The organism is Diplocloster hominis (genome assembly GCF_032380655.1).
GTDB classification, from domain to species: domain Bacteria; phylum Bacillota; class Clostridia; order Lachnospirales; family Lachnospiraceae; genus Diplocloster; species Diplocloster hominis.
The window spans coordinates 1-115343 of sequence record NZ_JAWDIY010000010.1 but is presented as its reverse complement, the minus strand read 5'-3'; the positions used below and the strand labels follow the sequence as shown (position 1 = coordinate 115343).

Sequence of the window (115343 nt, the reverse complement as noted above, 5' to 3'; positions counted from 1 at the left end):
TCAACAATAAGGCAAATCTGAACCACGTACATGACAACCGTTACTACACCGAAGCTGAAGTGAATAGCCGATTGGGCGGGTATCTTCCATTAACAGGCGGAACAATCACCGGCGATCTGACTTTACAGGGGAGCCACGGAGTACGCATGGGTTATGGTGGTCGGATTGAACAGGGCGGAAACCAAAACTTTAAGATTTTTTCTTCAAATGAGCAGCAATACAGCTTCTTTTTTGGGGTCGATTCAGGACGTTGGTGCTTTTTTCAATCGAAGGATAATGTTGCAGACCTGGGATCCGCCAGCCATAGATTCGGAAGTGTATATGCCGCTACCAGTGCCATCATAACTTCCGATCAAAACTCCAAACATAGTATCGACAAACTTGATGCAGATAAAGCGGAGCAATTTCTCCTTAAATTACGCCCTGTATCCTATATTTTGAACGATGCGGAAACCGGACGAAAACATTATGGTCTGATTGCTCAAGAAGTTGAACAGGCGATGTATGAATGTGGAATTTCTGACATGGATTTTGCCGGTTTAATCAAGACTCCCTCTTCCGATGCTCCCGAAGGCTTTATCTATGGATTACGGTATGAAGAGTTTGTGCCTTTAATTATAAGGGTTCTGCAAAAATTATTGGGGTGAATCGTTAGTGACAGCCATGAAACCGCATATGGAATTCGTATGTTAGGAACTTATGAACCAGTATTGTTATAAATAAGTATCTTCGACACTTCAACTCCCCTTCCCCTCAATCTGAGGGGATTCGGGGGGGTTCTTTTTTACTACTTTCCTTCATAATACTCTTATAAACATTTTTTATAAAATTTATCAGGACCATTTTGAAACCAGGCTACAGATACGTCCCTCAAAGTTATTGATGTCAAACAGTTTTTATATCTTCTAATCCTAACCATCTGTTTATTATGCCCGCCTGTATTACTGACATTTTTCATCAAAGGTTCTCCGCCATTAGAATTATTCTATAAAGAGAATGGAAACCCTCAGAAGATTTCCATTCTCTCTTAAGCTCTTTATCTTTCTAAAAATCAGCTTTCAGATGCCTTCTACATCCCGCTCCTATCTTTCGTGGATCTTGTCTCTCTTTCTGTAATACACGATCCCTGCCGCTGCGCTTCCGGCCAACAGCAGTATTAACATTATCGGCACCACCGGCGCTGAGTCCCCTGTCTGCGCGCCGTCAGCCCTGGTCACCGCAGCATCACCGGAACCAGCCTGCCCGTTATGATCCTGAGAATCCTGTTGATGATCGTTATCGTCCCGGATTACTTCATCCCGGAAGATGATCGCGTACAGGGAATAGGAACCTGACTCTATCGTAATTGTAGTTTCTTCCTGATCCAGATCCTTCAGTTCAGCGATCTGTCCGTCATGGAGCCTTAAGAAGGTGAAAGTCCTATTTACTCCCGTTCCGGGTTTTAATTCTTCCGGTACCGGCACAATCAGACGCAGGCTCTTATCCAATGACCGTACGAGCTCCAGATTCCCGTCTCCCACCTGTTTCTGGATCGTAATATCTAGTACCATTCCCAGTTTTCTGCCGTCCAGGGCTTCCTGGAACTGAATCATATCCGGATGATCCGTCTCCATCTGTACTCTTCTGACCGTAAGCAGAATCCTGCTATAGACACCGTCTGCGATCTGGTGTTTTTCCTCTTCGGTAAATACGGAATTCACCAGCTCCTGGCTGTTGGCGATCTGTACTTGTGGTGCTTCCGGATCCTGAGTGATCTCCACTACAGTCTTTCCCTCTTCACTCTGTGTTCTTTCCAGCTGCTCCAGCGCTGCTGCCAGCTTCTCTATCATTTCGTTTACGGATTGCTGGTCATCTTCGGACAGATCCGAATTCCGGGCCATAGTTTCCGCTTCGGACAGAACCTGCACAAAAACTTCCCAGCTCTCGTCTGTGTAATCCGTACGTTTGCACGCTTCGGCCATCCGGATCTTTTCCGTCAGCAGCGTCATATCGGCCCTCTTCGTCAGTCCGTTCAAAACTGCCTGCAGAGCATCTGCCTTTTCATCTACGGCCGCCTGATCACGGATCGTCAGACCCGGGGTAAGTAACAGTTCTCTGGCCGCATCCAATGTCTTTTTTAACTCTGCGCTTGATTTTTCGGTGTAGTCCTCTGTCTTAACCGCTTCTGCCTGCCGGATCATGTCACGCAGGGAAACTGTATTCGCAGGCTTCAGGCTCATATGGTCGCTAGCCCACTGGAGATTCTTAAGAGCCAGGTCTACGATTCCCTGTTCCAGCACGGTCAGATCCGTTCGGTCTAAGACTTCCAGCGCCACCCGAAGAGTATCTTCCACATTTATCACGGATGTTTCTTCATAGTCTGCCCAGTTATTTTCCTGGACTTTCTGATTCTGTACCGCTGTGCATAATTCGGCCAAAGCGCTCATGTCGGCTGCTTTATACTCCAGGTTTCTGAGGATTTCTGCCAATGTATCCACCGAATTTTGGATATCCTCCGGACTGACCGTACCGGGTTCCTGGCCCAGCAGTTTTTCGGCCGTTTCCATGGCACCCTGCAGCTTCTGGATACTTTCTTCGGTGATCTGGTTTTCCAGCAGAATCTGTTTCGCTTCTGCAATTTTTTCCGTCAGGACGTCGGTATTTACTTCTTTGTAAAGTAAACCAAGTGCTGCGGCTTCCAATCCTGATATCGTTTCTGATACCTCTTCCACAGTGGCTCTTCCTTTATCCAGAATAGCTTTAGCTGCATCCACCTCAGCCTGGAATACCTGAAAAGTCTCTTCCGTGTAGAGCTCTTCTTTCTCTGTCTTTGGCAGATACTTATCATAAACTTCTTGCAGCTTATTCAGATCTCCCTCCAAGCCGGTCATGAATTCGATGATGTAATCAGACCTCATCGGATTTCCAGCGGTATCATGGATGGCCGCCCCGCTGATAACCAGCGTATAGTCTGTGCCTCCCGCCAGATATTCCGGCGTGACAGTGAGGATATTTCCCTGCAATGCCGCTTTCACCGGCTGCGGCTCGCTGTCTTTGTGAAGTTCAATGGCGCCTTCATCCAATGTCAGATTGTCTTCACTCAGATGAAACGTAAATGCCGTTTCAAAGTCTACATTTATTTCATTATTCTGAATACTGGCTGCCGTGATCGCAGGCGGAATTACATCATTGGACACATTTGTCAGTACAAGTCTGGCCATACGTCCCTTGAAAAAGCCCGTCCCGGCTGCGTCTTTGTCTGCCCCTTCCAGCTCATGTCCCAGGCACAGCGGCGCTTTCAGGCTGTTTATGGTGCTCCTCGTGATCTGATTTGCAGCGGCTTCTGTCGTATCCTGGTCCACCATAAGAATCATTTTTCCCTGTTCATAATCATATACGGCTTTCAAATGATGCCATTTTGCATTTTCTCCGGTAGTGACAGCTCCGGCTTCGGAAGAAACTGAATTATCCTCTTCGGCTCCGCGGATCACAAAGAGTACGGTACCGTCGTTTAACACCTCCAGTTTAAATCCATTGCCGTCTTTTTCTTTCTTGCTCACCAGTACCTGCCTTAGGCCTGCTGCTTCGGGCATCTGTACCCAGAGATCAATCGTCATACTGCGGAAGGTTCTTAAAGATCCCTGGTCCGCGATCCGTACGGCAGCATCTCCGGTTCCGTCGAATTCCAGCGCTTTTGTAAATCCAGAATCCTCCGTCACCTGATTACCGGTGCCCATCGCTCCGTCGTTGTGGAATTCACTCTGGTCAGCCAACGGCATATCTGCATCCAGGAAATTATATTCCGCGACAATTCCGTATTTGACCTGATCTGTTTCCAAATTAGCGATTGCGCTTTGCAGTTCTTCTGCGGCCGTGTCGATCAGCTTCTGATCTGAGGTCTCAGGTTTGGCTGTTTCCGCAGGTTTCGCCGCTGCTTCGGCTTTGTCCAGTGCTTCGTCCAGAGCTATCCAGCTTTCCAGGCCATAAGCAGCCTCATCCAGTTCTTTTGCCTTGCTGATCTGCTCTTCTAGTCTGTTCTTATCCAGATATTTAAAGTTGATACAGTGGTAAGGAAACTTGGATGCATCCAGGTCCGGTTTCACAAGATCACTGGTTCCTGCCGCATATCCCGGATTCAGATATTCGATCTGCGGCGCTGTGGCAAATGGTCTCTTATCTTTCGAGTGGAACCAGTTATCGGTCGAACCCTTCGGATAGTATCCGGCGATCTCGTATTCCCCCGGCTCCAGGGTTATGGGTGTATCCAGTTTCGCATAGCAGTATCCATTTCCATCTCTTGCCGTTCCTTTTTGCAGGGTGACGGCAGCCAGCGGTTCGGTTCCGTCTTTTGTCCAGATTCCTGCTTTTGAACCTGTGTTATCAAATTTTCCGTTATTGTTCTGATCATAAAATCCTAATTCCGTGATAACGATGGGATTCTTCACCTGGAATCCATAAGCCATCGTATAGGACTGACTCTTTGTGCTGCCAGTGTCGACACTGGCCTCATTGGGATAATACTTCAGTGCGGAGTATCCGCTCGATTCCACATTTACCTTGATATCCACGGTATTAGTGATATTCTCATCAGCTGCCGCAGATGCTGTGATCTGTGCGGTACCGGATAATCCTCCCTTGATGTTGCCGTTCTCATCAATACCCACGATTTCAGGATTGCTGCTGCTCCATTCTATGGTTTTATTCGTTGTATTTTCAGGGAGTATTTCAGCTTTCAGTTTCTTTTTGTCATTTACATTTATGGTTCCGCCTCCATCATCCGTGATGGTTATGCGATCCGGCATCCGTTCTTTCACTTCGATGGTCAGCGTTCCTTTGATATCCGGCGATATCAGGGATTCCGCCGTGATTTCTGCTATACCTGGAGTTATGCCGGTGATTACACCTTTTTGGTCCACCTTTGCTGTCTCAGGATCACTGCTGCTCCACTTCACTATTTTCACCAGAGCTTCCTGCGGCAGAACCTGTGCAGCTGCCTGCAGCGTATCTCCGGTATACAGTACAGTCTCATCAGCGGTAACCTGGACGCTTTGTACCGGTTCGTATGGTTCCGGGTTCTCTGTAATATGATAAGCCGATCCGGGTTGGGTCTCAAAGGTGTATAACAGTTCTCCGGTATTCTTGGTAGCCGAGATCTGTGCGCTTACGTTCTGTCCATTTCCATCCTGTATGATACATCCGTTTTTCCATGGAGACACCAGATTCACGGTATTTCCTTTTTCACTGGTCAGATCCACATATGGGATCACCTGTCCATCGGCCTTGTACTCGGAGGATATCAGGAACGCTCCTTTTGCTCTCAAATCTACGAATTTAATATCTGTGCTCTTCGCCCACGAGGGGAATATACGAAGTTCCTCCTCATGATTCTGTAACAGCATGGAGTTAACCGCCTCGATGGTCCCAAAAGACTCTATTCCGTGAGCATCGCCGTTCCTACAGGTCAGGTTCTCTCTCCAGAGCGCCTGAATGGTATGATCCAGACTGCTCAGAATCCGGTCACCGTCAATGCCAAGCCGTGCTGCGATCGTAAAGGATTTGGGGAAACCGTTGTATCCGGCCCCTCTGTAGTAAGGATACATGGGGTTAAAGTATTCAAAAGTATCCCTGGCAATTGTCAGCTCATCCGGATCAGAGGCAAGACTAACATTTTCCGCCGGATGCACAACGCCTTCCAGAGCCACCGGCTGGTTCCCTTCATAAATATAGGTTCCCCACGGACAGTTCGAAGCTTTTACCTGATCGTAATTATCCGAAAAATAGCCCGAAACATATACTTCTTTGTCCGCATCAAATCCCAGGCTGGTAAGATCCGCCTTTGCCCGCTCTGCGTTTTCGCTGGTGGGAAGAGGCGACAGATTGTCCAGGATCTCCTGCATTTGGGGTATCATTTCCAGATTCTCACCCAGGTACTCGGACATTTCTATAAAGGCTTTAAAATGTGATTTTATGTATCCGATATCCAAAATCGGATTGATATCATAATCTGAGCTCGCGTTCAGCTCATTATTGGCACTTTTATATACCCAATATTTTCCGTCATCCCCTTTCTCCACAAAATCCATATAGAACTCTACGGTTTGTTTGATCGCCGGATAGGTATACTGTTTCAGCCGTTCCTCATCCTGATTATACTGCCAGTCCCAGATGAAGGCCTGCGTATAAAGCATAACATTGGATTTCTGATCTGTCGGAAGCTTGTTGGGATTCTTTGTGGAAGCAACCGTTATCGGGGATTTTTTATTATAAAAGTTATAGACCGGCACGATGGACCGTTCAAACTGCGCTCCGCGATATCCCAGTTTTGCCACTGTATTCTGAGCATGGGATAACCTGACATCCGCCTCGATAAAATACGGTTCCATAATCTCGCTGCGGTTACTGGAGAATAATCCGTAATAAGGTGCTTCATAATTGTAGTTTGTGTAACCTCTTCCATAAGATGCAGCCTTGTCATTCGTCTGCCATACGCCAAGCATACTGCCCGGTACATTCGGCTGCTCAGCGCCTTCCGCGGTAGGGCGTACGGTGCAGCCCAAACCGTATAAGGCTCCAAAGTAATACCGTTGGATTGTGGTATCGGCTACGTTAATATAGGATTTCATCCAGTAATCCTTCCACCACTGGAGATGTTTCTCGTGAGCCCGCTCCGTATCGGCTACCGTCAACTGCTTTAATCTGGTTGTCGCTTCTGTTTTTACCGTCTCCAGAGCTTTTACCGCCAAACCGCTGCCGTTGGTAAGACCGCTGCTGGAATGTGCGAAGCTGGCTAATTTCACTGTTTTTCCAGGCTCAAGCGTTACGATCATATCGTTTCCGCTGATTTCGCTGGTCCCATCAAGGACACGGACCGCCGTGGAAGTCCTGGAACTGTAGGGAGAACCTGAGGATCTCGCAAGCCAGATCATGTCATCCGTGGTACCTTTCGACTGGCTGATGCCGCTGGGCGCCTTTAAAGTCAGTTTCAATTTATATGGTTTATCGGTCTTTTCATCCAGCGTAATATCCGTGATCAGAATATTACGGTCGTCCAGAGTCCATGACCGGAATGTTACGCTGTTTCCGTCAAATTCCTGTTTGCTGCGCACCTCCGCATTCAGAATGTCCTGTTCATGATAGTAGCTGCCATCCGGCTCTTCGGACCGGTCCAGCACATTTGTCCCGTTCTTGTACAGATTAATATCTACGATTCTCGCTAACGCCATATCATTTTCATAATGTTTGCTGGCGTATTCCGGAGCGGTCGGTTCCGCAGAATAAAGACGCAGATGGTTTGCCGTGACCTCCGTGTCAAATTCAAATGTGTTGATATTTTCTGTATTTCCCGATACGGATTTAATCGTTGACCAGTCTGTTCCGTTATCCGAGATCTGCAGTTCATAATTGTGCGTGTTATAACAGGAATCCTGCGGGTAAAGGACACCATTATGTTTCACTTCGATCTTGTTGAATGTAAAAGGTTTGTCCGATGATACCTTCACCCACTTATCATGGGGAACGGTCGCCCCATCTACTCTGGCAGCCTGTGTGTTGGACCGCCACATAGTATTCTCGTCGGAATCGAATGCATTTTCCGCAGATATGGTAAATCCGGATGTATCCGATGCAGAGTAAGTAAAGGACTGTTCTTCTTTGTTTTCCGCATGGATAAGTGACTTACCGTTGTACAAGAAATCGACCTCCGAAATCCGGGCCGTAGCACGGTCTCCAGTCACTTTATGCGTCTCCTGTCCCGGCTGGACCGGCTTTGTGATGTTCACCCGGAAGTACCTGGAAGTCACAGGCTGTACCAGATTCCGTTCTACTATGTAATCCGTGTTATCTGTTATGATATCCACGTCTTTCCACTCAACGCCATCCTCACTGGTCTGTAAGCTAAAATCCCTGGTGTTATAACGCGTATTATGACCGTCCACATACCCTCTGTGAATGGATGACCAGGAATCTATCGTTACTTTTCGCTGAAAATCAAATTTCAGCCATTTATCACCTTTTGAAGCACTTTGCGCCTTGGTAATCCAATAGGTAGCAGGGTCTCCATCGATCACAGCCGCCGCCCCCTTGGATCCGTCGGCGGTGTTGCTTTCATTCGTGGATACCTGAAGACTCCCTGCTTCCAGACCGGTAATCTGAAGCTGCGCATTCATGACTTTCTGGGAATTATTCCAGACATCCTGCCCTGAAAAATAAAAGCTCTGTTCATCCGGGCGCGCATCGGCCACCACTCCAAAACTGCCGTTTCCCAGCAGCATGCCTGCTGAAAAAGTATTGCCCTCCACCTGGCTTTTGTCCGGTGGTTCCGTATATCGTCCGGTGACACCAGAGAGTATCGTCTGCAGTTCCTGCCATTTTGTATCCTCATCCGGCTGAGCGGCTTTCGCCGACAGGGACACGGATGGCAGAATCGAGCTGAAAACTGCAAGGGTGAGCACCATCGTGATAATACATTTTAGATTTCTCTTCATCTTTTTTCCTCCTCATAACAAGGGTTCCCCTTCCCCCGCTGATTTTAATAACAGTCTTACACTGGTACTGTAACTGATTGTGTATAGAATAACATACAAAGGTAATCTGTAGAAATGCACAATCCTGTACTATGATGTGGACAATTCTGAAATTTTTGTGGATTATCTTGCATCTATCAATTTTAGACCGGCAGGCCGGGTATTGTAAGAATCTTCAGACTATGCTAGTATTGATTTTAAAATCAGACGGAAATCGGTATGAGTAACATGTCGCACTATAGCAGTTAAACTCACACAGCCTATTTTTTTAAGCCTGTGATCAAAGAATTCAGCTGGAGGTATTTATATGGAAATGATTGGCTTTCAAAAAGTACAACTTCCTGTCATATCCGCGTTTATCCTCGATACTTTACATGAGGACCCACGTCTCAACCAGTCTGCGGAACTGGTTCAGCGGTATACGGATATGTTTTCGCCGGAAGGCCTGGCCGACCTGGAATCGGCCCGGAAATGCCGTTTTTTTCTCTGCCGCGATCAGGGAGAGCTCTGCGGTGTCTCTATACTGGACACGTCCGGGAACATCATCTGCCTGTGTGTCCGGTCGATACACAGGAATCTCGGAATAGAAGAGCTATTGTTCGAAGAGATTGTAAAAATCTGTGCAAGGGACCTGGTGGTAACCCGGGTTACCGTACATACTACAGACAGCATGCTGCCGGTGTATACCCGGCTGGGCTTCCAGGTATACAGTTCGGAACGAGAACTGCAGGGATATCCCTGTGTTTCTATGGATTACATGATCGCGCCAGGTAATATGGAAAGTAAAAATACCCGCAAAAGAACAGCGGCCGCCGTCAGTGCTTCCCTCGTCAGCGCGCTGCTTATCCTCATCACCGTAGCGTTTCTGGTCTTCACGGCCGGTTCCTGGCTTCACAGCGAATGGGACCGTCTGCAGAGCAGGCACTCAGAGTCCTCCGCGGGATCTTCCGGTACCAAACTTCCGTATTCCGGCATTCCTGGGGATGGTTCTCACGGAGATGGTGGACAGGACAACAGTGATCTTCCCCAGACTGACGATCAAAGCGAGGATTTGGATACACTAGAAGCTTTTCCTGTCTACCAGTCGGAGAATCTCCCCTATACGCTGACGGAAGAGTCCTATGTCGAATATTCGGAAACGGATCAGGAAACGGTGGATTTCTCAATTACATATCCTCAGATCGAAGGGATCGATAATGCGGATGAACTGAACGAAAAAATAAAAGCCGTAGCTATGGTAACAGCTAACCGGACCTATTTAGAGCGGGATGATCAATTTATGGAATCCCTGGATGGTTTGGATCATTATTATTTTGCCAGTGATGTACAATACCGGGTTACTTACCAGGGCGGGGAATTATTGAGTATTGTCTTTGAGGACCATTATTTTTCCGGAGCTTATGTGCTGGAATTTCTGGATATGCGCACCATTAATCTGAACCTGAGAAATGGAACGATGTACCAGAATTTTTCCGATATCGTGAATGTGGATGATACATTCCAGACGTTTTGGTACGACAGAATGCTGGCGGAGGTCCCCCATTCACTGGTTCTCAACGGCCTTACCCAGGAACAGTTCCGCAGGATGCTGGATGGGGAAGTGGTGGATGGAAGATATTTCGTGAATTATTTTCTTACAGCCGACGGCTTTGAGCTGGGATTTACCTACCATTATAACAGCGGGGAAGAACATACTGTCATTCAGCGGGGCTGGATGAGCGCACCATGCCTGGACATAGATATGTATGGCTTTTCGAAAGAAAGTGAATTCTGGGAGTTATTAGAATAGACAGATATAGTCGGGCGCCACTGTTTAAAAATTTTAGGAATGCTTCTATATTGAAGGCCGTTGGGTTGTCGGAAAATAAATTAGTCGTACCAGATCAGGTATACTTACCTGGGTATTTAAAAGCAGGTTCCCGCCAATATTTTGTATCTGCGGGAACCTGCTTTATTTTAAATCTGATCTGCTACTTTAAATTCATGCTTTTTTTCTTTTCCAGTATACCCCGATACCGGCTGCCGCTGCCAGCACCAGGACTACCACAAGCGGAATCACCGGTGAGCTGTCACCTGTATGAGCGCCTCCGGCAGTCTGGTCAGAAGAGTTTCCGCCGCCATTTCCGGAGTTATGATTATCGTCCTTATCCTGATTATTGGGTCCAGGTGTTTCGGTCGGCTGCGGCGACGCGGTCGGAGCCGGACTTACCGTGGGGTCCGGGGTCGGTTTGGGGTCCGGGGACGCCGTGGGATCCGGCGTCGGAGTCACAGATTCCATAATGCCGGTAAGCTCCTGATAGCTATTATTAATCATGTCCTGAGTCACGGTTTCATCGCCGGCCTTAACTTTCGCCAGAAGATCTTCCGCCTTTGCAAGAGCCGCGCCTAGTTTCTCCTTAACAGAAGCGTCTATACCGTCTTTTGCGAGCATTTCTTTTGCGAGATTCACCGCGCTCTGCAGAGAATCCACAGAGATTTCCGCTCTCGAAACCAAATCATCGATTGCATCTTCCAGGTTCGCCAGGGCGAGGGCTACCTCATATGCAGTGGCGTCCTGATCTGCATATACGGTACGGGCTGCTGTCAGTTTATCCTGAAGAGATTTCCACGATGTTCCGGTATAGCTGTCTTTTTGAAGCGCAGCCGCTTTGTCTATGGCGGCTTCTAATCCCTTCTTATTGACATCTGTAGTTGCGGGATTCGGATGTGTCACGCGCAGTTCTGCTGCCGCCGCATTTTTATTCTGTGAGCTTGCTGTCAGTCCAGCGGTTTCCCTGGCAATAATCTTAACATCGGTTACTCCTTCTGTTTCAGCAAAGCTGGCATTCTGCCAACTGTTATCCGTATCAAAAGTCACATTCTCTAAGATAGTCTCATAGGTTGCGCCATTATCCTTACTAATCTGGATATCCGCTTTCATTATTTTTCCGTCTGTCTTGGGCGTTCCTGATCTTGGCAGATATCGGATACCATCCACAGTCTGCGCCTCATTGAGATGAATATTAAACCATGCAAGCCCTGACTGTACTGCATTATCAGCCTTATCCGTAATCCAATAGGTAGCTTCGTCCTTGTCGAGTGCGAATTCTATCGGGCCTCCTTTACCGCTTTTCTTCAGTGCGCTTCCCGCAGTTGCGGTGTAAAGTTCTGTGGAAATATCGAATCTGTCAGCCGGCCCTGCCGAGTTATCCAGGCTTAACATCGCAACCTTCAGCGCATAGTACGCATCTTCCATTGCACTCTGATTCGTCTTGTCTCTATTCACTTCCACTTTCGCTTCGATCAGAGCGTCCTGGAGCGCTGCCCACTCTTCCAGTGTATAATTATTCTCTGAATAATCTTTCTCTGCCTTTTTAATCATCTCGTTCAGACTATCCTTGCTGATGTCTTCTTTTACCAGCTCAATCTTCAGATTATCCAGGACAAAGTCTTTGTATCCGCCAAAATCCGCGGCAGAGTCTTTGGTTCCCTGGGTATCGGCGGCTGTTCCTGTAGAATAGATACCGAACCATGACTCCCCGGATGCCGTTCCCACGAGTTCTGTCTCATAATGTCCATTCTCGCCCATGGCTTTCGGAAGATTCACATAAGGAGTTTTTCCTAAAAATTCCCCGTCTCCCATAGTCACTGCATATGTATTATCACTGCCTGACTGATAGTCGAAGCTTATTTTATAAGTTCTTCCCGGTTCGAACCTGAAGTTCTGCGGTATCGTCTGATAGAGCATGGAGGTACCCAGCATAGAGGTAATTCTGCTGCCTGCCAGGCCGTTTGTCTTCAATGACCAGTTTCCGCCCAGAACATCGTCCACCTTCTTGACATCCCATCCGGCCTGCGTATAAGGTTCATGTAATTCTGATAAATGGGTACGATTGTCTGCCACACCTTCGATCGGCCCGATTACGAAAGGATAGATACCCTGCACATTGTTTTCAAAATCCTGTGTCAGTCCGATTATATCGCCGTTTTCGTCTTTCTCTAATACATCCATATCAGACTTTAAAACACGGATATCATCAAAGTATGCGCTTCCCTCTCCTGCTTCTTTTGAGATCGTCAGCGTCACTTTGCTACCGTCTTGCGGAGCTTTAAAGAATACGTACATATTCTGGAAATAACTGCTGTCATCTACCGTAGCGCTGGAATTACTGTGCGTATATGCTTTTACATAGTTTTTTGCGATCGAACGGACTGTATAGTTGGAGTCTAATACTTTGTCCCGTGCTTTCACTTCTATCTTCGCTTTGGAATCACTTCTGTTATCCACACCCAAGTATAATACATAGTTCTCCCCCTGCTCCAGATCTGTGATATCCTGGGTCAGAGCCACCTCCCCGTCCAGCTTCAGCATAGGGTTGCTGTACTGGCTCTTAGCGATAGATGCTGCCCCCTCACCGGATTTCGACCAATAAGTATTCAGACCTTCTTCACCGGAATTGAATCCCACATCTACCAGATGCATTCCTTCACTCCATGTGATCTGAAGGTTCCCTTCTTCCCCCTTGCATACGACATAAGGAGTCTGGGCCTGCGCATCCAAAGTAATTTCCCCGTTTTCAACGGGAACCGTCTTTTCTTCCGTCTTTCCGAGATCAGTCAGTTTATATACTTTTACCGACTCCAGTGATTTCCAGGAATCCTGGAGTTCCCATGTGGTCGTACCGCCCAGTGTATTCCAGTGGTACAGCTTTTCATTTTCCGGTGACACTTCATCTCCTGTCTTCGGATCCCAGTTCCAGGGAATCAGATAGGATTCCGTTCCGTCTTTCCCGGTGTCGCCTTTGGATACTGCGCCCTGGGCGATAATTTTTCCGTTCAGGGTAATCGTTCTGTTGCGGTATGCCGTGTCTGCAGGGTCTGTAGATTCTCTTGTGGCCACGACTTTGTTTCCATTTTCATCCCTGAGGGTGATTTCCTTCTCAGGTGTCAGTTTATATCCTTTATAATCGATTTCTTCCCCGTCTACCCATTTTATTACTTCAAAGTGCTGCAGGAATTTTGTGGTTAAATCATGGGTATACAAGTTTGTGATATATGCATCATAATCATTTCTTCCTTCCCAGCCCTCAAAATCCTTCATGCTGTAGCCGCCAAGAAGAGGAGCCATCGCGGCGCCGCCGTACCCCGGATAATCACCGATCCAGGAGTCTTTCTGATGGTTTCTCAGAAAACGCATCACATGGCTGTTCTCGCCTTTTTTGTCATATCCTCCGTAGGTAAGGTCGGCAGCCCAGTGCTGGAAGGTGGAATCATACTCATTTCCGGAGCCCCATTCTGTTGCCATGCGCCATCCGTTTTCTGTAATTTCGTCTGTGAGATGTCTGGTTTCCCATGAATCTTCCGTTCTGGTTGCCGTCAGGTTACCCCACACATCCACATATACGAAATCCAGGTTGTCACCGACTTTTTCTTTCAGTGAATCGAATCTGCCTCTTCTTGCTCCGGATCCGAGATCGTAGTATCCGTCGATGCCGACTCCCTGATCCAGCCAGTTCCAGCCATATCTAAGCGTATCGATCAGGGATGGATCTTTCTTTGCTCCGTCGTCCTCTGCCGTGTATCGCCTTACGGAGTCATCCCCAAAAGCCTTTGCCTCCGGATACATCTCACTGGCATTGACATGGATGCCAAACCGCGCGCCGTATTCCGCACCTTTTTCCATCAGTGTATTCATATCTGCGGCTCCGCCGATTCTCTCACCGATGTTATCGTAATCCGGATGCCCGGAGTCATGTCCTTCGCTTCCATATCCTTTCAGGAGTACCGCCTGACCAAGGCCGTCCGTGTGCTGTGCCACCCGCTTCACATTGTCTAAAGCAGTTAAGAACGGATTTTGGGCCTGTCCACCGAAATTCATCGCGATACGGTATGCGACCAGCTCCGGTACTTCTTCACATTTATAGGGATCGTTCATAATATCACGGAACGCGATGGCGCCGTCCTGCCAGTCGATCTGTTGATCGCCGTTTTCATCACCGGTAATAACAATCCTGGTCTGGGGCATTTCAGATTCTTTGACCGTATAGGTCACGCCATGGCTGTCTTCGATGTTGCGGTGGTAATACCAATGCGCGCTGGCAAGCCCTAACTCCTTATAATCCCCTTTATCCTGCGAAGTTGCCAGGATACGCGTATTGTGTCCGCCTCCATTCACTACCGTGTATGCACTTCGTCCTTCATGTTCGGAGTTGCTCCAAAGTCCCGCGCTCATTTGATCATTTGACAAAAAGGCATACATATAGTCCAGATCTGTGAATATTTCCATTTCATTATCTACCTGAATGGATTCATCCCCATTGATCCTTGTATTAGAAGACATGATGGCCCCCTTCAGGTTCGCATCCTTCTGGGTGCTTCTGACAGATAACAGACTGTGGTTCGGTATGGCGATCGTTTCTACCGGATAGGTTTCCACTTCTTGTCCATACTTGTTTGTGGTAGTCTCTGTCAAATTGTTGGTAATATCCGTGATACGAAATGACAGTGTGTTTTTCTCCACTGCCAGCTCTGACGTGATAACCGCATCGATATGGCTGCCCTCATCTTTTACGGTCATCGTATAGATGGCCTTCCCGGACTGTGAGAAATCTGCTGCTACGTCTTCTGGGGCTAAGGTTACGTCAGTGCCATTAATTTTTATAGTATTGAGTTCATCTGATTGACCATAAAAAATCTTGCCAGCCAGATCTTGCTTCATCTCGTATCTCACGACACTGGGGAAATTTTCAGCTATGTAGACATCCATCTGATCTGATGAAATCATCTGAGTGGCAATTCCCTGCATTTTTTGGAGTACGATATCTCCCACATTTACCACATCTTGGTTCACCGTAACGGTTCCGGTTCCTTTCAGATAACCTTCTTTTTCCACAGTTATACTGTATTCTCCGCCTGGAAGCGAAACCTGGTACCCGCCGTCGGTATCTGTTTGAGCGGTCCCGGCAGCATCTGTCTGAGCGGTCCCGTCGGCATCTGTCTGAGCGTTCCCGTCGGCATCTGTCTGAACAGTCCCGGCGGCGACCGTCACCTCGGCACCTTCGACGACATTTCCTTCTCCGTCTATCACCTTACCGGATACAACGCAAGATTCCAGATCGACCGCGTTTACTTCCTGACTCCCATAGTGGATGTCTTTCATATATACATCGGATGCTATTCCGGAACACGTTGCGACCTTAATGGCTATGTTATCTGTAAAATTTGTTAAGCTGCTGAATTCCTCTTCAAACACGCTCTGTCCGTCTACCGTTAAGGTCACTTTTTTGTCAGCTGTCCAATCTATCCGGAAGGCAGTTTCCACTCCCTGTTCCGGAGCTGCCGCTCTTTGGCCCGAATAGCGCTCTCCCTCTGCATTCTGGTATTTTTGCCAGAACCATCCGTCTGCGTCATAGCCTATGAACATACCATTTCCTGCATCTGTATAGCCAAGATAGATGCCAAATTCCGTTTCCGACAAGGGCGTGCCGCTCTTGATCGCAGCCTCAAAGTATCCATCTTTAGAAAAATCAAAGTTATTGGGATTTACAAATACTGCCGGCAACGCATTCTCCGCACTATCTGCCGTCCCGTTTCCATTTGCCGCGGATGCTTTCAAATGCAGCCATCCGTCTTCTACCACGCATATGGAGTCTTCTCCTTTTCGGGTAGCCTCATCCTGTGCCCAGGCTGCATTTACCGCGTCTGTCACCTCCCCGCTAATAGGTTCTGCATTCTCCTCCGCCTGTACGCTCATAGGCGTGAAGGCTAAGGTTCCCACTGCTTGTGCTAATACCATGCTGGTTGCCAGAAGCATGCTGAGTACTCTTGCATTTCTCTTTTTCATAGCACTGCTCTCTCCTTGTTTTTTGTAAAATATAAATAATATTTTCGTACACATAGTAGTATTATTCTCCATTCTTTACAATATCTCCCTTTAATAAACGTATAATAATGCAAATTTTCAAGGTAATTCTGCAAATTAGCATGTTAAAGTGCGTTGATGTGTGATCAAATCCGCTTATCCATCACGCACCCGTCTTTTGTAACCGGAGCAGTTTCACTAATGTGTCTTTTAGTATCAAAATAGTATACCTTATGGAGCAGTTGCGCTGCGACCCTGCCCGAAGGGCATGGATTCGGGGATACTGTATAGTATTAATAATAATCGATATAAAGAGAATTTATAATTACTCAAGTTCCTTACATCATCGTTTTTATGCGTTCATTCGTATGAACATATTTACCTTAGATGCAATCACCTCCTGCTGTTCCTCAAAACTATGGGCATAAATGTTCATGGTGGTTGAGCAGGTCGAATGCCCTAAAGTTTTGGAGATCTCAACGATATTTATTCCCAGATAATTAAGGAGAGTAGCGCAGGAATGCCTCAATCCGTGGAGAGGTATCACCGGCAATTCTACTAATCTTTCAGCTTTTGCTTTAACCGGGTTATTTTGAACCCATTCGTTATAACGGCGTAAGTGTCTTATGAAATACTGATAAGGAGTTGTAGGGCTCATTAGTTTGCCGTCTGACTGGATAAAGAGATTACCGCCATTGTACATTTCCCCCTTCCATGCAGTACCCTGTTGGTATCGTTTTCGCATATACTCCTTATGATATTGCTCCAAAAGGGAGATCACATCATCTGGTACAGATACGTTTCGAACGGAATTTTTTGTTTTAGGCTCTTTGTATGCAAATCCATTTTCTGTCAATCCTACCGATTTCGATATGGAGATTTTCTTTGCCTTTAAATCAATGTCATTCCAATGCAAAGCCAGAGTCTCACCTTTTCGGAAACCGCAAAACAGGCATAGAGAAAAGAAAACTTTATATTGTGTGGGAACCGTGCAGGATGCCGTATAAGCATTTACGTAGTAAGGCTTATCCGTATCATCGATACGCTGGTGTTCACTATAGTGAACCTTATACGTCAGATCCAGAGATTCTATAAAAATTAATGGCACCGGATATAGACCTGCTCTCTACGCCCATGAACTCTGAAAATTTCCGGTCTATATGATTTTCTTTGTAACGCAGTGTGAGTGGAACCTTTCACCATTCCAGTTTTTGTCCTGCCGATGATTTGTCAGCTGCTCTTCATCTACATAAAAGAAAAACCCCACCGGATTTTCATCACAGCAAGGTTTTTCCTATACAAGTACAATTTTTCTACGATAACGATATAGTTAGAAATCAAATCTATTCAAACTCCACAATCTCTCCCCCATGCTCCCTGGAATACTCCGCAGCAAACGCCATAATATGCCCCTGCAGAGACAATTCCGCGGAAAGCTTCTGGTTCTCCGGATCCGGATATGCCAGCGCGTGTACAAAATTCTGCATAATGCATTCATCCCCACCGGAATGCAAAGTCTTCGGCGTATGTACCTTCACTTCCGTCTCATTTCCGGAAGCAAAATCTTTGATCACAAATCTATCATCATCAATGCATCCCTCAATCTCGCCTTTTGTTCCCATGATCTTAGTCTGGCGAATGATATCCATGGTGAATGCGCCGGCCTGGAACGATACTGTGGTGCCATCCTCATATTCAATATTTACCACTTGAATTCCAGGATATATTGGAATAACCCAATAAAAAGCAAGCAGGTTTCCGGTGATTGATATGCATCCTGGGAAACCTGCTTTTTTAGTTATCTAATCTAAACTTAATCTTATCTTTCTATTATGCCTTTTTTCTTTTGTAAAGAATTCCTGTACCAATCAGTACCGACATAATCAGTATAATAACAAGCGGGATCACTGGTGAGGCATCACCTGTTTGTGCTCCGCCGGCAGCCTGGTCCGAAGAATTTCCACTGCCATTTCCGGAATCTTGATTATTGTCCGATCCCTGGTTGTTGGGTCCCGGGGTTGCAGTAGGTCCCGGGGATGTGGTCGGTTCCGGGCTTACCGTGGGGGCCGGGGTTGTGGTTGGTTCCGGGCTTACCGTGGGGGCCGGGGTTGTGGTCGGTTCCGGGCTCACTGTGGGTTCCGGCGTCTCGGTCGGTTCCGGCGTCGGACTGGGGTCCGGCTGTTTTTCCAGTGCCTCTTTTTTCTCTTTCAGGTCATTGTGCGCCTGGTTGATCTCCTCCTGGCTTGCGTTTAAGTTATTATAAACCTTTTCTGCCTCCGTCAGTGCTTCTGCAAATGGCAGCCAGGTGTTTTCCGTAAACTCTGACTGTTTCAATTCGGATGCTTCCTGAAGAAGTGCGCCCAGTTCTTTTCTGTCCACACCGGATTTTACGATATGATAAGATTTTCCGGCCTTGGTGTCAAACACCAGTGTGGCTTCTTTGGAGTTAACAGTGGTGCCTTCTTCAAATGCAACCACCTTGTTCTGCCCGTCCATCACGATCGCATTTGCACCATTCTCATCAGCCCAGGGATTCACGATTTTTACCTGTGTCCCCTTCTCGCTCTTGATATCGATGTACTGCACTGTCTGATCCTTCATCTCAGAGGATACAAGGAATGCGCCCTTGTTCCGGATATCAGAGAAGGTTACATCCTGATCGTTCCAGGTCGGGAATACTTTCATGATTCCATTGTCGCTAAAGGTCATCATGCTGTTTAATGCTTCCACAACTCCCGCTTTTTCCCAGCCATGGTTGTTATCCTTGACATAATAATTCGCTTTCATTTTGTTCAGGATATTACTCTTCATCGCACTGATGAGTTTGTCCGCGTCGTAATTCACCCGCGCGGCATGGGTAAAGATTTTCGGTGTATTATTGACCATACTCCAGCCCGGTGACACGCCTTCTCCCATAACTCCTACCGTGTTTCTGGCAACCTCAAGGAGATAGGGATCAGAGTCAAATCCCAGCTGATCTCCTGGGTGGATGAATTCCAGGTTTACCGTTGCCGATATGGGTCGTATTTTTCTGTCCTCGGATAATCCGAATATCTCTTTTCCTTTATATTTGTTCGTTGCACCCGGAGCACCGCTGTATCCCTCATATGTATAGATACTGACTTCCGGCCCCACCAGATGGTCCGCGATATCAACCCAGGTCTGATATTTCGCCTGTGTAGGCGCCACGCTGCTGCCAATGTCTACCAGCGTATCCATCAAATTCTGTACATTACCAACGGTGACCGTCGCGTTAAATTCAAAGGAGGATTCATGACATCCGTCAAACAGTACGTATACATAGTCTCCGCTGCCGGTATACTCCGGATATTTCGCATAGTTCGCTGTATACTTCGTAGGAAGCGCCTGCCCGCCGGTATCGGAGCATGGGCTGTCTTTTACAAATACATCATCGATCCTGGCGCCCTTTTTCTCAACCCACTGCTCATAGAAGTTGGCCGTTTTCACCAGGAAATCATAAGGGGAATATTCACTGCCGGTGGAAGTCCTGATCTTCGTAGTCAGCCATTCATCGTCCAATGTATAATTATAATATGCGCAGATCTGGGACGCGCAGAATAAGGCGTCAATGGTCTGATTCAGATAGCTGGCTCCGCCGGAGCTTACGTTATACGGCGCTAAGCCAACCGGAAGCAGCAGCGCGTCCTCAAAACCATCCTTGAAATCTTCCTCCCGTGTTCCATAATACCACGGGCAAATCGATTTCAGATGATCTGCCTGTGCCGCCCGCTCCATGCCGGACTCCAGATATTCAATACACACGTCAAAGAGAGGCTGTGAAAATTCTTTCATACGGTTGCTGGAGTACGATCCGTAATAAGGTGCCTGGAAATTATAATTCAGGTGATAGTTCCCCTGCCAGGAAGGATCATCTTTGGTTACCCATACTCCATACAGGCCTGGCGCCTGTTTTCCTTCTCTCGTGCAGCATCCGAAGATATACTGGGAACCATAGTATAAGCGGTTCAGATTCACGTCGTTAAAATTGATATAAGACAGTTTGTAGTAGTCTTTCCACCAATTCAAATGTTCCTCATGCAGTTTTTCCACATCGTCTGCCGTTTTTACTTTCTTCTGCAGCTCCAGGACGTTTTTGACCGCTTGTCCGTTGGCACCGTCAGGTGCGTCCACCGCCTGGTTTCCGACACAGTCGATGGTGGTCACCACTGTAATCGTTTCTCCGGCGGGTATTTTCACCCGGATAATTCCCTGGTTTCCGGAACTGCCATATTTTATCGAATTCTGGTCACCACCGATTACTTTGGATGCCATAGCGATCTCGCTCATCCAGGATGCTGTATAACGGTTCTGCGTACCGTCGCTCTTCTTCACTACATCATCTTCAATATTGGATTTTCTGGTTGCCCAGACGATCCCGCCTTCTACTCCTGACTGGGTAATCATCTTGGGTTTACTGATTACATTGGCATCCGTGGTTGTTTTGGTAATGGTATCCTTCCCCCATGGCATGATATCCACGGTCTGATCCGTATCGCCGTTGGATGTAATCGTTGTCACCATGATATTATTTTCCGCGGAGAGCCAGTTGACCATCTTCACAGGTATATCTCCCATATTCATGGTCGTGCGGATCTCAGCTCGGGCGATGTCCATTTCTTCGCGGAAGGCGGTAGCAGCCGTCGCCTGGACACCGCTGTCCTGAGCGGCTGCTTCTGTCTCTGGAATATCATTTTTTTCTATTTGCAGATCCGGGTTCACTTTGCCGGTATCTGACTGAATTATTTTTTCTTCCGCTGCTGACGCGGCATCCGGTGTCTGTCTTCCGGCCGGTTCCTGCGAAGGATCAGGTGCTACGGCTTCCGGTTTTTCCGTAGCCGCAGGGCCGTTGGATGCATCTGGCGCCGGTTTGCTTTCCGGTGTTGGATTTCCTTCCGGCGACGGGCTGCTTTCCGCTATTGGATTTTCTTCCGGCGACGGGCTGCTTTCCGCTATGACATCATCCGCATGCGGTTCTGGTGTGGCTGCTGCCGGTTCCGGTAGATTCAGCGGCATCCAGCACACCGGTGTGGCTTCGGTATTGAATATGTAAGCTTTGGGTAGTCTGGCCCTGGAATTTTTATCATTTGCGGCCTGCTGTGCCTGCGTAATATTAATCTTAATATAACGGGCCGTCACGGGGCTCGAAAGCTTTTTGTCATATACGCTGGAGGAATTCCCCGTCACTGTGTCTAAGGTAACCCAGTCGCTGCCGTTCGCCGTTTTATACTGGATATGAAAAGCTGCAGGAGTAAAGTTTTTGAAATTAGCCGCATTCGTATTTCCGGTCGCCATCAAGTCAGCACACTGAGCCGGATTACCGGGAAGCAGCAGTGCCACTTCATCAAACTGCTGGTCGCTGCCCAGATCAATCTCAGCGGAATGCGTGGCAGCTTTATTCGCAGATATCCAGCCGTTATAGTCATTGCCCAGATTATTCATGTTGGTCCAGTTATCATTAATAATATTCTCCGGGCCTCTTCCATCATTCATCTTGCTGGTTGCAGACGCCACCGCGCCTTTAGCGTCCGTAGCTATACTTGTGCCATAATTATCATCACAGTAAACCTCAAACTGGCTGATTCTGGCCCGTGCCACATCATCGCTTTCCCCGGACGCTTTCGTAATATTCAGCTTGACGAACCGGGCCTGACAAGTATAGATTAGCCTTCTGTCCGTATAATCGTCCGTGTTACCGGATACGGAATCAACCGTAATCCAATCGGAACCATCCGTGCTGATCTGGAGTTCAAAATCCCTGGTGTTCCGATCGGTTCCGTTTTTCGAGGTCAGGTTATCATGTTTTACATGCCAGCGGTTTAATTTCTTTACTTCACCCAGGTCAACGGTCAGTTCCTGCCGCTGTCCTGTTTCCGATACCCAGCCTTCAGCCTGGCTGACACCGTTCACAGCATTTGCTGCTTCATGACCCGTAGTCTCTGTGGACGCTTTTGCTGTCTTCTGATACACCAGATTAAAAGCGGTACCGTCCGGTGCGTCCGGGATCGACTGTCCCGGAGTGGGTTCCGGTTCCGGATCAGGCAGTTCGATCTCAATCGGCATCTGATAAAGCGGGCTTTCTTTTGTGTTAAATACAAATCCTTTAACTATCCTCGCCCTGGAATTTCCGGACTGTTCAGCCTGGGTGATATTTAACTTAATGTAGCGGGCTGTAACCGGTTCACTGAGCCTGTTGTCATACACAGAAGCCGAATTACTGTTGTTGGTGTCCAGTGTGATCCATTCTCCGTCAGATGCTTTATATTGTATATTGAATTTCTTCGGATTAAAATCCGCATAGTGATAGGAATTCGGATTTCCGGTCGCAGTCAGATCAGCAGTCAATCCGGGACATCCAGTAAAGATAAATGCCAGCTCGTCAAATTCCTTATCCGTGCCCAAATCGATCTGTACCCAGTGCGGGGTTGGCTTTGTGTTGGAAACCCATCCGCAATAATCATTATAAGTACCGGATTTTGTGATCCAATTATTATTGATCACATTTGCTGCTCCTCTTCCATCATTCATAATGCTGGAAGTTTCCGCCTTCGCTCCTTTGGCGTCCGTGGCGAGACTGGTGTCATAGTTATTGTCATAATATAATTCAAACTGGCTGATTCTGGCCCGGGCCGCATCATCGGATTCCCCGGAAGCTTTCGTGATATTCAAGCGGACATATTTCACTTTATAATCATACAGCAGCCTTCTGTCCGTAATATCCTGTGTATTATTACTGACGGAATCGATTGTCTGCCATGTCTTGCCATCTTGGCTGACCTGGAGTGAAAAGTCCCTGGTATTTCTGATGTCACCCTGTCTGGAGGTCAGATTGTCGTGCTTTATGTGCCAGCGGTTTATCAGGGTTGGTACATTCAGATCTACCGTCAGTGTTTGCTGCTGCCCAATCTCAGACACCCAGCCCTCTGTCTGCTTTACTCCGCCGACCGCTTTAGCTGCCTCGTGTCCTTCGGTCTCACTGCTGGCAGTTACTGGCATTTCAAACGCACGGTTATATGCGTGCGCAGATACTTTATTATTTTCAACCGGCATGTTATAATCATCGTTCTGATAATATGCTTCGAACTGCGATATCCTGCCGATTCCATCCCCTCCGTCAGCGGTAGCTTTCTCAATGAGGATTCTTACAAATTGTAATTCCATCGGCTGGTCAAATTTAATATTCGTCACATCGGAGGTGTTATCTCTGATCTCTTTGATGGTAATCCAATCCTCTTCCCCTGCATCATCCGGACTGATATTCAGCGGAAGTGTCTGTACCTTGAAGTCACAAGTGTTTCTGTCTTCCCCTTTCTTCGAGGTATAATTATCATGCCGGATCACCAGACGGTCCACTTTCTGCTGGAAACTGAATCTGTACAGGAGCCATTGGGGCATGTCCGTGCCGTCGGACTGCCAGCCTGTAAATGTGTCTCCGTCTCCGTTTACATTGTTTGTATACATTCCTTGAACGGTCAGTTCCCCTTCATGATACCGGATTTCGGAACTGGCGGCAACCTCGCATCCATACGCCAGGTTGTACTCATGGCTGTCTTGTGCGGGCGCTATTGTCAGTCCTCCTCCCGTGATTAATTGCGGGCTTCTGCCCACATGACCAAAATATCTGGAATTATCTGTCCAGAAATCGGTGGTACTGATCAAATAAGTCTTTTCCGTCGCATTTCCATAGGAGGTGATTCCCGCATCTCCATTACCTAACAGGGCGGTGCTGGGCATTTGCTTGGTGATAGCGTCGGTATATTTCGTATCCGTCCATACCGCTTTCCCCGCAAATGAATCCATGATTCCTGCCAGCTCTTCCCAGACTGCGTCCTGGGTCTGTTCATCTGCCTGTACCTCACCTGGGCCTCCTGTTCCGGATAGTACCGTGGTCGTAAGCATAACGATTGCTAATATTCCGGCAAGGATATTGCCACGTCTTTTCTTCATCTTCTTCTCTCCTTCCTCATCTTTTCACCCGGATCTTTTACCTTGCGCTTATGCCTTCATGTAAAAAACCTGAGATTTGTTATCACTTTATTACATTAAGTGTCATTTGCATATGCACAAATCTGAACTCTTATGTGGACAAATCTGACTTTTTGTACTTTACGCCTATATTTTGAATATCGTGCCGTCCTCTTACGTCCATCCGATGTACTTTCAAGCAAAAGAACTGCCGTGCAGGATCTTCCTCTAGCTTCCGGCACAGTTCCAGGACTTTCAAAAACAGTTAATACAGAGTCATTACCATAAGGACCACCAGTGGTAACGCAGCTGTTTATTATGATACAAATTAATTAAAAACGAAAAACCTCACCGGATTCTCATCTCAGCAAGGTTTTTCTATACAAGTACAACCTATGTACGATAAACACAAAACAGCAATCTATTCAAACTCCACAATCTCTCCCCCATGCTCCCTGGAATACTCCGCAGCAAACGCCATAATATGCCCTTGCAGAGACAATTCCGCGGAAAGCTTCTGGTTCTCCGGATCCGGATATGCCAGCGCGTGTACAAAATTCTGCATAATGCATTCATCCCCACCGGAATGCAAAGTCTTCGGCGTATGTACCTTCACTTCCGTCTCATTTCCGGAAGCAAAATCTTTGATCACAAATTTATCATCATCAATGCATCCCTCAATCTCGCCTTTTGTTCCCATGATCTTAGTCTGGCGAATGATATCCATGGTGAATGCGCTGGCCTGGAACGATACTGTGGTGCCATCCTCATATTCAATATTTACCACCTGACGTTCCACGGCATCATTATCACACTGATACACACAGCGGCTGTACGGGCTCTCCTTCAGATGTTCCAGGAATGCCTGCTTATCATCCGTACGCATCACGATATCCCTGAAATTCTGTCGGCTCTTTCTGTCTTCCAGATATTTGTATGCAGAATACATACAATCTTTGTTATGCGGACAGCCATCCATACAATTTTCAGCAGCCCCTTCCGGCATATTTTCTTTAGTAAAATAGGACAGGGAACCGAAGGAGGATATCTTCTTACATTTCTTACCGTTCAGCAGGAAATTAAAGATATCGGTGTCATGGCTGCATTTTGCCACGATCATCGGTGTTGTCTCCTTCGTATTATGCCAGTTCCCTCTGACATAGCTGTGGGCAAAGTGCCAGTATCCTATATTTTCGATATGATGAATCGACTTCACTTCACCGATCGTCCCCTTGTCGATCACATCCTTCATGGCCTTAAAGAAAGGTGTGTGCCTAAGAACATGGCATACCATCAGCAGGATTCCTTTTTCTTTCGCAGCCTCCACAATTTCCCGCGTCTTTTCCGCAGTCTCCGCCATAGGTTTTTCCAGCAGGATAGAATACCCTTTGCCGATACAGGCCATGGCCGGCTCATAATGTTCCTGATCCTGCGTGGCGATAATCACGCCGTCCAGCTCGGGGTTGGCATTCAGCAAATCATGCCAGTCGCCAAACCGCATCTGCGGCGGAATCTGATGGGCATCCGCAAAGGTATCTCTGCGGTCGGCCTGCGGTTCAGCCACACACACGAACTTTACTTCCGAGGGATATTTCAGTGCGTACGGCGCATAACAGTTTGCTCCCCGCTCCCCGGCTCCTATTAATCCCAGTCTCATCTGTCTCATAACCATTCACCTCAATTTTCAATTTGGGACATGTCCATTTCGATTTGGGACATGTCCATTTCAGTTTGGGACATGTCCATTTCGGTTTGGGACATGTCCATTCGGTTTGGACATGTCCCGGATCGAATTGGACATGTCCCCTTTCGTCAACCTTTGACTGCGCCGGATGTCATACCGGCAATAATGTACTTCTGGCCGAAGGCATAGACAATCATAATGGGTACGATAATCATTACCATGATGACACAAACCAGATTCCAGCTTCGCTGGAACTGTCCGAAGAAGCTGTACACCATGGTAGTCATCGGCATCTTTGAGGATGTATTCATGACATAGAACGGTGTGATAAAGTCGTTCCAGGCATTCATGAAGTTCAGGATAATCACCGTCACCGTAACTGGTTTTAACAGCGGAAATACAACTTTCCAGAATAAGCTGGTACAGTTACAGCCGTCTATGATGGCCGCCTCATCGATTTCTTTCGGTACCGTCCCGATAAAGCCGTAATACAGGAAAATACTGAACGGTGTCACCAGTGCGGAGTACAGAAGGATCAGACCCACTCTGGTATCCATCAGGCTGAAGCGCTGGAGTACCAGGATGGCCGGAACCATATTCAGAGGTGCTACCAGGCCTACCAGGAAAAAGTTATAGACAAACTTGTGGAGCTTCGTCCTTCTTCTGGACAATACGTAAGAACACAAGGCCGCGCCTACGGTGGCAATGATTACCGTGAACACGGATACGACCGCACTGTTCATGAACGCCCCGAAGATATTCACCTGTTCCATGACCTCACTATAATTGGTAAACACCCATTCCACCGGCAGAGCCAGCCGCATGGAGACCGAGTCCCCCTGGGTCTTAAAGGAATTTAGTACGATAATAATCAGAGGAATAAACACCAGGATGGAAATACACCATAGAATGACCGCCTTGACCACTCTCATAATCTTATGACGTCTTGACATCTCAATCTTCCTCCTTTGCCATCGCCCGCAGTACGCCGAACGCTACGATGCAGGTAAAGATAAACATGACTAGTCCCATCGCCGTCGAAAAGCCGTATCTTCCAGAACTGTATTCCTTGTAGATCACCGTATTGAGCACCTCTGTTTTCCGGGCCGGACCGCCGTTGGTGAGCACAAACACCAGGTCGAACACCTTAAGTCCGGCGATCAGGTTCAATACCAGGTTAATGGTAATGGAAGGTAACAACTGGGGCAGAATCACGTAGCGCAATTTCTGCCAGCTGCTGGCCCCGTCGATATCGGCCGCCTCCAGGTAGTCCTCGGAGATCGCCTGCAGGCCCGCTATGTAGATCACCATGTTCTGGCCCACCAGCCGCCAGATCTCGACGATGATGACGGCCACCAGCGCTGTGTTAATGTTGCCCAGCCAGTCGTTGGCGAGCCCCCCCAGGCCGATTGCCCTTAAAAACTCATTTACCACACCATAATCCGGGTTGTATATTGATTTGAAAACCAGTCCGATAATCAATGGGGATAACATTACCGGGAAGAAGAAAATGGTTCTCAATAGATTTCTTGTTTTAAACTCCTTATTCAGTGCCAATGCCATTCCAAGGCCGATTACATTTTTAAATATGGTTGTCGCGATTGCAAATATCAGTGTGTTGACAATAACGAGAAGGTAACGCTTATTTGTGAAAATGTCTATGAAATGTTGGAGGCCTACAAAATGAATCTGATCGTTAACTGCATTCCAGTCCGTGGTGGACAGTGCCAGCCCCATGAAGCTGGGTATCATGAAGAAAACGACGTACAGCACGAGCGGGAGGAGAATAAAATAAGATGGATAAATTTTTTTCTGGTTCATGTCTTACTCTCCTTTCTTTATTATTGCCTTGTATTTTAAGGCATACAGGTATACCCGTAGGGTGTTTCATTATCACTGCCTTGTATTTTAAGGCATACAGGTACAAACATCCCTATTTTTAAGGGGTGCCTCGTACGAGACACCCCGCTATATCAACAGACGATCTGAGCCGTCAATTAGAATCCCTCTACGCCTGCGTCTTTTGCAAGTGCCCTTCTGGAACTGTCAAACTCTTCCAAAACCTGCTTCGCAGTTAAGGAACCGGTAAACATTTCCTGGCAAAGCTCACTGATCTTGCCGCCATCATAGAAGAGTACGCTGGCTTCTGCGCCGGCAGCCTTCTTATCGCCGCAGATGGCCATAAGGTCTGTGAATGCTTTCGTCGGAGCTGCCGTGATATCTTTTACAGCAGACTGCATATACAGAGGTTTTTCTTCATACAGTTTCTTCACATTTTCCGGACGGGCCAGGAAATCAAAGAACTGTTTTGCTTCTTCAATGTGTCCGCTGTTTGCATTGATGCATTTGGTGGTTCCGCCTGCAGTCAGAGTTACATACTGATTGTCAACCAGAGGACTGGGGAACATGCTGTAGATATCAGGATCCAGGTCTTCCTTGAACTGGGTCTGGATTTCGTTCGGGTAAGAACCATGGATAATGATCATACCGTATTTTCCATCGGTCATTGCTTCATAGGAGTTATCGTAAATATTAGACATATGGTTTTCACCGAAGTAGCCGGCTTTTTCCATTTCCTGAAGCTGCTCTAAGGCGGTTACAAATTCAGGCACATCGGCAAATCCGATCTGGTTGGAATTCAGCTTATTGTAAAGTTCCGGATCATTGGCCAGAGCCAGCGCGCTGGCGCCTTCCATCCAGTAGTGGGTGTGCCACAGGTCTTTAACAAATTCGTATACCGGAGTGATGCCGGCAGCTGCCAGTTTGTCACAGGCTTCTTTGAATTCCGCATAGTTGGTGGGAACTTTGATTCCCAGTTCTTCGAACATCGCCGGCTGATACAGCACACCGTTCGTGTCATCCACACCCGCAATGTTCTGGGCATACAGTTTGCCGTTGTAGGAAGAGGTCTGGATCGCCCAATCTTCCTGGTTAGCTACCCATGCTTCGTTGGACAGATCTACCATGTTCTTTTCCGGGTTGAAATCGTTTAATTTGGTTCCGGAATAGGACATAAAGATGTCCGGGCCTTCGCCGGTGTTTAATTTGGACTTGATGATGGTCTGGTACTGGTCATCGGGGCTTAACTGGAAGTTGATGATGATTCCGGTCTCTTCTTCGAAAGCCTTTGCCAGATCACGGTCCACATCCTGGATCCAGTTCTGGGATGCCGCGAAGTTTAAGGTTACGCCTGCGGAAGCTTTGCTTCCTGTATCGTCTGCTTTCGCGTCGTCTGTTGCCGCTGCATCCGCTGCGGGAGCCGCTGATTCCGCCGGGGCTGCCGCGTCCTTGTTTTCTTCTGTTTTACTGCCGCAGCCGGCCAGCATTCCCATTACCATGGTTGTGCAAACAGCACAGGATAATAATCTCTTAACTAATTGTTTTTTCATATGAATCCTCCTTCATTGATTTACACAATTACTTGCCCTTTCCCTCTTGCTTGGCTTTCTTTGTTTTGTTGTACTCATTATAGCTTCGGGCGGAGGATATTAAAATGCACGATTCTGAACTGTTATGTGGACGATTTTGAACTCTTTTCTGAAATTCAGGTGGAACATGACACCGACGTATGGGAAATAAATATCTTGCGCCATAGTATAGACTCATTTATTCATAAAATGAGTATTATAAAACCAGAGGGGCAGCAGCATCTCACAATGCTTGTCCTCTCTGGTCATTTGATATAGATATAGCACGATACCTTCAGAAACCGATCTAGCTATCTGTTATTTATCGGTTTTTGATTGGATCTCCCTTTTTTTAACTAACTGTCCGATCCTACGGATCGCTCCCCGGATATCTTCTTTCTTTCCCCCCTCTATTTCGAGATGTAATTCTTCCAGCTTATTCGTAATAATCTGATCAATCTCCTGGGTTGAAGAACAACTAACCGGATCGGTATACTTTAAAATCTCACTGACTCTGCCAATCTCTTCTCTTAATTCCAGATCCTCCAAACTCAGTTCCATGACTTTTAAAGCAGCCTCCCACATTTTCACCGTCTGAATCTGCTTTGTTGATTTCTCATCGATGATCTTAATCCAGGAGACTCCGAATCCCGTCATCAGCATCAAGACTCCGGTTGTGCAAAACAAGATCACACATACCAGCGCCACCAGCCATACCGGAATCACGTAAAACACCATGCCAACAAGCCCCCAGACGATCTGCAGAAACAAACCGATTAATCCAATAAAAGCAACGTCCAGATCCAGAAAGCGGCTTTTTACTTTCCGGTTGGAACCACATTCTATCAAAGTAACACCAGCAACTGTCAGCGAAAACACCATACTAAATCCATAAGCGATAAAGAATGACTTAGTGCGTTCTACCGGTATTAAAAATACAACCATATTATAGATAATCAAAAATAAAATCCAGATTGATAGTAATACTTTTATCTTCTTCATCACTGCCTCCAGTGGCTCGATTACCGCGCCATATATTATACAAAAAAGGTAAACTGTTGCCTTTTCCGTATGCTACACAAAGGTATGGTTGAATTTATATTTGTTCAGCATTATCCATCCCTTCTGGTGCCGCACTTAGGACAGAACTTACCTTCCCGCTCGAATATAAAACCGCAGTTTAGACAGGACGGCATTTTCTTATTTTGGGGAGTCCCACACTGTTCACAAAATACTGCTCCAGACGCCAGTGCTGCTCCACAATTATCACAAAACTGAGGTTGAGACTGTGGCTGTGTTTGTGGTTGAGACTGCGTTTGGGGTTGAGGCTGACCTTGGGGCTGCACCGCCTCAACTGGAGATATGGCTCCAACAGCATTTTGAAACACTCCGCCTACCGCTGTTCCTACGGCTCCTCCCACTCCCGCTATCATTCCCAATCCGATACCCGCACTGCTGAAGTTCCCGGCGCCTTCATTCTCTGCGGCCTTCTCCGCCACGTCAAAACCTCTTTCCTGGCCGTAGGTATAACCTTCCTGTACACGCTTTTGGGCGATGGCCTGAGATTCAATGACAATCTTCTGCGCCTGTGTCTGCTGATCGATAATCTCAACCTGCTGCCTTAATTTTGCTTCCGCCACATCCGCGTATTGACGGAAATACAAGTCTTTGAACCGCTCATACTGAGAATCACCGTCGGGCTTTACCACCGTTGTCACAAAGTAACGCTCCAGGCAGATACCGTAGTCCATAAAGTCCGGTTTTAAACGTTCTTTCAATTCATCAGAAAATTGATCCAGATGTTCATCGATTTCAAATATATTAATTGCATTTGCCTTCAGTATCTGTGCAATGTAGGCTTTCACTTTTGTCATGAGAAATGCCCGGAAGAATTGTACTACCTTTGCCTGGTCCAGTACCTCCTCCGTTCCAACGATTTTTAATAAAAGTCTTCTGGAATCTTCAACCCGCAGGCTCATTTCTCCGGAAGCTCCGATGGAAATCGGGAAGTTATAGGTGGGCTCTATGTACTGAATCTTGGAATCCGTTCCCCATTTGATCGCCATCTGCTCTACTTTGTTTATAAAGTAGACTTCACAGTGAAATGGAGTTTTTCCATCCGTGGGGAGGTTGATCAACCTTCTCAAGATCGGGATATTCTGCGTCTCCAGTGTGTAGCGTCCCGGACCAAAAAGGTCAAGGGCCTGGCCGTTTTTGAAGAAGATGGCCTCCTGGGATTCGTGTACGATCAGTTGGGACATAGTGTTGAAATCTTCGCGGGGATGTTTCCATATGAATGTACTGTTGTCTCCCTCGTATTCGATGATTTGAATGAAATCGGGCATGATGTTCCTCCTTTGATTGTAGATTAATATATACTAATTAAATCTTAAGCATTTCTACTATAACAAATGTCATTATCCAGTTTCGGCAAAGTCATAACAGAACTGCAATACTGGCAGGTTCCCACCGACATCGTTTCATTGACATCCAGATCTCCACCGCACATTTTACATTTGAATATCGCCATGGAATCATTCTCCTTACATTTCTAAATATTTTTATATGGAAATAACAAACAGTATCATTAGGATACCTCATTATTGACGTAAGCCTCTATATGTGATCACTGTCTTCATTAAACTTCCAATATTCATCTGTCATCTTGTGCAGACCACCTCGGCCTATTTGATAAAAACGGATAACCAACCGCGAATCTTCCTCGTACCGTATTGTAAAAGTGCAATCCTGATTGTTTTCTGTAAGACATGTCCCTGTCATTACCTTCTCTTTATAGTCATATTCACCCAGTTTCAGAGAATTATATCGATAGATATATTCATATGCTTGTTTCCATTTATCATCCTGATAAATATAGATATTCTCGTCACTCTCATTAATCGATTTCCATTCCCCCTTAAAATCTTCTTCGGTCAGATTTCTGGTAGGGTCGTCTTTCGTCTCTTCATTTCCGATTATATCTATAGCCGGCTGGTATAAATTCTCCAAATCAATTCTGTTTTTTACGAACAGATATGATATAAAATTCATTTTGGCAATTTCTTCGTTCAGTTCCACGATTGTTTCTGCATTCTCCAGATTCAATTCCTGTAAATTAAGTTCCGCTATTTTATCGTTTATTTCATCCGCCGCAGGTTTACATAAATATGTCAAGACCGCAATAACGATTGCACATCCTATCATCACGAGAAGTGTGAATACTCTCTTTGCTTTTTTTCCCTCGGCGGCTTTCCGTTCATTCTCGATTCTTCTCTGTTCTGCCTCTTTTTTCTTTATTTCCTTATTCTGCTCCCACTTTTCTTGCTCTTCTCTTTCCGCCTCTTCCGCCCATTCCGAACACTGCACCGCTAATTCAGTCGAATCCAGGTAACCCTTAATACTCTCGAATTTCACCTGCGCGTTGCGCAAATTAAACTGTCCCCCCTTCTCCATTGTTTCTTTTGCCTTTTTATAGATTCCATCCAGCCGCTCATTCTCAATCCTATCCACGATCGCCTGATTATAAGCTGACACAATATCACGATAGGTACCATCAGCAAATCGCAACGCCTTCTGATAGTTCCCATTCTCGCTGATCGGATTCTCGTACTTACCGATCTTATCTTCCGTCCCGATCTGAAGCTCTATCATCATTTTCCCGATGTACGCCCTCGCGCACCTGGGATCCTGGTCCAGAACCCGCTCCAGCACTTCGTCCGCTTTATTCCAATCCAGATCTTCCAAACAAATAAACGCTCTGTCCAGCAATGATTCTATATTTACCAGATCACCGGCAGCCGGTTCTGTTTTCAATCTTTCAGCAGCCGGTTCCTCTAACATTTTCTGAATTCCCCGGATTAAATCCTGCATAAATCCAAGTCTCGACATATCCTGCGCCTGAAGATGAGAAAATTCCTCCGGCAAGTCATAGGGATCCATACCACGGTAGGCGGGTATCAGGATTTTTCTATCCCCCTGCTTGATCAGCGTCAGATAACGGCTCCACTCATTTTTCACCCAAGGCGAATTCACATATTCCGCTTTCGTCCCGATCACCACCATAACCTTCGCACTGTTCAGCGCAGCAAATATGTACGGCTCATAGGAGGTACCCAATTTATCTTCTAACGTTATTCTGGAAAAGAAGACCTTATACCCCATCTCTTCCAACTCAAAATACAATTCCTGTGCCAGCACACTGTCCTGTGTTCTCTTGCCGGAACTGTCCGTTTCTTTATAACAAATAAATACATCATAGGGCTCTTCCTGAGACGAGATCCTGATAATCTCTTTTTGGATGCCGTCTATCGCCTCTGCTTCCGCTTCGTAGACTACCCGCGCATTTGGATCCGCATTCTTTATGGCCGCTTTATAATCCTCATCTGCAAATACAGACTCCAGCCGGGTTCGGTTACAGGTCGGTATCCTCTTATGGGTATCTGGATCCTCCACATATTCGATACCATATTTACACAACACCAGAGACCAATAAGCCTCTGCGTCTGTGGGATCTTCATTCAAAATCGTCTCATAGATATTCATAGCCTTGTCAAATTCATCATTTCGCCGGAAGTGATTCGCACGGTCATACATATTTGCCTTCCTGTCATTATCAAGCTTAGGCAAAGTCATCACAGACCCACAATACTGGCAGGTTCCCACCGACATCGTTTCATTGACTTCCAGATCTCCCCCACACATCTTACATTTAAAAATAGCCATAACGCTTATCCTCCCACTGTCAATATCCCTGAAAGCTTCATAAACTCTAATACGATTAATCACTATGTATCGTATTTTTCCTTTATATACTGTTTATTGTAATCGCTTTTTATTTGCTCGTCAATATTTACAATTTTTTGTTCTTATCTGCCTGAGTTTTTGTATTTATTAACTACGTGAAAAGCATAATTCTACTTTTTTATTCCTATGAGTATTTGCAGCTGTTTTTAGCTGCTTTTGTGCAATACATAAATTAGTCAACGAGGAATTTTCGAGCGATCATATTTTTTATCTTTCTTTCCCTACATTTTTATGCTATATTAACACTTAGATAATACGTGAATACAAGTAATCCCTTTCCCCTCAAAGCAAAAGCTTCCTGCATATTAATATGAAAGGAGCTTCCATGAAACCCAGACAGTTCACGTCCATAAAGACTAAAATATTCGTATCCTATGGTTTCATCATATTGATACTGATTATTTTGGCCAGTAATCTTTACTATTTCACTGCATATCATGCTTTCCTTGAAAATTACACCACCAGCTCCAAGCAGCTCTCTAAGATCGTATCGCAGCAGATCGACAATCACATCCAGCTCGTCAACGATCTTCAGAAAAAGATCCTGGAATCCAATGATATCAGGGATTACATATTCGAAGGTGCAAACCAGGGAGATCCCGCTGAAGACCGCGCTTTCCAACGGATGATCTACATGATTACCGGTTACGATATGTCTTTTTATCATATGAATATCCTGGATCTTGAAGATAATATCCTGATTCCATTCGGCGCCCGTTATGATTCATTTTCCTACAATCTGACGCCGGAAATACAAAGCTCTGTGGTCGATCCCGCCATTGCTCTGCGCGGAAGCCGGATGATCATCGCACCAGGTAAGGGCAGTCTGTACAAGGTAGATCCCGACGTGGCTACCTTGTCTTTTGTGCGCTCTTTTCCCAGATACAGCGATTCCCTCTCCGATCCCAAAGGGATCATTGAATTTCAGATCGACATCCACACCATCGACCAGATCATTCACAACGTACTTCTCTCTTATGATAATAAGGCCGAATCCGTATACATTTACGATGAAAATCAGGATCTGATCTACCCGGAACAGACGTCTGAGACGTTAAAGGATTTCTATATTAACCTGGATACCTCGATTGAGACAGATTTCAGAAATCCAGAGACCAGGGAGTCTGAGCTGGTCACTTCCTTTCACTCCACAAATACCGGTTTCACAGTTTTCATCGTAACTCCGGAGACGTCTCTGTTAAACGATAAGATGTTCTTCCGCAATATCGGCCTGCTCATCGCCTTCGTATCCCTGCTGCTGCTGATCACCATCACTTACCGGCTCGCCGACAGTATTTCACTCCCCATCATAAAGTTAAAAGACAGCATTTCAAAATTGCAGCTGGACACTATTTCCCAGGAGTCCCAGTATCAGCCCAAAAGCAATCTGAATGAGCTGGAGCTGCTAAGCAGTGCCTACAATCACATGCAGCTGCGTCTGAAGGAATCCCTGGATGATATCGTTCAGGCACGTACGCTCTCGATTCATTCTCAGATTATGGCCCTGCAGGCCCAGATGGATTCCCACTTTTTGTATAACACCCTGACGATAATCTCCATTATCGCTGAGGAAAATGACGACCTGCAGGCTTCCGAAATGTGTCTGAAGCTCACCCGAATGCTGCGGTACATCACCGAAGATTACTCCATGACTACCACCTTCTGCGGGGAACTGGAGCACGCCCATAATTATACGGATCTGATGTCCATACGATTCGGAGACAAGATCCATTTTGAATACCATTCGGACCCGGCCCTTGACAAACTGCCGATCCCCAGGCTGATCATACAGCCCCTGATCGAGAATTGTGTAAAATATTCCAGAAGCGACGATCATGTGCTGTACGTATCTATTGATTCCTTCATCGAAGATGATTTCTGGTTCACCAGGATATCCGATAACGGCCCAGGCTTTACCGAGGAATCCGAAAATTCGATCTATCAAAAAATACAAAAACTGGACAATGAATCGGAATATCCCCAAATCACAATCAATGGAATGGGTGTGGCCAATATCTATCTCCGTCTGAAGCTCTTCTATGAAAATTACTTTATATTCCGGATCGAGCATCCCAAACAGGGAGCGTCCATACTGATTGGGGGACAGTTGAACAATCTGAACACCGACACCTGAATTTATGGCGCGGAAACGCGCCGCTGGAGGTAAATATGAATTATGAAGAAAACTGAAATTACCGTGATAATTGCGGAAGACGAACCGATTATTCTAAATAACATAGCTAAAAAAGTAAAAAATACCGATACACGGATCCAGGTTATCGGAAAAGCACAGAATGGACGAGAGACCCTGGCCATCCTAAACAGTCAAGTTCCCGATCTTCTGATCACCGATATAGAGATGCCGGGCATGAACGGCCTGGAACTGATCCGGGAAGTGCGCAGGCTCTATCCCCAGGTACACATACTGATCCTAAGCGGATACAGTAATTTTGAATATGCCAGAACCGCCATAAAGTTCGGTGTGGATGATTATCTGCTAAAACCAATTTCCCAGAGTGATCTAAACGTTGTCCTGACCAAGATGACGGAGACCATTCTGTCAGAAAGACGGCAGTTTGAACGGAACATCCTATCCCGGACCCTCCACGGGGACTCGCCTGAAATCCTCAGCCCCAGCAGTTTTCCGGATAAAAATTTCCTGATGATTCTGGTGCTCCTGGGCAATCTTCCTTCCCGCTATGCCGCGCTCATTCACCCCGCCAACGTACGTGACCTGTGGGAACGAATTGACTTCAACACATTTTTTTCCGTCCATGCAGAAATCGATCATACCTGGATCATCGATGAGGCCAATCCCTATCAGAAGTTTATCATCCTCCACATTACGGATCAGGAAGTCCGCCCGGCGCTGATGGCCATGCAGCTGAACAACTTTGTTCTGGAATCCGGTATCACCATGCCTTATCACATCCTGTTTCATACCGTCACCATAGGTTATCCCCAGATATGGGAAACAGCGCGGGATATGCGCACCGCGCTGCCTCAATATGTATCCATGTACTCACAGAACTATTCGCTGTATCCGGAAGGGGCCAAGTGTCCGGTCCCCGACCAGCAGCAAAAAAGAGATCAGATCAATTTCCTATACCAGCTGCAGAATGACACTTCCTATCTGCAGTATGTAACATCCACCCTGGACGCCTATGCGGAAGCCGGATTCGTCCAAAGTATCACCGACGACTTTATCCGTGAAGTATACCATGCCCTGCCCGTACTGTTCAAGGTCGATGACAAGGCCGCCCTGGCCGCTATGTCGGACACGTTATCCCACTTGAACACTTGCGAAAACGGCGGACTGTTGAACCAGCAAATCCGCATTTCCATCGAAAATATGCTGCAGACCCAATCCTCCGCCGCCGGAAGTGAGCATCTCTATCACCAGCTTAAGCACTATATTGAAGTAAATTACAACCAGAAAATATCCCTGGACGACCTGTCCGACCGCTACGGCTACACCCCGTCCTACATTAACCGCCTGTTCAAAAAAGAGTGCGGCATATCCCCCCTCCAATACCAGACCAGCCTGCGTATCACAAAAGCCAAAGAACTCCTAAGCACCCAGGCGGACATCGATATCAAGACCATCGCCTCCACCATCGGTTACGAGGATGCCAGATATTTCAGCCGGGTCTTCAAAAATGAGGTTGGAACTGCGCCCAGTGAGTGGGGGAGGAGTAAAGGCTGATATCGGTCCGGCGTGAAAACGGACGGGGGGACGGGGCGGGGGACAACGCTTCGGCAGTGAAAAACTTCGGGACGGACTAAGAGCTATGAGCGGGGGCGGGAAAGAACCCCTTATTACATTTTTCTACGCAAACTCGCTGCGCTCAGACATGCTCCGAAAAACGGGGGTTCTTTCCCGCCCCCGCCCATAGCTCTAAGTCCATCCCTCAATGTTTTTCACTGCCGAAGCGTTGTCCCCCGCCCCGTCCCCCCGTCCGTTTTCACGCCTGCTTTGGTGCAGGCTTAATGTTCATGTCCACTATCTCTCTTATTTATCATTCCTCACTGCTGTACAAGAAACTGGATTATCCTTAAAGCGGGGGCGGGAGTGGGCAAGAGTCCGCTCCGGACTTTTAGAAAACCTTATTCATACCCATTCGGGTTCCCAGCCTGCCAGCGCCAGGCGTCTTCGCACATCTCGTCCAGTTGGCGCAGGGCTTTCCAGCCCAGTTCCCTGTAGGCTTTGGAGGCGTCCGCGTAGCAGGTGGCGATGTCACCGGGACGCCGGGGTTTTATTTCGTAGGGGATCGGGCTTTGGGTTACTTTTTCGAAAGCGTGGACCATTTCCAGCACGCTGTAGCCGTTGCCGGTGCCCAGGTTGTAGATGCTGACGCCTTCTTTTTTTCTGAGGTGCTCGACGGCTTTGACATGACCCTGGGCCAGGTCGGTTACGTGGATGTAGTCACGGACTCCGGAACCGTCGGGGGTGTTGTAGTCGTTGCCGAAGACTCCCAGGGATTTTAGTTTGCCGGAGGCTACCTGGGTGATGTAGGGTACCAGGTTGTTGGGGATTCCTTTGGGATCTTCTCCAATCAGACCGCTTTTGTGGGCGCCGATGGGATTAAAGTAACGCAGAAGGACAATATTCCACTCGGGATCGGCTGTATGCAGATCCTGCAGGATTTCTTCCAGCATCAGTTTGGTGCGGCCGTAAGGGTTTGTTACGTGCAGCGGGAAGTCTTCGGTGATGGGAACGGTAGCGGGATCTCCGTAGACGGTGGCGGAAGAACTGAATACAATGTCTTTTACTCCGTATTTCCGCATGACATCACAGAGAATCAGGGTGCCGGTGATGTTGTTCCAGTAGTATTCCAGTGGTTTGGCCACCGACTCGCCTACCGCTTTAAGACCTGCGAAATGGATGACGGAATCGATGGATTCCTGCTCAAAGACGGTCTCCAGACCGTCCCGGTCTAAGAGATCGACTTCGTAGAATTTCACGGTTTTGTTAGTGATCTTTTGCACACGCTCCAGGGATACGACACTGGAATTACACAGGTTATCTACCACGACGACTTCATAGCCCTCGTTTAACAGTTCCACACAGGTATGGCTTCCGATATAGCCAGCACCTCCGGTTACAAGTATTGACATAGCAATCTGCTCCTTTTCTCTACATATATCTGCGGTGGTTTTTTCCGCCGCAGTGGGGTCCCGCGAGCGTTTTTTATTTCATAGGAGCATTTTCCGATGAAACAATAAATAACCTCGCGATTTTATACTCTGATCTGATAAATTATGTTGTTAGGCACTTATAAATGATTTTCTGCGCAAAATGGCAAAATTTTTGTTCCGGTGAATCCGGGTTAGGCAGTTATAAATGATTTTCTGTACAAAATGGTAATATTTTTGTTCCTTATAAACCGGGTCAGGATTAGACTGGAACCAGAAGGCTGATTTCTGGTTTTCAAAGCCTGGACCGGACCCGGAGGCAATAATTGGGTCAGCTGTACTTGCGCACGATTCCGGCCATCTGGTCCATTTTGGCTTCCATGTCGGCCACCAGTTTGAACTGGGTTCTGGCACGGTCCAGATTGTGCTGCTCACGGTGAATCTTGAAGTATACGTCTCCCTGGAGATAGTCGGTGAGGAAACGCATACCGCATTCGTAGGTCATCATTTTGGCTCCCATCGGCAGCATTTCCAGTTCCTTTGGCGTCAGGCTGCCCTGGCAGCCTTCGATGAAGCCTTTGGTGTATAATTCAAACAGGTTCAGATCGCAGGAGATCCTGGAGAGGTCAGTCTCATCCTCTGCTCCCGTGCTGGCCCCGAAACGGATGGAGTCTCCGAAGTCGTTGACGGCCAGCCCGGGCATAACCGTGTCCAGATCGATGACACAGATCCCTTTTCCGGTTTCCTTATCGATCATGATATTGTTCAGTTTTGTGTCGTTATGGGTAACCCGCAGAGGAAGGGCGCCGCTTTGCAAGAGGTCTCCCAGAATACGGGTGTCGGCCTCACGCTCCATAACGAACTCGATTTCCCTGCGGACGCTTTCTGCGCGGTTGAACACATCATCCGCCACGGCTTTTTTGAATATCCCGAATCTGGCGGCCGTGTCGTGGAAGCCCTCGATGGTTTCGTGCAGGGTCTGTGCCGGATATTTTGCCAGCAGGCGCTGGAAATTTCCAAAGGCAAGGGCGCTCTGATAGAAATCATCGGGTTTTTCTACCAGATCGTAGCTGACGCTGTTCTCGATGAACTGATAGACTCTCCAGTAACAGCCGATGGAATCTTTATAATACATTTTTCCGTCTTTGACGGGCACCAGGTTCAGGGTTTCCCGATCCGGGTCCCCGCCGTTTTCTATGATGATCTTGCGCAGATAGGTGGTCACTCCCACGATATTTTCCATCAGTTCTTCAGGACGGGTGAAGATCTCATGGTTCATCCGCTGAAGAATGTAGCGCTTTTCTTTTTCGTCCGCGGTCCGGCATACCAGCAGAAATGTGTCATTGATATGTCCGCTTCCGTACTGATCGGAACGGATCACGGTTCCTTCAAGCTGAAACTGTTGAATCGCTTCCTGTTTTCTGGAGCAGGCGGTTGTTCTGTCCATTCTCTATTCCTCCCAAAGTTTCTGCGGATATAAGCCCGCTTCTTTCATTTCTTTTATGGCTTTGACTACGGTTTCCTTATCTTCCCGGTAGGTAACACCGTACCAGCGGTCCGGGGACTGAAGGACCTGTACTGTGGCTTTGCCTTCACGGATCAGCCGGTCCACTACGAAGGGCAGGAAATATTCGCATTTTAAAGGATTTTCCCGCAGACCCTTTTCTAAAAATTCCGCCAGGCCATTCTTTACCTCTGTGAGAAAGCTTTTTCCGAATCCCCAGAGGTTCATGGATACAGTACTGTGCTCGGGTATCACGATCCAGGCAGCGCCGTCATCTTCGGTGTAGGCGGCCTGCTCCCCCCTTCTCTCGATCCGGGTCCGCTCCTGGATATCGGTCAGGTATCCCTGGGCGTCGGTCTTACAGATCCCGCGGGCCACATGCCCATTTTCCGTCAGTGTGTTTTCCAGCACATATCCCACCATGGCGTAGCGGTATTTGTCATTGTCCTCATGGGTGGACAGATAATCGTAGATCTGTGAAAAAGCATGGGCCCCATAGTAATCGTCCGCGTTGATAACAGCGAACGGACCATCGATCAGGTCCCGGCAGCTTAATACCGCATGTGCAGTTCCCCATGGTTTCGTTCTGCCCTCAGGCACCTGGAATCCATCCGGAATGTCGGTGACCTCCTGGAACGCGTAAGCTACTTCCATGTGTTGCTCCAGGCGGTTGCCGATCACTTCCCGGAATGCCTCTTCGATCTCTTTTTTTATGATAAATATTACTTTCTCAAATCCGGCTTTTCGCGCGTCGTACAGGGAAAAGTCCATAATGATATGTCCCTGGTCGTCCATTGGCTCCATCTGTTTGAGCCCGCCGAAGCGGCTCCCCATACCTGCCGCCATCACTACTAATACTGGTTTATCCATAATGATACCCTCCAATCTTTTACGTATATTGTAATACAGAATCAAAAGTCATGCTTTAGCTGATTTTAATAAATATTTGCACAATCTTCATTTTCCCCTTGAAAGAAACGTCCTTATATCGTAATATTAAGGTAATTCCTTCCATTTAACTTTGCACAATTTGCAGATATCACCAGTTTGGGCAGGTCAGGAGGTATTATGGCATACGAAAGTATAAGATTAAAAAAAGAATTTGTCATTGATCACATCGTTACCATTCATTATTTTGAATATATGAGTGATTTTTCTTATCCGGGAGAATCCCATGATTTCTGGGAATTGCTCTGTGTAGACAAGGGTGTCGTCAACGTGCAGGCGGATACACGTACTCATACCCTGAAAGCCGGCGATCTGATCTTTCATAAACCCCGGGAATTCCACAATGTAAAGGCCAACGGAGTGATTGCTCCGAATCTGGTCGTAATCTCTTTTATCTGTAAGTCACCCGCTATGGTATTTTTTGAAAATAGAATTCTTCAGACGGATAATTTGGAACGGGAACTTCTGGCCCGCATTATTGCGGAGGCCAGATCTGTCTATCAAAGCCGGTTAGACGATCCCTACAGTGAAAAGCTGGTCCGAAAAGCCGACGTACCCTTTGGCGCTGAACACTTGATTCAGATGTATTTGCAGCAGCTGCTGATCCGGCTGGTGCGGCGCTGCCAAACCACCTGGGATAACCCGTCCCACCCAAAATTTGTTACCAAAACCAAAGAGGACGAACTGTTCTATCGCCTGCTGGAGTATATGAATGCCCATTTAAAAGATCATCTCACCATAGATCAGATCTGCCGGGACAATCTGGTCAGCCGTTCGGTTCTTCAGAAACTGTTCCAGGAACGGGCCGACTGCGGAATTATCGACTATTTTTCCAAACTTAAGATCAGCGCCGCAAAGCAGCTGATCCGTGACCGGAACCATAATTTCTCACAGGTTGCGGATGAGCTGGGTTATTCCTCCATCCACTATTTTTCCAGACAATTTAAGAAAATAACGGGGATGACGCCCTCCGAGTATGCGGTATCGATAAAGGCTTTGACAGAGAGATAAGGGGCTGTCGGGAAATATATAAGTATACCAGATATGGGACATGATTGCAGATCATATCCATATCTGGTATGCAAATTTTATTTCCCGACAGCCCCGTAAGACTATCTCTTTACTGCAATATATTTTCCTCTGCCTTTTGCTCTGCTTCCAGCAGAGGAAGGATCCGGTCCGTACTGATCAGGTAGACATTGGAATTGTCGGCTGGTTTCACATAGTAGTTTCCGGCTTCATCCTGGCTGCCGATCATGAGAACGAACTGCTGGGGTGTGGTGACCGTCTCAGTATCTCCTCCGTTTCCTTCTTCATTGGTCTCGTTGGTATAATCTACGGTCAGCGTAAGTGCAGGCTCTAAGAGACCGTAAGCTGAGAGGTCTTTGCTGTTGTATTCTTTCAGACCGTTGTAGGAGGCCTCGGTGATATTTTGCAGGAGTTCTTCTGCATATTCGGTTCGGATTCCATCCTCGGAGCCGTCTGCTCTGACCAGTTTCCAATTATAAGCTTCCGTGTCTCCGGCTTTCTGGATGCTAACCGATCCCTCACTGCCTGTTAAAGTCAGATTGGAGATGGTGTCCATCGATATGGCCGGATAGGTATCGGCTTCTATAAGGGACATCAGGTCAGATTCGAATCCGCTTACCGCTGTGGATGCTACCGTGTAGACTCCATTCTCTCCCTGCACCGCTGCATAATATTCACCGGTGATGCTGTTGGTGTCTCCGATCAGAACCGTGATTTTAGTTCCATCCGTGTCCTGAAGGGTGATCTGGTTGGACGGCTGGTCCAGTCCGTATTCCCCGTAATTCTGGTCGTCTTCCGCTACGGTAGATGTTCCCTCCAGAGAGGTCATGCCTGATACCATACTGTCCAGGGTATTCTTATTGATGGGCATGCTTTCATCTTCATCATAATACCAGTTTTCAGTGTCGTCCTCGGTTTTCTTATGGAAGGACAACGTCTGGCCGTCATGGAGGTAGGATATATGGTCAACTTTATCTGAATCCATGCTGACAATCTGTACGGTATCGGCCTGGGACGCCGCCTGTTCTTTTTCTTCTTCCTTTTTGGCAAAGTTTACCACGGCCAGGTAGACACCGATCAACACAGCCAAAACGATTACCGCAAGGATCAGATTTCTGGTTCTGTGTTTTTTCTTTCCTGTCATCGTTTCTTCCTCCCCAGCCAGATTACCAGACCGGTTACTAATACCGCCAGGGGAATCACTACGATACAGCCCAGGAAGCCTAACAGGGTCCCCATTGCCGTCATGGAAAGTGATGTGTTATCTATGCTCTTGCTGGGTATCGAAACCGTTACTTCTTCCCCGTCGGTCAGCCAGGAGACCGCTTTGCCTACCAGTTCCATATTACCGCCGATCACCTGGGAATCTATACCCTGGTCAAACATCAGCTCAGAGGTCAGGCATACGATCTTTGTTTCCTTTGGAGCCGACTGGTCTTCTGCATTGCCTGTATCCGTACTGTCTGTATCTGTGTCTGCTGTATCAGCGCCTTCTGTCCCGGTATCTTCCATACCGGTATTCTCTTCATCAGCGGAAACTGTTTCCGTGATTGCGGCGCCTACCATAAATGGACCGTCGATATCCCCGTCTTCTTTTTCCATGGTAGTGACATTGGCCGGATCCGGTTTTGAGTAGGCTGAGTCGCTGGTCTTTAAGAGGGCGCTGACCTGAACGGTGTCACGATGGTCCTGGCTTTCCTGCAGTCCCTGTGCCATGGGCATCAATACATATTTCTCCAGCCCGCTGGTGATCTCGTGAGATTCCTTATCCGGTACGATATAAGCCTGACCGGAACCGGTATAATGGTTCGGATCTCCTTCCACCACAACTCCTTCTACCCGCTCCAGGCCATAGTCAGCCAGCAGCGCATCCAGATTCGGCTGAGGTGTTCCGCCTGTATAACCAGCAATGATAAAAGCATGGCCTCCGGTGGTCAGGTAATTCTGTATCTTGACCGATTCCTCAGCAGAGATATCAGACATGGGAGAAAAGATAAACAGGAAATCCGCGTCCTCCGGTATCTGATCGGCCGTTATAAGGTTCAGATCCTCGGTCTCAAGATTCTGTTTTTGTATCAGGCTCTTCAGGCTGTCGGTCATGGCTGCCTCATCATGGCCAGTCAGAATATAGGCTTTTCCCAGATTTTCACTGGTGACATAGGAAATCGCGCTGGTAATCTGGCCTTCCCCGTCGAAGCCGGTTACAGTACTGCTGTAGTTCGTATAATCCATCTGATATTCATAGATCTGATCCGGACTCAATGCTTTTTTCCGGTCACCGCATTCCACGATCACACTATTATTATATAAATCCATATCCTGATAGCTGTTTAAGAAAGCAGGATTCTTGACGGGATCCCTCACTTCGAATTTAATATGGTCGCTGGCCTGGGCATAGTTTTCCAGCAGCTTTTTCGTGGTCTCGTCCTCCTGGCCGCTCTGAGCCACCAGATAGATCTGAACATCTTTTGTCAGCGCATCCAGCACCTCGGTGGTCTGGCTGCCGATCAGGGTCAGATTCTGGCCGGTCAGATCGAACTCCCGGAACTTGGAGGGCAGTGCGTTCACCGCCATATTAACCACTACGATAATAGCCAGAACGATCATCGCCAGGCCCAGGCTGTAGGATCCATGCCGTAATCTTTTATTTTTTACTCCCTTTCGGAAGCTCTCTTTTATATTAAATTTCTTCATTCTCGTCCTCCCTCCTAGCTCCAGCGTCTTTTTTCAATGGACTGATATGTCAGGAAGCAGAACAATCCGATCACGGACAGATAATAAAGCACCGCGCCCAGATCCAGTGTTCCATTGACAAAGGTATTAAAACGGGACATGATATCCAGCGAATTCAGCACTTTGTTGATTGCCCCTGCCAGCCAGGCGGATTTCAACACGTATACAGCGATCAGCACTGCTTCGCCTGCCAGCCCCACCACCACTGGTACCACTACATTTTTCGTCATTCCATAGATAATGAGTACCAGAACAATGATCAGGACCGTAAAGGCGATCAGTGAAGTTTTCGCGGTGTCAGATACCATACCGCTGATCCCCCCCATCAAAAAACTCAGGAAGAGGACGCCAAAGCTAACAACAGCCGCGATAATCTGGCTTTCTGTAATGGATGAGAGGAACATTCCAACTGCAATGGCCGCCGCATAGAGAAGAAGGAAGCCAAAGATTACCGAGTAAGAACTCAGAAACGGCACTTTCCCAAACAAGGCCAGTGCCAGCGGATAAAAGCAGATGATTACAACCGGGAACAGGATAACCGATACCATGGCCAAAAATTTGCCCATTACGATCTTCCCAATCGTTACAGGTGCAGTCAGCAAAAGCTGATCTGTCTTGCTGCGCTGTTCTTCTGCCAGGGAGCGCATTGTGAGAATCGGAACCACAATCAGAAGCGTAATACTGGCTCCCGACAGCGCATAACCGATAAATGGTGAAAGCGAAAGCAGATTATATGCATAAAAGTAGATTCCTACCGCCACCAGCGTTAACGCCGCGACTATATAGCCGATCATGGAGGTATAATAGGATTTTAGTTCTTTCTTATAAATTGCCAACATCTTATTTCTCTACCTCCTGTTTCTGTCCGGATTCAGCACCGCCTGACTCGGTTTTATTGTCGTCCGGGGTTTCTTTTTCTTCCAGGATTTCTTTTTCTTCCGGAGTTCTATTGTCCTGCGTCTCATCGGATTCGTTCTCTATAGTTCCGGACTGGGATTCTGATCCTGTATTCTCATTCCCGCTAATTTCCCGTTCCACTTCCTCCGCGACCGTCAGCTCTACTTTTTTCTTCCGCCGTCTGAAAAAGGAACGCTTTTCTTTATCAGATTCCGCCTTAGGCCGTTCCGCGGTTAATTCAAGGAAAACATCCTCCAGCGACATATTCGACTGCTTCATTTCAAGAATCGGACATCTCTCTCCGGCGAACTCATAAGACAGATCTTCCCGCAGATCAACCTTCTCGTTCGTCTTGATGGTTACTGCGACGCAGTCCGGTGTATTGGAGGAATGGATTTCGAATTCCCGGATCTGCTCCATTCTCTTTAAGATCTGCTCTACTTTCTGCTTCGTCCCCTTGACCGTCAGCTCCAGCACATTGGACCCCAGAACCAGCTTGCTCAGATTATCCGGGGTGTCGCTGGCCACCAGCTCCCCGCGGGAAATAATCATGACATAATCACAGACCGCGCTGACCTCGGAGAGAATATGGGAACTTAAAATTACCGTGTGGTGTTTTCCCAGATCTTTGATCAGATCCCGGATCTCGATAATCTGTTTGGGATCAAGCCCTACGGTCGGTTCATCCAGTATAATAACCGGCGGATAGCCGATCAGTGCCTGCGCCAAGCCCACACGCTGACGATAGCCTTTGGAAAGATTGCGGATCAACCGGTCTTTTACATCCAGTATTTTGGTCCTTCCCATAATTTCACGGATCATATCCTGACGTTTTTCCTTTTCCACCCCTTTTAACTCCACACAGAAATTCAGGTACTCAAACGGTGTCATATCCATATACAGGGGAGGCTGCTCGGGCAGGTAACCGATACATTTTTTTGCTTCCTCCGGCTCCTCAAAAATGTCGTGGCCGTTGATCAGGACCTGGCCTTCGCTGGGAGCCAGGTAACCGGTAATAATATTCATCGTTGTGGATTTCCCCGCACCGTTTGGGCCCAGGAAGCCGTAGATCTGGCCCTCCTCCACCTCGAAGCTCAGATCGTTTACCGCCGTGTGGCCGCCGTATCTCTTCACTAGGTTTTTAACTTCTATCAAGCTGTTCCCTCCTTAGACTTACGTGTCATAAATCTGCTTCATTATAAACTACCTTTGTGTTCATTTTGTGAAAATAGTAAGAAAATTCTGGTAAGTTTGTGGGGGATCTGACTGTTCCGTATGCATACCCACATCCGTGATACTTGTCTGCGCTCCTGCCGGTGTCCTACGAAATAAAAGCTGCCGCACCGGCTCTTAAAACCGAAATGCGGCAGTTTTCTGCTTAAAGCCCATACAAGCTTGCGAGAGACGCTACCAATAATTCCTGATTGCCTCTTTGGCTTCTTCCGGAGTGAATAAGAATTCCCTCTTGATTTCCAGAATCGTCTCTTCCTGCGATTTGTCCAATTTCCTGCACAGTGCAATAAATGCCCTTATTCCTTTCTGCATTCCTTCCTGGATACCTTCCTGGATTCCCTTCTGAATTCCTTCCTGCATACCTTCTTTTCTGGCCTGACTCAGCTCAGAAAAACGGATATCGGCTTCGTACTTCTCGGTCAGCATCGACATCAGCTCCTTCTTATTCTTCGCCATATTGCGAAGTTCTTCCCGGATTTCCTGATACATTATTCCATTGGGTGCATCATCCCTTATAAGGATCTGCTCCCCATTCACATCCGCCAGGAATGCCAGAAAACAGCCCAACTCCTCAAGCTCCGGCGGACAGCTTTGTTCCAGCATCTGTTTCAGACATTTATCCAGTTCGATATATACCACTCTGGACAGATCAGACAGCTGCACTCCCGTATCTGTCTCGTTTTTCCGGTAATGGATAAAGCTGGGATTACTCTGAAACTGTCCCGGGCTCTCCTTCATAAATACTACCGCATACGTCGTTGGGATATCTGGAAAACTCATCCCCGATTTCTTATGCCCTTTTTCCACAGAATATTGAAGCATAATAAGGTCCGATACATACACGTCCATTCTCTCTGTGATAAATTCCTGGGCTTTCCGCTGCATTTCCATTTCGAAAATCCCTTCATCTGACATTCGGGCCAATTGATCCAGAATCGTGTTTTTCGAATAAATAGATACCTTCGGCGGAGCGGTATTCAAAGACCCCAATACAACCAGTTCCTGATGAAAAATCAATTGAAAGATTTTCGTAACCCGGTCCGGGTGAAGATCCGGGTGAAAAGCCTTTTTAAATGGCAAGTCATAGTATAGCTCCGGCAGCCTCTCTCCAGCTTCTATCTGGTCAAATTCCTCCCGGATTCTCTGCGGCATCACTGCTTTCAATGCCTCATAACTCTCTGAAATTGTCCGTGTTTTTTTCATTCATTTTCCTCCTTTAAGTATAGTGTAATTACTGGAAATTGGCAATAGCGAACGCTATGCGGTTAGAGATTGGGAAATGTCAAGAGTAAATGCGAAAAAAATCAAAAAAATTTTATAGAGCCCCCAGAAGGGCCTCCACCTGCTCTTGAAATAGGGCCCCGGCGCTCATAAAACCGAGGATCTGGCGCGGGTAGTTGTTCAGCCAGTCCTCGATCTGGGCCACCCGCTCGTCGGTGAGATCCTCGAAGTTCGTCCCCTTCGGCACGAAGCGCCGGATCAGCTTGTTGGTGTTCTCATTGGTTCCGCGCTCGTATGCGCTGTACGGGTGGCAGTAGTAGAGCTTCGTCCTCTGCCCCTCTCCGGTGGCGCTGCGTTCGATCCCCTCGTGGTCTGAGAACTCCGTCCCGTTGTCGCAGGTGATCGTCTGGAAGATGTGAGGGAAGGCCCGGCCGTATTCCTGCTCCAGACTGTCGAGGGCCTGCACCACGCTGGCGGCGGTCTTGTCCGGGAGCTGCCGCACGATCTCGTCGCGGGTGAGTCTCTCAGAGAGGACGAGCAGCACCTTCTTGGAAGGTCTGGCGCTCACTACTGTGTCCATTTCCCAGTGCCCGAAGGTTTCGCGCTTTGCGATTTCCTCCGGGCGCTTTTCTATGCTGTCGCCCTTCGGCGGTCTGGCCGCCTCTTTCACTTTTCGGTAGCCGCGTTTCCGGTTGGCTTTCACTGGGAGGTCTTTGTTCGTGAGCCGGAAAAAGATCCCTTTTTCGATATAGCTGTAAAGGGTATTCACGGAGATCGAGGTGCTAAACTGGAGCCCCTGCGCCTTAATTTCGCCGAGGACGGCCGCCGGGCTGTACTTCTCGTCGGCGATCTTTGTCTCTATGTGCTCAGCCAGCCGGTGATCCTTGCCGATTTTGAGATCCGGCCCCTTGGCTTTCAGGTTCTCCCGGTACCGTTCCTCTGCTATGTCCGGGCTGTACCGCATTTCGGTGGTGTAGTCGCTGTTCAGGTGCTCGTACTGGCCGCGCTTTAGCTCCCGGTATATGGTGGAAACATGGACGCCGATTATCTCGGCGATCTCCTTCGGTTCTTTTTTATCTTTGATGTGGGCCTCAATGCGAAGCCGGTCTGTTTTGCTCAGGTGCTTGAAGCGTCTCATGCCTTCGATCCCTCCATAAATGAAAATAAGGGAGCAGCCCGTCGCCGCTCCCCGTTTCTTTGCTTCTTATGCGTTCTCCTTTAGTGTGCGCTTGGTTATGAGGTACATCTCCTTCGCGATCTGTTTCTCGTCGTCGTATGGAGTCAGGGCTCTGATCAGCTTGATCGCGTTCAAAAATGTGATATTTTCCAGCTTGATCTCCCCGGCCTCTAATTTCTGCACCCAGCGGATATTTACACCGATCTGCTCGGCGAGCTGCTTCTGCGTCAGCCCTTGGCGTTTCCTCAGTTCTTTGACTTCCATGTCGTACCTCCTTTTTTACGCCTTTTTTGGCGTACTTTTACTATACGCCTTTATTGGCGCATTGTCAAGCGCCGTTTCGCGTTTTTTCACAAAAAAATAAAAGCGGTTTCCCGCTTCTATTCTTCGTCCAGTAGGGAGCAGACAGGCACGCCCAGCGCTTCGGAGAAGTAGAGCAGCTCGAAGTCCGGCACGACGCGCTCGCCCGTCTCGATCCTGCTGATCGCCTTCTGGTTCAGGTTCAGCCCGGCGAGCTGGATCTTCGCGGCGAGTTGTTCCTGAGACAGCCCGGCCGCTTCCCGCAGTTCCCTGATCCTGCTGCCGGAGGCGTTACATTTTCCGTCCTTGTATCTGTATAACTTCACACTCCGGCCTCCCTTTTTTATCCCAAACATGGGTAACTCATATTGACATTACCATGTTTCCCGCTTTATAATTATGCCAAACATGACTAAAGGCGAAAAAGCGCTAAATCTGTTAGCATGTTCAGGAGGTTGCCGCATGGGTAAAAAACAAACGGGGCAGCAGGCAGCGGCCCCAAAAAAGAAGGGCAAAAAGAAATGGATCGTGATCGCTGTGGTCGTGGTCATTATTTTGGCCGCTGCGATTGGCGGGGGCGATAAAGATCCGGCAGACAGCGGGAGCGCGTCGGATCCGTCCGCCACGGTTACGAGCGATCCGGTGGAGAAGTCCACGGAGAGCGCCGGAGAGAGCGCGGGCGGCGAGAGTGAGGCCGCTGCATACACGCTGGAGCATGGCGAGCTGGTGAGCGCGATCACGAACGAGATCGACGGCCAGAGCGTTCTCGTCATAAAAGCGAAGATTTCCAGCAGCTACAATAACGAGGCCACGGTGGATCAGAATTATTACAACGTCGCCGATCTGATCCAGTCGCAGGGCTGTGACGTGTTTGACGAGCTGCAATACTGGGCGGTCGCTGACATGTCCGACGGTTCGGAGCAGAAGGTGGTGTCGTTTACTGTTGACGCTGATCTGATCCAGAAAATAGCGGCCGGTGAGGTTGTGGAAAATCAGCTCGGCGACTATGTGACAGATCTCTATATTCTGCCGAGCTTGGCCGAGTAGAGCCCGCAGAACGACAAAAAGGGCCCGGAGGGTATAAACTACCCGCCGGGCTCTTTTCTTCGGTCTGGGGCTTCTCTGTGCCCCTGCTTTGCTTATTCTGTGGCCGCTTCGGTGTCGTCCTCCGTGATCTCCACTTCGGTGCTCACCTCGACGCCCTGAGCCGGTACTTCGGCCGCGATCTGCTGCACGGCCGTGGTGGCGATCGTCGTCGCCACGCTGGCCGCTGTGGCCGCTGCCGTTGTCGCCGCTGTGCTGGCCGCCTGCTTCTCGGCCGATTTCTTATCCTCCCGGCACGCCTGCTCGATCTTTGTCTCGATCCATGCGTCGAAGTCTCCGTACACTTCGTTGAGCACGTTCACCACGGTGTCGCCGAGGATCTCCAGCGCTTTGTCCTTCGCCTTCTGGAAGGCTTCGAGCTGCTTCTCCTTTGTGAATTTCCCCTCGGCTTTGAGGGCGTCAACGAAGGTCTGGGCGGTATATGCCACGGCCTGCGCCACGGCGTCCACGGCCATGTCCATGTACTTGCTCACGGTTTCGTTGCCGATCTCTTTTTCGATCTGAGCCGTCTCGCGGCGCATGAGTGCCACGAGGTAGGCCCCGCCCGCTGTGATCAGCAGGCAGAGGATCGGCACGCACGCGGTTAAAATCTGTTGAAGGGTATCGTTCATTTGTCTGTTCTCCTTTCGTCCTCTATGCACTCGTGCGTTTTAGGGAAGGGGCAGGCGTCGCAGTCGCGGTCACACTGTTGATCCCCGTCCCAGTTCACGAGCGCACGGATCCATATTACCATGATTACCACCCACACAATGAGCGGCACCAGATTAAGGGCCGCCCCGATCATTTTGTGATCTTGTCGGCGTCTACCCAGCCGTAGACGCTGGAGGCGCTGGTGGTGTGTATGATGTGGTAGGGGTGCTTGGCCCCTTTGCTGATCGCCGTCACCTTGGCCGGGCCAGCCTTCGGCGTTGTGGAGTAGCTGCTGGCGTTCGCGCTGGTATAGTGCGGGCCGCCAGCGAATTGCACCACGTCGCCGATCTTGATCTCGGAGGATCCGGCAGAGGTGCCGCCCTCGGTTGTCACGAAGGCGTCGAAGCCCGCCGCTTTCAGCTTCGCGGCCTGCGCGTCCGCGTTTGCCTTCTTGGAATAGGCCCCGGTCTGCACTTTGTAGAGGTTGCCGATCTTCTTGATCAGCACCTCGAAGCCCTTCACTTTCAGCTTCGCGGCCTGCGCGTCCGCGTTCTCCTTCTTGGAATATGCACCGCTCTGGACGTAGTAGAGGTCGGAGCTGGAGGACGTGCTGCCGGATCCGCTCCCGCTCGTACCTCCAGAGCTGCCGCTGGATCCCAGCAGGGCGTTGATCCGGTTCGCCAGCTCTCCGTACCGGGAGTACAGCCAGTCGCCGGGGCACGACTTATTCGCAAACCAGCGGTGCGCTGTCAGCACCATTTCGTTGCTTTTCGGTGTGTAGGCGAGCGTTTTCTCTTTGCTGCCGAGCCACAAAACCTTGGTCTTTCCGTAGCGCTTGCAGATGTCCGCGCAGAGCTTGATCAGCTTCTCGTAGACGGCCGACTTCATGGCGTAGGGATCCGTCATGTCGCTGGCGCAATCGATCGTGATCGCTCTCTGGTCGTTGGAGTTGCTGGAGCTGCACCAGCTCCGATTTGCTTCGTCAACGATCAGGCAGACGCGGCCGTCGTAGCCTATGCCATAGTTGCAGCTTGCCTCCCGGCCTTTAGGGAAGCACCCGCCGATCGACTCGGCAGACAGCTGGCCCACCACACAATGAGGGGTGAGCGTGTCAATGCTGTGCGTCCTTTTGCCGCTGTGGTTAGGGCTCAGGATCGTGCAGTCTATCAATGAACTGTTACCCATGTTGTTGCCTCCTTTCACGGGTTCCTGCTGGGAGCTGGTGTCCCCGGCGTATTTTGTGAGGTAGTTCTCGCCATAGCTGGCCCGCTTGGCCTGCACGCTGGCGCTCTGATCGGCCGGGCGCTCAAACTTGGTCAGCACGGCGTCGGAGGCCGTGCGCACGCTCGTGGCCGTTTTCAGCGTTGCCAGCAGTCCGGTGTAGCCTTCGCTCAGCTCCTTGAAAAGATAGCCGAGCTGGGCCTCCAGATCGCCGACGGACGCGCCGAGGCTGCGCACATAGGCCAGCAGGCCCTCCTTGCGGCTCCAGTACGTCCACTGGGCGAGGCCGTAGCCTGCCGAGTCCCTCACGAAGTTGGTGTAGCTGCCGGAGTCCACGGCGGCCGTGTAGGCGTCGTCCGTGAGCCCCAGCTTTTTCTCGTATGTGTTCTGGAGGTTGTGGGGATTGAGTGCGCTCTCGGCGTACAAGTTCCCCATGAGCCCGGCGGCTCCGTGGTCGCTCAGGCCCTTGCTTTTGAGGAAGTTCCAGATCCTTTCCTCGTTGGTGTTTCCTTTCAGTGCCATGCTTTACCTCCTTACAGTTGGTCGAAGTCCTGCGGGCCCTCCGGCTTTACTCCGTTTGCGGCCATGAGCTTGATCTTGTTCTCTGCCTTGGCCTTGGAATAATAAAAGCCGGTGCCCGTTGCCATTTCCGTGAATACCGCCGGTATAAGGTAGGCCAGCGCCGAGGTGTCCATGGTGAGCCAGATCATGCGGCAGGAAAAGACGGTGATCGCGAGCGTGAGAACACTCACGCCCACGAAAATGAGCTTTGAAAACTCCACCTTTTTGCGCTCTGCTGCAGCAGCTTTCAGCTGCCGGATCTGTTTTTTGAGCTGCCGGTTCTCCTTCACGAGCTGCCGGATCTGCTCGTCCGTGTATGCGGCGGGCTCGTCCCCGGTGCCGGGCGGCGTGGTGTAGTCGTCCATGGTGCGGCCTCCTTCCTCACTCGTGCATGGCCTCGACGCCCTGCTGGGCGAGGAAGTCCTTCTGCCGGTGTTTGATTTCGGCGGCATATTCCAGCGCGGCGTGCATGTCGCCATTACAATGCGCGTCCGGGATCCGCTGCACGGCCTTGGCCGTGGCCTCTCCGAGTGCGATCGCCGCGCCCACTCCCTGAATGAGAAGGAGCTCGTGCTGCTCGCGTGCCTGTTCGCGCTTTTCCTGAGCTTTGCGCAGCTCCTTTTCTTCGTCCTCCCGTTTCTTGCTCTGCTTCTGGATCTTCTGCTCGATACACCAAAAACAGAAGCCGGTGATCGCCGAGGGTATGCTCGCGGCGATCAGTGCTGTGAGAATGTAGTCCATGTTGTCACCTCCTGAGACGGTTCGCCGTCTTTGCGTTTGAAAATTATGTTTTTCTCGATCCACTTCTGGAGCCCGTGGGTGGCACAATGGCCGAGCAGTCCGAAGTAGCTCTGCATGGTCGCGTCCACCACGTCGAAGTCGATCAGCCCTTCCTCGTATTCCTTGGCTATGTACCGCATACGGGCCTTCATCTTTTTGACGGCTGCCTTCGTCGGCTTTCGGTAGCCGGGATAGATCCGGCATCCCACGAAGGTGATCCCGCGCTTGACGAGGCCGATCGTGGTCTTGCCGTTCAGTTCGAGGTGCAGCACTTCGTTGAGATAGCTCTCGATCAGGACGCGCCATTCGTTCAGCACTTTGGCGTCGGGGTGCAGCAGCACCATGTCGTCCATGTACCGGACGTAGAAGTGCGCCCGGAGCTCGTGCTTGATATACTGATCCAGCTCGTTGAGGCAGACGTTCGCGAGCAGCTGGCTGGTGAGGTTGCCGATCGGCATACCCACCTCAAAAAGCCGCTCGGAGGGCGGCACCTCGTCGGCGCTCACTCCCGGCGGCAGTCCGAAGGGCGTATGGTCGCAGCAGACGATCCGGCGCATGAGCCAGAGAAAACCGTCCTCGCCCGGATATTTCCGCGCCAGAATACCGAGAAGCACCTCATGGTCTACCCGGTAAAAATACTTTGAAACGTCCAGCTTTAAGTAGTGCCAGCGCTCCGGCTTGCGATCCACGAGGGTGCTCCAGTATTGCAGCCGCTCGGCTGCTCTGGTGGTGCCCTTGCCGACTCTGCACCCGTATGAGTGGTAGATCATGCCATTGTCGAGCTCTTGGTTGACTTGCAGGTATATGGCCCACTGTACGACGCGATCCCGGAAGCCCAGTGCCATGATCAGCCTCTTTTTCGGCTCGTGAACGTAAAACTCACGGTACCGGCCCACCTCGTAGGTGCGCCACATGAGGTCGTTCTGTATGCTGATCAGGTTCGCCTCCAGATTAGCCGAGAAGGCGGCCACGTCGTCGCGGTACCACTTTTCTTTCGCTGCCTCGTGGTATGCGTCCAGAAGGTTCTCCCACGAGTAAATGCGCTCCAGAAGGGAAGGGCGGTGCTGTTCTTTCATGTAGTCGCTCCTTCCTGTTTTCAAAAAAGATATGGCCCCGCGTGTGACAATCCTCGGTGCCTCCGGTCGTCCATGGCCGCCACGCCATAGATCCCCGGCGGCCCTTCACCTGTTTGCACAAGATCGGCCAGCCTGCGCGGTTTGCCCGTTGCCTCTGGTGGCCTCCACCAGCAGGCTGCCGTCCCAGTGTCTCCACCGGCAGCGGCGCGGGCGTTCATCTTTGGCCTTGTCGGCCGGGAAATATGCCCCTTTAGCCTCAGTGTTTCTGCCGGGCCGTGGCTCGCAGACTATAACGAACGAGGCCAGAGCGGGCCGGAAGCCGATGTTCGTGTTGGAGTTCGAGCGGGCATTGTTGCCGTTGAGGTAGAACACGCCCGCGTTCGCGCCGTTGTTCCAGTTGCCCCCGCGATACACGCAGCGCTCCCTTTATTCACGGCATATTCCCCACGGGCGTGTCTACTCGTTCGACTTTTTCCAGCCGCCGAGCATACGCCCGATTTCGTTCAGCTCTTTGCTCCAGACTTCGTGGAGCCCCGGAGAGATCAGGCGATCCTCCGGCGAGACTGCCGTGTCTACCAGAGAGCGCAGCACGTCCAGCTTGGTGTCCATTTTGTCTTGGAGCTCTTGCCGGGCTTTCCCGCGTGAGCGGTTGGCCTCAATGCAGAACTCCAGCATGTCCATGAACGCGGCCGTCATGTGCTGGCGGTACGCGAACTTCTCCGGCTTTCGCATATTGGCGGTGCGCTCGTTTACCCGGATCATGCTTCGGACTATGCGCTGCCGCAGTTGTAGATTGTCCATGTTGTCGCTCCTTGGAATGGGACAGGGCGGCCTTTGGTGGGGCCGCCCTGAGCCAGATTATCAGATTGCCAGATTACCCGATTACCTCCGGGATATAAGCGGGCCGGAAGCCGACGCCCGGGCTGGAGCCCGAGCGGGCATTGTAGCCGGCGAGGGAGAACACGCCCGCGCCCGCGCCGTTGTACCAGTTGCCCCCGCGATAGACGCAGCGCTCTGCCTGCTTGTTGTTCCACCACATGTAGTCGCCCTCGTAGTCCGCTTCCTCAGCGCCCTGATCGGGGAGCAGGGCCAGAGAACGCAGCAGCACCTTGGCGGCGTCGCCGATCGCCTCGGCTGCGGTGACTTTACCGAAGGCGCAGCTCCGGCTCGCGTCCTCGGAGCTCGTCACGCTGGTGTTGTACTGCCACGCGTTGCTCACATAGTCGAGCTTCACGGTGCTGCCGGACAGCTTCGGCGCTGAGTCGGTGGTCTTGCTCTCAGGCTCTACCAGAGAGCCGTCGGTCGCGCTGATCGCCTTCCAGCAGGTGCTTGTCGCGTTCTGCGGGTTGTCAGGATCGGCGGCGTCATTGTTGGCAAGGATCTGGAGCTCGCCCCATACAAGCCGGATGCCGCCCTGCCACTCCCAGACGTTGCCGTTCAGATCCCAGATCCCGGCGAGAGTCTTGTCGTGGCTCCACGTCAGAGGGCCGGTGCCGGTTGCGACGTGCGCGGGCTCTCCCTTGTGGCTCTCGCCTCCTTCGTAGGTCATGGGGATCGCTTTGAAATTGCTCTCGCTGGAGTCTTTGCCCCAGTTGTTGTTGCCGTAGGGCATGAAGCCGTTCTTTTTGCACCAGAGCGCGATCGCGGCCCACTCGGCGTTGGTGCTGAGGTGCCAGCCGTGGCCCTTGGCCTCGCAGGCGTTCACGGCCGTGTCGAAGTTGATCGAGGCGGTCGGATCCTCAGCGGGCAGGCTGTACGCCACGCCCTTGTAGTTGTGGGCCTGATACTTGCCGTACCAGAAGCCCTTGATCTGCTGGCCGTTTACGATAAAGGCCGGGTGGATCGAGTCGTTGCCTCCGGTCAGCACCTCGCTGTTTTTGAAGGCCGGGATATACACCATGACGGACGGCAGATCCGTGTCGTCCACCATGACGGAGTTGATCGGGCAGATCGTTTTTACTGCCAGATTGGTGAGATCAAAGTTTGCCATTTTTCTGTGCTCCTTTCTGCTTATTCAATGCTCCAGAGGATCAGCGTCACCTCTGCCATGTCGAGGTCTTTCTTGGTGCGGGTGGTGACTTGCTCGTCGCCCTCGCCCTCGGTGTGCTCGTCATACTCTGCGGCCGGGATCTCGATCTGGGCCACATAGCGGCCGCCGGGCTGCACGCCCAGCATGAGGTCGCCCGTCCTGCTTGCGCAAATATCGAGCACGCGGCGCTCGTCCTCCTGATACTTTGTCACCTTGACGCTCAGGGCGTCGTCGTCGAAGCTGAGGCGGTACCCGTCCTGCTCCCACTGGATCTTCTCGCCGGTGTTCTTCTCGATCACCTGCACGTCGTTAATTTTTGCCATTTTTACATGCCTCCTTGTACTCTGAGAATAAGGGTCGCGCTCTTGGCGCTGCCGTCGTAGGCCACTTTGAAGCCGTTGGTCTGTTTGCCGTAGATCCTCACGTCCCCGACGTTGCCGTCATGGGCCTGAATATCCACGTCCACGGTGTAGTCGGTGGAGTCCCTCGTCACCGTGAGGTTGATCGTCTGCTCTGAGTCATTGAAGGGGTACCCCTGCTTATTGCTCAGGGTGACGACTTTCCGCTCGATCGAGGTCTGCTGAGAGAGATCCCCGGTGGCGATCAGCAGAAGGGCGGCGGCCACGCTGGCGTCGGTGATCCCTTCCTCCATGTTGTTGAAGTGGGCCGCGCTCTGGTCGGTGCCTTCCTGAATGATTTCCTCCGAGTGCTCGTCCTTTACCTCGTCGAGCCATTTCGTGCGCTGGTACATGTTCGGTTCCTCCTTTCTTTATGGTGTGACTTCGTAGATCGGGATCGTCAGCTTGATCATGACTCCCTGCCCGCTGACTTTCTCGATCACGCGCTGCTGGTAGGCCGCCTGCTCCCCGCGCACGTCAATGAGCCGTGAGGCGGTGATCGTGCAGGCGAGGTCGTTCAGTGTGGGGAAGGTCGCCATGATTATGAGGGTGTCGCCTTCGATCTTTTTCTGGTCGATACTTCCCTTGTGCCACGCGCCGCTCACCTGTGCCTCGACGTGGTGGAGCGAGCGGAGCCACTGTTTCCGGCGGTGGCCCATGAACGTGTCGCTAAAATACGCCATGCTGTGCCTCCTTTCGTTTTATTGCCCGCAGCGCCGGGTACCGCACTTCGTAAAGGCATAAGCCAGAAGCACGGCCTCCGGGGCCGCTGCTGCCATGTTTTTGCAGGTCACGCCGAGCGTGGCCTTGGCCGGATAGGTGCCGCAGGTGCCGGGCCCCGCCTTAGTGAAGGCATAGGGCAGGAAAAGCGCAGCGACTCCGGCCTCGATCTTGCTCTGGAGTACCTGCCCCAGAGCTCCCGGCCGGGGGTATGTCCCACACGGGAGCTGCCCGGCCTTGGTGAAGCCGTACCGGGTGGGCTCCGTTTCCGGGCCTGCCGCGACGGCCTGCTTTATTGCCTGCCCCAGCGTGCCGGGGCGTGGATAGGTACCGGCCTTGCGTTTGAACTTGTACCGGATCCCCTCGTCCTCTGCATTTACCGCGACGCCTTCCTTCACGGCCGCGCCGAGTGTACCGGGGCGCGGGTAGGTGCCGCAGGCGAACTGGCCGGGCTTGGTGAAGCCGTAGAGGTAGAGCTTCGCCTCCGGCTCCGTCTCAATGCTCGGCTTGATCAAAAAGCCCACGGTCGCCCTCCGTGGGTAGGTGCCGCACTTCCTGAAATTGTAGCGGTACATTTTCGAGCCCAGCGCGTACTCCACGCCGGGATCCGGGCCCTGCTGCCAGAAATAGAAAACGCCCGCTATATGCGAGCGCACGTTCTTGGCTGCCCTCACGGCCTCCATGAACTTCTCGAAGCTCGCGGCGTCCGTGTGTTCGTTTGTGGTGAGAGCTGCGAAGGTGTAGGGGGTGCCGTACATTTCGTACCACTCCATGACGTAGCCCTCGCCGAAGTAGGCGCTGATCAGCTGCTCGACGGCCCATTTCGTGCCGCGCTTGCGCTTGATCTGCTGCGCGAGCTTTAGGGTGTTGCGCTTTTCCTCCAGACTCATGCCGCCGGAGTCGTACCAGTCCACGTCCAGCTCCCACGCCAGCTCGTCACATTCCGGCTCGGTCAGCTCGTCGATCTTGTCCCATGTGCGGATCGTGTCGATCCGTTTGAAGGGCTCCCGGAGCAGCTTGTTCATGGCCTTGCTGAGCGCGATCGCCGCCTCGTCGTCCCGCATGAAGGCGGGCAGAAGCCTGATAAAGTCCAGCTCTGAGATCCTCATGCCGCCCATGTTCCCACCTCCTTTAGTCTTTGACGATATGGCGCACCGTCTGTTTGCCGGAGAACTTCGCCACCGTGGTGCTCGGCAGCTCCTTGTATTCCGGCTTGGTTATGATTACGCGGGTGGCTCCGAGCTGGTTCTCCGTCCAGTGGGGGCAGAGGATCAGCTTCCTGAGCTCGTCCGGGTTTATGTCCTGATTGAGCGTGGAGCTCTGCCAGTAGTTGTACCGGGCGATCGCTCCGTCCACGCCCTCCACGTTCTTGACGACTTCGGACTCGTTGGCCTTGGTAGTGTAGTAGGTCAGCTCTATGTCGTAGGTTTCCACCTCCGGGGCCTCCACCTGCACCAGATCCGTGAGCGGCCGCACGTCGTCGGCAGAGCATGACGCCAGCACGGCGGCCAGCACGTCCTCGTCCGGGATCTCGCCCCCGGCGCAGATCGGCACGATTTTGACGCGCCCGTACATTTTCCGGGTGATCTCGATCTTGACGGTCTGGGCGCTTTCGAGTGCCCCTGAGAGCTCCAGTGTGAGCAGCTCGTCCTCATAGCTCGCCGTGTAGTCCGTCCCGCTCTCGGCCTCGGATCCGTCCGGCCGGTACACGGTCAGCGTGTCCGGCAGAAGGTTGGCACCGCCTTGGAAGGCGTGCCCGGCGTAGGTTTTCAGCTCCCGCTTTACCCGCTCTGTTTCCGACTCCACCACGGCGTCGGTGACGGTCGGATCCGCAGACAGCGCCCAGTATTTGTAGGCTTTGGCCGGGCCCGCTGTGCTGAGCCGGTTCTCGGCCTCCCGGATCCGCTCCCGGTATGCGTCGTCGCTTTCCCGGTCGCCGCCTCCCTCCGAGGCGCTGGTGTTGGTCACATAGTCGATCAGCGGGATCTCCGATATGTCCACGATATTTGAGAGGACTCCGGGGGCCATGTCGTTGTAGTCCGCGCCGCCAGCCTCAGCCGTGGCCGTCACTTCGACGTGCTCGGAGCCTGCATATAAAACGACGGTTTCGTCCGTCACGAAGTAGTGAACGAAGTCGCCGGTGACTCGGATCCCGGCCGGGATCACAATGTTGCCCGGCTGCGTTTCCTCTACTCCGAAGCGCAGCGTCACGGTGGCGAAGGTAGGATCCAGCCGCTTTGTGTCCCGGTTCTCGCCGAGCGCGTCCAGCACGGCCCCGCGAGCATACCGGAGCATTTTCTGGCGGCAGGCGTCGTTCACGCTGTTGTAGACTGAGACGATCACCAGAGACAGAGCCTCGCCGAAGATCCGGCGCTCGTCGCCGGGGTAGAGCGGTTCGCTGACGCCGTTCTCCAGATCCTCCAGCACGTCCTCGCTCACGCGCCCGGCGTCTGTGTTGATAAAATACAGCTCGCTCATTCTTCCTCGTCCTCCTTCCTGTCAATGTCCACCAGCAGCGCGAACTCGCCGTTCTTGACGGCCTCGCCGCTGCCGATTATGTTTTCCGCGTCCACGCGGGGCTCGTAGGTTTCGAGCACCCACTCGGCGTCGGCCACGGCCTCGTCGGTGGCGTTCGGTTGATCCACCAGAGCGCCGTCGCGGCCTCTCACGCGGTCGTAGGCCACTTCGCCGCGCACAATGCGCAGCAGATTGGAGGCGCATGTCTCCGGTTTTCCATTTCCGTGTGCTTTCATGCCGTCCTCCTTCCTATGCGAGCGTGACTTCGCTCAGATATACCCAGCTGTTGATCCCGTCCGGGTGGCCCAGCAGCACGCGGTCGCCCTTGATCTGGCTCACCTTATGCTTGCGATCCTTTACCCACTGGGGGATCGTCTGGCCGGTCGCGTACTTCTTGCCGGTCGGCTTCACATAGTCGCCCACCTTGACGCTCTTTTTCTCGGCCTTCTTGACTGCGGTGTTCGTCTTTTTCTTCTGCTTTTTCTCGCTCTTTGTGGCTTTCACTTTGAGCGCCGAGGTGCTCGTCGCCTTCACGCTGGTGGTGTCCGGGTCGTACTCTTTGAACTCGAAGGAGAGAGTCGCCAGCCGTATGCGGCCGAGGTCGTCCAGCTTCGTGTTGCTCACGGCCACCTTGCGCAGCTGGAGCTTCGGGCCCAGCTTCTTGCCGTTGAGGTAGAAATAATTCACTTTTGTGACGAGGGCCTTCCAGCTTTCGATCTCGGCCCTCACGTCCACGCCTGCGCCTGAGTGCAGCGTGGTGGTGAAGCTGAGAGGGAAAAGCTCGGTGCCCCGTTCGTTCGTCGTTTTCTTTTCCTCGGTGGAGGTGTTATTGTCTGCCACCTGAGAATAGGAGAAGCTCAGCCCCTCCAGCGCGACGACTTTCTTCGAGCTGACGGCCCATGTTTTCGAGCCCCATTTTGCCATTGTCGCCATGCTATCCCTCCTTTACTGCGGTTTCCCGGTGCTGCCGCCTCCAGTCTCGACGCCCCCGTGCGTGTGGCCGCTGAGGCTCACGCCTCTGGCGGTCACGTCGCCCTCCGGGGCAGATACGGATCCGGCGGTGAGGTGGGGGAGGTATGCGCCCCACTCACCGTCTGCACGGCCCAGCAGCAGCCCGCTGGCGTCGTCGAACTCGACGTACACCACGGCCGTGCCTTTTTTGAGGTTCCCCGTGGCTCCACGAAGGTGCCACGGGATCGTGATCTTTGCGGTCGGCTTCGCTCCGGCGTCGGAGGGCACCACGCGGGCCGTGTTGCCTTCCACGCTGGCGATCGTGCCCTTGTTGATCTGTCCCATTTAGTAGCCCTCCAGCATGTCCCTGAAATATAGGGTTGATTTGTTCCCCACGAAGTCGTGCCGCACCTTGTAGACGAACACGGGGCCGTCCCACGCGCTCGCCTTCGGTGTCTTTAGCTGCAGCAGGCTTGCGGCAGCGTAGCCGGTCAGCAGGGCCTTGGAGAACTGGCCCGTGTGGCCGTACTTGTTCGCGTTCCTCAGCAGCCCCTTGGCGAAGCGTGCCGCCTCGGCGTTGCTGTTGACTTGGATCCGCTGTGCTGGCCTGAGCACGGTCGAGCTCGTGGCGTTCGGTGCGGTGAAGCTCCCGGAGAAGCTGCCGCTCTCGATCACACACGAGCCATAGCAGGCGGCCCGGTTGTCGTGGTAGATAAAGTTCCCGTTTTCGTCCACCTCCAGATCGCCCGCCGGGGTCTGGCCCTCAATGTACTGCTCGTTGTACGCCAGCAGCTTGCCGTCGTATATGAGCATTTGACAGCCCTCCAGCGTGCAGAGGCGGGAGAACAGAGCGAAGTCCGTCTCGTTGTCTTGTTTCAGGTACGGGTACACCTGATCCGTGCAGCCGTAGTTCTCGAAGGTCAGGCCATGCGCTCCCGCGATCTCGTTCGCGATCTGGAGGAAGCGCACGCCCTCCCAGCTTTTCGACTTCTTTGTCCGGCCGGTTTTCGGCATTGACATGGCCCGCACGGTAAAAAGCCCGTTTTCGGGCCGCATGGAGTGTATGAACATTTTCCCGGTGTCGCTGGCCCCTTCCTTGAAGCGGATCGCGTCACCTTCTGCCGGGTTCCATTTACTCCACACGCCCTTGGTGTCGTTGAAGCGGATCACCAGCGTGTCGGCCTGCTTTTCTGCGTGCATTTCATGGACGCAGTAGTTCACGCTCACGTCGTTGTAGATGTCCACTCCTTCGTAGTAGAGGTTCAAGCGCTGTCCTCGTCCTCAGTGTCCCGACGCCACGGCGGCAGCGTGTCCGGCGTCTCCACGTCCTCGACGATCGGCAGCCGGAGGGCCACGTTCGCGTCGAAGATCAGCATGTCCGCGTAGTCGGGGTTAAATTCTATGATGTAGTGGGCGAGGGTTTCCTCGCCGTACATTTCCAGAGCGAGAGCGTCGAAGGTGTCGCCCTCGCGTGTGGTGTATTCCTTGTAGCCTGTCACCTTACGCATACTGCGCCACCTCCCGCATTTGAATAAATTCCTCCAGCCAGTCGAAGAACTCAGCCTCGTGCGCCCGGAGCCGGGCCATGAGGTCGTCCTCGTCACCGGTGCCGCCCCCTTGGATCTGTGGGCTCCATGTGAAGCCGGAAAAGTCGTAATAGATCACCGTCCCGCCGTTCCCCGCGAGGGTTCCCAGTGAGAAGTCGTCCATGGCGAGCAGTTCCCCGGCCTTGGCCGTGAGCCCGGCGTCAGGGGATCCTCCGGTGGTGCTTGCGCTGTCGAATACGGCCCGGATCATGGCGTCCAGCTTCTCCCAGAGGGTAGCCAGCGGCACGACGGCCTCAGCTCCAGCCTCTCCACCGGCCAGAAGGTTGTTACCAGACGCGCCGAAGATCGTCGGCTGCGTCAGAATACCGCCCTCTGCGTACCATTCGATCCCGAAGTGTGGCACGCTCGGCGGTGTGAGTGAAAAGCTGCCGCTTATGGAGATATGCGGGAGCTTTAGCTTCGGCAGGCTCCACGAGAAATTGAAAAAGCCCTTGATCGCGTTTATGGCGTTGCTGACGACGTTCTTCGCAGCGTTGATCTTGTCGCTGATCGCGCTGTGTATGCTGCCGAATATCGACTGCACGGTGCTGAGTGCCCCGCTCAGGGCGCTGCTCACGCTCGACTTGATCCCGTTCACGGCAGAGGTAACGGTCGTCCATGCTGCGTTTATCTTGGAGCCGATCGTGCTCTGTACGGTTCCCCAGAGTGAGGACGCCGTGGAGCTGATCGAACTCCACGCAGACGAGGCGACGCTCTTTATGGTGCCGGTCACGGTGCTGACGGTCTGCTGTGCTGCGGACAGCTTGGTGCTGATCGCGTTCTTGGTGCTTTCCCAGAGGCTCGAAGCGGTAGAGCTGACGGCGCTCCATGCGCTGCTCGCGACACTCTTTATGGTGCCGGTCACGGTGCTGACTACCTGCTGCGCCGCGTTGATCTTGTCGCTGATCGCCCCCTTGACAGTCTCCCAGACGGAGGACGCCGTGGAGCTGATCGCGTTCCATGCGTTCGAGGCCACGGTCTTGATCCCCTCGGTCACGGTGCTGACGACGTTCTTCGCAGCCTCCAGCTTCGAGCTGATCCAGCCCTTTATAGCGTCGAGGGCCCCGGAGATCGCCGACTTTATCCCCTCCCAGATTGAGATCACCGTGTCCTTGCAGTTCTCCCAGATTAGCCGGAAGGGCAGCGTGATGATCTGGAAGGCTGCGCTCAGGATTTCCTTCACGGCCATGATCCCGACTTGTACCACGCTCTTGATTTTTTCCCATGCTCCAGACAGAAACGAGGTGATCCCGTTCCAGATCCCGGAGAAAAACGACGAGATCGCAGTCCAGCCGGTCGTGAAAATATTACTGATCCAGCTCAGGGCGTTGCTCACGGTCGAGGTGATCCCGCTCCAGATACCGGAGAAAAACGAGACGATCCCGTTCCAGATCCCCTCGAAAAAGCTCTTGACGGAGCTCCACGCCTCGTCCCATGTAGTACCAAACCAGCCGAGCACGGTGTCGGCCAGCGACTTGAAGGTGTCGGCCCAGTTGGTGAAGGTGTTCACCAAAAAGTCCCAGACGCCGCCGAAAATTTCCTTGACGCCCTCCCAGACTCGCTCCCAGTCGCCGGTGAAGATCCCGGCGAAAACGTCGAACAGGCCGACGAGCACGTCGAGGACGAGCCCCAGAATATTGCTGATCTGCTGGAATACTCCCTCGAATACCGGGGCCAGCAGCTCGCAGAAGCCGTTCCAGACTGCGCTCAGCACCTCGGTGAAGTTCTCGAAGTCGAAGCCCAGCTCGTTGAGCTTGTCGGTGATAGTCTGGCCGAATTTCTGAAATTTGCCTTTGATACCGTCCCAGATCGCCGTGATCTTGGCCCTGAACTCGTCGTTCGTTTTCCATAAATGCGTAAAAGCCGCAGCGAGAGCGGCCACGATCGCGATCACGGCCAGCACCGGGGCAGAGATCCCGCCGAGTGCTGCCATTACGCCTTGCAGCGCTCCCTTCACCATGGTGAGCTTCTGAACGATTGTGCCCCAGTTCATAGCGGCCACGACGGCCCCGACTGTCCCCAGCGCTATGCCGAGTTCAGGCAGGTGCCCCAGCAGCCACTCGATCGCCGGGATCACGGAGTTGGTGACAAACTGGACAGCGGAGCGGAGGGTGCCCTCGAATTTCTCGTAGATTTTCAGGCCCAGTTCCTCCCACGCGCTGTTCATCTGCGCGAGGTCGCCGCCGAGGTTGTCGTTCATTATGGCGGCCATTTCCTCAGCCGTGCCGCCTGCTGCTCTCAGGTTGTCCTCATACCCGGCTATGCTGTCCATGCCTTCGTTGAGGATCAGGTTCAGCCCCTTGGTGGAGTCTGCGGTGAACGTCGAGGACAGGGCCACGGCCCGCTCGGCGTCGCCCATTCCATTTGTGGCGGCCTCCACCTCGGTGAGAATGTCCGTCAGGTCGCGGAAGTTGCCCTGCGCGTCCATGACGGCCACGGACGTGTCGCCGATCTTGATCTGGCCGTCGTCCATGGCGTTTGTTATGTCTCGCATGATAGCAGCCAGAGCGGTGCCTGCTTCGCTGCCCTTGTAGCCTTGGTTTGCCATGCCTTCCAGCAGGGAGGTGACGGTTTCCACGTCCTGCCCGGCTGCGTTCAGGTTGGCGGCGCAGTTCTTGTAGGCTTCGCCCAGCGCTTCGGCGGTGGTGTTGCTGCTCGACTGAGCCGAGGCCAGCAGGTCGGCGAAGTATGCCGCCTGATCTGCCTCCATTCCGAAGGCGCTCAGGTAGTCTGTTACCATGTCGGAGGCAGCGCCCAGCTCCATGCCGGACGCCGCCGCCAGATTTAGAACGCCTCCGAGGGCGCTCGTGGATTGATCCACGTCCCAGCCCGCGAGGGCCATATATTTGAGAGCTTCGGCAGCCTCAGACGCCGAGAAGGTCGTCGTCGCGCCGAACTCACGGGCGCAGCTCTCCAGCGTTTCCAGCTCGTCGCCGGTCGCCCCGGATATGGCCTGCACTTCTGACATGGTGCCAGTGAAGTTCTGGCCCAGCTCCAGTATGTTGCCCGCGAGGTTCTTTATGCCGCCAATGGCTGCGCGGATCGCGTCGGCTGCGAGGTTCGCCAGCGTGGCCTTAAAAACGGTGAAGCCTTGATCGGCCAGCTCGGCCGAGCTCGCCGCGTCCTCCAGAGAGTTGTCGAGGTCGTCGGCTGCCCGCTCGGCGTCGGATAGCCGCGAGCGGTTGTCTGCCAGCTCTGTGCTCAGGTCTTGGATCTGCTGGGCGAGCTCCCTCGACTCGTCGGAGGTGTCGTCCTCGGATAATGCGAGGGCGACGTACCTCTCTTTGAGCTGTTGGATGGTGCTCTCTTGCCTGCTGATCGTGTCCCGGAGCTGATCGGCTTCGTTGCCGGTGTCGTCCATGCCGGAGGCCAGCTTTGCGGCCGCTTCCTGCGCGGCCTCCAGCGTTCCCCGGTTCTCGTCCAGCTCGCTGCTCAATTCTTGGATATGCTGCGCGAGCTGCTGCGCTTCCTCGCTGCCTTCCTCGCCGCTCACCACATAGTCGGCGTAGCCCCGTTCGAGGCTTTTCAGGACGGACTCTTGCGTGGATATTTCGGCGGCGAGCTTCTCGGCCGCTCCGGCCGCTTCGAGCGTCTCCTTGCTCATTTCCTCCAGCTTGTTGACTGCGTTCTTTATCGCAGCTTGTAGCGACGGACTCAGGACGCCGGAGATCTCGACCGAGGTTTCAAGCGTTTTAGCCATGGGCTCACCTCCTTCTGTGTTTCGCTTTTCCTTTCGGTGTTGGTGGCCTCATAACGTGGGACGCCTTGCGCTTTTGCTCAGCAGCCAGATCCTCGGCTGCCTCGGCGTACTCCACTATGAAGCGGGTTATGCTTTTTCTTTCGAGGTCGGACGTGCTGGTGTGGTAGACTCTGGCGTAGTCTCGGTAGGCTCGCCGGAGTCGCTTTCCTGTGAAGTCTCGTCCGACTTGAGCATAAAATTTCGGCCGATCGCCATTACCTCCACCACGTCGCGGCCCTTGATCCTCTCCAGATCCGCGAAGTCATAGCTCGGATTTACTGCGATAATGGCAGCGAAGCCGAGGTAGAGGTGGAGAGAAAAGTCGAACTCAGCGGCGGCCGTGATCGTCATGTTTTTCATGCCTGCGGCTGCCTTCTTTTTGTTCTCAGCGGTAGCGAACAGAACGCCGTCGATCTCGTTAATGTCGTAGGTCATTTCGCTGACTTCCTGCCCGTTGATCATGATCGGGTTTTTCAGCGTGAGGGTGTTCCTCTTGTCTTTTTCCATGTTGGGCTCCTTTCAGATTTTCAGATAAAAAAGGGCCGCCGATCAGCAGTTGACCAGCGGCCCTCTTTGCACTTTTTACAGCAGGTTGTTGATCTGGCTCATGTAGTCCTTGCCGTTGATACGGAGGATCTGGCTCAGTCTATCCACGCAGACGATCTCGACGCCGTTCGCGTAAATCTGCATACGGGTGACGTTGTAGGTGTTTTCCTGCTCCGGCGCGTTGCCTACCTCTACACCGGTTTCGGGGAAGGCGCCCGGCATGGTACGCACAAACGCCTTGCAGCCCTCGGTTGCGGTGGAGCCGTCGGACTTGACGACGTTCTGCACCCACCTGAACTCAAAATTCTGCTTTTCGAGGCGGTTCATGCGGCTGAGGCCGTTGTCGATCCCGATCTTGGTGATCGAGAGCTCCATGTTCTCCAGCAGGCCGATCAGCGGCACGGTCATGTTGCCCATGGCCTGCACGTCGGCCGTGAGAAATTCAATGCCGGGCAGGGTGAAGCTGGTGTCACGCGCCACGAGGGTGTTGTCCGCGTAGACGGTATCAGCTACCACCGGGCCCTTAATGTCTAACCATTTTCCCATGTTGTTGTACCTCCTTACTCAGTCTCGAAAAAGGCGGCGAAGCCTTCGTCGGTGTAGGTCACGCGAGCCGTGCCACTCTTGAAGGGCGGCGTGTTGGTGACAGCGAAGTGCCACACGAAGTCGCCGTTCATCATGTCCGAGGTGCTGTTCTCGGTTTCGAGAAACTCCACGGACGGGGTGCCGATCAGAGCGCCGATCCCGGTCAGGGTGTCGAGCTTCTGCTTCTCGAAGTTCAGGATCGTGTCCTTGTCCTGCGGCGTCATGGGGCTGTCGATCTCGGTGCCGTGATCCAGCTGGAAGCTGTTCGTGATATACATAAGCATACGCAGGTTCACGTCGAAGATCGCCCTCGCGTCCATGCTGCCGTTGTAGGTGAAGGCCGCCGTGTGCGGGCCCCAGAGCACCCACTGGCCAGCCCAGAACACGGCCGTGGTGATCCCCTTCTCGTTCAGGCCGTTGCCGGTCTGCTGATCAAAGCCCTTGCTCTTGGATTTCTCCCCGAAGAACTGGGCTGTCGCCATGATCTCCTTGTTGGACGGAGACTCGAAGGGCACGCCGTCGTGACTCAGATCCGTGCGCAGCATGGTGGCCTGTCCGGCGGTCGAGAGGTGGAACACACGGCCGCTGCCGTCCTTCACCTTCGGCCAGTACACCTTCGAGAACTCGCTCGTGTACCCGTGGTCGGTTTTCCACTTGATTGCCTTCGCGATCGTGTCGATCGGCTGCGACTCGTCGTCCTCCAGCGGGAGGTCTGCGTTCACGAAGCCGTCCCAGTGGCCGTTGAGCTGCTGCACGATCGCCACCATGGCCTTGTAGATCGCAGGCTTGTGGCTCCAGCCGGGAGCTGCGAGCATGTTCAGCACCGCGTTGTGGTACTGATAGAGCAGCTTCATGGCGTGCAGGCCGGTGTACTCGCCGTCCTCGGTCGTCTGGCCGATAATGTCGGCCTCCTCCACCTTGGAAGCGTCCACGGTCTTGTAGCTGCACTGGAGAGAGGTGTCCTCGCCGGTGAGCAGCCGCACCACGACGGTGCCCTTCGCGAAGTTGTAGGAGAGCTCGTAGTCCACGCCCTCGGCCTTTTCCTCGATCGCGAAGGTGTCGAGGATAATGTCGGAGCTTTCAAACTCTGCCCTCTGATTGGTGAATGTGAGCTCTGTATCGGTCTTTTCGGCCGCTGCGTGCGTGTCAGGGTCGAGCACGTTCACGACGTAGATCGGGCCGACGTTTCCGACGGTGTTGTCAAAATGCTGGGCGAAGGCTTCGCAGAGCGTGAAGCTGTCCCAGTCGGCAGAGTAGCCGAGGTTGCTCTGCACGTCGCTCATGTTCGTGAGCTTGATCGGCATATTGACGAGGCCCTTGTCTTTGTAGCCCCGGATCAGGTTAATGGGTGCCGTGCCGATATAGGCGGCCACCACGTCGGCCTGCCGGGCGCTTTTCACTCTGGACTCGGTGATCTCGCCGTATGCGCCATGTTTGTATGCCATTTGGTTGTCCTCCTTACAATAAATTTTCGTATGCTGCCGGGACTGCTGCCACCACGCCGCACTCCAGCGTGAAGCTGATCCAGTTGTGCCAGTAGGGGTAGTAGTCCCATATGTTGCCTTCCTCTGTGAAGGGCCCGTACTTGATCCCGGACTCCTTCACCACCCGGAGCCCCTCGACGTACTCTGTCACCTCCAGCGATCTGAGCACCAGATCCGCGAAGTTGTACGAGTCGCGCCAGCCCTCCATATTTCGAGCGTAGGTCTTGGCGGCTTCGCCGGTCGGGTGGAAGTATGAGATCCCGGCGACGGCTGCCGGGTTTTGGCGTGGTATCAGTTTTTCGAGCCCATGCTCGCCGGGGTTCCAGCAGGCGAGGCAGAGCCGGATCTGGAGCTGCCGTCTCTTTGCCAGCAGGTCGTCGCTCCCTTCCATGAGCTGCACGCACACGGACGGGATCGGAGCCGGTACGGAGGGCGGCAGCCTGTCCTTGCCCGGTACATAGAGAGGGAAGGCCGCCGGGTGAACGAACTCCACGCCGTAGGTGGCGTCGTTTTTGAAGTCGTCCGGCAGTTTGAGGGTGATCTGGCTGCACACTTCGCGCTCCAGCCAGCCCACCACATTGTCGATAATTTGTACCAGCGTCATGTCCCCGCCTCCTTACATTGTCCGGTTTTGTCGCAGCGCTGCCTCGATCAGCCCCATGTCCCTGCTCGACTTGCTCACGATCAGCTCGCGGCCGTCCACGTTCAGCAGCCTGCCGGGCTCCATGTCTGCGGGGAAGTCGCTCACCTTACCCATGAGCAGCATGTCGGCCTCCACGAGTCCGAGGATCTGCCCTTTTTTGAGTGTGGTCAGCCGGTCGTCGTCCATGACGACGGGGATCTCTTTCCCCTCTACCATGTGAAGCTCGGCGAACTCGTCCACGTTCAGGAACACGGCGTCGAGGTCACGCGCCACCATGTCCTTGAAGGCGCTCACGGTTAGCCCTCCGCAGCCTCCAGCATGGCGATCACTTCGCGCTTGCTCTTGGCTGCGCTTGCGTCCACGCCCAGCGCCTCCGCAGCCTCTCTCAGTTCGGCCATTTTCATGCCGTCATACTTTGACTTCGGGGCCTCAGTGTCGGGCACCAGCTCGGCCACGCCAGCAGCCACCAGCTCGGCCTCCCGCTCCTTGGAGATAGAGAAGGGGCCGGAGTGTGGCGTCATGGCCTCCACGCTGCCGTCCACCATGAGCCCGTAGGTGCCTTTGATCATTCTGATCATGTCTGTGCCTCCTTTACTCAGGATCCGCAGCGCCCAGCTCCGGCAGCTCGTCCTCGTCGTCAGGATCCACCTCGTCGCCCGGCTCCACTTCGGCGGCCGCGATCGCTTCGATCAGGTCGGCCTTTTTCTTGCCTTTGGGAGTCACGCCCATGTCGGCCGCGAGCTTTTTCAGCTCGTTGTACTCCATGGCCTCCAGCTGCTCCGGGTCGAGGTGGCCCGTGGTCTTTTCAGGCTCGCCGCCAGCTGCCGGATCCGCTTTCGGCTCCGGCGCTGCCTGCTGCTCGTTTACATATACGGCCACGCCCAGAGAGACGAGCCGGGCGGCCTGCGCGTCGTCACATACGAACGGGCCGTGCTCCGGTGTCCTCAGAGCGTGGCGGGCGGTGCCGTTTTTGTCCTTGTAGGAGATACCGCAGCCGCCGCGAATAACTCTGATTTTTGCCATTGTCTGCTCCTTCCTGCGATTTTTAGTCGCCTGCGCTGGTGACAGTGATCGGGACGGTGCTCTCGTCTGTCAGAGTAGCCTCGCCGCCGGTGACTTTCCCGGACTCGTCCGTTGTGAGCTTGATCGCCTTAACGGAGGCACCGGCTTTTCCGGCTGCGCCGTCCTTACCTGCTGCGCCGTCCTTGCCAGCGGGCCCTGCCGGGCCGATCTGCTCGTTCTGGACGGCCTGCTCCAGCTTGTTCATTTTCTCGGCGGTGATCACGTCACCGTCCTGCCATGTTGTCGGTGTATAAGCCATGTCCTCACTCCTTCCCGATTTTGGCTGCTCCGATTTTGCCTCTGCCGATCGCAGCGGTATCAACAGAGGGTACTATTCCCCCAGTACGTCAGCCACGATAAACGGGTTCTCGTTGTTCGGCATACAGAGCGGCGCAGAGCTGAGGATCAGCTCGCGGACGTTGTGTGTCGCGTCGCTGAGGTACTTCGGCACGTCCACGCCGGTGTAGGTGTGGAACTCGCCGTCGGACTGCTCCACCTGAGTGATCGCGCCGTAAACGGTGCGGCCAGCAGCGGGAGCGCACGCGGCGATCTTGCCCGCCGGGATAAACGGCTTCACGGTGCCGTCCACCTCGGTGTAGGTGTCCTCATAGGTCAGGAAGTCGATCATGCGGCCCTTGATGTTCAGGCGGGCGATCTTGGTCGCTCCGGTCGGCAGAGTCGCCGGATCCACGCCGCCGATCTGGTAGTTGCGGTTGTCGAGCAGCTTCAGGATCCACTCGTTTGCGAGGATAATGTCGGCCACGTCCGGGGCCACCAGCACCTCGGTGAACGGCAGGCCGCGAGAGGTCAGCATGGAGCCCATGGCCGCCACGTCGTTGATCATCTGCTTGCCGGACGCCTCGGTGGTGTCCCAGTTCGCGGACGGGGTATAGATCGCCGGGCTCGTGTCGCCGTCGTAGTAGCGCACCTCCCTTTCCTCGAAGTTGTGGAAGTCGTCCACATACTCGTCCATGACGCAGCCGTTCGTGAAAATCACCTCGGCAGCCATGGCCTCCTTGCGGCGCATATTCATGGCGCGAAGCTCGTCGAGATCGCCGAGCATGATCACGCCCTGACGCTGCTCAGGGGTCAGCTGGGTGTAGAGGGCCTCACCGAAGCCGCGCTTGCGCAGGTCGTCAATGGTGAGGGGACGCTTCGGCGCGATATAGGAAGGTGTGAAGCGCTTCATGGTGTAGCCGTCGCGCAGGATCGTGATCCCGCCCTTGCGGGGAGCGACGAACGGGGCCGCCTTCTTGGATCCCTTCTTGTACTCCACCAGCACGTCGTCGGTGGCGAAGATGTCGCTCGCCGCGTTGGTCGGAAAATAGCGGTCGAGCAGGAAGGTGTGAAGCGGCGGGAGCTGCTGCACGGAGGCGAGCAGCGTGTGGGTGTCGTAAAAATTAAAAGCCATTTCTGTGTCCTCCTTGTCTTAGATTTCCACGGCGTCGGAGAGCAGGATCCCCACGGAGCGCAGGGCTTCCTTGTCTGCTGCCGTGATTTCGTACTCGTCCTTCACGATCAGGGTGTTGGCGTTGAAGTGTCCCGTGCGGTAGGCGGTCGCCACCACCGCTTCCTCTGTGCCGGTGTCCACGTCCTCAGCGAGCACCGCGTTGGCCTTGCCGGTCGTGGTGTCGCTGATCAGTTCCAGCTCTCCCTCAGTCTCGCCAGTAGCCAGCAGGCTGCCGCGTTTGAGGATCCCCTGATTGGCCTTCACCTTGACGGAGAAGGGCTCGGCGGGCGGGTTTGCGCCGTTGATCAGATTGTCGAAGCCGACGGCTCCGAGGTTCTCGTCCAGTCTCTTGCTCATTAGTTGGTACCTCCTTTTGTCTTGTTGTAGGCGTTGACTACCGCCTGAATGTCTGCGGCGTCCTGTTCCTGCTGAGTGGAAGGCGTGCCGCCGTTGGGCGCTGCGCCCACGTTTGCCGCACCAGAGGCCGCGCCGTCCTTCATATAGGCGGCGAGGAAGTTCTGGCCGGACGCTGCGCTCTGCTGCATTACGCGGAAACAGAGCTCCTGAGCGGTGCAGGGCTTGTCTCCGTACTTTGCGTCGTGGACGAGCTGCTGGTCGGGGATAGAGGCCGCGATCGAGTCAATGTCCGCGAGGCGCTGGCGCTCAGCTGCCACCGCGTCCGCGTTGGCCTGAGTCTGTGCTCCGGCCCTTGCTTCGTTTTCGATCTGGGCCACGAGCTCCGGTTCCTGAGCTCTCAGTTCTTCGAGTGTCATGTGGTTTTTACCTCCTTCTTTTTTTGCCGCCGGTTTTACGGTCGGCTTTTTATTTGCTGCCGGTCTTGCGGCCGGTTTAGCACTTGCTTGGATCGGGATCGTGCCGGGGATATTCCGCAGCCCCTCGACGTTATGGCTCACGCCGTTGACATAGAGCACCTTCTTGTCGGCGCTCATGCTCATGTCGGGATCTTCCTCGTCCTCTTTGAGCTCGTCGGCGAAGCCCTTCTCCAGAGCCTCGCGGCCGGTGAGCCACGTCTCTTTGGTCATCATGCTGCGAAGCGTCTCGACGGCGATCCCTGTCTTGCCGTTGTAGATCTCGGCCACGGCCCGCTCGCTGGCGTCCATGCCCTTGATCAGCTGCTTCATGTCCTGAATGTTCAGCGCGTCCCAGAGCAGCACGCTGACGCCGTGGATCATTACCAGAGAGCCGGGGTACACGGTCACGGTGTCACCGGCGCACATGATCACGCTCGCGGCGCTTGCTGCGATACCTTCGACGACGACGTTCACCTCGCCGCTGAGTGCTTTCAGGGCGTTGTGGATCGCGATCCCGGTGTAAAGGTCGCCGCCGCAGCTGTTCAACTTCACGGTGATGTGGGCTTTATCCTTGACGGCCGCCAGATCCTCCATGAAGCCCTCCGGGGTGATGTAGAGTCCGGGCTCAGGTTCACCCGTCCACCAGTCGATCGGCTGCTGGCTCATAACGTCGCCGTAGAGGGTGATCTCGCCCTCGTCCTCGCTGACGCTTGCCACGTTCCAGAACTTCGGAGCCGTGGCTGCCTTCGGGGCCGCAGCCGGGCCCATGCGAATGTTAGCTCTCATTCGTCTGTCCTCCTTTGATTGCCTGTTTTATTTGCTCAGCGATCACGAGGTCGCGGAGCGCCACCAGCCCGCGCCGCTTCGCCGTTTCCGGGTTGTGCGGGTTGTTCTCGCCGCTGCCGTCGCCTTCTCCTTCGCTGCCTTCGTCCGGGGCTGCCGGTTCCTGCCCGGATCCTCCAGTCTGGTGCGGATCCGGTGACTGCCCGCCGAGCTTCTCGTTCTCGCGGATCAGCTGCTCCACGTTGGCGTCCCACTGGCCGCCGTTGAGCCGGATCGTGCTCTGCTCGTGCGTGGAGAAGCCCTCGCTGCACGCGAGGATCTCGGCCGTGATCTCCTTGGTCGGGTCGAGCTGTCCCTGAGACGGGCCCAGCCACTCGCTGCCGAGATATGCGGCGCGGATCGCGGGGTTGGTGAAAAAGCCGGGCGCGTAGATACGGCCACGGGCCACCGCTTCGCTCATCCATACTTCATAGAGAGGGCGGCAGAAGTCGTCGGCCAGCCACTCGCGGCGCATTTTGAACGCCTTCCACGCCTCCAGCAGAGCCGCACGGCTCGCCGAGTAGCTCGCGTTGAAGGATTTCAGCAGAAGATCGGCCGGTATTTCCAGAGCCGCGCCCACCTGCTCGCTGACTGCCTTCGCGAAGGTGTCGAAGCTGCCGTTCGGGTGCTTAGGGTCTGCGAAGGTCACGTCCTCGCCGGGTTCCATGACGTTGATCTGGCCCGGCCCCATGCTGTACTCGTTCGGGCCCTTCGGTTCTGCCGGAGGATCCGGCTCCACCTGATTGAAGGGCATGTCGTCCGTGGGGGCGTTGGTCTTAATAAACGCCGTGAAAAAACTCTCGATCACGGCCGCCATGAGCTCGCTCTCGGTGTAGCGCCGGAGCTGGAGCAGCGGCTCGATCACCTGCGCCAGATAGCTGACGCCCCGGTATTGATCCGGGCGCTCGGTGTCTATGACGTGGATCACGTTCGGGAGCCCTGTGTGTGGCTGGTATGCTTCCACGCGGGCCCATGTGGTCGTAGGTGCTCCCACCTCGAAGGGGTAGTTGCTGCGGATATGGTAGGCCACGACGGCCCCGCCCTTGTCTACCTCCACGCCGTCGTATATCGTGTTCCCGGTGTCCGGGTTCTTTCCGGTCGTGTAGTAAACCGAGGTACCCACTCCGTAGCGGCCCGGCGTCGCGATCCTGTCCGCTTCGATCAGGTGTACCCGGAGAGAGTAGGGGTGCAGCGCGTCGATCTTGTACTGCTTGATCACGCCTATGCAGTCGCCGGAGAGCAGCCACGAGATCAGCGCGAGCTGCTGGAGCCCGTAGAAGTTGTTCATGCCCGTGGCGTCGCAGGCCCTCTTATTGTTGGCCCAGAGCGAGAACTCCCGCTCCGTTTCCTTCTGCCATGCCTCTGCCTGATCCGGGGAGAGGCCCAGCACTTCGCGGTCGATCCGGCTTTTCAATTTCAGCCCGACGCCCACCACGTTTGTGCGGTTCGTCTTGATCGCAGAGGTCGCGATCGGCGCGGCCATGTATAACATGCGGGCCCGCTGCCGGAGCGTGTAGTTGTTAAAGTCTATGTCCTCGTGAGGTGAGCCGCTGGGAGCGTTGAAGCCTTTCACAGCCTTCTTGCGCCAGCTGGCCCCGGCTTCGCCGTAGCCTTTGTTCTGTGGTCTTACGTTGTCGGGGAGCCACATTCCCGCCTTTTTTTCGTACCTGATTTTTCTCACCTCCTTGCCTTGTGCATAAAAAACGGCAGGCCGGGCGGGGAAGGAGCGTACCCCGTCCATGTCTGCCGTAGTAAAGCCGGGAGCGCCCGGCGTTTACCCGTTTACCAGTCGCGGGGGACGACGCCCACCGCACGCCGGGGCCTTTGCCCGGCCAGCTCTGCCTCCAGTTCGTCCACGCGCTTGCGCAGCTTGTCGATCTCGGCCTGAATTGCCGCCAGCGACGTGTTGTAGCGCTGGAGGTTCCGGGATCCTATGGTGTAGAGCTGCACGCCGTCCTTGCTGAGCATTTCCTTTTCACGGGCCAGATAAAGCTCCAGCCGTTCCTTGGTCATTTCCAGCTCGCGGCGTATTCTCTGCCGACGGTATTCTGTGATCTGTGCCATGTCCTTGCCTCCTTACCATTCGTCGAAGTATGAGGCCGGGGCTCTTGCCCGGCTCTGCTGCGGTGCTGCAGCTTTCTTCGGCTTGCTTTTGTCTGGCAGGTTTTTGAGCCGTCTCTCCACCGCCAGCGTGTCGGGGTCTATGATCTTGAAGCCCGCCAGCGCGTAGTTGCGGCAGTCGAGGGCCTCGTTCCTGTTATGTCCCGGCAGCTTCACCCACGCCCAGCGGTTGCCCCGCTTGGTCTGAGTGAGCTCCAGCTTCTCGGACAGCAGCCCGTTGAAGTAGTACGAGTCGTAGCCGTAGGACTCGCCACGGGGGAAGTGACAGAACTTCGGGCCGGGTTCCTGCACTTTTACGTTTGACATGATCGCGGTTTTGCCCGCGTCCACGCCGAGGGTGTAGAGCCAGCAGGTGATCCGCTTATTATCCCGGATCGCCACCTTGGAGGGAGGCGTCACGAAGGGGATCCCGTCGCCGCCTTTGCCCTTGATCGCAAAAACGCGCTTATTTTTTCGGATCCGGCACTCGGTATAAACTTCTTGCGTATAGTGGCCGCCAGAGTCCACGCAGGTGATCGAGATCCGCAGCCCGCGCCCGGAGTCTTTGAAGTGGTAAACGTGGTCGATCACGTCGTCGAGCTGCTGCCACACTTCGGGGTTGTCGGGTTTCCCCATGATGTAGCCCTTTTTGATCCCCCACGTCTCGCCGTAGTGCCCGTGGCCCACGACTTCGTACTCCAGCCGGTTGTCCTGCGTGTCCACGCCGCAGGTGAGCACCAGCACGCCCTCCGGCAGCTCCACCGGGGAGCCGTCGGCGTTGGTGCCGTAGTCCTCGCGGCGGGCCAGCATGGTGTCCTCGTCCATAATGTCGCCGCGATCCTCCCAGAGCTCGCCCAGCAGCGTGTTGTAGACGACTTTCAGCCGTTGCGGGTCGTCCTTAGCTTGCAGAAATTTGAGCACGATCTTGGCCCATGGCGTCCACGGTGACGAGAAGGCGTTCAGCCAGAAGGAGCGCACGCCCTCGGCGTAGGCGTCAGGGTTCTGCGCGATCCACTTCGCAGGCTGCTTGCGCATGACTTCCTCCGGTATGAGGACGCCACAATGCGGGCAGGCCCACTCCACGGGGCCGGTGATCTTGTAAACCTTTTTCCCGCGCACCTTGGTGACGGTGTGCTGGAAGTGGATCCGGTCGAATATGATCTCGCCGTACTCGCCGCACTCCGGGCAGCGGTGGCACCACCGTTCCTGTGTGCCTTGGTAGTAGCTGTTCTCAATGTTGGACGCGCCCTTGATCGTCGGCGTTGATACCTCGACGGCCTTCGCGTTGTAGAATGTGGCCTGCCGGGCCTCAGCCAGCGCCCACGGGTCGCCCTCGGTGCCTGCACTCACGGCCCAGCGGTCGCGCTCGTCGCCGAGGATATAGCGGGCAGGGGTGGAGGCCAGCGCCGAGGCGCTGTTCGAGCCGGTGATCGTGAGCATACCGCCGGGGAAGGACTTCTGGAGGATCGTGTTCCCGGAGTCCCTCGTCTTTATGTCTGAGACTTTGGCCCTCAGCGTTTTGCTGTCCCGGATCATGGGAGCGATACGCAGCCGCGAGAACTTGCGGGCGTCGTCGAGGGTAGGCTGGACAAAAAGGATCGAGCCGGGGTCTTGGTCGATAATGTAGGCGATAATGTTCAGCTCCAGCTCCGACTTTCCCACCTGAGAAGCTGCCACCATAACGATCTTGCGGATCTTCGGATCCGTGAACGCCTCCATAGGTTCCCGGAGGTAGGGCGTGCGCGAAGTGCGCCACGGGCCTGCCTCTGCGGAGTTTTCCGGCGATAGGCGGCGGTGTCTATCGGCCCATTCTGCCACCGTCAGTTCTTCGGGTGGCTTGAAGTTACGGACAGCCGGGCCTATGGCTGCGTTGAGCTTTTTCGCGGCTTTTTTACTCGTCGCTTTCATCTGCGAGAGCGTCGCTCCAGCCTTCCCGATCCCGCACCCGCCGCTGGTAGACTTCGGGGTCGTATTTATAGCCCGCGAGCTCGTTCAGGATCTTGTAACACTCGGAGCGGATCAGCGCCGAGGCTTCGTTCGCGTTGGACGTTTGCACAATGTCCATAGCGAGGCGGCCCGGCAGCGCCATGATCATGCTGCGGACAGTATAAACGAGGTCGTTCATTACGGCCTCCACGTCCTCGCTCCGGTGCATTTTGCCCTCCAGCTCTTTGAGCTGCATTTCTGCGATCTTGGCCTTGCTCTGTTTGAGGTCGGCCTCGGCCCGCAGCTTGTCGGCCTCAGCCTGCACGGTGTCGGCGCTCTTGCTTTCCTTGCCGTTGGCCTTGTCGCTGAGATACCGGATATACGCCTGCACCGTCGGGAGCAGGTCGAACTTGTACGGCCGGACAGAAGCGGCCGGGATCACGCCGTCCTTGGCGAGCTGCTGCACCCGGCGATCCGTGACGCCGAATAGCTTCGCGATTATTGCCGAGCCTTGCAGGTTTTGTTTGCCTTCTGCCATGGCGTCACCTCCTTTTCCGGGGCTCTGGGCGAAACGAAACGGCCTGAAAAAATTTTTTCGAGTCTGCTCACGTTTTGGGCTCGCGAGCACCGCAGGGCTCTGGCAGCGGTGACAGTACCTTGCCGGGCTTTGGCGTCGTGGTTCGAGCTTCGTCGGCTTCGCTTGCTCGATTTTTCTTCGGCTTTTCTTTTCGCCTTTTCTTTTGGTTTCTTTTGGTTCGTTTGCTTCGCTTTGGTTTGCGTTGCGTTGGCTTGGCTGCTGCTCGTGGCCTGCTGGTGTGGTCGCTGGCTTGGCTTACTTCATGGCCTGTTGTATGTAGTGCTCGAATCTCTTTTCGAGGTTGGTCGCGATCAGCTCTTCGATCGTGTCCTTGGCTCGGCCGCTTATCATCTGCGGCACGGACAGGGTGCGCACGGCCTCAATGGGTGTGCGGCCCTCGGCAGTCCTCTGGAATGGGAGAACACTCCCCCCGTTTCCTGCGGCCACGAAGGTGCCGGGGCTCATGCTGGCGCGGCCCCCTTTCAGTATGGTGGCCTTGACTGTGTACTTCTTGGGCGGCCTTACCATAGCGACGGGCGAGCCTTTGGCCGTGGCAATAGCTTGGCCGGGCACTCTGATCTGTTTCGCCTGCTGAGTAGTCGGCCGAGACTTCGGGCTCATTTTGAAGTGCGTCGGCGTCAGCGTTCTGCCCTTGTATTCGAGAGAAGCCCCGGCGACTGATACCCCGGCCACACTTATGTGGGAGGCCCCCTTTTTCTTTTTGGGCCCCGCCTCATTTATGGCGGCCGTGTCCACGCCATAGTGCTCCCGGATCCCTTTCGATACCCACGCGGGCGCTCTGCTGGTGAAGTCGTTCACGGTTTTCTGGAGAGCTGTCTCGCCGCCTTTTTCCAGCTTGGCGAGCTGCTTCGCCAGTTTGTCGCCGTTCTTCATGGTGACAGTGAACGCGCCAGAGGTGCGCCGAGCTGAGCCAGTAAAAAAGAGGTCACTCATGGCGGCCCCTCCTTTCTCTCTCAAAATTTGCCCTCCCCCCCGGTGTTTTTCTGGGGGTTTTGGCATAAGAAAAACCGCCTCGGTTTTCCCTTGGCGGTCTATGCTTTTATTCCTGTTTTCCGTCTTTCCTGAATTTGTGGACGTTTCCGTCCGGCATTGTTGCCACTATGGTGTCGCCTGCGAGCTCTATCTTAAAAGAGAGCGCTCCGTGTGCTGTTGTCCGGTACTTTATTTTCTTTTTCCAGCCTTTCAGCGTTTCCAGATCTAACACCTTAATGATCGCCGCCTCCAGATCGTCGTCGCTGTCTGTGTCGTAAATTACGGCGCAGAGCTCTGGGGCGATCAGGCAGGCGTTTGGGCCGTAGTCCTCGCACATTTTCCTCTGGCTCGCTTTTTCGGCTGTCAAAATGTGCAGAACTCCGTCCTCTGTTAGAGCATACCCGGTTCCGGCGTCTGTGATCAGCGCCGAAGCGACGAGTTCCTCAATTTTTCGGATCCTGAGCCCTTCGTCTTTTCTCGTGAGTGCGATCACGTCGTTTGCGTTGGCGTCCATGCCCTCGTGCAGCATGTACTCACCAGACGGAGAGATCCACGTCTTGTCAGCGTCCAGCCACTCCTTGCCGTTCTTGCAAATAATTCCCGGTGTGCCGTCCGCGTTTCTTGCTGTGACTTCCCATTCTGGTGTCTGCGGCTTTTCCTGCGCCGCTTTTTTCCCTTGCTTCGGATTGAGAATGTCGTCCCATAGACTGAGTTTTTTGTTTCCCATGATAATAACCTCCTGCGGTTTTGCTTTAGTCATCTTTGGGATATTATAGCACGCCGGGCTCTTATTTATCAATCCTATGTGGGGCGGTATTGACGGAAAAGCCGCCCGGAGGGGCTGGTTTCCCTCCTTGGCGGTTTGCCATTGTATAGTGTAGCATTTGCTTTTATTCCCTTTTGTCCCCTTTTATCCCTTTTTATCCCCTGTGAGCGTCCTGCTGCCTCTCTGGGCCTCCTTTTCCGGTGTGGATAATTTGCCCGCCGGGGACGCAAAAAGCCCGCCGTCGGCCGCTGTGTGGCTTCTGGTGGGCTTCTTTTTATTGCCTGCTCTTGTATATCCGGGTGAGAGATTGCAGCGCGGATCCGTGAATTTTGAATGTCCTTTTTAGGTACCGCTTTTCGTAGCTGTCGTAGTCCGGTTCTTCTCCGAAAAGCGTCGTGCTGATTGTCCACCACTTCACGCCGTCAAGATACCGCATTTGGATCACGATCTGCTCGTCTGGCTTTTCCATGAGGTCGATCAGTTCCTCCAGCTCGTGCCGGAGCTCCCGCTCGTCCTGCTCCATGCGTCTGATCTTTTCCTCCAGCTCCAGCTTGCGGATCACTTGGCGCTCTGTTTTGCTGGAGCCGTCCCCGCCGCCGCTCGGCAGTCCGGTGAGGTTTGGAGCTGAGGGTGAGTCCATGGTCAGCGTGAGACTCTCCAGACGCTTGATCGCGTTATCTATTTTCCGCTGGAGGGCCGCGAAGCTCTCCAGCTTGTGCTTTATGGCGTCCGTTTCCTTCGGCTGTCTTTCCTTGTCCATGGCCTCCACCTCCTTTTTCGTGTTATTCGTTGAATATGCCCTCGTATTGCTCACGGCTCAGGGCCTTGCCTTTCCTTATGAGCTGGATCCCGGTCGTCTTGCCTGTGGTCTTAATGTAGCGCCGCACGATCACGTCCACGAAGCCGGGCTCCATTTCCATGATAAACGACGGCTGCCCGGCGCTCTCGGCCGCGATCAGAGTCGTGCCGGATCCTCCGAAGGTGTCGAGGACTCCCTCGGCCCACTCGGTATTGTCCAGCAGCTTCTCCAGTATTTCGACGGGCTTCTGCGTCGGGTGTAGCTCATTCCCGGAGCGTGTGGCCTCCAGCACGTTGCCGTAGCCCTTGTGGTTGTCCCACTTCGGCTTGGTGCGGTGTGCGAACATGACGAGCTCGTGCTGCGTCCTCCAGCCCATTCCCATGCCCGGCGTTTTCTTATTCCACACGATCATGTTTTTGACTCCGAAGCCGCTTTCCTCCATTACGTCGTAGAGGTATAGCCACATGCGCCAGTCCGTGAAGCAATACACGACGAGCCCCTCGAAGGATTTCAGCACGTTGCGCATGAGCTGTTGATATCCTCGCGTGCTGAGTGTGTCGTTCGCGATCGTTACCTCGATCTCTTTCCCTTTGCTGTCGTACCGCTTTGTCCCGATACTCCCGGCGCTTCGGCCCGTTTCTTGGAAGCCGCCGGAGCAGTACGGTGGATCGGTGAGCAGGATCTCCGGTTGAGCTCCGTCCAGCAGCAGCTCCCGGTCTTTTTCGTTTGTGGCGTCCCCGCAGACGACGCGGTGGCGGCCGAGGATCCAGAGATCGCCGCGCTGCGTGATCACCTGATCCGGCTCCGGTATGTCCGGTATGTCGTCCGGCTCGGTCAGATCGTTGTGCAGCGCTTCTGACAGCGCCGTGACGAGGCTCTCCACCTCGTCCTCGGTGTAGCCGGTCAGCTCCATGGGGATCTCGCCGGTGTCTATGTCTGCGAAAATGTCGGCCAGCAGCTTTTGGTCGATCTCTGCCAGCTCTGCGATCCGGTTGTCGGCCACCAGATCCGCGTATTCCTCGGCGGTGTTCGCATAGTTCTGGTAGTCCACCGGCACCTCTTTGAGCCCTTCCAGCAGGGCAGCAGAGAGGCGGCCGTGGCCCTTCACTATGAAGCCGGAGAGCTTCGAGACGGTGATCGGCTGCCGCCAGCCGGTTTGCCTTATGATCCGTCCGAGGGCTTGGATCTGGGCGTCCGGGTGTGTGTTCGGGTTCTTTGGGTTCGGCACCAGCTTGGCAGCGTCCACGATCGCGTCATGGGCGCAGAATACTGGCACGCCGTCCGCGTAGCCCTTCGGCTCTGCCTCTGTCTTATACTCCATGATCCCCGCCTCCTTTCAGTTTTTCGAGCGCTGCCTGCCGGATCCTCTCTTGCAGGTGCTTGTCCGTCTCTCCCTTGAAGCGCCGGAGCGAGTATTTCCGGGCTATGTTGTCGAGGCTCTGGCCGGTGGCCGGTTTAAGTGCTGCCTGCATATTTACCGTGTCCAGAGTCCGGGCCGCTTTCAGGATCCTGCGCTTGTAGCTCTGGTTTTTCTCGCCCTGCTGCCGCCTCACGCCATAGATCGGGCCGATACTGTTCAGCGTGAGCCCCTCCATGGAGTCCCAGAGGGAGCGGGCTATCCTGCGGCGGCGTTCCCGCTCCCGGTGCTGCTTCATGGCCCGGCAGAAGATATGAGCGCCCACCGCCAGCAGTATGAAGGCCGCCATGGTGGCGAAGGAGATCCAGAAGTAACTCAGCAGCACGGCGGGCCAGCCCCATGACACGCGGCCTGCTGCCTTCTGGTAGATCAGGATCGCCTCGCCCCCTGCCGAGATCAGGAAGTAAAGGAGCCACACGACGGCTCCCGCTCCGTTTCCTGCGTTTTTCCTCTCATTTTCTGTGTTTGCGTTCACGTTCGGCCCTCCTTCTTTGCGCCCGGTTCCCGCCGGGCTTCTGCGCTGGCCTGCTTTGCTGGAAGGGGAGCACAAGCCCCGCTTTCAGTGCGCACTCAGTACAGAGCAGCTGCACGGCCTGTTCCTTCTGGAGCCTGTCGGCCTCCGGGTGCTTCCAGCACTTCTGGCCGCAGGCCGGGCACTCTATGAGCTGCCAGTCCGGGTGGTTGGCCTTGGTGTCCCCGTTCAGGTTCTTGTCGAGCGGCAGGCAGAGGATCCCGCCCTTGTCGCTGTCCTTTCTCGGTCTGAGGTCGATCCCGTGGGCGAGCAGGTTCTCGCGGGCGTCGTTTTTCTGTTCTTCCTGCTTTACCTCGACGATCTCCACCTTGTCCGGCTCCAGCACGAACGAGCCCTGCGGCTCCCAGTCCTTTGCCTTCCATGCTGCGGTGAAGTCCTCCAGCGTCTCGTAGGCGCTCAGGCCCGCGTCGTTCTCTGTCTGCCATACGGTCAGCATGACGGCCTCGTCGTCCTCGTCCTCCCAGCCGTAGAGGTGCCAGTTTTCGGGATCGTAGTCCCACTGGGAGAAGTAGAGCGTGTGGCCGTCAATGGGCCAGCCTGTCCCGCTCACGCGGCCGGTGATTATTTTCGGTTTATATTCCATGGTCATGTCCTCCCTCTGAAATTGTCCGGGGCGTCGCAGGTGCTCCAGTGTGGCGTATAGCCCCAGCTCTTGGCCTCTGCCGGATCCTTCACGGCCTCGCAGCTTATCACGTCCCCGGCGGGCGTTACCAGCTTTAGGCTGCCGCCCGGCTTGATCCGGTAGTTGATCGGCTTCGGGTCGCACGGCATACTTTTTCCGGCCCGCGTCTTTATCCAGAGGATCGGCCTCCCGCAGCTTTTACACGTTCCTTGGTTCATGGTTTCCTCCTTCCACGCCAGCGGGAGGGCCCACGGGAGCCCTCCCCGGTCGGTTCTTTATGCAATAATGGTGAGCCGCTCCCGGTCTGGAATGTCGGCCAGCTGCTCCACGAGGTAGCGCTTCACGTTCTCGACGGCCTGAGACTTCCAGAGGCCGCCGTCTGCTGCCACCAGCTTGAATACCGGAGCGCCGCCGCGTCCCTCTCCGATACGGAACACGAACTCGCTCGCGGGCTGCTCCACTTCCAAAAAGGTGCGGTAGGGGATCAGCTTCACCGGGTTGGGGACGAGCGCCGACTCCTTGGTGGTTACTCCGGTTTTGATCACCGCCTGCTGCGTGATCCCGTCGTCGGAGTAGGTGGCCTGCTGCGTGTTCACGATATTGCTCGCCATGACGGTGACGGCCTCGCGGTCGTCGCTCGGTGCAAAGCATGACTGCATGGAGACGAGAAAAGCCTCTTGCTCATACTCCCGGCCGTAGTCGAACTGCGGCAGCAGGGCGTTCACCTCGAAAAGCGTCTCACGGTCACGCTCCGGCAGCAGGCCGGAGTAGAGCAGCACGTTGGTGGCGCTCACCACCTGAATGATCATGCGATCGCGCAGTTCTTCGCGGCTCTCTTTGATGTAGTCCACCAGAGACGTGAGGGTGGTCGCCCTGATCGGCTCGGCCTTGTCCGCTGCGTCGTAGCGTTTGAGGGTTTTCGTGCAGTATGTCCTCCCGTTGATCTCGACTGTCTCCGGGTGCTCGGCCTTTACGGCCAGATCCGCGATAAAAGCGATCGCTTCTTTGATACCTTCCATGGTCTTGTCCTCCTTCTTTTATGCCTGCGCGGTTTTCCCGCTCATATTTACCACGCGGCCGCCGGTCGTTTGCCGGTCGTCCGCAGTCTGTCCGGCGGTTTCGTACACTTCGCCGGTGTCCGGGTCGTAGTCCCGGCCGGGGATCAGCTTCCCGGCCTGCCGGTTCCTCCGGTTTCTCAGATCCAGAGGCTTGCCGGTCGGCTGCTGCTCGATCTCGGCTTCGTCCTCCGGCTCCGGTTCCCCTTCCTCCTTCGGCATGAGGTCGGGGAGTGACATCTGCCCTCTGATCTGCCCGTCGTACTCGGCGATCTCAATCTCACCGGTGCGAAGGTTGAGGCCCATCACCATTTGCGTGTCGATCGCCTCGGTGGCCGCGAGCTTGGTCGTCACGGCGATCGTGGTGTTTACCACCTGCCGCGACTTGTTGGGCGCGAATTTTATGTTGACGGTGATCCCTCGCTTTGATACGGCGTCGGTGTTCGGGTTTTGGATATTCTCGGCCACCTGCATGAGTGCCTCGTTCAGCTTCTCGGCGAAGGCTCCACCGGCCAGCGTTTCGAGGTTGATATAACTCTGAATTTTTGCTCTGCTCATTTCCTTTTCTCCTTTCTGGGCCGGTTCGTTCCCCGGCGGCCCTCCGAGCTTATGCCTCCACCCGCTGCCACACAGCCTCGGTGGCGTTCGAGTGCGTGGCCTTCCTGCGGCCTACCGTCTTTACCACGCCCATGTCTTTGAGCTCCGAGAGCCTCGGTGCCACATAGTTGCGGTTAAAGAATGGGATCCGGCCTGCTGCCACCAGCTCGTCGGTGATCTCGCTCACTGTCATGGAGCGGGAGCCGAGCACTTCGAGGATCTGGCGGCTGCGCTCCTTGCACTTCGGCAGCACTTCCTCGTAGCTTTCCCGGCGGGTTTGTTTTGTGATCGCGTCCATGGCTTACCTCCTTTCCGGCTTGTCGCCGAGTCTCAGGCAGCGGCCGCGCTGGTATGCCATGCACCTGCTCCCGACGCAGTAGCCGAGCCGCTCCTTTACTGTGTGTTTCAGGTTCCTGTCTCTGTCCCTGCCATAGTTCTGCGCGATCTCCTTCTTGAAGGGACAGAGCTTCCTCCCGTCCTTCACTGTGGTGTCCTCCTTCCTTATGCCGTCCAGACGATCGCCGAGCGCCCGGTGACGCTGCACGCCCGCTTTCCGGCGTTTCTTGCCTTGCCTGCTGCCTGCGCTTTCGTGAGGATCGGCCCCACGTCGCTGCGGCTTACTTTCTGGCCCCTGTCGGCCAGCTCTGCGGCGATCTCGTTCGCCGTCATGGCCTTGCCCTTGATCAGCTCCAGCACCATGTCCCGGACGCTCAGAGCGGTGTCAGGGCTGCGCCACACGATAACGGCAGAAGGGAAGGGCGCTGAGTCCTTGGCGTTGCCGTCCTCGTCCGTGAACTTGATCCGGCCCCGGAGGAAACGCACCTCGGCAGCTTTCCCGCCGAATATGTAGTCATGGAAGTACGAGGTGTCCGTCCGTGCCGGTATGAGCATAACGACGAGCGTGTCTGGTTTCTGGCTTTCCTCGTAGCCCTTGCGCACCCAGTCCTGAATGTGGCGGCCGTATGGAGGATTGCAGAACACGCGATACCCCCCCCCAGTCCTTCGAGAGCCCGTCGTCTGCGGGCGTGTAGTATTTCGCGCACTTGGCGCTTTTATCGGTGGCCGCCGGGTCGAGGTCAAAATGAAATTCACGATCCAGCTCGGCGAAAAGCTCCGGCGGCGTACACCAGCTCAGGTTGTTGCTGCTTAATAATGCGGCGTTCATGTGTTTGCTCCTTCCTGTTCGTTGTATTCCAGCTCTATGCCCTCCAGCAGCTTGATCACTCCCGCGATATACTGCACGCGGTAGGGTTCGAGCTCGTCCTGTTTCATGTGTTTGTGCCCGTATATGTCCTTCATGTCCCGCCAGACTTCCCACGGCACCCGGTAGAAGTCTTGGAGCCCGAAGCTCACCACGACGAAGGCAGCAGCGCCGAGCTGGTGGTGTTTGCTCAGGCTCTCGATCTGCTCTTGCGTGAGGCGACTCTGCTCGATCCGGTCGCTGTCGGTGTGCTTGGCCTCGAATACCACGGCCCGGCCCCCGGTGAGCGTGCCCTTAAAATCAGGCTGCCCGGCCTTGGTGTAGCAGGCGAGGAACTGCCCCTGCCGGTTCGGTGGTCGGAGCGGGCGCATGGGCTCCGGGGTCTTTTCCACGAAGGCCACGCCCTTGTCCTTATACCAGAGCAGGCTCGCGGCGATCATGTTCTCGAAGTGTTCCCCGGCCCGCTTGCTCTGGAGTCCCTTCTGGCTCCGGCAGACGTTGGAGAGGGCGGTCGCAGCTGTCGGATCCGGGTAGCCCTCGCGGTTCTTTCCCGGCACCGTGTCCCAGCTCACGGCGTCGCCTCCACGGTCATGTCCTTGCCGGGGTTTCGCCTGAGCTGCTTCGCCAGCTCCATGATCACCTCGCCGCTGATCCGCACGGTGGTGGACTCAATGGCCGCCACGCCGTTGAAGTTGCCGACGTGGGAGGGGAGCGTGATCAGGGCGTCGCCCAGCTCGTCCTCGTCCTCTGCTGCAGCAGCCTTCTGGCTCCGGTACACCTCGGCAGCGTCCCGGATCGAGATCCCGTGCGCCTCTGCGTATTCGATCTCGCGCCTCATGCCCTCGCTGGGGTTCTCGATCCCGTACACCCAGAGCTCGTCGCATATATCCAGCAGCGCGAGGCCCAGCTCCATGCCGAGCTCCCTCTCGGCCGGGATCGTGTCGTCCGTGAACTGCGTACAATAGACGTGGGGCGCGATCGGCACCACGTCCGGCCAGAGCTCTGCGGCCTCCCGGCAGTAGCCCTGAGCCTTGGTGATGTTCTTCTCCATGTCTCCCCTGCATGGGGAGCAGATATAAATAAACCGTTTTCTCATGGTCTTGCTCCTTCCTGCTGCATAGCGGCCCGGATCCGCTGCTCGCTCAGTTTTGTGTATTCCGGGTTGATCTCTATCCCGATAAAGTCCCGGCCTTCCTGCACGGCCACGGCTCCAGCTGTCCCGCTCCCCATGAAGGGATCCAGAACGGTGCCGCCGGGCCTGCTGCCTGCTAAAATACACGGCCGGGCCAGATCCTCCGGGAATGTGGCGAAGTGTGCGCCCTTGTAGGGCCTCGTGGCGATCGTCCATACGCTGCGCCGGTTCCTTTTGCCTGTCTCGTTCGGGACGAGGCCGTGGCCCTGCCTCTCAATGCTCGCGCCGTTCTCCTTGGCTTGGTCGTGCGTGTAGGCCGTGCCGCCTCTGAATGTCCCGGAGTTCCCGCGCCGCCTTGCGTTCGGGTTCTGGCTGCCGGGGAAGCCGACGGCCGGTTCCTTTATGGCTTCGGCGTCGTAGTAGTACCGCTCGGACTTGCTGAGCAGAAAGACGTACTCGTGGGCCCGTGTCGGCCGGTCTTTGCAGCTCTCCGGCATGGCGTTGGGCTTCTGCCAGATAATGTCGGCCCGGAGGTGCCAGCCGTCTGCCCTTAATGCGAAGGCCAGCAGCCACGGGATCCCGATCAGGTCTTTGCGCTTGTAGCCGGTCGGCTGCGTGCTGGAGCGGGCGGCGTAGCTGTCGCCCATATTGAGCCAGAGCGTGCCGTCGTCTTTCAGGACTCTGCGCACCTCCCGGAACACTTCGGCGAGCCTCTCGACGTACTCGTCCGGCGTTCCTTCGAGGCCGATCTGTCCGGGCGTGTTGTAGTTCCTCAGCCCGAAGTAGGGCGGCGAGGTCACGCAGGTGCTGCAGCAGCAGGCCGGGAGCTTTTTCAGTTCCTCCAGCGCGTCGCCGGTTATTAGCTTCACTCGTCCACCTCCCCGGCTTCCAGCTGCGGCCGTCCTGCTGCCTCCAGTGCCCGCTCATACCAGCCGTAGGAGAGCCGGTTCATGCGTTCGTCGTGCTCCCGGCGATCCTGCTCGCGGGTTTCGAGTAGCCTCTGGCCTCTGTCCGGGAGGGCGGCCGCCGCCTTGTCGATCTGTGCGGTGATTGCCTCCGGCGTCATGGCCCGCTGCCGCTCCCGCTCGTACATTGGCCCGTATTGCTGCACGAAGGCCACGCGATCCATGCCGGGCTTGCCGCCCACGCAGTAGCTCCGGTGCATTTCCCAGAGGTTGCCCCAGCCGATCGTCTCGACTGCGCGGGCCACGAGGGGCGGGAGCTGACTCTGGAGGTCGCCGTGGTTATGTTCTCCGACGGTGTGCAGCAGGTCGCTGACTGCCGCCCACGCCTTGTCCGGCGGTATGAGATCGGGCCGCTGGATCTCCAGCATGATCTCCCGGAGCTCAGCCACACTCGGCGGCCATTTGCTCGTTGCTATGTGCTTATTGAGCGCCAGCGCCACGATCCGGCCGTCGTCTGCTGCGAACATTGTCGCCCAGAGGTTCACTGTGGCCGTGACTGCCTGCTCGTCTCTGAATTTGTCATAGTTGGGGTAGGCGGTGACGACGATCGCCACCAGCCGTGCCGCGTCTGCCTTGGTCAAAACAGGCCGCCCCCTTCCTCGTCTGCGATTATCCCCGCCAGCACGCCCATGGTGTCGGGCTTGCCCGTCCTCTGGTATGCTGTAGGCCCGCTCTGCGGCAGCTCGTCGTCCCAGCGGCCCTGATTGAGCCATGTCGCCGGGTGCGGGATAAAGCGGCCAGCTTCCCGCTGCCATTGGTCTGACTCCTTGGCGGCCGTCACAGCTGCCATGATCCTGTCGAACAGTTCGGCATCCGGCTTGATCCGCTTCCACGATTTGAGCGCCGCCTGCTTTCCGACTTTCCTCGGATAGAGTTTCCAGAACTCGGCAAACCGTCGTTCCTGCGTGTCGGGTTTCTTCTCCGTCGCGGGGGCAGGGGGGAGATCCCCCTCTGTAGGTGTACTCTGGTTTTCTCTTGTCTGGTCTACTCTACTTTGGTTTACTCTGCCTGCGGTCTTTTGGCGGTCGTCCCGCTGCCCGTCCTCGGTCTGTCCGGTGGTCTGTCCGGCGGTCGTCCGGCGGTCGCTTGCTGCGTCAGCAGCAGCGGCAGCGCGGCGGCGTCTGGAGCGGTTCTTTTCGGCTTCCCTCTGGTCGATCAGCTTCCCGGTGTACTCGTACCAGTCGTGGAGCTGCATGTTTCCGTCGCTTTCCACGTCCAGAAGGCCCGCGTGCGCCATGGCCTCCACGAACTTGCCCGGCTCGCCGTTCCACTGGGCGGCCCTTGCGATCATGCGGTCGCTGATACCTGCGAGGGATCCGCTCGGTGTATTGTCCAGCGCCCAGAGCCAGAATGAGATCAGCAGGCCGAGCATGTGCGCGGGCTCAATTTCGAGCTCGTCGGCAGCAGCCAGCAGCTTGCGGTGATCTTTGAGTTGTTGGTGTACTTGGATCCACGCCACTGTGCGCACCTCCTTTCACGGTTGTTTTGCGGTCTGTCCGGTGGTCGTCCGGCGGTCGTTCTCCGGTCGTCCTCCGGTTATGCGAAGTCCTGCCCGCCATAGTCTCCACCGCCTGCTTCCCGGTTGTTCGAGTCTGCGAAGTAGAGGCGGGAGGCGATCACCTCGACGACTTTGTGTGTCTTACCGTCTGCGCCCTGATATTTCCGGGTGGAGAGACGGCCCTCGACGACGATCTGGCGGCCCTTGGCGAGCCATTTCGCTGCGAACTCGGCCTGATCCCTCCAGCACACGATCGGTATGTAGTCTGGCGGCGTGTCCCGCTCCTTGCTCGGCACCTGCACCGCGAGGTCGAAGCTCGCCACCGGTGTGCCTCCCTGCGTGTATCTGAGTTCAATGTCCTGAGCCAGTCGGCCCAGAAGTCCCACATGGTTATACATTGGCGGTTCCTCCTTGTTCTTGTCTTTGTCTCCTTGCTTCGTCCAGCCGGTTGCAGATTTCATCATACTGGGCCCGCGTCATCATGTGCGGGTCTTGCTTCCCATACTGCTGCGCGATCTGCGCGTCGATCTGCTGCTGGGTGATCCCGGCGTCCTCGCCTTTGCGGTACATGCGCGAGAGCTGGGCGTCGGTGAGGGGCTTCTGGGCCCCGCTTTGCCCGTTCTGCGGCCTCTGGGCCTGCTGCTGGGTATTTCTACCCGCCTGGGCGTTCTGAGGCGCTGTGGGGCGCTGGGCGGCTTGTGGCGCTGCTTCTGAGCTGTGGTCTGCCATGTCCGGGTCGTCGTCGCCCTGATCTATGCCGAATTTCTCGAAAAGGTAATATTTGAGGCAGTACGTCCACGCCGAGCCCTTGGCCTTGTCCGGGCCGCTGTCATTGGTGCCGATCGCGTGGAGCGTCACCTCCAGCGTGTCCTTGGGGTTGTCTGCGTTCGTCCAGCGGATCGTGAGGTCTGCCTCGTACACCCAGACGACGCGCTCGCCGTTTCTGGTGCGCTGCATATAGCTGGAGAAGTACGCGGGATCCCCGTTCTCTGCGTGCCGTGTGGCTGCCTCGCCCACTATGTCGAAGTTCACGCCGTAGGTGTTCATGGCCGGGGTGAGCAGCTGGTAAACGTCGTAGATCTTCGCGAACTTGTAGCTCACGCCCTCCGAGTGCTGCCGCTGCACAATGGCCGGTACCGCTTCCCGGAGCCGGACAAACTTCTCTTGCAAGCTCATGGCCGTGCCCGTTTTCTTGGCGGTTGTCTGGGCTGCTGCCTTGGTCTGCTTTGCTGCGGGTGTCGGCCCTCTTGCGTCTTGTTCCTGTTCTTTGTTCATCAGTCTGCTGCCTCCTTGAAAAACTTGTGGCCGTTGATCGTCAGGACGTAAACCTGCGTCTCGTGCCAGCTCCCGGACGCGATCGCCGGGGCGTAGAAGTATTTGATCGGTTCGCTGGTTGCCACCTCTCCGAAGTCGAACACGGCCTGCACGGCCTCCAGCGCCTCCCATGTGGGATCCGGCCGCCTCTTGGCGTAGCTGTACTTGGCGAACACTTCGGAGGGTCGGATCCCTTCGTCCTCACATGTCTGGAGCACACACTGGGCCACGGCCACCTTGCCAGCGAGAGGCTCGCCCTCTGCCTCGGCCGTGATCACGCTCGCGATCTCCCAGCGCTCTGCGTCGGTCAGCTCGTAGCGCTTCTCAAATCCGGCCTCGCGGGCCCATGCGTCTGTTAATTCCTGCCATGATACCGGCGTTCCGTCGCCGTTGTTGAAGTAGTAGGTCGGCGGCTCCGTCCCCGGTGCGGTGGTTTCCTGTGGTGGCAGCGTGCTGTCCGCTGCCTCCGTGGTGTCCGGGGCCTTGCCCGGCGATATGCTGCGGAAAAGCGCGAACACGGCCACGATCACCACCGCCGCGAGAAGGATCGCCCGCCGGTAGCGCTTGAAAAAGCGGCGGGCCCGGTATATAATGGGCTTAGGCTGTCTGCGCCTTCTGCTTTGATAGCCTCTGGAGGGGCCGCCCGATTGCGCCGGGCGGCTGCTCCTTTTTTCTTGCGCGTTCATGTCTTTACCTCCATTTATTCCTCACGCGGGCCGGGAGCGTGTAGCTGGGGGCCTGCATGTATTTGTTGAAGTTCTGCGGCCAGTAGATCACGCCGGGGAGGCGTCGGCCGCTGACTCCGTACTTCGGGTTGTAGCCGAATATGTTCACATAGCTGAGAAGGTCGGCCCGCTCTGCGTCCATGGCCTTGCATACCTCGAAAAGCGCCGCCACGTCGTCGATCGCCCGGTGCGAGTTCTGCACCTTGCCCTCCAGATTGTAGGCCGCGATCGCGTTCGCCAGCTTGTGCGGGTACTCCCGCCGGTCTTTGTAAACCGTGAGGCTGTCCAGATAGTCGCATGGGCTCAGAATGTCCGCGCCGGGGCTTACTTCCTCCATGTACCGGCCGAGCATTTCCCGCACGAATAGGAGATCGAACTGTGCGTTGTGGGCCACGAGCAGCGTTTTCCCGCCTCCGAAGATCATAGTCGCGAAGGCTGCTGCAGCGTTCCCCTCCGGTATGCCCTCGGCCTCCAGCATGGCGTCCGTGATCCCGGTCAGCTCTGTGATCTGCTCCGGGAGCTTCTGGCCCTCCGGCAGCTTCACGAACATGTCCACGGAGTCGGCCACGCGCAGCAGGCCGCCGCTGCCTTGCTCGATCCTGATCGCCGCCAGCTCTATGATCCGGCAGGTTTCGGCGTCGAGGCCCGTCGTCTCGGTATCAAAGAACACGACGGCCTTGTATTTCCTGAAAATGTCCCGGAGTTCACTCATGGTCTGCCGCCTCCTTCCTGATCGTGATCGTGGTGGTGGTCGCGAGCTGGAGCTGCTGGCTGATCTGCCGGTATATATCGACGCCCGCGTTCACCTGTGCCAGCGTCATGCTCAGCGCTGCGGCCCGCCTGAGTTCCTCGTCCGTGGCCTCGTATGCCTTGCGCGTGAAGGCTTCTGGGTCTTTTCCTCCCGCCGCCTTGTAGAGCTCTGTCAGCTGGCGGGCCAGTATGAGGCGCAGGATCTCCGGCAGCGTCTCCGGGAGCGGGAGAGGGAAGGCGTCGGAGCCGTTCAGCTTTTTGTCGTTGTCCTTGATCTGCTCTTTGAGTTCCTCCGGTGCGCCGCTCAGGTCTGTGGCCTCGTCCAGATTATCCAGAGAGCCAGAGTCTCCAGAGTACCGGACAAAAGCGGGCCGGAAGCCGATGTTCGTGTTGGAGTCCGAGCGGGCATTGCTGCCGTAGAGGCAGAACACGCCCGCGCCCGCGCCGTAGGCCCAGCTGCCCCCGCGAGCCACGCAGCGCTCGCCGTTGGTGTCCAGCCAGAAGTAGTCGCTGCCCTCGTAGCCGTCGGCAGGGTAGAGGCCGAGCCGGATCAGCTCGTCGAGGTTGTCCACCTCTCCGGGCTCCAGATCGGTGAAGTTCACGCCGCAGTAGTCCTTGTCCTCCGGTTCGGTCGCTCTGAGCCAGATCTCGTCGTCTGTCACTTCGTAGTAGATCGGATCCCCGTCCGCTGTGTAGATGTTCACCCACTCCGGGGAGTCCTTCGACTGATCCGCGCCTGCTGCCGCTTCGTTCCTCGGTATCACCTGCACCTTGCCGTCCACGAAGCGGATCCCGCCGACGTGCTCCCAGACGTTGCCGCACATGTCAGCGACGCCCTCGGCCGTGTGGTCGTGGTTCCATGTCACCGGGCCGGATCCCGTCAGCGTCTTGCCGTAGCCGCCCTCGTATGTAGTGCCGGTTTCCTCCGGGTGGCTGTGGCTCTTGCCGCTGTCGGTATTGCCACGGGGGAGGGTGCCGTTTTTGCGGCTCTGGTGTGCCAGCGCGGCCCACTCGTCGTTTGTGGTCAGGTGCCAGCCGGGGCCTTTGGCCTCGCAGAGTCGGATCGCTTCGTCGTGGTTTACGTCCACGGCGGGCTTCTGGAAGGGGAGAGAGTGCGGCACGCCGTCGATCATGGTCGCCGGGTACTTGCCGATCAGGTACGCCTCCACCTTGCGGCCTTTCAGTTCTGCCGGGAGGCCCAGCTCGTCGGGTGTAAACGCCACCATAATGTCGGGGATCCCGCTCTTGTCAAAAATAACCTCGTTTCTCATATGTTCGCTCCTTTCACTTGTCGGCCTCTCACGGCCGTTTATACTTTGCCCGGCACCACGGGCACCGGTAGCCGTACCATGGGATCACGGCCTGCTTGCTTACATTCCATTCGAGCCCGCACTCTTTGCATGTCTCGTAGCGTGCGCTTACGCTCCGGGAGCGAGAACGGGCTCGCGTCGGCCTCTGGCCTCTTTGCTCGTCGCCAGCTGCCCGGCGCTCTCGGCTGCCTCGGCCTCTGCGGCTTTCAGCTTCTTTTCCTGACAGTCGCAGCGCTCGCCGGGATCCAGATTGCTGCCACAATACGGGCAGACTCGGTATGGCGTGCTTTTAGCCATGTGATCACCTCCTTATCCGCCGGCAGCGGCCAGCTTCGTGACGAGCTGCTGCATGAGTCGCCGTCGGTACTTTTTCCGGGTTCGCGCCTTCTTGGCGTGCTTATATAGGTGCCACCACTTCGGGTGGTCGTTTGCGTTGTAGAGTAGGGCGTCCACGAACTTGCTCACATAGTTGCAGACGATCTGAGCCGCTGTCCTCGCTATTTCCACCAGCTGCTCGGCGAGCTTCTGGATCGCAGCCTTGGCCCGCTCGATCATTTCCTGCGCAGCGCTGAGGAAGGGAGCGGCAGTCTCCGGCGTGATCGTGAGCTCCAGCGTCATGCTGTCGGGAGGCTTCTCTGCCTGCTGCCGCTCGTCTGCTGCCACGAGGTCGCACCAGTTCTCGAAGTCCTCCGGGCTCATGTAGCCGTCGTAGACGTAGGGATCCGGCTCTGCGCTGGTTTCCTTGCCGTACCATGGAATATTTGCCGGGAGGTCTGCCGGGCGCGGCAGGGGCTCAGGTGGGAAGGCGTCGCAGCCGTCCAGCTTGTTGTAGCCGTTCTCATAGTGCCAGCGGATCCCTCTCGCCAGCTCGGCCACCGTCATGTCCTCGCCGAAGTGGCCGCAGTAGTAGCCGTTCAGCATGACGGCCCCCGGATCCTTCTCCAGAACTTCGCGGGCGGTGTCGAGGTCGTAGGACTCGAAGGTGTCAGAGTCAGGATCGAGCCAGACGGCCGTTGCGTTCCAGCTGCGGCCGGTTTTCCAGACGATCACCCATGCGATCCCGTCCCGGAGCTCATCGGCGTATTCTCTCGCGATTTCGTTCAATGCTGCCATGCTTCTGCCTCCTTCCTGATGTGAACGACGGTCACGAGGTCGTCTACTTCGTGCCGTGTTATGTAGGTATCTGTCCCGCTCAGGCCGATAAACTGGAGCAGGGGCTCGAAGCCGTCGAGCATGTAGCTGGTGACGGCCACGGCGTTGAGCCGGTAGACTGCCACCTCCACAATGCAGAGTTTCCCGTCTGCCTCTTTTATGGCCGGGAATGACGCTTTGCAGAGAAGGTCGGCGTCATACTTGAAGTCGTTCGGGTTTGTCATTGTTTCGCTCCTTTCTTGGTATGCCCCGCCCGGTATCTCCGGGATCCTCCGGGGCCGCTTATATGGTCGCGTGCTCTTTGTGGGTTTCCGGTTCTGCGTCTCTGGCCCGTCTCCCTCGGCACTTAAAGCTCTCTTGGAGGCGGCGCTGGGCCAGTTCTGCGCTGTACCCCTGCCGCATGTTGCGGTCGAGCTCGCCGGTGTCGCCGCGTTTCAGTTCCTTGTAGACGGTCGCCACATGGACGCCGATCGCGTCGGCTATGTCCTGCGGGCGGTCGCCGTTCTGGTAGAGGCGCTCCAGCCTTATGCGGTCTGCCAGCGTCAAATACTTGTACCTGCTCACGTTTTCACCTCTCTTTCGCGGTTTTTAGCATATAGATAAGGAAAAAAATAATGCGATCGGCTTCCCGGATAGGGCTCCGGGGCCTTTCGCATTTAATGTTACATTCTTCAATGCGGTTAGAGATTACTAAGAGATTACATAAAGAGAAATTAAGAAATAACAGCACTTAAAAAAGCACCGCTGACTTTAGATTATTTTTCATGCATCGCACGTAAATGCCAAAAATACGGGCATTAAGGGCTCATAGCTGTTAAGAACTGTTCGTATCAACTGCTGTAAAAAGATAGATTAAAAAATCGGGTAATATAAAAGAAACGCCGCACCCTTTTAAAGTTTTAGGCCATAATCCAATCACAAGATCAAAGTTTTATCCGGCTCACCAGTAAACCCGGACTGCCTCTTTCGCTTCGTCCGACGATAATCGGAATTCCTTCATGATTTCCTGAATCGTCTCATCCTGCGATTTATTCACTTTCCTGCACAGGGATATGCATACCCTTATTCCTTCCTGCAAGCCTTCCTGCAAGCCCTCTTGCAAGCCCTCTTGCATACCTTCTTTTCTGGCCTGACTCAGCTCTGAAAAACGGATATCTGCTTCATATTTTTCGGTCAACATCGACATCAGCTCCTTTTTATTCTTCGCCATGCTGCGAAGTTCTTCCCGGATTTCCTGATACATTTTCCCATTGGGCACATCCTCTTTTATACCAAATTGGTCCCCATTTACATCCGCCAGGAAGGCCAGGAAACTGCCCAATTCTTCAAGCTCCGGCGGACATCTTCGCTCCAAAACCTGTTTTAAACACTTATCCAGTTCAACATATACCACACGGGACAGCTCGGACAGTTTCACTCCTGTATCCGTCTCATTTTTGCGATAGTGGATAAAACTGTTGTTGCTTTGGAACTGGACCGGACTCTCCTTCATGAATACAACCGCATAAGTCGTAGGGATATCCTGGAAACCCATCTGGGACTTTTTCTTCCCTTTTTCCACAGAATACTGCAGCATGATCAGATCCGATACATACACGTCCATTCTCTCGGTGACAAATTCCTGGGCTTTCCGCTGCATCTCCATATCAAAGATACCTTCATCCGACATCCGGGCCAAATGGTCCAGAATCGTGTTTTTCGAATATATAGATACCTTCGGCGGCTCCGTATTCATGGATCCCAGTACAACCAGATCCTGATGAAAGATCAACCGGAAGATCTTTGTCACCCGGTCAGGGTGATTATCCGGGTGAAAGGCTTTCTTGAACGGCAAATCATAATACAGCTCCGGCAGCCTTTTTCCAGATTCAATCTGGTCAAATTCCTCCCGGATTCTCCGCGGCATTATCGCTTTTAATGCCTCGTAACTTTCTGAAATTGTCCGTGTTTTCTTCATTCATTTTCCTCCTTTAAGTATAATAAAATCACTGGAAATTGGCAATAGCGAGCGCTATGCGGTTAGAGTTTTAAATAAAAAATAGAGAATGCAGCCATATCAACTGCTTAAGATTGTTATTAATAATAGCACAAAAAGCCTATTTTGTATAGAAGTTAAATATTTCATAGCAAAGCCGATGTCAGAAAAAATAAAACACTATCAGAAAGAACGGCATATATAGACACTATCCCGCGAGTCTGACTGGTACAGTTTATTTCCCGCTCTTTTATGTCATTGCCAGATCCTCTTTGATTGTATCTCAGAAAATCAAACTATGGATAAATTGTCCGAAAACGTAATTCTGCTGTTTAAAAGTAGTTTAAGGGGGAGACCGACAGACGGCCAAACCTTGGAACAAATCATTGTCAATCCCACGATGATCGAGAGAAGCGTTACGATTCACGGCCAACTTTGGTAAATGAGGATTTTGAGAGGGGACTGGCACCTTTCGGTAGGAAAGCTAAATTTTCAAGTAACTGCGTGGAGAAAGGGGCCTGTCCCCGGACGTTGGCTTATCCGGGGAAATAAAGCGAGTGCTTCCCGCGAAGGATGGATCATTCCAGTCAGCATCCGGGGACAGGCCCTTTTCTCTACGCAGTTTCTTGAAAATTTAGCTTTCCTACCGAAAAGTGCCAGTCCCCTCTCTAAATCCCCATTTACCAAAGTTGGCCGTGAATCGTAACAGAGAAGCACTACACAGAAAATCTGACGATTAACATTCCGGTCACTTATTCAGAAACGTCAAATACTTAAAACTGATCCTGACCTCCGGCTCTCCAGTGACAGATTCGTACTCCTGTTCCGTCAGGACGTTCTTCAGCATCTGTTTTTCTTCCTCCGGTACGACTGCGTGGGCAGCATCTACAAAGCAAAGATTCGGGTAGAGGACACACCACCAGTTTTTCCCCTGGGCTTTACCGATTTCCACTCGTAAAGCTTCGTAATATCCTTCCGGAAATGTACAGTCTCCGTATGTCTTGATGGGAAAATAAGCCTGTTCCAGTTTGGCCGTTACCGGATATTGGTATCCCTCTTCCTGAATGATGGTTTCGGCCAGTAATACAATATCATTCAGATGGGCCTGAATCATATTGCGGGTCTGATTGATATCGTCTGCATCGGTCAGAATCGACTGCATATAACGGACGATTTCACTTTTTACTTTTAATTTAAGGGCCTGGTCCTGGTCGGTATCACTGTTGGCAATGACGTGAAAGCGGATGATCTGACTGGCGATTCCCTGCTGGATCTGCTGCGCTCCTTCCGTCTTTTCAGCTGTCAGAAATGCAGCGGTGAAGCCCAGAAAAAGAGATAGGATAACTACGAAAAGATTATTTTTAAGTTTCATTATGTAAACCTCCTGATGGAAATATAATTGTTTTTTGTCCTATCAGGAGAATTGCCCTATCGACTGTTTTCTATACAGATATTTTATTATTTTTTAGCTATGAGCACTTAGCGGCTGTTTTTTATTCAAACTTCAGCGAAACTGTAGGAATCAAGCGGATCGCCTGTTCATATTCCTGCTGCCGGTCCCGATAATCCAGCGCGATCTTACGGCTTCTGCTGCCTACGGTCCGGTAGCTGTCCAGCAGATCCACCTGGTATTCCTGCTGCCACAGACCGTAGATCTCACGTATCCTGGTTTCCATCTGCTTTATGGCGGATTGCTCGATCTGTCCAACCGTATCATGACTGTTTGTATCACCGATGACAACCCTTGCTTTTCCACTTAGCTTCAGTTTATACACTACCTGTGTGTCCTCCTGGTCAAAGACAGATTCTATGCGGTTGTTCCGCACTTCGATCATATTTCCTTCCTGGGTCTGAAAACTGAAGGGAGCCTTCACTCCCCGTGCAAAGAAAATCACGTCGCTTTCCCCCACACTGAGCTCTCCGATATAAGCGAGGCGGGAACAGATTCCGTAGGCAGTCACCGCGATCTGTTTCCCATCTATATCCACAACCGGGATCATAAGAACGCGGTCCTGATTGTGCCAGTGATTCAGCAAATCCTGCAGGGTAACGGCCTTTTCCTCCGTCAGATAGTCTCCGTTTTCGTACATATTGTTCAGAAAACCACCGGCATCGTCATGCCCGGCCACGATCTTCGTGGCTGTTTCATCTCCCAGAAATATTTTCGTGCTCCGGGCGAATGCCTCCTGTTTTTCAAAATACTCCAGCAGTTCCAGCAGTTGCCTGGTATCAGAAAAAATCTCCCGGTTCAGTACGATAGCTTTCAAATGCGAATAATCCAGGTGTTTATCCGAACGAAGATCATATATTTTCTCCGCTTCATACAGGCTGGCCGCGGTTATCCCGGTTTCCGGCAGGTCGCCGGAGGTCTTGTCGGAAGAGTCCCCGGAATCACTGCCTTTGTCTGAAGTTTTGGGAAATCCATAGGTCACATACAGACCTTCCCGGGTATGATCCACTCCCAGGGCCAGCACAAAAGCTTTGTCTTCCAGCTCATCTTTTCTGCCGCATCCCGTCAGCATCAGTATCATTCCCATACAGAGGATAACGCCGATCCTTCTCATCTCTTCGCCCCCTTTCGTCTGCCCTGAATCCACTCCAAAAAAAGCAGAAGCAGCGGAATGGCAATGGCCGCCGGCATCCCGATGTATTTCATATAACTCATATAGGTCTGATAGATAGACTGATAGTTATCCGCCCAGCTGGCCAGCAGCAGAATGACTGCCGCGAACGGGATCAGATAAATATGCATTTTTTCATTCCCGATGAGCTGCTGGATAACCAGACTGCTATAGAAAATACAGGAATTTACAAATGTAAAAATACTCACGAGCCATATCACTATCAGTATGGTATCAAATCGGCCCAGCACATTCAGGGGTGTCCGCACGATGGTCATCAGGGAGATGATCGGCCAGTTCTTGGCATATGTGCCGCCCACGCCGAAGGCGCTGACTACCAGCAGGATGAATACCAGGTTAAACAGTCCCACGATCACCGCTCCATGCATGGTGGTCCTGTATATCCTGGCATCCCGCTTCATAAATGGAATGATGAACAGCATCATACCCAGAATACTGAAAAATATCAAAACACCGTATCCTCCCGCTAACACCTTTGGAACCGTGCTGACGAAGATCGGGGCCAGGTTATCGAAGTCCAGATCCTTGGCCGTAAACAGTAGCATTATAATGACCGGCCCCAGAACCATCCAGTACAAAATCTCCGTCATTCTGGCCCTGCCCTCCATACCGCCGGCGGCCGCATATACCGCCAGCACCAGCAGTACGATCATGATAATCTGTACGGATGTATCCGGCAGAAGCACCTGCCGGACTACTTCCCCTAACAGCCTGGCCGCGAAGGCCCCGGAAAATAAGAGCTGTACCAGATAAAACGCGCCGATGATATCCATACCGATCAGCCCGCAGCGCTTTCTGGCATACTGCATATACTCCCCGTCGATCTTACGCCCCAGCTGGCATAGCAGCAAAACATAGAGGGTTACGAAAACCAACCCTGCCGCCATGGCTACCACACCGTCACGGCCGGCCGCCCCAACCGTGATTCCCGGGATTACCAGTCCGGTAATCCCGATCAGTTCCATCACCATCATTCTTTTTAATTGCCGGAGCGAGATCCGGCGGTTATTTGAAAACATCTGCTTACTCACTCCTTATCCCCGTGTTTTCCCCGGAACCGGACCCGGGCATCCCGCCGTGCGAAAATGGGGCGTCTGATCATGCGGAACACCGGCGCACGCACGATCGAATCCCGTTCATCGTGATAGGAATTCATATCCGATGCGACAAACGGCATCAGGTAAGGGATTCCAAAGCTTTTCAGCTGGGATAAGTGGATCAGTATCGCCAGTAATCCCGCCATCCATCCGTAGATCCCAAGCCAGGCACTCATGAAGATCAGAAAGAATTTCAACAGCCGGAACGCAGTCGAGAACTCTTCATTGGGAATAGAAAAGGAGCACAGGGCCGTAAGCGCAACCACGATCACGACGATAGGGCTGACCAGGTTGGCAGTGACCGCCGCCTGACCGATTATCAGACCTCCCACGATACCGATGGTGTTGCCGATCGCTCCCGGCAATCGGACTCCCGCTTCCCGGAGTAACTCAAACGCCAGCTCCATTAACAGGATTTCCACAACCCCCGGAAATGGTACCCCGCTTCTGGCTTCCGCAAAGGACAGGATCAGTTCCGTGGGCAGGATCTGTGTGTGGAAACCGGTAACTGCCAGATAAAGGCCCGGAAGCCCCATAGCCAGAACCGCTGCCACATACCTGAGAATACGGATAAACGATACGATTTCAAACCGGTTATAATAATCATCGCTGGCCTGAAAAAAGCTGTTATAGTTGGTAGGCAGGATCAATGCCACCGGGGAATTATCGGAGATCAGCACCACCCTTCCCTCCAAAACAGCCATGGCCGCCCGGTCCGGGCGTTCCGTTGTCTGAAACTGCGGAAACGGGGACCGCCAGTTCTCTTCCGTCAGCTGCTCGATTACGCCGCTGTCCAGTACCCCGTCGATTTCAAATTCCGACAGACGCGACGTGATATTTTCCAGAAGGCTTGGATATACCAGGTCATCCATATAGACCAGTGCCACCATGGTATTCGATCTTTGGCCGATAGGCTGTTCCTTGACCTTTAGCCTCGGGTCCCGGATCCGCTTCCGGATCAGGGCTGTGTTCACCTTTTCCGCCTCCGCGAAACCTTCCTTGGACCCACGCAGCACTTTCTCCGACTCTGCCTTCGGCACACCCATATTGGGGTATCCCTTGCTGCTGATCTTGATGGCCTTGTCATAGCCGTCGATAAACATAATCGCATTGCCGGCCATCAGCGCGGCGACTGTGGTCTCCATGGTCGGCAGTTCTTTTACATCGGAGATTCCAAGGCCATTGCAGCGGATATATTCATAAATTTCGTCTCTGGTCATGTCCCACATCCGATTGATCAGCTTGCCGATCACCGAATCCTGCAGCATCATATTACTGACTGCCACCTCCACATAGGCTACGAAGCAGTCTACCTTCTGATCCCGTCCAAGCCGCATAGGCCTGCGGATCACATCGTCGCAGTCCTGAAACAGGCGGTTAAAAAGCTCCAGATTTTTTTGCAGGTCTTTTGATAAATTCTGTTCCTGTTCCTTTTTGTTTTGTTTTTCTTGGTCCTGTCCCATCAGATAATCCCCTTTCCTGTCCCCTCCCACTTAACTGTGAATCATAACAAATCATGTCTTTTTCCGAAAAGAAAAAAGGATAAGACAAGTCTTATCCTCATTTACTGGTATCTTATGTAATTTCTGAAATATTATTCCTAATCCTTCAGCGACTTCTCAATCGCCTTTTTCTGGTTGTCAATATGAACGATAATCGCGTCACGTACTTTTTCCTGATTGCCGGCCTTTAACGCGGAGATAATTTTCTCATGTTCCTTCACCAGCTTTGCATGGCGTTTGTAATCCTTCAGATACTCCATACGGTAACGGTACATCTGCTCCCTGATATTATTCAATATCTGATTCAGGCGGGCATTGCCGGTGGCCTGATAGATAATGTCATGGAAATGCATATCCGCGTCCGCGATCATGGTCAGGTCTCCGGTATCGATAATCTTTTCAAACTCAGCCGAGGCCTCTTTTAATTTTACCAGCTCTTCCTTCGTAATCCGCTCACAGGCTTTGCTTCCGGCCAGCTCTTCCAGCGCCCGCCGCACTTCCAGCACATCCTGCAGATCGGTTTCCGTAATGCTGGCCACTTCCGCCCCTTTTCTGGGAATCATCACAACCAGGCCTTCCAGCTCCAGCTTACGGATCGCTTCCCTCACCGGCGTACGGCTGACCCCCAGCCGGTCTGCCAGCTGTATTTCCATCAGACGTTCCCCAGGCTTTAGCTCCCCTTTCAGGATCGCCTGGCGCAGGGTATTAAATACCACATCCCGCAGCGGCAGATATTCATTCATCGTTACTTTCAAAAAATCGTCCATCGTCTACCTCCTCGTGTTAAATACGCCTGTCAGATATACCTGTTTCGCCAACGGCCCGTTCTTTAACTTCTGATAAGCAGCTCTTGCTCTCCCCGGATCATCAAACAGCCCGAACACGGTGGGACCGCTGCCGCTCATCATGGCGTTCAGCGCCTGATAATCCATCATCACCTTTTTGATCTGTGCGATCACCGGATATTCCGGAACCGTTACCGTTTCCAGCACATTCCCCAGGTTTCCGGCCACCATATTCAGATCCTGATTTCGAATTCCTTCCAGTATCCGGTCAATGTCCGGATGTTCTTTGATCGGTTTGGAGTCCAGCCGCTGATAGACGAGCTTTGTCGATACGCTGACTCCCGGCTTCGCAATCAGCACCTGGCACTCCGGCATAGGCGGCAGGGCTGTCAGCTCTTCTCCGATCCCTTCCGCCAGGGCCGTCCCCCTCATCACGCAATAAGGGACATCTGCCCCTATCCCGACTCCCCGTTTCATCAGCTGCTCTTTCGACAGGCCAAGCCGGAACATCTGGTTCATCCCGAACAGCACACTGGCCGCGTCGGTGCTGCCTCCAGCCATGCCCGCCGATACCGGTATGTGCTTCTCCAGCCGGATCTCCACACCGGTATCAATCCCGAACTCATCCATCAACATCCGCGCCGCCTTATACACCAGATTATTTTCGTTAGTCGGCAGATAATACAGATTCGTCTTAACCGTGATCCCCGGTTTGTCTTTCTTCACCAACTCAATCCGGTCAAACAGACGCACCGTCTGCATGATCATACGCACTTCATGATAGCCGTCCGTCCTGATCCCCAGCACATCCAACCCCAGATTAATTTTCCCCATTGCCTTTAATTCGATCCGCTTCATATATTCCTCCATACGCGCGTTTTCCCGCACATACAAGTATCCCTTATAATTAAATAGTAAGCTACCCTCTAAGGGATGGTTTACCCCTTTCGGTTCAACCTCCCCCTTTGTATTATGTATACAAGATATTATAAACAACTTCCAATAAAAAAGCAACCTCCGGAGACGGAAATTGCTGGTAAAATAAGAATTATAAAAATGATAAAAACAATAAAATCAGATAACATCAGAATTGTAAAATAAGAACCAACGTTACTCTTCCGACCTAAAGGCCGGTCTTTAAGAAAAGCAGATCATCAGCAAAAAAATAACCTGTTTGCAGCCTACAAAAAGCGCACTCCCTAATTTCATTTCCCATTACACTTCACAAGCTTACCATATTACTAAAACAGGAATGATACCCTAAAAAAGGAAGCATTCATCAAAACACCTTACATACCAACAACGCCCGCCCCTTCCCTATCCAATATAAGAATCTACAGTACATACCCGCACAACCAATAGACCATGGAAGCAGGCCCTAAGTAAAGCAGGGAAGGGAAAGGGCGCGGCCGGGCGGAACCAGGCGGGAAATCTCTTGGGGACTAATCACTTGAGGCCGGGCCTTAGAACGGCTTACGCAGAAGTCAGGAGAACCTCGCAGGGCCTGGAACACTGTCCGAGCCGTCCTTTGGCGAGTTTGTTCCGGGCTCTGCCAATAAGAGGTTCTCCTGCCTTCGGAGTTAGCCGTTCTTAGGCCCGGCCGAAGTGATTAGTCCCCAAGAGATTTCCCGCCTGGTTCCGCCCGGCCGCGCCCTTTCCCTTCCCGGCCCCACCCCTCGCAAAGCAACCAGCAACTATCAGGAAACCGTGATCCCTCCGTCCGCAACCAGAACAGCCCCATTCATATAACTGCCTTCATCGCTGGCCAGAAACAGAGCGATATTGGCGATATCCTGGGCCGTTCCCCAGCGCCTTAGCGGAGTACCCTCGTTCAGAAAATGCTGTTCGTCAAAGGTGGATTTATTCAGATCACTTTCATAGATCATAGGCGTATGAATCGCCGCCGGCGCGATACAGTTGGTCCTTATCTTTTCAGGCCCGAACTCTACTGCCATGGATCTGGTCAGGGAGATCGTGGCCCCCTTGGAAGCGCTGTAGGAATCACAGCCCGGTATACCGATCAGCCCGCAGCTGGATGAGGTGTTGATAATGGAACCGCCTCCCCGTTTGCGCAGTAACGGCAGGGAAGCTTTGGAACAATACATCATACCGAACAGGTTAATCCGGATGATTTTCTCAAAAATATCCACATCCAGTTTGTCGATCGTGTTGTCCAGTTCTCCCCAGAATACCGAGGCGTTATTATAAAGGACGTCTATTCCTCCGTACCGCTTATCAATCCCGGCAAATACCGTCTGTACCGCATTCCAGTCGGAGATATCCAATCCGTAAAATTCGGCCTGTCCTCCCGCGGACAGAATCTCCTGTTCGACCTCCCGGCCTGCCTTTTCATCCTTTTCCAGAAGCAGGACCACTGCCCCTTCTCTGGCAAATGTCTGTGCCGCCGCTTTTCCAATTCCGCTTCCGGCTCCGGTCACAGCGGTTATTTTATTTTTCAGCCGCATATTAACGCACTCCTCCTTTACCAAACCGTGTAGCCGCCGTCCGTTACCAGCGTGGCTCCGGTCATATAATCCGACGCTTCAGAGGCCAGAAATACGGCGATATCGCCGATATCATCCGGTTTTCCCCAGGTCCTAAGCGGGATCTGCTCCAGAGAATCCTGATAAAATTCAGGATGTTCCTTCACATATTCCTTATTGATATCCGTCATATAATAGCCCGGACAGATCGCATTTACCGTGATGTGGTGTTCTGCCCATACCCCCGCCATCAGCCGCGTCAGGCATTCGATTCCGGCCTTTGACACATCATAGGCGCCGATTACCGGATTACGCATCGCCACTTTACCGGTCATGGAGGCCAGGTTGATCACTTTGCCCGCTTTTTGTCCAATCATGATTTTTCCAGCGTGTTTCATCATCAGGAAGGTTCCCGTCAGGTTTGTGGACAGTATCGCGTTCCACTCATCCAGACTTTCTTCCACAAGAGGCTTATCACTCCTGCCCACAGCGGCATTGTTGACCAGAATATCCAGATGACCTGCCGTCTGCATCACATAACTGCAGGCCTCGGCCACACTCTGTTCCCTGGTGATATCAAGTACACAGGTATAGGTCCGGTTTCCGGTCTCCTGGCTGATCTTTTGGGCCGTTCTCTTAAGTCTTTCCTGGTTTCTCGCCATCAGGAATACTTCCGCCCCCGCTTGGGACAGGGAGCGGGCAAAGGATTCCCCCAGCCCCTGCCCTGCTCCTGTCACTACAGCTACTTTTCCCGTTAGATCAAATTTACTTTTCATCCTTTTTTCCTTAGATCCCTGGATCTGTCAGTATTTCACTACGACGGGTTCTCTCGTCTTAGCGGATTCCATCACGGCCAGCAGCGCCAGGGAAGTGTTGGCTGCGTCCTCTTTCGTTACCAGGAATTCTTTGCCGTCCAGAATACGGTCTACGAAGGAGCGGATGCTCTCGTAGGCGAATCCTTTTACCTTACCGTCCACCTTATTGCGGACAATGATATCCGGGGTCACCACTTTCTTATCTGTTACCGCCTGGATCATGTTATGGCTGGAACAATCGATATTTACCATACCTTCCGTTCCTAAAACAGTAAACTTGATATCATTAATACAGGTATTGGCGTTGGGCGTAATCCAGCCGCTCTCCATCTGCGCGATGGCTCCGCTCTTGAATTCCAGGGTGGTCAGATACATATCCGGCACATCCACACCCAGATCTTTTAACACGCCCTCCCGGGATACGGAGTAGACACGCTCCACTTCCGAATTCATCAGGAATCTTAAGGTATCCAGGCAATGGCTGCCCAGGAACCAGAGGATCGAGGACTGCGCCGACCAGGAAAGCATATCCGTAGCCACCCATTTGATGTCATTCAGCCTTCCGTAGGCACTGTACGGGGTTCCCAGATCTCCCGCCTCGATCAGCTGTTTTGCCGTATTGACCGTAGGATTCCAGCGGTTATGCAGGTCCACCATCACCCGTACTTTATTTTTGTCAAAAGCGTCCATCATACGATAGACATCGTCCCGGGTGGTGGCCAGCGGTTTTTCGATCAGCAGATCCTTTTTCGCCTCCGCACAGGCAATCGCAATATCCGCGTGCAGGAAATCCGGTGTCACGATAGCGATCGCATCGCAGCTGGATTTTGCTGCCATTTCCCTGTAATCCGTATATACTTCTTCCACACCGAATTTGGCTGCCAGAGCCTCCGCCCTGGAACGGTCCTTATCGCAGATTGCCACCGTCCTGGCAAATGGATGTTCATTATAGATACTGGCATGTGTCTCGCCCCAGATCCCGGCTCCCACAATCCCCATTCTCAATTCTTTCATATTTTCCTCCTTTCGTGCGTTTTTCCGCACATATAGGTCCTGTCTGAAATGCAGTCAGTTATTAGAAATCATAATCATGTACATTTTCTTTTGTGAAAATAATGCTGGGGATGTATCCCACAGAGCTGCCATCTTCCACAATCAGTTTCCCGCCGTACTCACCATAGTCTTCATTATTCTGAGGAAGCTTGCCGGTATCCATATAATTCACGGCCGCCGCAACCGCATCGTATCCCATTACGCCGGGATCCCAAAGGGTAAGTTCCGGAATCACGCCTGCGTCAATATACTCCGCGCACTGGGAAGGCATACCGATGCCGATCGACATGATTTGTCCCGTCTTATTGGCAGATTGAATGGCCATAGCTGCTGCCGGAGGATTTACCGAGGACACACCCGCCACCGCTTTTAAGTCGGGATAGGTCTGGATCAGGTTCTCAACCTGGGAAACACATTTTTCAAAATTGTCATCACACGCTTCTGTGGCTACCACTTCAATGTCCGGATACTTGGAAAGCACACCTTTGATCGCGTCCAGACGGCGGTTCAATGTCTCAGATCCCAGTCCGCCGGTAAGCAGCGCCACCTGGCCCTTTTCCTCAACCAGCTTGACCAGGCTGTCGCCGATCGCCGCGCCGCTCTCTTCGGGATTACCGGCGGTCACGCAGAATAACCGGTCGCTGTCCGGTGCGTCGATATCGAAGGTAAAGATGGCGACACCGGCCTCCATGGCTTTGTTGATGGTAGGTATAATAGCGGTACTATCCGCTGTGGATACAAGAATCGCGTCCGCTCCCTGTGTAATCAGGTCTTCGATAAAGGTAATTTCCTGGTTGACATCCTCTGAGGACGGTCCGGTGTAGGAAATGATCTCCGCATTAAAATCTTTCGCCGCTTTTTTGGCACCCTCTGCCGCATAGTCAAAATAGGGGGCTCCCATTTGTTTTACTACGATACCGATCTTATAAGGTTCACGGTCCGCTGCGCTTTTCTGCGCATCATCGGATGCTGCCGGTTCTGCCGCAGGCGTGTCTTTGTCCTCTGCCGCCGGAGTTGCCGCAGGCTGTGCAGCCGGTTCTTCCGCTTTGCTGCCGCATCCCGTCATAATCATAATCAGTGTTAAAACAAGGGCCATCATGGTAACTAATTTTGTTTTTTTCATACTTTTCCTCCATATTACTAATAAATGGTTGTGAACGAGTGACTTTCCATGCTTGCGCCAACCACCTCCCGTAACCGTCCGCATTTATCATGCGTCGCTGTTTTTGCGCCTGAAGAGGCTGGAAAATACAAAACCGCTTCTGCGTTTTGCGTCATACCCGATAGCCAGCAGCAGGACGATACCCATAAATATCATCTGCCAGTAGGCATTGACGCCCAGCAGGTTGAAGCCGTTGATGATAAAATTCAGGATCAGGATACCCAGCATGGTTCCCAGGATATTCCCCTGTCCGCCATTGATGCTGGTGCCTCCCATCAATACCGCCGTCACCACATCAAACGCCGTATTCGTTCCCGCGTCCGGCGAGGCGGAGATCAGTCTGGATGAAAATATGATACCTGCCAGGGCCGAGAGCACCGCGCTGACCACATATACCAGGATCGTGATCCGGTCCACGCTGATTCCGGCGATATTCGTCGCTTTTGGGTTCCCGCCTGTGGAGTATATAAATCTGCCGTATTTGGTTGATTTCATAATCCAGTGAAACAGGACGATGACCGCGATCAGGATCAGGATCGGAATCGGAATTCCCAGAACACTGCCATGGGCCAGCTGGTCATAACCTTTTGGAAATGTACTGACCGGTTTCCCTTCCGTCAGGACATAAATAATGCTGCGCAATGCCGTCATGGTCGCCAGCGTCCCGATAATCGGCTGAAACCTGGCTTTCGCAATCAGAACCCCGTTGATTATCCCGATGAGCACTGCCGACAGGATACCCAGTACCACCGCAAGCCCGAAAGGCATTCCATTTCCATAACAGATGCCGATCACCACCGGGACGATGGCCATCACTGTCCCTACGGACAGGTCGAATCCGCCGGCTATAATAACCACCGTCATCCCCACCGCTATAATCGCCACCTCACTGATCCGGGTCAATACCGTCACGATATTATTTAGAGTGAGGAAACTGGGTTTCATGATTCCCATGAAGAGGAACCAGACCAGCAGAAAGGCCACCAGCGCCAGCTCGTATCCCATCCGGGTCAATATGCCGCCTTTTTTTGTATTCTTCGACGCCTTCATTGTCCCTTCCCCCTTTCCTGATAGATCGCTCTCGCTGTATCCAGCAGCAGCGCTAATATAATAATCAATCCGGTAATCAGTCCCTGATAATTCGCGGAAATCTTTAGCAGTGTCATACCGTTCAGGATCAGTCCCATCAGAATAGCACCGAGAATCGTACCGTACACGGTTCCCTTTCCGCCCAGAAAGCTGACCCCGCCAAGCACCGCCGCACCGATGGCGTCCATCTCATATCCGGCACCAGCCGTAGGCTGGATCGCTCCGGTACGGCCGATGAATATCATTGCCGCCAGCCCGGTCAGAATCCCCGAGGCCATGAATACCATCACTTTTGTCTTGTCCACACGGATACCGGCCAGCTTCGCGGAATCCTCGTTGCTTCCGATCGCGTAGACATGCCGGCCAAACTGGGTATATTTCATGATCAGCGTAAACAGAATGAGCACCAGCACCAGGATACAGGCCGGCACCACCCCGTTTCCAAAGAACAGGAAGTCCTTCGGCAGGTTAGTTGTCCATTTCCCACCGGAATATACATAGGTAATCCCACGGAAAATGTTCATGGTCGCCAGGGTTACGATGATCGGTTTGACCTTCAGCCTGACAATCAGTATCCCGTTCATTCCGCCGCAGACGGCTCCGGCTGCCAGACAGATCAGCAATACCGCCCAGGCCGGAAGGCCCATCTTGATAAAAGATCCGGCTATGACACAGATCAGCCCCACCATGGAGCCCACGGACAGATCCACGCCTTTCGCTATAATCGCCAGCATCATTCCCACAGAGATGATCCCGTTTACCGCGATCTGTTTGGATATATTTAATAAATTGGTTCCACTGAAAAAGGAATCCGACTGTATTCCAATAAATATGGAAATAAGAAAAATGAAAATAACGATTGTCAATTCCGGGGTATTGATTAACGCATGCTTAAACGTCTGCCCCGCACCTCTTTGAGTTTTGGCCGCAACTTCTTTTTTCACAACACCAACGCCTCCTTCACATCATCCTAATTTCTGTCCGCCCCTGTTGCATAACTCATAATTTCTTCCGGCGTCACGGCATCTTTCTGGAAAATACCCGCTGCCCTGCCCTCATGCATCACCAGAATCCGGTCACTCATACCGATCACCTCCGGCAGTTCGGAGGAAATCATGATAATACCGTATCCCTGGGCCACCAGCTCATTCATCAGATCATAGATCTCCGCTTTGGCCCCCACATCAATTCCCCGGGTAGGTTCATCGAAAATCAGGATTTTGGATTCACTGGCCAGCCATTTCGCGATGACCACCTTCTGCTGGTTCCCGCCGCTTAAGTTCCTCGTCAGCTGTTCGATGGAAGGAGTCTTGATCGTCAGCTTCTTTACGTACTCTTCCACCAGACTGCGTTCCTGTTTCGAATGGATCACCGTATTATGCCGGTTCTTCGCCAATGCGGTCAGGGTACTGTTCTCCTGTACGCTCATAAGCAGAACGAGCCCTTCGTCCTTTCGATCCTCCGGCAAGAAGCCGATCCCCAGCTTGAGCGCCTCTTTCGGACTTCGGGGCATGGGCTGTCTCTTCCCGCCGATGGTGATCGTCCCGGAATCCGATTTGTCGATTCCGAAGATCGCCCTGGCCACCTCGGTTCTCCCGGCCCCAACCAGGCCCGAGACACCCAGGATCTCTCCCTCATGGAGTTCAAAGCTGATATCTTCAAATGATCCGGCGCTGGTGAGATCCTCTACCGCGAAGATGACATCTCCGATCTTATTTGTCCGCTCCTTGAAGCGGATATTTACCGTACGTCCCACCATCATGACCAGAACATCGTCCAGTTTCGCATCCTCAGTATTTACCGTCCCGATATATTCCCCGTCACGCAGCACGCTGATCCGGTCCGATATCTCAAAAATCTCGTTAAACTTGTGTGATATGTATAAAACAGAAATTCCGTTTGCTTTCAGGTCCTTGACGATCCTCATCAGGGTCGAAACCTCATGCTCCGAGAGAGAAGAGGTCGGTTCATCCATGATGATCAGCTGCGCGTTCATGGTCAGGGCTCTCGCGATCTCAATCAGCTGCTGGGTAGCCACCGTAAGTCTGCCGACTTTCTCCGTGGGCGGTACATGAACCTCCAGCTTTTCCAGCACTTTTGCAGTCATGGCGTTCATTTTTTCCCAATCGATCGCGCCGTGTTTCTTCGGTTCCCGGCCCAGGAACACATTTTCCGCCACCGTGATATCCGGGCACAGGGTAAGTTCCTGGTAAATCGTGGATATACCCGCCTGCTGTGCCTCCCAGGGATGATTCACTTTCAGCGGTTTTCCTTTCCACAGAACCTCACCCGACCAGCCCTTAAGGGCTCCTGTCAATATTTTGATCAGAGTGGACTTACCGGCCCCGTTTTCGCCTACCAGCGCCAGGACCTCCGCCTCTTTTATGTCCAGCTGTACTTTATTCAGAGCAAGTACACCGGGGAATTCCTTCGTAATGCCGGTTAATTTTAACAACGTTTCGGCCACACGCTTCACCTCTTGCTTTCCTTAGATTCCGGTCTGTTGTCTCCTACCAAACCATATAACCGCCGTCCACCTGTATAATCGTCCCATGTACATAAGCAGAGGCTTTGGATGCCAGATAGAGAAGGGTTCCGGCCAATTCCTCCGGCTCCGCCATATGGCCTGCTGGAATCAGGTCCTTAGCCAGATCATAAAAACCGGGATCCGCCTTAAAGAATTCTTTGTTGGGATCTGTCATAAAGTAACCGGGAGCGATGGCATTCACATTGATATTGTATTGCGCCCACTCGCTGGCCAGAGCTTTGGTAAGGCCGTCGATGGCCGCTTTGGAGACATCGTAGGAACCGCCGTGTACCCCTTTGTTGATTACCTTTCCGGATATGGATGACATGTTGATGATCTTCCCTTTTTTCCGCTTCAACATTTCTTTTCCCGCGATTTTCGCACAGATAAAGCTGCCGTTCACATTGATGTCAATGACTCTTTCCCATTCCTGTAAGGAAGTTTGATCCGGTGTCTTATTACAGCGGCCGATACCGGCATTATTTACCAGAATGTCTAACTTTCCATAACGGCCGATGATTTGATCCACACACTGCTGCACTTCATCCTCGTGGGTGATATCCCCAAAAAAGCTCATGCAGTCATATCCGGCTTCCTTCATCTCCTGTTCCGCTCTTTGCAGGTCTTCTTGCTCGAAAGAAAACAGACATACTTTTGCTCCCGCTTTGGCCAATGTGCCGGCAAACATTTTCCCAAGGCCCTTGCTGGCGCCCGTAACCAGAGCCACTTCTCCGGTCAGGTCAAATAACTCATTTACTATCGTCATCTTTTCAACCTCCTCGTAAATACTTCTTTTTCTGGTTTCTCGTGTTTCATTCTTGCATTTATCATAAGGCGCCTGCCTTTTGACCCTTTTTGGCTGTTGATCAGCCGCTTAATAAAATAGTTTTATTTAACTCCCAAACCTTGTTGTTACAAGAATAATGATATACCATCACTTTTACCATGTCAATCATTTTTTAAAATTATTTTATAAATTATTTCTGTATATTTTTGGTTATTTATTTTTTATTTTTACGTACAAAATATACAAATTTTGTTTATTATTTTATACATTAATCCCAAAAATTCAAAAAATCAGGGGGGATTTTATTCGTTTTTCCGATTTCCCGCGTATATATAAATTCTTTTTACAATAGATTCTGACGGCAAATAGCAGGATCACCCTGCAGCTCATCATAATCATCCATATTCTCCCCATGGACTGGCTTAAATCAAGATTTTTATGGGTCAAAGTAAGATTCCGCTTTATCCGTCACGGTTACTGAATGAAAGGTTCTTGAACAATGATATTTTTTGATCTGTGAAGATTAGCAGTAAATAGATTTAAGATAAATGAAACTATAGGCTGGAAATCAACTACTGGAAATCAACTGATGGAAATAAACTGTTGGAAATAATCTGTTGGAAATCAATTATTAGATTAACTTATAAGATGTAAATTTTCAGATTTTAATTTTCAGATTTAAACGGTTAGTGTTATACAAGTTAGATTTAAACTATGGAAATAAAATTAAATTTTAACCAACCTTAGCAAGAAGTCCCCCTCTCCTAAAGTGGGGGATGAATTGCGTCGCACACTACTTGATCAATATATAATGATATGTTATTATACAATCAGTCGAAACAGAAAGAAGCTGATTATACATGGAGTTAGACAATAATGCGCA

At 53.1% G+C, this 115343-nt stretch carries 103 protein-coding genes and 1 pseudogene (1 of these 104 running past the window's edge); 6 read left to right on the top strand and 98 right to left on the bottom strand.

The window, feature by feature from the left end; all coding sequences use genetic code 11:
- On the top strand, positions 1-647 hold the 3' portion of the coding sequence (locus tag ABC831_RS11415; protein WP_343248252.1) for a tail fiber domain-containing protein. It extends 607 nt beyond the left edge of the window; 647 of the gene's 1254 nt are visible here — the last part of the coding sequence; its start codon lies beyond the left edge, outside the window; its stop codon occupies positions 645-647.
- A gap of 435 nt (positions 648-1082) precedes the next feature.
- On the opposite strand, the gene ABC831_RS11410 is transcribed toward ABC831_RS11415, so the two are convergent.
- Entirely contained in the window at positions 1083-8462 is a 7380-nt protein-coding gene (locus ABC831_RS11410) for a discoidin domain-containing protein (RefSeq protein ID WP_343248251.1), read from the bottom strand.
- Positions 8463-8808: 346 nt separating this feature from the next.
- Between ABC831_RS11410 and ABC831_RS11405 the strand changes: the two genes are divergently transcribed.
- Positions 8809-10290: a GNAT family N-acetyltransferase gene (locus tag ABC831_RS11405; protein ID WP_343248250.1), complete on the top strand. Its 1482-nt coding sequence runs from the start codon at positions 8809-8811 to the stop codon at positions 10288-10290.
- Between the two features lie 192 nt (positions 10291-10482).
- On the opposite strand, the gene ABC831_RS11400 is transcribed toward ABC831_RS11405, so the two are convergent.
- The 12 genes from ABC831_RS11400 to ABC831_RS11345 form a co-directional block, all read right to left on the bottom strand.
- Complete coding sequence (locus tag ABC831_RS11400; protein ID WP_343248249.1) at positions 10483-16323, bottom strand: endo-alpha-N-acetylgalactosaminidase family protein; 5841 nt, start codon at positions 16321-16323, stop codon at positions 10483-10485.
- 370 nt (positions 16324-16693) lie between these two features.
- The gene (locus tag ABC831_RS11395) at positions 16694-17449 is read right to left on the bottom strand and encodes a site-specific integrase (protein WP_343248248.1); all 756 of its coding nucleotides are present in this window, start codon (positions 17447-17449) and stop codon (positions 16694-16696) included.
- Between the two features lie 235 nt (positions 17450-17684).
- Positions 17685-18050 (bottom strand): hypothetical protein, encoded by a 366-nt coding sequence (locus ABC831_RS11390; protein WP_343248247.1) that lies wholly within the window; start codon positions 18048-18050, stop codon positions 17685-17687.
- Between the two features lie 121 nt (positions 18051-18171).
- The gene (locus ABC831_RS11385; protein ID WP_343248246.1) at positions 18172-24306 is read right to left on the bottom strand and encodes a discoidin domain-containing protein; all 6135 of its coding nucleotides are present in this window, start codon (positions 24304-24306) and stop codon (positions 18172-18174) included.
- Positions 24307-24745: 439 nt separating this feature from the next.
- Positions 24746-25990 (bottom strand): Gfo/Idh/MocA family protein, encoded by a 1245-nt coding sequence (locus tag ABC831_RS11380; protein WP_343248245.1) that lies wholly within the window; start codon positions 25988-25990, stop codon positions 24746-24748.
- Positions 25991-26136: 146 nt separating this feature from the next.
- Entirely contained in the window at positions 26137-26961 is an 825-nt protein-coding gene (locus ABC831_RS11375) for a carbohydrate ABC transporter permease (RefSeq protein WP_343248244.1), read from the bottom strand.
- A gap of 1 nt (position 26962) precedes the next feature.
- Positions 26963-27829: a carbohydrate ABC transporter permease gene (locus ABC831_RS11370; RefSeq protein WP_158346256.1), complete on the bottom strand. Its 867-nt coding sequence runs from the start codon at positions 27827-27829 to the stop codon at positions 26963-26965.
- A gap of 176 nt (positions 27830-28005) precedes the next feature.
- Entirely contained in the window at positions 28006-29397 is a 1392-nt protein-coding gene (locus ABC831_RS11365; protein WP_343248243.1) for an ABC transporter substrate-binding protein, read from the bottom strand.
- A 336-nt stretch (positions 29398-29733) separates the two neighbouring features.
- On the bottom strand, positions 29734-30417 hold the full coding sequence (locus tag ABC831_RS11360; RefSeq protein WP_343248242.1) for a hypothetical protein: 684 nt from the start codon (positions 30415-30417) through the stop codon (positions 29734-29736).
- 110 nt (positions 30418-30527) lie between these two features.
- Positions 30528-31760 carry an SPFH domain-containing protein gene (locus ABC831_RS11355; protein ID WP_343248241.1) on the bottom strand — a complete coding sequence of 411 codons (1233 nt, stop codon included), beginning with the start codon at positions 31758-31760 and terminating at the stop codon, positions 30528-30530.
- A 44-nt stretch (positions 31761-31804) separates the two neighbouring features.
- Entirely contained in the window at positions 31805-31945 is a 141-nt protein-coding gene (locus ABC831_RS11350) for a hypothetical protein (RefSeq protein WP_343248240.1), read from the bottom strand.
- 86 nt (positions 31946-32031) lie between these two features.
- Positions 32032-34137, bottom strand: coding sequence for a TIR domain-containing protein (locus ABC831_RS11345; protein ID WP_343248239.1), 2106 nt, complete (start codon positions 34135-34137; stop codon positions 32032-32034).
- A gap of 406 nt (positions 34138-34543) precedes the next feature.
- Between ABC831_RS11345 and ABC831_RS11340 the strand changes: the two genes are divergently transcribed.
- Complete coding sequence (locus tag ABC831_RS11340; RefSeq protein WP_343248238.1) at positions 34544-36352, top strand: sensor histidine kinase; 1809 nt, start codon at positions 34544-34546, stop codon at positions 36350-36352.
- 42 nt (positions 36353-36394) lie between these two features.
- The gene (locus ABC831_RS11335) at positions 36395-37924 is read left to right on the top strand and encodes a response regulator transcription factor (protein WP_343248237.1); all 1530 of its coding nucleotides are present in this window, start codon (positions 36395-36397) and stop codon (positions 37922-37924) included.
- Positions 37925-38325: 401 nt separating this feature from the next.
- On the opposite strand, the gene galE is transcribed toward ABC831_RS11335, so the two are convergent.
- From galE to ABC831_RS11320, 3 genes are all read right to left on the bottom strand, one after another.
- Positions 38326-39336, bottom strand: coding sequence for a UDP-glucose 4-epimerase GalE (gene galE, locus ABC831_RS11330; protein WP_343248236.1), 1011 nt, complete (start codon positions 39334-39336; stop codon positions 38326-38328).
- 349 nt (positions 39337-39685) lie between these two features.
- A complete protein-coding gene (locus ABC831_RS11325; protein ID WP_343248235.1) occupies positions 39686-40801 on the bottom strand; it encodes a phosphotransferase enzyme family protein in 1116 nt (371 codons plus the stop codon).
- Positions 40802-40804: 3 nt separating this feature from the next.
- Positions 40805-41728 carry a nucleotidyltransferase family protein gene (locus ABC831_RS11320; RefSeq protein WP_343248234.1) on the bottom strand — a complete coding sequence of 308 codons (924 nt, stop codon included), beginning with the start codon at positions 41726-41728 and terminating at the stop codon, positions 40805-40807.
- A gap of 198 nt (positions 41729-41926) precedes the next feature.
- Here ABC831_RS11320 and ABC831_RS11315 point away from each other — a divergent pair, with 198 nt between their 5' ends.
- Positions 41927-42817 (top strand): helix-turn-helix domain-containing protein, encoded by an 891-nt coding sequence (locus ABC831_RS11315; protein WP_343248233.1) that lies wholly within the window; start codon positions 41927-41929, stop codon positions 42815-42817.
- Between the two features lie 109 nt (positions 42818-42926).
- Here the strand turns inward: ABC831_RS11315 and ABC831_RS11310 are convergent, their stop codons facing one another.
- The 8 genes from ABC831_RS11310 to ABC831_RS11275 form a co-directional block, all read right to left on the bottom strand.
- Entirely contained in the window at positions 42927-43979 is a 1053-nt protein-coding gene (locus tag ABC831_RS11310; protein ID WP_343248232.1) for a DUF4340 domain-containing protein, read from the bottom strand.
- Positions 43976-45529 carry a GldG family protein gene (locus ABC831_RS11305; protein ID WP_343248231.1) on the bottom strand — a complete coding sequence of 518 codons (1554 nt, stop codon included), beginning with the start codon at positions 45527-45529 and terminating at the stop codon, positions 43976-43978. The genes ABC831_RS11310 and ABC831_RS11305 overlap by 4 nt, the downstream gene beginning before the upstream one ends.
- A 14-nt stretch (positions 45530-45543) precedes the next feature.
- On the bottom strand, positions 45544-46407 hold the full coding sequence (locus tag ABC831_RS11300) for an ABC transporter permease (protein WP_343248230.1): 864 nt from the start codon (positions 46405-46407) through the stop codon (positions 45544-45546).
- A gap of 1 nt (position 46408) precedes the next feature.
- The gene (locus ABC831_RS11295; RefSeq protein ID WP_343248229.1) at positions 46409-47620 is read right to left on the bottom strand and encodes an ABC transporter ATP-binding protein; all 1212 of its coding nucleotides are present in this window, start codon (positions 47618-47620) and stop codon (positions 46409-46411) included.
- Between the two features lie 252 nt (positions 47621-47872).
- The gene (locus ABC831_RS11290; protein WP_343248228.1) at positions 47873-48901 is read right to left on the bottom strand and encodes a PD-(D/E)XK nuclease family transposase; all 1029 of its coding nucleotides are present in this window, start codon (positions 48899-48901) and stop codon (positions 47873-47875) included.
- A 112-nt stretch (positions 48902-49013) separates the two neighbouring features.
- Positions 49014-50057, bottom strand: coding sequence for an IS30 family transposase (locus tag ABC831_RS11285; RefSeq protein WP_343248227.1), 1044 nt, complete (start codon positions 50055-50057; stop codon positions 49014-49016).
- A gap of 66 nt (positions 50058-50123) precedes the next feature.
- Entirely contained in the window at positions 50124-50360 is a 237-nt protein-coding gene (locus ABC831_RS11280; RefSeq protein ID WP_343248226.1) for a helix-turn-helix domain-containing protein, read from the bottom strand.
- Between the two features lie 116 nt (positions 50361-50476).
- Entirely contained in the window at positions 50477-50722 is a 246-nt protein-coding gene (locus ABC831_RS11275) for a helix-turn-helix domain-containing protein (protein ID WP_343248225.1), read from the bottom strand.
- Positions 50723-50858: 136 nt separating this feature from the next.
- On the opposite strand from ABC831_RS11275, the gene ABC831_RS11270 reads away from it, so the two are divergent.
- Positions 50859-51443 (top strand): hypothetical protein, encoded by a 585-nt coding sequence (locus tag ABC831_RS11270; protein ID WP_343248224.1) that lies wholly within the window; start codon positions 50859-50861, stop codon positions 51441-51443.
- A 92-nt stretch (positions 51444-51535) separates the two neighbouring features.
- Here the strand turns inward: ABC831_RS11270 and ABC831_RS11265 are convergent, their stop codons facing one another.
- The 74 genes and pseudogenes from ABC831_RS11265 to ABC831_RS10900 form a co-directional block, all read right to left on the bottom strand.
- Complete coding sequence (locus ABC831_RS11265) at positions 51536-52111, bottom strand: hypothetical protein (protein ID WP_343248223.1); 576 nt, start codon at positions 52109-52111, stop codon at positions 51536-51538.
- Positions 52112-52280: 169 nt separating this feature from the next.
- On the bottom strand, positions 52281-53873 hold the full coding sequence (locus ABC831_RS11260) for a phage tail tip lysozyme (protein ID WP_343248222.1): 1593 nt from the start codon (positions 53871-53873) through the stop codon (positions 52281-52283).
- 11 nt (positions 53874-53884) lie between these two features.
- The gene (locus tag ABC831_RS11255) at positions 53885-54277 is read right to left on the bottom strand and encodes a hypothetical protein (RefSeq protein ID WP_343248221.1); all 393 of its coding nucleotides are present in this window, start codon (positions 54275-54277) and stop codon (positions 53885-53887) included.
- 16 nt (positions 54278-54293) lie between these two features.
- Positions 54294-54653, bottom strand: a complete 360-nt coding sequence (locus ABC831_RS11250; RefSeq protein ID WP_343248220.1) for a serine/threonine protein kinase — start codon at positions 54651-54653, stop codon at positions 54294-54296.
- Positions 54629-55768 carry a reverse transcriptase/maturase family protein gene (locus tag ABC831_RS11245; protein ID WP_343248219.1) on the bottom strand — a complete coding sequence of 380 codons (1140 nt, stop codon included), beginning with the start codon at positions 55766-55768 and terminating at the stop codon, positions 54629-54631. Before ABC831_RS11245 ends, ABC831_RS11250 begins: the two co-directional genes overlap by 25 nt.
- Before the next feature lie 456 nt (positions 55769-56224).
- Positions 56225-56569, bottom strand: coding sequence for a diversity-generating retroelement protein Avd (avd, locus tag ABC831_RS11240; protein ID WP_343248218.1), 345 nt, complete (start codon positions 56567-56569; stop codon positions 56225-56227).
- A 73-nt stretch (positions 56570-56642) separates the two neighbouring features.
- Positions 56643-57758: an SUMF1/EgtB/PvdO family nonheme iron enzyme gene (locus ABC831_RS11235; RefSeq protein ID WP_343248217.1), complete on the bottom strand. Its 1116-nt coding sequence runs from the start codon at positions 57756-57758 to the stop codon at positions 56643-56645.
- A gap of 20 nt (positions 57759-57778) precedes the next feature.
- Entirely contained in the window at positions 57779-58120 is a 342-nt protein-coding gene (locus tag ABC831_RS11230; protein WP_343248216.1) for a hypothetical protein, read from the bottom strand.
- 2 nt (positions 58121-58122) lie between these two features.
- Positions 58123-58548 (bottom strand): hypothetical protein, encoded by a 426-nt coding sequence (locus ABC831_RS11225; protein ID WP_343248215.1) that lies wholly within the window; start codon positions 58546-58548, stop codon positions 58123-58125.
- Positions 58549-58566: 18 nt separating this feature from the next.
- Positions 58567-58878: a hypothetical protein gene (locus ABC831_RS11220; protein WP_343248214.1), complete on the bottom strand. Its 312-nt coding sequence runs from the start codon at positions 58876-58878 to the stop codon at positions 58567-58569.
- A gap of 18 nt (positions 58879-58896) precedes the next feature.
- Positions 58897-60033 (bottom strand): phage tail protein, encoded by a 1137-nt coding sequence (locus ABC831_RS11215; RefSeq protein WP_343248213.1) that lies wholly within the window; start codon positions 60031-60033, stop codon positions 58897-58899.
- A 13-nt stretch (positions 60034-60046) separates the two neighbouring features.
- The gene (locus tag ABC831_RS11210; RefSeq protein WP_343248212.1) at positions 60047-61393 is read right to left on the bottom strand and encodes a baseplate J/gp47 family protein; all 1347 of its coding nucleotides are present in this window, start codon (positions 61391-61393) and stop codon (positions 60047-60049) included.
- On the bottom strand, positions 61390-61668 hold the full coding sequence (locus tag ABC831_RS11205) for an early E1A protein (protein ID WP_343248211.1): 279 nt from the start codon (positions 61666-61668) through the stop codon (positions 61390-61392). Before ABC831_RS11205 ends, ABC831_RS11210 begins: the two co-directional genes overlap by 4 nt.
- Before the next feature lie 13 nt (positions 61669-61681).
- Positions 61682-62365 (bottom strand): hypothetical protein, encoded by a 684-nt coding sequence (locus tag ABC831_RS11200; protein WP_343248210.1) that lies wholly within the window; start codon positions 62363-62365, stop codon positions 61682-61684.
- A 12-nt stretch (positions 62366-62377) separates the two neighbouring features.
- On the bottom strand, positions 62378-62728 hold the full coding sequence (locus ABC831_RS11195; RefSeq protein ID WP_343248209.1) for a hypothetical protein: 351 nt from the start codon (positions 62726-62728) through the stop codon (positions 62378-62380).
- Positions 62729-63649, bottom strand: a complete 921-nt coding sequence (locus tag ABC831_RS11190) for a phage late control D family protein (RefSeq protein WP_343248208.1) — start codon at positions 63647-63649, stop codon at positions 62729-62731.
- On the bottom strand, positions 63646-63891 hold the full coding sequence (locus ABC831_RS11185; RefSeq protein WP_343248207.1) for a tail protein X: 246 nt from the start codon (positions 63889-63891) through the stop codon (positions 63646-63648). Before ABC831_RS11185 ends, ABC831_RS11190 begins: the two co-directional genes overlap by 4 nt.
- Positions 63884-67669, bottom strand: coding sequence for a phage tail tape measure protein (locus ABC831_RS11180; protein WP_343248206.1), 3786 nt, complete (start codon positions 67667-67669; stop codon positions 63884-63886). The genes ABC831_RS11185 and ABC831_RS11180 overlap by 8 nt, the downstream gene beginning before the upstream one ends.
- Before the next feature lie 126 nt (positions 67670-67795).
- Positions 67796-68215, bottom strand: coding sequence for a hypothetical protein (locus tag ABC831_RS11175; protein WP_343248205.1), 420 nt, complete (start codon positions 68213-68215; stop codon positions 67796-67798).
- 75 nt (positions 68216-68290) lie between these two features.
- Positions 68291-68800, bottom strand: coding sequence for a phage major tail tube protein (locus ABC831_RS11170; RefSeq protein ID WP_343248204.1), 510 nt, complete (start codon positions 68798-68800; stop codon positions 68291-68293).
- A gap of 14 nt (positions 68801-68814) precedes the next feature.
- Positions 68815-70284, bottom strand: coding sequence for a phage tail sheath family protein (locus tag ABC831_RS11165; RefSeq protein ID WP_343248203.1), 1470 nt, complete (start codon positions 70282-70284; stop codon positions 68815-68817).
- Positions 70285-70297: 13 nt separating this feature from the next.
- The gene (locus ABC831_RS11160) at positions 70298-70927 is read right to left on the bottom strand and encodes a hypothetical protein (RefSeq protein WP_343248202.1); all 630 of its coding nucleotides are present in this window, start codon (positions 70925-70927) and stop codon (positions 70298-70300) included.
- A gap of 12 nt (positions 70928-70939) precedes the next feature.
- Positions 70940-71260: a hypothetical protein gene (locus tag ABC831_RS11155; protein WP_343248201.1), complete on the bottom strand. Its 321-nt coding sequence runs from the start codon at positions 71258-71260 to the stop codon at positions 70940-70942.
- A gap of 2 nt (positions 71261-71262) precedes the next feature.
- Positions 71263-71544, bottom strand: coding sequence for a response regulator receiver protein (locus ABC831_RS11150; RefSeq protein ID WP_343248200.1), 282 nt, complete (start codon positions 71542-71544; stop codon positions 71263-71265).
- Between the two features lie 13 nt (positions 71545-71557).
- Entirely contained in the window at positions 71558-71989 is a 432-nt protein-coding gene (locus ABC831_RS11145) for a hypothetical protein (RefSeq protein ID WP_343248199.1), read from the bottom strand.
- A 22-nt stretch (positions 71990-72011) separates the two neighbouring features.
- Positions 72012-72287 carry a hypothetical protein gene (locus tag ABC831_RS11140; RefSeq protein ID WP_343248198.1) on the bottom strand — a complete coding sequence of 92 codons (276 nt, stop codon included), beginning with the start codon at positions 72285-72287 and terminating at the stop codon, positions 72012-72014.
- Positions 72288-72359: 72 nt separating this feature from the next.
- The gene (locus tag ABC831_RS11135) at positions 72360-73439 is read right to left on the bottom strand and encodes a major capsid protein (protein WP_343248197.1); all 1080 of its coding nucleotides are present in this window, start codon (positions 73437-73439) and stop codon (positions 72360-72362) included.
- 18 nt (positions 73440-73457) lie between these two features.
- Positions 73458-73835, bottom strand: coding sequence for a head decoration protein (locus ABC831_RS11130; protein WP_343248196.1), 378 nt, complete (start codon positions 73833-73835; stop codon positions 73458-73460).
- A complete protein-coding gene (locus tag ABC831_RS11125) occupies positions 73835-75076 on the bottom strand; it encodes a head maturation protease, ClpP-related (protein ID WP_343248195.1) in 1242 nt (413 codons plus the stop codon). The genes ABC831_RS11130 and ABC831_RS11125 overlap by 1 nt, the downstream gene beginning before the upstream one ends.
- A complete protein-coding gene (locus tag ABC831_RS11120) occupies positions 75066-76853 on the bottom strand; it encodes a phage portal protein (protein ID WP_343248194.1) in 1788 nt (595 codons plus the stop codon). The genes ABC831_RS11125 and ABC831_RS11120 overlap by 11 nt, the downstream gene beginning before the upstream one ends.
- A 41-nt stretch (positions 76854-76894) precedes the next feature.
- Positions 76895-77176, bottom strand: coding sequence for a hypothetical protein (locus ABC831_RS11115; protein ID WP_343248193.1), 282 nt, complete (start codon positions 77174-77176; stop codon positions 76895-76897).
- 12 nt (positions 77177-77188) lie between these two features.
- Positions 77189-79120: a phage terminase large subunit family protein gene (locus tag ABC831_RS11110; RefSeq protein ID WP_343248192.1), complete on the bottom strand. Its 1932-nt coding sequence runs from the start codon at positions 79118-79120 to the stop codon at positions 77189-77191.
- Positions 79104-79676, bottom strand: a complete 573-nt coding sequence (locus ABC831_RS11105; protein ID WP_343248191.1) for a protoporphyrinogen oxidase — start codon at positions 79674-79676, stop codon at positions 79104-79106. Before ABC831_RS11105 ends, ABC831_RS11110 begins: the two co-directional genes overlap by 17 nt.
- Positions 79677-79970: 294 nt before the next feature.
- Positions 79971-80693: a hypothetical protein gene (locus ABC831_RS11100; protein WP_343248190.1), complete on the bottom strand. Its 723-nt coding sequence runs from the start codon at positions 80691-80693 to the stop codon at positions 79971-79973.
- Positions 80694-80775: 82 nt separating this feature from the next.
- Positions 80776-81435, bottom strand: a complete 660-nt coding sequence (locus ABC831_RS11095) for a hypothetical protein (RefSeq protein WP_343248189.1) — start codon at positions 81433-81435, stop codon at positions 80776-80778.
- A 313-nt stretch (positions 81436-81748) separates the two neighbouring features.
- Positions 81749-82234, bottom strand: a complete 486-nt coding sequence (locus ABC831_RS11090; protein ID WP_343248188.1) for a hypothetical protein — start codon at positions 82232-82234, stop codon at positions 81749-81751.
- Positions 82235-82256: 22 nt separating this feature from the next.
- Complete coding sequence (locus tag ABC831_RS11085; protein ID WP_343248187.1) at positions 82257-83594, bottom strand: site-specific DNA-methyltransferase; 1338 nt, start codon at positions 83592-83594, stop codon at positions 82257-82259.
- Positions 83584-84165, bottom strand: a complete 582-nt coding sequence (locus ABC831_RS11080) for a hypothetical protein (RefSeq protein ID WP_343248186.1) — start codon at positions 84163-84165, stop codon at positions 83584-83586. The genes ABC831_RS11085 and ABC831_RS11080 overlap by 11 nt, the downstream gene beginning before the upstream one ends.
- Positions 84143-84805, bottom strand: a complete 663-nt coding sequence (locus ABC831_RS11075; protein WP_343248185.1) for a hypothetical protein — start codon at positions 84803-84805, stop codon at positions 84143-84145. Before ABC831_RS11075 ends, ABC831_RS11080 begins: the two co-directional genes overlap by 23 nt.
- 2 nt (positions 84806-84807) lie before the next feature.
- Positions 84808-85062 (bottom strand): hypothetical protein, encoded by a 255-nt coding sequence (locus ABC831_RS11070; RefSeq protein ID WP_343248184.1) that lies wholly within the window; start codon positions 85060-85062, stop codon positions 84808-84810.
- A 57-nt stretch (positions 85063-85119) separates the two neighbouring features.
- Positions 85120-85863 carry a hypothetical protein gene (locus ABC831_RS11065; RefSeq protein ID WP_343248183.1) on the bottom strand — a complete coding sequence of 248 codons (744 nt, stop codon included), beginning with the start codon at positions 85861-85863 and terminating at the stop codon, positions 85120-85122.
- A gap of 18 nt (positions 85864-85881) precedes the next feature.
- Positions 85882-86457 (bottom strand): replication protein, encoded by a 576-nt coding sequence (locus ABC831_RS11060; RefSeq protein WP_343248182.1) that lies wholly within the window; start codon positions 86455-86457, stop codon positions 85882-85884.
- Between the two features lie 49 nt (positions 86458-86506).
- Positions 86507-86794 (bottom strand): DNA gyrase, encoded by a 288-nt coding sequence (locus ABC831_RS11055; RefSeq protein WP_343248181.1) that lies wholly within the window; start codon positions 86792-86794, stop codon positions 86507-86509.
- A 3-nt stretch (positions 86795-86797) separates the two neighbouring features.
- Complete coding sequence (locus tag ABC831_RS11050; RefSeq protein ID WP_343248180.1) at positions 86798-86980, bottom strand: hypothetical protein; 183 nt, start codon at positions 86978-86980, stop codon at positions 86798-86800.
- Between the two features lie 17 nt (positions 86981-86997).
- Positions 86998-87661: pseudogene (locus tag ABC831_RS11045) on the bottom strand (DNA N-6-adenine-methyltransferase).
- Entirely contained in the window at positions 87658-88269 is a 612-nt protein-coding gene (locus ABC831_RS11040) for a Holliday junction resolvase RecU (RefSeq protein WP_343248179.1), read from the bottom strand. Before ABC831_RS11040 ends, ABC831_RS11045 begins: the two are co-directional and overlap by 4 nt.
- Positions 88266-88793, bottom strand: coding sequence for a DUF7768 domain-containing protein (locus ABC831_RS11035; protein ID WP_343248178.1), 528 nt, complete (start codon positions 88791-88793; stop codon positions 88266-88268). Before ABC831_RS11035 ends, ABC831_RS11040 begins: the two co-directional genes overlap by 4 nt.
- Complete coding sequence (locus tag ABC831_RS11030; RefSeq protein ID WP_343248177.1) at positions 88790-89698, bottom strand: DNA-methyltransferase; 909 nt, start codon at positions 89696-89698, stop codon at positions 88790-88792. Before ABC831_RS11030 ends, ABC831_RS11035 begins: the two co-directional genes overlap by 4 nt.
- The gene (locus ABC831_RS11025) at positions 89695-90375 is read right to left on the bottom strand and encodes a replicative helicase loader/inhibitor (protein WP_343248176.1); all 681 of its coding nucleotides are present in this window, start codon (positions 90373-90375) and stop codon (positions 89695-89697) included. The genes ABC831_RS11030 and ABC831_RS11025 overlap by 4 nt, the downstream gene beginning before the upstream one ends.
- Complete coding sequence (locus ABC831_RS11020; protein WP_343248175.1) at positions 90372-91253, bottom strand: hypothetical protein; 882 nt, start codon at positions 91251-91253, stop codon at positions 90372-90374. Before ABC831_RS11020 ends, ABC831_RS11025 begins: the two co-directional genes overlap by 4 nt.
- Before the next feature lie 77 nt (positions 91254-91330).
- Positions 91331-91690: a single-stranded DNA-binding protein gene (locus ABC831_RS11015; protein ID WP_343248174.1), complete on the bottom strand. Its 360-nt coding sequence runs from the start codon at positions 91688-91690 to the stop codon at positions 91331-91333.
- On the bottom strand, positions 91683-92567 hold the full coding sequence (locus ABC831_RS11010; protein ID WP_343248173.1) for an ERF family protein: 885 nt from the start codon (positions 92565-92567) through the stop codon (positions 91683-91685). Before ABC831_RS11010 ends, ABC831_RS11015 begins: the two co-directional genes overlap by 8 nt.
- Complete coding sequence (locus tag ABC831_RS11005; RefSeq protein WP_343248172.1) at positions 92567-93292, bottom strand: spore cortex-lytic protein; 726 nt, start codon at positions 93290-93292, stop codon at positions 92567-92569. Before ABC831_RS11005 ends, ABC831_RS11010 begins: the two co-directional genes overlap by 1 nt.
- Positions 93293-93296: 4 nt before the next feature.
- Complete coding sequence (locus tag ABC831_RS11000; RefSeq protein ID WP_343248171.1) at positions 93297-94043, bottom strand: 3'-5' exonuclease; 747 nt, start codon at positions 94041-94043, stop codon at positions 93297-93299.
- On the bottom strand, positions 94036-95352 hold the full coding sequence (locus ABC831_RS10995; RefSeq protein WP_343248170.1) for an SUMF1/EgtB/PvdO family nonheme iron enzyme: 1317 nt from the start codon (positions 95350-95352) through the stop codon (positions 94036-94038). Before ABC831_RS10995 ends, ABC831_RS11000 begins: the two co-directional genes overlap by 8 nt.
- A 147-nt stretch (positions 95353-95499) precedes the next feature.
- Positions 95500-95688, bottom strand: coding sequence for a hypothetical protein (locus ABC831_RS10990; protein WP_343248169.1), 189 nt, complete (start codon positions 95686-95688; stop codon positions 95500-95502).
- Between the two features lie 12 nt (positions 95689-95700).
- Positions 95701-96504, bottom strand: a complete 804-nt coding sequence (locus ABC831_RS10985) for a hypothetical protein (protein ID WP_343248168.1) — start codon at positions 96502-96504, stop codon at positions 95701-95703.
- Positions 96492-96767: a hypothetical protein gene (locus ABC831_RS10980; RefSeq protein WP_343248167.1), complete on the bottom strand. Its 276-nt coding sequence runs from the start codon at positions 96765-96767 to the stop codon at positions 96492-96494. Before ABC831_RS10980 ends, ABC831_RS10985 begins: the two co-directional genes overlap by 13 nt.
- Before the next feature lie 58 nt (positions 96768-96825).
- Positions 96826-97107 carry a helix-turn-helix domain-containing protein gene (locus ABC831_RS10975; protein WP_343248166.1) on the bottom strand — a complete coding sequence of 94 codons (282 nt, stop codon included), beginning with the start codon at positions 97105-97107 and terminating at the stop codon, positions 96826-96828.
- 376 nt (positions 97108-97483) lie between these two features.
- Positions 97484-98500 carry a PD-(D/E)XK nuclease family transposase gene (locus ABC831_RS10970; protein WP_343248165.1) on the bottom strand — a complete coding sequence of 339 codons (1017 nt, stop codon included), beginning with the start codon at positions 98498-98500 and terminating at the stop codon, positions 97484-97486.
- A 766-nt stretch (positions 98501-99266) separates the two neighbouring features.
- On the bottom strand, positions 99267-99890 hold the full coding sequence (gene spoIIR / locus ABC831_RS10965) for a stage II sporulation protein R (protein WP_343248164.1): 624 nt from the start codon (positions 99888-99890) through the stop codon (positions 99267-99269).
- A gap of 121 nt (positions 99891-100011) precedes the next feature.
- Positions 100012-101082, bottom strand: coding sequence for a Ger(x)C family spore germination protein (locus ABC831_RS10960; RefSeq protein ID WP_343248163.1), 1071 nt, complete (start codon positions 101080-101082; stop codon positions 100012-100014).
- Entirely contained in the window at positions 101079-102179 is a 1101-nt protein-coding gene (locus tag ABC831_RS10955) for a GerAB/ArcD/ProY family transporter (RefSeq protein WP_343248162.1), read from the bottom strand. Before ABC831_RS10955 ends, ABC831_RS10960 begins: the two co-directional genes overlap by 4 nt.
- Positions 102180-102187: 8 nt before the next feature.
- Positions 102188-103720, bottom strand: a complete 1533-nt coding sequence (locus ABC831_RS10950; protein ID WP_343248315.1) for a spore germination protein — start codon at positions 103718-103720, stop codon at positions 102188-102190.
- A 137-nt stretch (positions 103721-103857) separates the two neighbouring features.
- Positions 103858-104526, bottom strand: a complete 669-nt coding sequence (locus ABC831_RS10945) for a GntR family transcriptional regulator (protein WP_343248161.1) — start codon at positions 104524-104526, stop codon at positions 103858-103860.
- A 3-nt stretch (positions 104527-104529) separates the two neighbouring features.
- A complete protein-coding gene (gene ispE / locus ABC831_RS10940; RefSeq protein ID WP_343248160.1) occupies positions 104530-105402 on the bottom strand; it encodes a 4-(cytidine 5'-diphospho)-2-C-methyl-D-erythritol kinase in 873 nt (290 codons plus the stop codon).
- A gap of 839 nt (positions 105403-106241) precedes the next feature.
- Positions 106242-107009: an SDR family NAD(P)-dependent oxidoreductase gene (locus ABC831_RS10935; protein ID WP_343248159.1), complete on the bottom strand. Its 768-nt coding sequence runs from the start codon at positions 107007-107009 to the stop codon at positions 106242-106244.
- 17 nt (positions 107010-107026) lie between these two features.
- The gene (locus ABC831_RS10930; protein ID WP_343248158.1) at positions 107027-107803 is read right to left on the bottom strand and encodes an SDR family NAD(P)-dependent oxidoreductase; all 777 of its coding nucleotides are present in this window, start codon (positions 107801-107803) and stop codon (positions 107027-107029) included.
- Between the two features lie 27 nt (positions 107804-107830).
- Positions 107831-108856 (bottom strand): Gfo/Idh/MocA family protein, encoded by a 1026-nt coding sequence (locus tag ABC831_RS10925; RefSeq protein WP_343248157.1) that lies wholly within the window; start codon positions 108854-108856, stop codon positions 107831-107833.
- 61 nt (positions 108857-108917) lie between these two features.
- Positions 108918-110018: an autoinducer 2 ABC transporter substrate-binding protein gene (locus ABC831_RS10920; RefSeq protein WP_343248156.1), complete on the bottom strand. Its 1101-nt coding sequence runs from the start codon at positions 110016-110018 to the stop codon at positions 108918-108920.
- Positions 110019-110105: 87 nt separating this feature from the next.
- On the bottom strand, positions 110106-111107 hold the full coding sequence (locus ABC831_RS10915; RefSeq protein ID WP_343248155.1) for an ABC transporter permease: 1002 nt from the start codon (positions 111105-111107) through the stop codon (positions 110106-110108).
- Positions 111104-112090, bottom strand: a complete 987-nt coding sequence (locus ABC831_RS10910) for an ABC transporter permease (protein ID WP_343248154.1) — start codon at positions 112088-112090, stop codon at positions 111104-111106. Before ABC831_RS10910 ends, ABC831_RS10915 begins: the two co-directional genes overlap by 4 nt.
- 26 nt (positions 112091-112116) lie before the next feature.
- Positions 112117-113613, bottom strand: coding sequence for a sugar ABC transporter ATP-binding protein (locus ABC831_RS10905; protein ID WP_343248153.1), 1497 nt, complete (start codon positions 113611-113613; stop codon positions 112117-112119).
- A 43-nt stretch (positions 113614-113656) separates the two neighbouring features.
- Complete coding sequence (locus ABC831_RS10900) at positions 113657-114439, bottom strand: SDR family NAD(P)-dependent oxidoreductase (protein ID WP_343248152.1); 783 nt, start codon at positions 114437-114439, stop codon at positions 113657-113659.
- Between the last annotated feature and the right edge of the window lie 904 nt (positions 114440-115343).

Coding starts and splice junctions, on each gene's coding strand:
- ABC831_RS11410 (WP_343248251.1), bottom strand. CDS start 8,462: ATGAAGAGAAATCTAAAATGTATTATCACGATGGTGCTCACCCTTGCA.
- ABC831_RS11405 (WP_343248250.1), top strand. CDS start 8,809: ATGGAAATGATTGGCTTTCAAAAAGTACAACTTCCTGTCATATCCGCG.
- ABC831_RS11400 (WP_343248249.1), bottom strand. CDS start 16,323: ATGAAAAAGAGAAATGCAAGAGTACTCAGCATGCTTCTGGCAACCAGC.
- ABC831_RS11385 (WP_343248246.1), bottom strand. CDS start 24,306: ATGAAGAAAAGACGTGGCAATATCCTTGCCGGAATATTAGCAATCGTT.
- ABC831_RS11380 (WP_343248245.1), bottom strand. CDS start 25,990: ATGAGACAGATGAGACTGGGATTAATAGGAGCCGGGGAGCGGGGAGCA.
- ABC831_RS11375 (WP_343248244.1), bottom strand. CDS start 26,961: ATGTCAAGACGTCATAAGATTATGAGAGTGGTCAAGGCGGTCATTCTA.
- ABC831_RS11370 (WP_158346256.1), bottom strand. CDS start 27,829: ATGAACCAGAAAAAAATTTATCCATCTTATTTTATTCTCCTCCCGCTC.
- ABC831_RS11365 (WP_343248243.1), bottom strand. CDS start 29,397: ATGAAAAAACAATTAGTTAAGAGATTATTATCCTGTGCTGTTTGCACA.
- ABC831_RS11360 (WP_343248242.1), bottom strand. CDS start 30,417: ATGAAGAAGATAAAAGTATTACTATCAATCTGGATTTTATTTTTGATT.
- ABC831_RS11355 (WP_343248241.1), bottom strand. CDS start 31,760: ATGCCCGATTTCATTCAAATCATCGAATACGAGGGAGACAACAGTACA.
- ABC831_RS11350 (WP_343248240.1), bottom strand. CDS start 31,945: ATGGCGATATTCAAATGTAAAATGTGCGGTGGAGATCTGGATGTCAAT.
- ABC831_RS11345 (WP_343248239.1), bottom strand. CDS start 34,137: ATGGCTATTTTTAAATGTAAGATGTGTGGGGGAGATCTGGAAGTCAAT.
- ABC831_RS11340 (WP_343248238.1), top strand. CDS start 34,544: ATGAAACCCAGACAGTTCACGTCCATAAAGACTAAAATATTCGTATCC.
- ABC831_RS11335 (WP_343248237.1), top strand. CDS start 36,395: ATGAAGAAAACTGAAATTACCGTGATAATTGCGGAAGACGAACCGATT.
- galE (WP_343248236.1), bottom strand. CDS start 39,336: ATGTCAATACTTGTAACCGGAGGTGCTGGCTATATCGGAAGCCATACC.
- ABC831_RS11325 (WP_343248235.1), bottom strand. CDS start 40,801: ATGGACAGAACAACCGCCTGCTCCAGAAAACAGGAAGCGATTCAACAG.
- ABC831_RS11320 (WP_343248234.1), bottom strand. CDS start 41,728: ATGGATAAACCAGTATTAGTAGTGATGGCGGCAGGTATGGGGAGCCGC.
- ABC831_RS11315 (WP_343248233.1), top strand. CDS start 41,927: ATGGCATACGAAAGTATAAGATTAAAAAAAGAATTTGTCATTGATCAC.
- ABC831_RS11310 (WP_343248232.1), bottom strand. CDS start 43,979: ATGACAGGAAAGAAAAAACACAGAACCAGAAATCTGATCCTTGCGGTA.
- ABC831_RS11305 (WP_343248231.1), bottom strand. CDS start 45,529: ATGAAGAAATTTAATATAAAAGAGAGCTTCCGAAAGGGAGTAAAAAAT.
- ABC831_RS11300 (WP_343248230.1), bottom strand. CDS start 46,407: ATGTTGGCAATTTATAAGAAAGAACTAAAATCCTATTATACCTCCATG.
- ABC831_RS11290 (WP_343248228.1), bottom strand. CDS start 48,901: ATGAAAAAAACACGGACAATTTCAGAGAGTTATGAGGCATTGAAAGCA.
- ABC831_RS11285 (WP_343248227.1), bottom strand. CDS start 50,057: ATGAGACGCTTCAAGCACCTGAGCAAAACAGACCGGCTTCGCATTGAG.
- ABC831_RS11280 (WP_343248226.1), bottom strand. CDS start 50,360: ATGGAAGTCAAAGAACTGAGGAAACGCCAAGGGCTGACGCAGAAGCAG.
- ABC831_RS11270 (WP_343248224.1), top strand. CDS start 50,859: ATGGGTAAAAAACAAACGGGGCAGCAGGCAGCGGCCCCAAAAAAGAAG.
- ABC831_RS11265 (WP_343248223.1), bottom strand. CDS start 52,111: ATGAACGATACCCTTCAACAGATTTTAACCGCGTGCGTGCCGATCCTC.
- ABC831_RS11260 (WP_343248222.1), bottom strand. CDS start 53,873: ATGGCACTGAAAGGAAACACCAACGAGGAAAGGATCTGGAACTTCCTC.
- ABC831_RS11255 (WP_343248221.1), bottom strand. CDS start 54,277: ATGGACGACTACACCACGCCGCCCGGCACCGGGGACGAGCCCGCCGCA.
- ABC831_RS11250 (WP_343248220.1), bottom strand. CDS start 54,653: ATGGACTACATTCTCACAGCACTGATCGCCGCGAGCATACCCTCGGCG.
- ABC831_RS11245 (WP_343248219.1), bottom strand. CDS start 55,768: ATGAAAGAACAGCACCGCCCTTCCCTTCTGGAGCGCATTTACTCGTGG.
- avd (WP_343248218.1), bottom strand. CDS start 56,569: ATGGACAATCTACAACTGCGGCAGCGCATAGTCCGAAGCATGATCCGG.
- ABC831_RS11235 (WP_343248217.1), bottom strand. CDS start 57,758: ATGGCAAACTTTGATCTCACCAATCTGGCAGTAAAAACGATCTGCCCG.
- ABC831_RS11230 (WP_343248216.1), bottom strand. CDS start 58,120: ATGGCAAAAATTAACGACGTGCAGGTGATCGAGAAGAACACCGGCGAG.
- ABC831_RS11225 (WP_343248215.1), bottom strand. CDS start 58,548: ATGTACCAGCGCACGAAATGGCTCGACGAGGTAAAGGACGAGCACTCG.
- ABC831_RS11220 (WP_343248214.1), bottom strand. CDS start 58,878: ATGGCGTATTTTAGCGACACGTTCATGGGCCACCGCCGGAAACAGTGG.
- ABC831_RS11215 (WP_343248213.1), bottom strand. CDS start 60,033: ATGGGCGGCATGAGGATCTCAGAGCTGGACTTTATCAGGCTTCTGCCC.
- ABC831_RS11210 (WP_343248212.1), bottom strand. CDS start 61,393: ATGAGCGAGCTGTATTTTATCAACACAGACGCCGGGCGCGTGAGCGAG.
- ABC831_RS11205 (WP_343248211.1), bottom strand. CDS start 61,668: ATGAAAGCACACGGAAATGGAAAACCGGAGACATGCGCCTCCAATCTG.
- ABC831_RS11200 (WP_343248210.1), bottom strand. CDS start 62,365: ATGGCGACAATGGCAAAATGGGGCTCGAAAACATGGGCCGTCAGCTCG.
- ABC831_RS11195 (WP_343248209.1), bottom strand. CDS start 62,728: ATGGGACAGATCAACAAGGGCACGATCGCCAGCGTGGAAGGCAACACG.
- ABC831_RS11185 (WP_343248207.1), bottom strand. CDS start 63,891: ATGCGTAAGGTGACAGGCTACAAGGAATACACCACACGCGAGGGCGAC.
- ABC831_RS11180 (WP_343248206.1), bottom strand. CDS start 67,669: ATGGCTAAAACGCTTGAAACCTCGGTCGAGATCTCCGGCGTCCTGAGT.
- ABC831_RS11175 (WP_343248205.1), bottom strand. CDS start 68,215: ATGGAAAAAGACAAGAGGAACACCCTCACGCTGAAAAACCCGATCATG.
- ABC831_RS11170 (WP_343248204.1), bottom strand. CDS start 68,800: ATGGGAAAATGGTTAGACATTAAGGGCCCGGTGGTAGCTGATACCGTC.
- ABC831_RS11165 (WP_343248203.1), bottom strand. CDS start 70,284: ATGGCATACAAACATGGCGCATACGGCGAGATCACCGAGTCCAGAGTG.
- ABC831_RS11160 (WP_343248202.1), bottom strand. CDS start 70,927: ATGACGCTGGTACAAATTATCGACAATGTGGTGGGCTGGCTGGAGCGC.
- ABC831_RS11150 (WP_343248200.1), bottom strand. CDS start 71,544: ATGATCAGAATGATCAAAGGCACCTACGGGCTCATGGTGGACGGCAGC.
- ABC831_RS11145 (WP_343248199.1), bottom strand. CDS start 71,989: ATGGCAAAAATCAGAGTTATTCGCGGCGGCTGCGGTATCTCCTACAAG.
- ABC831_RS11140 (WP_343248198.1), bottom strand. CDS start 72,287: ATGGCTTATACACCGACAACATGGCAGGACGGTGACGTGATCACCGCC.
- ABC831_RS11135 (WP_343248197.1), bottom strand. CDS start 73,439: ATGGCTTTTAATTTTTACGACACCCACACGCTGCTCGCCTCCGTGCAG.
- ABC831_RS11130 (WP_343248196.1), bottom strand. CDS start 73,835: ATGAGCAAGAGACTGGACGAGAACCTCGGAGCCGTCGGCTTCGACAAT.
- ABC831_RS11125 (WP_343248195.1), bottom strand. CDS start 75,076: ATGAGAGCTAACATTCGCATGGGCCCGGCTGCGGCCCCGAAGGCAGCC.
- ABC831_RS11120 (WP_343248194.1), bottom strand. CDS start 76,853: ATGGACGGGGTACGCTCCTTCCCCGCCCGGCCTGCCGTTTTTTATGCA.
- ABC831_RS11115 (WP_343248193.1), bottom strand. CDS start 77,176: ATGGCACAGATCACAGAATACCGTCGGCAGAGAATACGCCGCGAGCTG.
- ABC831_RS11110 (WP_343248192.1), bottom strand. CDS start 79,120: ATGAAAGCGACGAGTAAAAAAGCCGCGAAAAAGCTCAACGCAGCCATA.
- ABC831_RS11105 (WP_343248191.1), bottom strand. CDS start 79,676: ATGGCAGAAGGCAAACAAAACCTGCAAGGCTCGGCAATAATCGCGAAG.
- ABC831_RS11095 (WP_343248189.1), bottom strand. CDS start 81,435: ATGGGAAACAAAAAACTCAGTCTATGGGACGACATTCTCAATCCGAAG.
- ABC831_RS11090 (WP_343248188.1), bottom strand. CDS start 82,234: ATGGACAAGGAAAGACAGCCGAAGGAAACGGACGCCATAAAGCACAAG.
- ABC831_RS11085 (WP_343248187.1), bottom strand. CDS start 83,594: ATGGAGTATAAGACAGAGGCAGAGCCGAAGGGCTACGCGGACGGCGTG.
- ABC831_RS11075 (WP_343248185.1), bottom strand. CDS start 84,805: ATGGAATATAAACCGAAAATAATCACCGGCCGCGTGAGCGGGACAGGC.
- ABC831_RS11070 (WP_343248184.1), bottom strand. CDS start 85,062: ATGAACCAAGGAACGTGTAAAAGCTGCGGGAGGCCGATCCTCTGGATA.
- ABC831_RS11065 (WP_343248183.1), bottom strand. CDS start 85,863: ATGGAAGGTATCAAAGAAGCGATCGCTTTTATCGCGGATCTGGCCGTA.
- ABC831_RS11060 (WP_343248182.1), bottom strand. CDS start 86,457: ATGAGCAGAGCAAAAATTCAGAGTTATATCAACCTCGAAACGCTGGCC.
- ABC831_RS11055 (WP_343248181.1), bottom strand. CDS start 86,794: ATGGACGCGATCACAAAACAAACCCGCCGGGAAAGCTACGAGGAAGTG.
- ABC831_RS11035 (WP_343248178.1), bottom strand. CDS start 88,793: ATGAGAAAACGGTTTATTTATATCTGCTCCCCATGCAGGGGAGACATG.
- ABC831_RS11015 (WP_343248174.1), bottom strand. CDS start 91,690: ATGTATAACCATGTGGGACTTCTGGGCCGACTGGCTCAGGACATTGAA.
- ABC831_RS11010 (WP_343248173.1), bottom strand. CDS start 92,567: ATGAACAAAGAACAGGAACAAGACGCAAGAGGGCCGACACCCGCAGCA.
- ABC831_RS11005 (WP_343248172.1), bottom strand. CDS start 93,292: ATGAACGCGCAAGAAAAAAGGAGCAGCCGCCCGGCGCAATCGGGCGGC.
- ABC831_RS11000 (WP_343248171.1), bottom strand. CDS start 94,043: ATGAGTGAACTCCGGGACATTTTCAGGAAATACAAGGCCGTCGTGTTC.
- ABC831_RS10995 (WP_343248170.1), bottom strand. CDS start 95,352: ATGAGAAACGAGGTTATTTTTGACAAGAGCGGGATCCCCGACATTATG.
- ABC831_RS10990 (WP_343248169.1), bottom strand. CDS start 95,688: ATGGCTAAAAGCACGCCATACCGAGTCTGCCCGTATTGTGGCAGCAAT.
- ABC831_RS10985 (WP_343248168.1), bottom strand. CDS start 96,504: ATGGCAGCATTGAACGAAATCGCGAGAGAATACGCCGATGAGCTCCGG.
- ABC831_RS10980 (WP_343248167.1), bottom strand. CDS start 96,767: ATGACAAACCCGAACGACTTCAAGTATGACGCCGACCTTCTCTGCAAA.
- ABC831_RS10970 (WP_343248165.1), bottom strand. CDS start 98,500: ATGAAGAAAACACGGACAATTTCAGAAAGTTACGAGGCATTAAAAGCG.
- spoIIR (WP_343248164.1), bottom strand. CDS start 99,890: ATGAAACTTAAAAATAATCTTTTCGTAGTTATCCTATCTCTTTTTCTG.
- ABC831_RS10960 (WP_343248163.1), bottom strand. CDS start 101,082: ATGAGAAGGATCGGCGTTATCCTCTGTATGGGAATGATACTGATGCTG.
- ABC831_RS10955 (WP_343248162.1), bottom strand. CDS start 102,179: ATGTTTTCAAATAACCGCCGGATCTCGCTCCGGCAATTAAAAAGAATG.
- ABC831_RS10950 (WP_343248315.1), bottom strand. CDS start 103,720: ATGGGACAGGACCAAGAAAAACAAAACAAAAAGGAACAGGAACAGAAT.
- ABC831_RS10945 (WP_343248161.1), bottom strand. CDS start 104,526: ATGGACGATTTTTTGAAAGTAACGATGAATGAATATCTGCCGCTGCGG.
- ispE (WP_343248160.1), bottom strand. CDS start 105,402: ATGAAGCGGATCGAATTAAAGGCAATGGGGAAAATTAATCTGGGGTTG.
- ABC831_RS10935 (WP_343248159.1), bottom strand. CDS start 107,009: ATGCGGCTGAAAAATAAAATAACCGCTGTGACCGGAGCCGGAAGCGGA.
- ABC831_RS10930 (WP_343248158.1), bottom strand. CDS start 107,803: ATGAAAAGTAAATTTGATCTAACGGGAAAAGTAGCTGTAGTGACAGGA.
- ABC831_RS10925 (WP_343248157.1), bottom strand. CDS start 108,856: ATGAAAGAATTGAGAATGGGGATTGTGGGAGCCGGGATCTGGGGCGAG.
- ABC831_RS10920 (WP_343248156.1), bottom strand. CDS start 110,018: ATGAAAAAAACAAAATTAGTTACCATGATGGCCCTTGTTTTAACACTG.
- ABC831_RS10915 (WP_343248155.1), bottom strand. CDS start 111,107: ATGAAGGCGTCGAAGAATACAAAAAAAGGCGGCATATTGACCCGGATG.
- ABC831_RS10900 (WP_343248152.1), bottom strand. CDS start 114,439: ATGACGATAGTAAATGAGTTATTTGACCTGACCGGAGAAGTGGCTCTG.